This window comes from Actinacidiphila guanduensis (genome assembly GCF_900103985.1).
Taxonomy (GTDB): Bacteria; Actinomycetota; Actinomycetes; order Streptomycetales; family Streptomycetaceae; genus Actinacidiphila; species Actinacidiphila guanduensis.
The window spans coordinates 1-114,218 of record NZ_FNIE01000009.1; the positions used below are offsets into that span (position 1 = coordinate 1).

Annotated in this window: 100 protein-coding genes, 1 rRNA gene and 1 pseudogene; 63 read left to right on the forward strand and 39 right to left on the reverse strand. The window is 72.8% G+C overall.

Annotated elements, in window-relative coordinates; translation table 11 throughout:
* The 9 genes from rrf to BLR33_RS20035 all read left to right on the forward strand — a co-directional run.
* Positions 1-88: ribosomal RNA gene (gene rrf / locus BLR33_RS19995) — 5S ribosomal RNA — on the forward strand; the annotation flags it as partial.
* Positions 89-165: 77 nt separating this feature from the next.
* Positions 166-813 (forward strand): HAD family hydrolase, encoded by a 648-nt coding sequence (locus BLR33_RS20000; protein WP_093785929.1) that lies wholly within the window; start codon positions 166-168, stop codon positions 811-813.
* A 48-nt stretch (positions 814-861) separates the two neighbouring features.
* Positions 862-2,139, forward strand: a complete 1,278-nt coding sequence (locus BLR33_RS20005; RefSeq protein ID WP_093785930.1) for an MFS transporter — start codon at positions 862-864, stop codon at positions 2,137-2,139.
* Positions 2,108-3,289, forward strand: coding sequence for an acetoin utilization protein AcuC (locus tag BLR33_RS20010; RefSeq protein WP_093785931.1), 1,182 nt, complete (start codon positions 2,108-2,110; stop codon positions 3,287-3,289). Before BLR33_RS20005 ends, BLR33_RS20010 begins: the two co-directional genes overlap by 32 nt.
* Before the next feature lie 158 nt (positions 3,290-3,447).
* Positions 3,448-4,248 (forward strand): phosphatase, encoded by an 801-nt coding sequence (locus tag BLR33_RS20015; protein ID WP_093785932.1) that lies wholly within the window; start codon positions 3,448-3,450, stop codon positions 4,246-4,248.
* 129 nt (positions 4,249-4,377) lie between these two features.
* Positions 4,378-4,590, forward strand: coding sequence for a helix-turn-helix domain-containing protein (locus BLR33_RS20020; protein WP_176930343.1), 213 nt, complete (start codon positions 4,378-4,380; stop codon positions 4,588-4,590).
* Between the two features lie 137 nt (positions 4,591-4,727).
* Entirely contained in the window at positions 4,728-4,826 is a 99-nt protein-coding gene (locus tag BLR33_RS20025; RefSeq protein ID WP_003948845.1) for a 30S ribosomal protein bS22, read from the forward strand.
* A 169-nt stretch (positions 4,827-4,995) separates the two neighbouring features.
* Positions 4,996-6,039, forward strand: coding sequence for an NAD-dependent epimerase/dehydratase family protein (locus BLR33_RS20030; RefSeq protein WP_093785934.1), 1,044 nt, complete (start codon positions 4,996-4,998; stop codon positions 6,037-6,039).
* On the forward strand, positions 6,036-7,256 hold the full coding sequence (locus tag BLR33_RS20035) for a lysophospholipid acyltransferase family protein (protein ID WP_093785935.1): 1,221 nt from the start codon (positions 6,036-6,038) through the stop codon (positions 7,254-7,256). The genes BLR33_RS20030 and BLR33_RS20035 overlap by 4 nt, the downstream gene beginning before the upstream one ends.
* A 132-nt stretch (positions 7,257-7,388) precedes the next feature.
* Here BLR33_RS20035 and BLR33_RS20040 read toward each other — a convergent pair whose 3' ends face one another.
* The 3 genes from BLR33_RS20040 to BLR33_RS20050 all read right to left on the reverse strand — a co-directional run bounded on the left by BLR33_RS20040 (position 7,389) and on the right by BLR33_RS20050 (position 11,131).
* Positions 7,389-8,735, reverse strand: coding sequence for a DUF5667 domain-containing protein (locus tag BLR33_RS20040; protein ID WP_093785936.1), 1,347 nt, complete (start codon positions 8,733-8,735; stop codon positions 7,389-7,391).
* Between the two features lie 270 nt (positions 8,736-9,005).
* Positions 9,006-9,830, reverse strand: coding sequence for an ECF subfamily RNA polymerase sigma factor, BldN family (locus tag BLR33_RS20045; RefSeq protein WP_093785937.1), 825 nt, complete (start codon positions 9,828-9,830; stop codon positions 9,006-9,008).
* Positions 9,831-10,243: 413 nt separating this feature from the next.
* Complete coding sequence (locus BLR33_RS20050) at positions 10,244-11,131, reverse strand: HAD family hydrolase (RefSeq protein ID WP_093785938.1); 888 nt, start codon at positions 11,129-11,131, stop codon at positions 10,244-10,246.
* Between the two features lie 83 nt (positions 11,132-11,214).
* Between BLR33_RS20050 and BLR33_RS20055 the strand changes: the two genes are divergently transcribed.
* The 8 genes from BLR33_RS20055 (at position 11,215) to BLR33_RS20090 (ending at position 19,144) form a co-directional block, all read left to right on the forward strand.
* Positions 11,215-11,481, forward strand: a complete 267-nt coding sequence (locus BLR33_RS20055) for a glutaredoxin family protein (protein WP_245771539.1) — start codon at positions 11,215-11,217, stop codon at positions 11,479-11,481.
* A gap of 174 nt (positions 11,482-11,655) precedes the next feature.
* Complete coding sequence (locus BLR33_RS20060) at positions 11,656-12,408, forward strand: 3'-5' exonuclease (protein ID WP_245771540.1); 753 nt, start codon at positions 11,656-11,658, stop codon at positions 12,406-12,408.
* Between the two features lie 131 nt (positions 12,409-12,539).
* Positions 12,540-13,250: a redox-sensing transcriptional repressor Rex gene (locus tag BLR33_RS20065; protein ID WP_093785941.1), complete on the forward strand. Its 711-nt coding sequence runs from the start codon at positions 12,540-12,542 to the stop codon at positions 13,248-13,250.
* Positions 13,247-14,608 carry a glutamyl-tRNA reductase gene (locus tag BLR33_RS20070; protein WP_093785942.1) on the forward strand — a complete coding sequence of 454 codons (1,362 nt, stop codon included), beginning with the start codon at positions 13,247-13,249 and terminating at the stop codon, positions 14,606-14,608. The genes BLR33_RS20065 and BLR33_RS20070 overlap by 4 nt, the downstream gene beginning before the upstream one ends.
* A gap of 5 nt (positions 14,609-14,613) precedes the next feature.
* Positions 14,614-15,585, forward strand: coding sequence for a hydroxymethylbilane synthase (hemC, locus tag BLR33_RS20075; RefSeq protein ID WP_093786241.1), 972 nt, complete (start codon positions 14,614-14,616; stop codon positions 15,583-15,585).
* Entirely contained in the window at positions 15,582-17,231 is a 1,650-nt protein-coding gene (locus tag BLR33_RS20080) for a bifunctional uroporphyrinogen-III C-methyltransferase/uroporphyrinogen-III synthase (protein ID WP_093785943.1), read from the forward strand. Before hemC ends, BLR33_RS20080 begins: the two co-directional genes overlap by 4 nt.
* Positions 17,232-17,595: 364 nt before the next feature.
* Positions 17,596-18,579 (forward strand): porphobilinogen synthase, encoded by a 984-nt coding sequence (hemB, locus tag BLR33_RS20085; RefSeq protein ID WP_093785944.1) that lies wholly within the window; start codon positions 17,596-17,598, stop codon positions 18,577-18,579.
* 16 nt (positions 18,580-18,595) lie between these two features.
* Complete coding sequence (locus tag BLR33_RS20090; RefSeq protein WP_093785945.1) at positions 18,596-19,144, forward strand: hypothetical protein; 549 nt, start codon at positions 18,596-18,598, stop codon at positions 19,142-19,144.
* 93 nt (positions 19,145-19,237) lie between these two features.
* On the opposite strand, the gene argS is transcribed toward BLR33_RS20090, so the two are convergent.
* On the reverse strand, positions 19,238-21,013 hold the full coding sequence (gene argS, locus BLR33_RS20095; protein ID WP_093785946.1) for an arginine--tRNA ligase: 1,776 nt from the start codon (positions 21,011-21,013) through the stop codon (positions 19,238-19,240).
* A gap of 287 nt (positions 21,014-21,300) precedes the next feature.
* Here argS and lysS point away from each other — a divergent pair, with 287 nt between their 5' ends.
* Positions 21,301-23,043 (forward strand): lysine--tRNA ligase, encoded by a 1,743-nt coding sequence (gene lysS, locus BLR33_RS20100; RefSeq protein WP_093785947.1) that lies wholly within the window; start codon positions 21,301-21,303, stop codon positions 23,041-23,043.
* A gap of 55 nt (positions 23,044-23,098) precedes the next feature.
* Here lysS and BLR33_RS20105 read toward each other — a convergent pair whose 3' ends face one another.
* From BLR33_RS20105 to BLR33_RS35275, 3 genes are all read right to left on the reverse strand, one after another.
* Positions 23,099-24,835, reverse strand: coding sequence for a DUF2637 domain-containing protein (locus tag BLR33_RS20105; protein ID WP_176930345.1), 1,737 nt, complete (start codon positions 24,833-24,835; stop codon positions 23,099-23,101).
* Between the two features lie 150 nt (positions 24,836-24,985).
* Positions 24,986-25,720, reverse strand: a complete 735-nt coding sequence (locus tag BLR33_RS20110) for a hypothetical protein (protein WP_093785948.1) — start codon at positions 25,718-25,720, stop codon at positions 24,986-24,988.
* Positions 25,721-25,850: 130 nt separating this feature from the next.
* Positions 25,851-26,756 carry a hypothetical protein gene (locus tag BLR33_RS35275; protein WP_176930347.1) on the reverse strand — a complete coding sequence of 302 codons (906 nt, stop codon included), beginning with the start codon at positions 26,754-26,756 and terminating at the stop codon, positions 25,851-25,853.
* A gap of 436 nt (positions 26,757-27,192) precedes the next feature.
* On the opposite strand from BLR33_RS35275, the gene BLR33_RS20120 reads away from it, so the two are divergent.
* Positions 27,193-28,386, forward strand: coding sequence for an RtcB family protein (locus BLR33_RS20120; protein WP_093785949.1), 1,194 nt, complete (start codon positions 27,193-27,195; stop codon positions 28,384-28,386).
* 220 nt (positions 28,387-28,606) lie between these two features.
* Here BLR33_RS20120 and BLR33_RS20125 read toward each other — a convergent pair whose 3' ends face one another.
* From BLR33_RS20125 to BLR33_RS20130, 3 genes are all read right to left on the reverse strand, one after another.
* On the reverse strand, positions 28,607-29,497 hold the full coding sequence (locus BLR33_RS20125) for a GNAT family N-acetyltransferase (RefSeq protein WP_093785950.1): 891 nt from the start codon (positions 29,495-29,497) through the stop codon (positions 28,607-28,609).
* Between the two features lie 81 nt (positions 29,498-29,578).
* Positions 29,579-29,743, reverse strand: a complete 165-nt coding sequence (locus BLR33_RS35280; protein ID WP_176930341.1) for a hypothetical protein — start codon at positions 29,741-29,743, stop codon at positions 29,579-29,581.
* Positions 29,740-30,870 (reverse strand): radical SAM protein, encoded by a 1,131-nt coding sequence (locus BLR33_RS20130; protein WP_093785951.1) that lies wholly within the window; start codon positions 30,868-30,870, stop codon positions 29,740-29,742. The genes BLR33_RS35280 and BLR33_RS20130 overlap by 4 nt, the downstream gene beginning before the upstream one ends.
* A gap of 200 nt (positions 30,871-31,070) precedes the next feature.
* On the opposite strand from BLR33_RS20130, the gene BLR33_RS20135 reads away from it, so the two are divergent.
* Positions 31,071-32,426, forward strand: coding sequence for a hypothetical protein (locus BLR33_RS20135; protein ID WP_093785952.1), 1,356 nt, complete (start codon positions 31,071-31,073; stop codon positions 32,424-32,426).
* A gap of 91 nt (positions 32,427-32,517) precedes the next feature.
* Positions 32,518-33,462 (forward strand): C45 family autoproteolytic acyltransferase/hydolase, encoded by a 945-nt coding sequence (locus BLR33_RS20140; protein ID WP_093785953.1) that lies wholly within the window; start codon positions 32,518-32,520, stop codon positions 33,460-33,462.
* A 21-nt stretch (positions 33,463-33,483) separates the two neighbouring features.
* On the opposite strand, the gene BLR33_RS20145 is transcribed toward BLR33_RS20140, so the two are convergent.
* From BLR33_RS20145 to BLR33_RS20165, 5 genes are all read right to left on the reverse strand, one after another.
* Entirely contained in the window at positions 33,484-34,923 is a 1,440-nt protein-coding gene (locus BLR33_RS20145) for a purine-cytosine permease family protein (RefSeq protein WP_093785954.1), read from the reverse strand.
* Between the two features lie 102 nt (positions 34,924-35,025).
* A complete protein-coding gene (locus BLR33_RS20150; protein ID WP_093785955.1) occupies positions 35,026-35,790 on the reverse strand; it encodes an SDR family NAD(P)-dependent oxidoreductase in 765 nt (254 codons plus the stop codon).
* A gap of 67 nt (positions 35,791-35,857) precedes the next feature.
* Positions 35,858-36,355, reverse strand: a complete 498-nt coding sequence (locus BLR33_RS20155) for a hypothetical protein (protein WP_176930349.1) — start codon at positions 36,353-36,355, stop codon at positions 35,858-35,860.
* A gap of 105 nt (positions 36,356-36,460) precedes the next feature.
* The gene (locus tag BLR33_RS20160) at positions 36,461-37,348 is read right to left on the reverse strand and encodes a bifunctional 5,10-methylenetetrahydrofolate dehydrogenase/5,10-methenyltetrahydrofolate cyclohydrolase (protein WP_093785956.1); all 888 of its coding nucleotides are present in this window, start codon (positions 37,346-37,348) and stop codon (positions 36,461-36,463) included.
* Positions 37,349-37,450: 102 nt separating this feature from the next.
* Positions 37,451-38,071 (reverse strand): cyclodeaminase/cyclohydrolase family protein, encoded by a 621-nt coding sequence (locus BLR33_RS20165; protein WP_093785957.1) that lies wholly within the window; start codon positions 38,069-38,071, stop codon positions 37,451-37,453.
* A gap of 451 nt (positions 38,072-38,522) precedes the next feature.
* On the opposite strand from BLR33_RS20165, the gene BLR33_RS20170 reads away from it, so the two are divergent.
* Positions 38,523-40,643, forward strand: coding sequence for a glycosyl hydrolase family 28-related protein (locus BLR33_RS20170; RefSeq protein WP_093785958.1), 2,121 nt, complete (start codon positions 38,523-38,525; stop codon positions 40,641-40,643).
* 275 nt (positions 40,644-40,918) lie between these two features.
* Here the strand turns inward: BLR33_RS20170 and BLR33_RS20175 are convergent, their stop codons facing one another.
* On the reverse strand, positions 40,919-41,530 hold the full coding sequence (locus tag BLR33_RS20175) for a hypothetical protein (protein ID WP_245771541.1): 612 nt from the start codon (positions 41,528-41,530) through the stop codon (positions 40,919-40,921).
* 106 nt (positions 41,531-41,636) lie between these two features.
* On the opposite strand from BLR33_RS20175, the gene hemL reads away from it, so the two are divergent.
* The 7 genes from hemL to ccsB all read left to right on the forward strand — a co-directional run bounded on the left by hemL (position 41,637) and on the right by ccsB (position 49,832).
* The gene (gene hemL, locus BLR33_RS20180; protein ID WP_093785959.1) at positions 41,637-42,944 is read left to right on the forward strand and encodes a glutamate-1-semialdehyde 2,1-aminomutase; all 1,308 of its coding nucleotides are present in this window, start codon (positions 41,637-41,639) and stop codon (positions 42,942-42,944) included.
* Positions 42,941-43,627 (forward strand): histidine phosphatase family protein, encoded by a 687-nt coding sequence (locus BLR33_RS20185; RefSeq protein WP_093785960.1) that lies wholly within the window; start codon positions 42,941-42,943, stop codon positions 43,625-43,627. Before hemL ends, BLR33_RS20185 begins: the two co-directional genes overlap by 4 nt.
* Before the next feature lie 547 nt (positions 43,628-44,174).
* The gene (locus tag BLR33_RS20190) at positions 44,175-45,488 is read left to right on the forward strand and encodes a polysaccharide deacetylase family protein (protein ID WP_093785961.1); all 1,314 of its coding nucleotides are present in this window, start codon (positions 44,175-44,177) and stop codon (positions 45,486-45,488) included.
* 56 nt (positions 45,489-45,544) lie between these two features.
* Entirely contained in the window at positions 45,545-46,159 is a 615-nt protein-coding gene (locus tag BLR33_RS20195) for a TlpA family protein disulfide reductase (RefSeq protein ID WP_093785962.1), read from the forward strand.
* 1 nt (position 46,160) lies between these two features.
* Positions 46,161-46,931: a cytochrome c biogenesis CcdA family protein gene (locus BLR33_RS20200; RefSeq protein WP_456049199.1), complete on the forward strand. Its 771-nt coding sequence runs from the start codon at positions 46,161-46,163 to the stop codon at positions 46,929-46,931.
* A 4-nt stretch (positions 46,932-46,935) separates the two neighbouring features.
* Positions 46,936-48,729, forward strand: coding sequence for a cytochrome c biogenesis protein ResB (resB, locus tag BLR33_RS20205; protein ID WP_093785963.1), 1,794 nt, complete (start codon positions 46,936-46,938; stop codon positions 48,727-48,729).
* Entirely contained in the window at positions 48,726-49,832 is a 1,107-nt protein-coding gene (gene ccsB / locus BLR33_RS20210) for a c-type cytochrome biogenesis protein CcsB (protein WP_093785964.1), read from the forward strand. The genes resB and ccsB overlap by 4 nt, the downstream gene beginning before the upstream one ends.
* Positions 49,833-49,924: 92 nt before the next feature.
* Here the strand turns inward: ccsB and BLR33_RS20215 are convergent, their stop codons facing one another.
* Positions 49,925-50,323 (reverse strand): PLDc N-terminal domain-containing protein, encoded by a 399-nt coding sequence (locus tag BLR33_RS20215; RefSeq protein ID WP_093786245.1) that lies wholly within the window; start codon positions 50,321-50,323, stop codon positions 49,925-49,927.
* A gap of 82 nt (positions 50,324-50,405) precedes the next feature.
* On the opposite strand from BLR33_RS20215, the gene BLR33_RS20220 reads away from it, so the two are divergent.
* Entirely contained in the window at positions 50,406-51,857 is a 1,452-nt protein-coding gene (locus BLR33_RS20220) for a menaquinone biosynthesis decarboxylase (RefSeq protein WP_093785965.1), read from the forward strand.
* Complete coding sequence (gene mqnP / locus BLR33_RS20225; protein WP_093785966.1) at positions 51,854-52,774, forward strand: menaquinone biosynthesis prenyltransferase MqnP; 921 nt, start codon at positions 51,854-51,856, stop codon at positions 52,772-52,774. Before BLR33_RS20220 ends, mqnP begins: the two co-directional genes overlap by 4 nt.
* Before the next feature lie 156 nt (positions 52,775-52,930).
* Here the strand turns inward: mqnP and BLR33_RS20230 are convergent, their stop codons facing one another.
* The gene (locus BLR33_RS20230) at positions 52,931-54,112 is read right to left on the reverse strand and encodes a hypothetical protein (protein ID WP_143031720.1); all 1,182 of its coding nucleotides are present in this window, start codon (positions 54,110-54,112) and stop codon (positions 52,931-52,933) included.
* Between the two features lie 78 nt (positions 54,113-54,190).
* Positions 54,191-54,739 carry a rhomboid family intramembrane serine protease gene (locus BLR33_RS20235; RefSeq protein WP_093786246.1) on the reverse strand — a complete coding sequence of 183 codons (549 nt, stop codon included), beginning with the start codon at positions 54,737-54,739 and terminating at the stop codon, positions 54,191-54,193.
* Between the two features lie 267 nt (positions 54,740-55,006).
* On the opposite strand from BLR33_RS20235, the gene BLR33_RS20240 reads away from it, so the two are divergent.
* The 5 genes from BLR33_RS20240 (at position 55,007) to BLR33_RS20260 (ending at position 58,648) form a co-directional block, all read left to right on the forward strand.
* Entirely contained in the window at positions 55,007-55,804 is a 798-nt protein-coding gene (locus BLR33_RS20240; RefSeq protein WP_245771542.1) for a UbiX family flavin prenyltransferase, read from the forward strand.
* Positions 55,805-55,885: 81 nt separating this feature from the next.
* Complete coding sequence (locus tag BLR33_RS20245; protein WP_093785969.1) at positions 55,886-56,341, forward strand: Lrp/AsnC family transcriptional regulator; 456 nt, start codon at positions 55,886-55,888, stop codon at positions 56,339-56,341.
* A gap of 95 nt (positions 56,342-56,436) precedes the next feature.
* Positions 56,437-57,600 carry an aminofutalosine synthase MqnE gene (mqnE, locus tag BLR33_RS20250; RefSeq protein ID WP_093785970.1) on the forward strand — a complete coding sequence of 388 codons (1,164 nt, stop codon included), beginning with the start codon at positions 56,437-56,439 and terminating at the stop codon, positions 57,598-57,600.
* A gap of 89 nt (positions 57,601-57,689) precedes the next feature.
* Positions 57,690-58,211 carry a GNAT family N-acetyltransferase gene (locus BLR33_RS20255; RefSeq protein ID WP_093785971.1) on the forward strand — a complete coding sequence of 174 codons (522 nt, stop codon included), beginning with the start codon at positions 57,690-57,692 and terminating at the stop codon, positions 58,209-58,211.
* Positions 58,212-58,321: 110 nt separating this feature from the next.
* The gene (locus BLR33_RS20260; protein WP_093785972.1) at positions 58,322-58,648 is read left to right on the forward strand and encodes a DUF4229 domain-containing protein; all 327 of its coding nucleotides are present in this window, start codon (positions 58,322-58,324) and stop codon (positions 58,646-58,648) included.
* A 195-nt stretch (positions 58,649-58,843) separates the two neighbouring features.
* Here the strand turns inward: BLR33_RS20260 and BLR33_RS20265 are convergent, their stop codons facing one another.
* Positions 58,844-59,047 (reverse strand): cold-shock protein, encoded by a 204-nt coding sequence (locus BLR33_RS20265; RefSeq protein ID WP_033177709.1) that lies wholly within the window; start codon positions 59,045-59,047, stop codon positions 58,844-58,846.
* Between the two features lie 239 nt (positions 59,048-59,286).
* Here BLR33_RS20265 and BLR33_RS20270 point away from each other — a divergent pair, with 239 nt between their 5' ends.
* From BLR33_RS20270 to BLR33_RS20290, 5 genes are all read left to right on the forward strand, one after another.
* On the forward strand, positions 59,287-60,138 hold the full coding sequence (locus BLR33_RS20270) for a menaquinone biosynthetic enzyme MqnA/MqnD family protein (RefSeq protein ID WP_093785973.1): 852 nt from the start codon (positions 59,287-59,289) through the stop codon (positions 60,136-60,138).
* Between the two features lie 135 nt (positions 60,139-60,273).
* Positions 60,274-61,473, forward strand: coding sequence for a cyclic dehypoxanthinyl futalosine synthase (gene mqnC / locus BLR33_RS20275; RefSeq protein ID WP_093785974.1), 1,200 nt, complete (start codon positions 60,274-60,276; stop codon positions 61,471-61,473).
* An 89-nt stretch (positions 61,474-61,562) separates the two neighbouring features.
* Positions 61,563-62,255 carry a demethylmenaquinone methyltransferase gene (locus tag BLR33_RS20280; RefSeq protein ID WP_093785975.1) on the forward strand — a complete coding sequence of 231 codons (693 nt, stop codon included), beginning with the start codon at positions 61,563-61,565 and terminating at the stop codon, positions 62,253-62,255.
* A gap of 360 nt (positions 62,256-62,615) precedes the next feature.
* Entirely contained in the window at positions 62,616-64,163 is a 1,548-nt protein-coding gene (locus tag BLR33_RS35285; protein WP_176930351.1) for a hypothetical protein, read from the forward strand.
* A gap of 158 nt (positions 64,164-64,321) precedes the next feature.
* Entirely contained in the window at positions 64,322-65,608 is a 1,287-nt protein-coding gene (locus BLR33_RS20290; RefSeq protein WP_093785977.1) for a geranylgeranyl reductase family protein, read from the forward strand.
* Positions 65,609-65,681: 73 nt separating this feature from the next.
* On the opposite strand, the gene BLR33_RS36190 is transcribed toward BLR33_RS20290, so the two are convergent.
* The 4 genes from BLR33_RS36190 to BLR33_RS20310 all read right to left on the reverse strand — a co-directional run bounded on the left by BLR33_RS36190 (position 65,682) and on the right by BLR33_RS20310 (position 69,589).
* Positions 65,682-67,751, reverse strand: a complete 2,070-nt coding sequence (locus BLR33_RS36190) for a glycoside hydrolase domain-containing protein (protein ID WP_093785978.1) — start codon at positions 67,749-67,751, stop codon at positions 65,682-65,684.
* Between the two features lie 164 nt (positions 67,752-67,915).
* Positions 67,916-68,920: a DUF6528 family protein gene (locus BLR33_RS20300; RefSeq protein ID WP_093785979.1), complete on the reverse strand. Its 1,005-nt coding sequence runs from the start codon at positions 68,918-68,920 to the stop codon at positions 67,916-67,918.
* Entirely contained in the window at positions 68,917-69,138 is a 222-nt protein-coding gene (locus tag BLR33_RS20305; protein WP_143031721.1) for a hypothetical protein, read from the reverse strand. Before BLR33_RS20305 ends, BLR33_RS20300 begins: the two co-directional genes overlap by 4 nt.
* Before the next feature lie 100 nt (positions 69,139-69,238).
* The gene (locus BLR33_RS20310; protein WP_093785981.1) at positions 69,239-69,589 is read right to left on the reverse strand and encodes a hypothetical protein; all 351 of its coding nucleotides are present in this window, start codon (positions 69,587-69,589) and stop codon (positions 69,239-69,241) included.
* Between the two features lie 168 nt (positions 69,590-69,757).
* On the opposite strand from BLR33_RS20310, the gene BLR33_RS20315 reads away from it, so the two are divergent.
* The 3 genes from BLR33_RS20315 (at position 69,758) to BLR33_RS20325 (ending at position 73,296) form a co-directional block, all read left to right on the forward strand.
* Complete coding sequence (locus tag BLR33_RS20315) at positions 69,758-70,741, forward strand: helix-turn-helix transcriptional regulator (protein WP_093785982.1); 984 nt, start codon at positions 69,758-69,760, stop codon at positions 70,739-70,741.
* Between the two features lie 243 nt (positions 70,742-70,984).
* The gene (locus BLR33_RS20320; RefSeq protein WP_093785983.1) at positions 70,985-71,812 is read left to right on the forward strand and encodes a hypothetical protein; all 828 of its coding nucleotides are present in this window, start codon (positions 70,985-70,987) and stop codon (positions 71,810-71,812) included.
* Positions 71,813-71,901: 89 nt separating this feature from the next.
* The gene (locus BLR33_RS20325) at positions 71,902-73,296 is read left to right on the forward strand and encodes a hypothetical protein (RefSeq protein ID WP_093785984.1); all 1,395 of its coding nucleotides are present in this window, start codon (positions 71,902-71,904) and stop codon (positions 73,294-73,296) included.
* Positions 73,297-73,410: 114 nt separating this feature from the next.
* On the opposite strand, the gene BLR33_RS20330 is transcribed toward BLR33_RS20325, so the two are convergent.
* The gene (locus BLR33_RS20330) at positions 73,411-74,196 is read right to left on the reverse strand and encodes a C40 family peptidase (RefSeq protein WP_093785985.1); all 786 of its coding nucleotides are present in this window, start codon (positions 74,194-74,196) and stop codon (positions 73,411-73,413) included.
* A 669-nt stretch (positions 74,197-74,865) separates the two neighbouring features.
* Here BLR33_RS20330 and BLR33_RS20335 point away from each other — a divergent pair.
* From BLR33_RS20335 to nuoN, 14 genes are read left to right on the forward strand one after another with little or no spacing between them, the layout of a single operon-like run.
* Positions 74,866-75,225, forward strand: a complete 360-nt coding sequence (locus tag BLR33_RS20335) for an NADH-quinone oxidoreductase subunit A (RefSeq protein WP_093785986.1) — start codon at positions 74,866-74,868, stop codon at positions 75,223-75,225.
* Between the two features lie 55 nt (positions 75,226-75,280).
* Positions 75,281-75,835, forward strand: a complete 555-nt coding sequence (locus BLR33_RS20340; protein ID WP_093785987.1) for a NuoB/complex I 20 kDa subunit family protein — start codon at positions 75,281-75,283, stop codon at positions 75,833-75,835.
* Positions 75,832-76,554 carry an NADH-quinone oxidoreductase subunit C gene (locus BLR33_RS20345; protein WP_093785988.1) on the forward strand — a complete coding sequence of 241 codons (723 nt, stop codon included), beginning with the start codon at positions 75,832-75,834 and terminating at the stop codon, positions 76,552-76,554. Before BLR33_RS20340 ends, BLR33_RS20345 begins: the two co-directional genes overlap by 4 nt.
* The gene (locus BLR33_RS20350; RefSeq protein ID WP_093785989.1) at positions 76,551-77,888 is read left to right on the forward strand and encodes an NADH-quinone oxidoreductase subunit D; all 1,338 of its coding nucleotides are present in this window, start codon (positions 76,551-76,553) and stop codon (positions 77,886-77,888) included. Before BLR33_RS20345 ends, BLR33_RS20350 begins: the two co-directional genes overlap by 4 nt.
* The gene (gene nuoE, locus BLR33_RS20355; protein ID WP_093785990.1) at positions 77,885-78,787 is read left to right on the forward strand and encodes an NADH-quinone oxidoreductase subunit NuoE; all 903 of its coding nucleotides are present in this window, start codon (positions 77,885-77,887) and stop codon (positions 78,785-78,787) included. Before BLR33_RS20350 ends, nuoE begins: the two co-directional genes overlap by 4 nt.
* Positions 78,784-80,118 carry an NADH-quinone oxidoreductase subunit NuoF gene (gene nuoF, locus BLR33_RS20360; RefSeq protein ID WP_093785991.1) on the forward strand — a complete coding sequence of 445 codons (1,335 nt, stop codon included), beginning with the start codon at positions 78,784-78,786 and terminating at the stop codon, positions 80,116-80,118. Before nuoE ends, nuoF begins: the two co-directional genes overlap by 4 nt.
* Complete coding sequence (locus BLR33_RS20365; protein ID WP_093785992.1) at positions 80,115-82,628, forward strand: NADH-quinone oxidoreductase subunit G; 2,514 nt, start codon at positions 80,115-80,117, stop codon at positions 82,626-82,628. The genes nuoF and BLR33_RS20365 overlap by 4 nt, the downstream gene beginning before the upstream one ends.
* A complete protein-coding gene (gene nuoH, locus BLR33_RS20370) occupies positions 82,625-84,031 on the forward strand; it encodes an NADH-quinone oxidoreductase subunit NuoH (RefSeq protein ID WP_093785993.1) in 1,407 nt (468 codons plus the stop codon). Before BLR33_RS20365 ends, nuoH begins: the two co-directional genes overlap by 4 nt.
* A complete protein-coding gene (gene nuoI, locus BLR33_RS20375; RefSeq protein WP_093785994.1) occupies positions 84,024-84,659 on the forward strand; it encodes an NADH-quinone oxidoreductase subunit NuoI in 636 nt (211 codons plus the stop codon). Before nuoH ends, nuoI begins: the two co-directional genes overlap by 8 nt.
* Positions 84,660-84,670: 11 nt before the next feature.
* Complete coding sequence (locus tag BLR33_RS20380) at positions 84,671-85,651, forward strand: NADH-quinone oxidoreductase subunit J (RefSeq protein WP_093786247.1); 981 nt, start codon at positions 84,671-84,673, stop codon at positions 85,649-85,651.
* Positions 85,648-85,947 carry an NADH-quinone oxidoreductase subunit NuoK gene (nuoK, locus tag BLR33_RS20385; protein ID WP_093785995.1) on the forward strand — a complete coding sequence of 100 codons (300 nt, stop codon included), beginning with the start codon at positions 85,648-85,650 and terminating at the stop codon, positions 85,945-85,947. The genes BLR33_RS20380 and nuoK overlap by 4 nt, the downstream gene beginning before the upstream one ends.
* Before the next feature lie 14 nt (positions 85,948-85,961).
* Complete coding sequence (gene nuoL / locus BLR33_RS20390) at positions 85,962-87,920, forward strand: NADH-quinone oxidoreductase subunit L (RefSeq protein WP_093785996.1); 1,959 nt, start codon at positions 85,962-85,964, stop codon at positions 87,918-87,920.
* A 2-nt stretch (positions 87,921-87,922) separates the two neighbouring features.
* Complete coding sequence (locus tag BLR33_RS20395; protein ID WP_093785997.1) at positions 87,923-89,518, forward strand: NADH-quinone oxidoreductase subunit M; 1,596 nt, start codon at positions 87,923-87,925, stop codon at positions 89,516-89,518.
* Positions 89,515-91,176, forward strand: coding sequence for an NADH-quinone oxidoreductase subunit NuoN (gene nuoN / locus BLR33_RS20400; protein ID WP_176930353.1), 1,662 nt, complete (start codon positions 89,515-89,517; stop codon positions 91,174-91,176). Before BLR33_RS20395 ends, nuoN begins: the two co-directional genes overlap by 4 nt.
* 64 nt (positions 91,177-91,240) lie before the next feature.
* On the opposite strand, the gene BLR33_RS20405 is transcribed toward nuoN, so the two are convergent.
* The 10 genes and pseudogenes from BLR33_RS20405 to egtA form a co-directional block, all read right to left on the reverse strand.
* On the reverse strand, positions 91,241-91,795 hold the full coding sequence (locus BLR33_RS20405; RefSeq protein ID WP_218136677.1) for a Pycsar system effector family protein: 555 nt from the start codon (positions 91,793-91,795) through the stop codon (positions 91,241-91,243).
* Positions 91,779-92,906: a hypothetical protein gene (locus BLR33_RS20410; protein WP_093785998.1), complete on the reverse strand. Its 1,128-nt coding sequence runs from the start codon at positions 92,904-92,906 to the stop codon at positions 91,779-91,781. Before BLR33_RS20410 ends, BLR33_RS20405 begins: the two co-directional genes overlap by 17 nt.
* Positions 92,903-95,101 (reverse strand): hypothetical protein, encoded by a 2,199-nt coding sequence (locus BLR33_RS20415; RefSeq protein WP_143031722.1) that lies wholly within the window; start codon positions 95,099-95,101, stop codon positions 92,903-92,905. Before BLR33_RS20415 ends, BLR33_RS20410 begins: the two co-directional genes overlap by 4 nt.
* Complete coding sequence (locus BLR33_RS20420; protein ID WP_093786000.1) at positions 95,098-95,928, reverse strand: hypothetical protein; 831 nt, start codon at positions 95,926-95,928, stop codon at positions 95,098-95,100. The genes BLR33_RS20415 and BLR33_RS20420 overlap by 4 nt, the downstream gene beginning before the upstream one ends.
* A gap of 168 nt (positions 95,929-96,096) precedes the next feature.
* Entirely contained in the window at positions 96,097-96,816 is a 720-nt protein-coding gene (locus BLR33_RS20425; RefSeq protein ID WP_093786001.1) for a Crp/Fnr family transcriptional regulator, read from the reverse strand.
* Positions 96,817-96,994: 178 nt separating this feature from the next.
* Positions 96,995-98,044: a polysaccharide deacetylase family protein gene (locus tag BLR33_RS20430; RefSeq protein ID WP_093786002.1), complete on the reverse strand. Its 1,050-nt coding sequence runs from the start codon at positions 98,042-98,044 to the stop codon at positions 96,995-96,997.
* Between the two features lie 366 nt (positions 98,045-98,410).
* Positions 98,411-99,391 carry an L-histidine N(alpha)-methyltransferase gene (gene egtD / locus BLR33_RS36195; RefSeq protein WP_245771565.1) on the reverse strand — a complete coding sequence of 327 codons (981 nt, stop codon included), beginning with the start codon at positions 99,389-99,391 and terminating at the stop codon, positions 98,411-98,413.
* Between the two features lie 234 nt (positions 99,392-99,625).
* Positions 99,626-100,342: pseudogene (locus BLR33_RS36750) on the reverse strand (hypothetical protein); the annotation flags it as partial.
* Entirely contained in the window at positions 100,342-101,796 is a 1,455-nt protein-coding gene (gene egtB / locus BLR33_RS20440) for an ergothioneine biosynthesis protein EgtB (RefSeq protein ID WP_093786250.1), read from the reverse strand. The gene egtB and the pseudogene BLR33_RS36750, both read right to left, overlap by 1 nt.
* An 84-nt stretch (positions 101,797-101,880) precedes the next feature.
* Positions 101,881-103,176, reverse strand: coding sequence for an ergothioneine biosynthesis glutamate--cysteine ligase EgtA (egtA, locus tag BLR33_RS20445; protein ID WP_245771544.1), 1,296 nt, complete (start codon positions 103,174-103,176; stop codon positions 101,881-101,883).
* A gap of 466 nt (positions 103,177-103,642) precedes the next feature.
* On the opposite strand from egtA, the gene BLR33_RS20450 reads away from it, so the two are divergent.
* The 4 genes from BLR33_RS20450 to BLR33_RS20465 all read left to right on the forward strand — a co-directional run bounded on the left by BLR33_RS20450 (position 103,643) and on the right by BLR33_RS20465 (position 108,315).
* Complete coding sequence (locus BLR33_RS20450) at positions 103,643-104,662, forward strand: polyprenyl synthetase family protein (RefSeq protein ID WP_093786005.1); 1,020 nt, start codon at positions 103,643-103,645, stop codon at positions 104,660-104,662.
* 205 nt (positions 104,663-104,867) lie between these two features.
* Positions 104,868-106,136: a LolA family protein gene (locus BLR33_RS20455; RefSeq protein WP_107408902.1), complete on the forward strand. Its 1,269-nt coding sequence runs from the start codon at positions 104,868-104,870 to the stop codon at positions 106,134-106,136.
* A gap of 33 nt (positions 106,137-106,169) precedes the next feature.
* Complete coding sequence (locus tag BLR33_RS20460) at positions 106,170-107,231, forward strand: ABC transporter ATP-binding protein (protein ID WP_093786006.1); 1,062 nt, start codon at positions 106,170-106,172, stop codon at positions 107,229-107,231.
* A 217-nt stretch (positions 107,232-107,448) separates the two neighbouring features.
* Complete coding sequence (locus tag BLR33_RS20465; RefSeq protein ID WP_322987175.1) at positions 107,449-108,315, forward strand: ABC transporter permease; 867 nt, start codon at positions 107,449-107,451, stop codon at positions 108,313-108,315.
* A 21-nt stretch (positions 108,316-108,336) separates the two neighbouring features.
* Here BLR33_RS20465 and rarD read toward each other — a convergent pair whose 3' ends face one another.
* A complete protein-coding gene (rarD, locus tag BLR33_RS20470) occupies positions 108,337-109,296 on the reverse strand; it encodes an EamA family transporter RarD (protein WP_093786008.1) in 960 nt (319 codons plus the stop codon).
* 234 nt (positions 109,297-109,530) lie between these two features.
* Positions 109,531-110,400, reverse strand: a complete 870-nt coding sequence (locus BLR33_RS20475; protein ID WP_093786009.1) for an SDR family oxidoreductase — start codon at positions 110,398-110,400, stop codon at positions 109,531-109,533.
* A 108-nt stretch (positions 110,401-110,508) separates the two neighbouring features.
* On the opposite strand from BLR33_RS20475, the gene BLR33_RS20480 reads away from it, so the two are divergent.
* Positions 110,509-110,865, forward strand: coding sequence for a winged helix-turn-helix transcriptional regulator (locus BLR33_RS20480; protein ID WP_093786010.1), 357 nt, complete (start codon positions 110,509-110,511; stop codon positions 110,863-110,865).
* Positions 110,866-111,012: 147 nt separating this feature from the next.
* Here BLR33_RS20480 and BLR33_RS20485 read toward each other — a convergent pair whose 3' ends face one another.
* Both BLR33_RS20485 and BLR33_RS20490 read right to left on the reverse strand, forming a co-directional pair.
* A complete protein-coding gene (locus tag BLR33_RS20485) occupies positions 111,013-112,143 on the reverse strand; it encodes a 2-oxoacid:ferredoxin oxidoreductase subunit beta (protein WP_176930355.1) in 1,131 nt (376 codons plus the stop codon).
* Complete coding sequence (locus BLR33_RS20490; RefSeq protein WP_093786011.1) at positions 112,136-114,184, reverse strand: 2-oxoacid:acceptor oxidoreductase subunit alpha; 2,049 nt, start codon at positions 114,182-114,184, stop codon at positions 112,136-112,138. Before BLR33_RS20490 ends, BLR33_RS20485 begins: the two co-directional genes overlap by 8 nt.
* Positions 114,185-114,218 lie beyond the last annotated feature (34 nt).

Sequence of the window (114,218 nt, forward strand, 5' to 3'; positions counted from 1 at the left end):
CGGTTACATTCCGAACCCGGAAGCTAAGCCTTTCAGCGCCGATGGTACTGCAGGGGGGACCCTGTGGGAGAGTAGGACACCGCCGAACAATCATTGCCAAGGGCCTGATTCCCGTGCCAGTCACGGGAATCAGGCCCTTGTTGCGTTGCCGGGTATTGTTCCCTTGTGCGGTATGACCTGGTGATCTTCGACAATGACGGTGTGCTCGTGGACAGCGAGCCCCTTTCCAACCGGCTGCTCGCCGGCTGCCTCACGGAGGCCGGGTTCCCCACGACGTACGAGGAGTCGCTGCGGGACTTCATGGGCGGCGCCTTCCACCGCGTGGAGGACGTCGTGCGCGAGCGGTACGGGCAGGAACTGCCCGAAGGGTTCCAAGCGGCGTACCACGCCAAGGTGTTCGCGGCCTTCGAGGCCGAACTCCGGGCCGTCCGCGGGGTGGCCGAGGTCCTGGACAAGCTCGCCGCCGACGGAGTGCCCTACTGCCTGGCGTCCTCCGGGGCGCACGCGCGGATCAGGGTGGCGCTGCGGGCCACGGGCCTCGCCCCGCGGTTCGACGAGGAGCGCATCTTCTCCTCCCAGGACGTCGGGCGCGGCAAGCCCGCCCCCGATCTGTTCCTGCACGCCGCACGGACCATGGGCGTACCGCCCGAGCGCTGCGCGGTCGTGGAGGACAGCCCACTGGGCGTCCAGGCGGCCCGGGCCGCCGCCATGGACGTCTACGGCTTCGCCGCGATGACCCCCGCCGAGCAGCTCGCCGGCGCCAAGGCGGTGTTCACGTCCATGGAGCAACTGCCGGACCTGCTGCGTTCCTGACGCCCGACACCTACTCATCCGTAGCTCCGGCGCCTACCCTGCGGGCTTATGGATGCCGCCCGACCGACGGCGCTGCGCCGCGGACGTGCCGCCCTCGCCGTGAGCTTCTTCACGCAAGGGGCGGTCTTCGCTCTGCTCGTCACCCGTATCCCGGCGATCCAGGACCGGTACGGCATCGGTGACGGGATGCTCCCGGTGTTCCTGGCCGCGGTGCCGATCCTGGCCGGCGTCGGCAGTGTGCTGACCGAGTCGCTGGTGCGCCGGGTGCGGCCGAGCGTGGTGCTGCGCTGGGTGCAGCCCGTGGTGAGCCTCGCGTTGGTCGGCCTGGCCGCCGGGGACCAGGTGTGGACGGCCGCACTCACCCTCGGGCTCTACGGGTTGTGCGCGGGCGGCCTCGACGCCTCGATGAACATGCTCGGGGTGAGCCTGCAGCGGGCGTACGGGCGCAGCATCATGCTGGGCTTCCACGCGTCCTACAGCCTCGGCGGGATCGTCGGTGCCTCGCTGGCGTGGTCGGCGGCGCACTGGCACATCGGGTTGCTGACGCTGTACGGGCCCGCCGCTGTGGTGCTGATCCCGCTGGCGCTCACCGCGAGCCGCTGGTATCGGGACCAGGAGGCCGTGCATGGCCCGCTCGAGGGCCCCGTGGCCGCCACCGCGGCCCCTGCCGGGGCCGTCGCCGGACAGCCGCCCCGGGAGGCCGTACAGGCGGCCGCCATCGGCGGCCAGGTCGTCTTCCGGGTGCTGCTGCCGCTCTGCCTGGTGATGACCTTCGCCTACATCGGCGACTCCACCGTCTCCAACTGGAGCGCGAAGTACCTCCAGGACACGCTGCACAGCTCGGACCAGCTGTCCACCGTGCCGTACGCGGTCTACATGGTGATGACGCTGGTGGGGCGGGCGCTCGGGGACGGCGGGGTGCGGCGGTTCGGGGCGGTCCCGGTGGTGCGGGCCGGCACGCTGCTGGCGATGGCCGGCTTCGCGGTCGTGGCGGCGGCGCCCGGGCCGTGGGTGGGCATGCTCGGATTCACCCTGCTGGGCCTGGGGCTGTGCGTCCTGGTGCCGCAGACCTTCGCGGCCGCCGGGCGGCTGTTCCCCGACGCCTCGGACTCGGCAGTGGCGCGGCTGAACGTCTTCAACTACGTGGGCTTCCTGGTCGGTTCGCCGCTGGTGGGGGCGCTCGGCGACGTCTGGAGCTACCGGGGCGCGATGCTCGTCCCCATGGCGCTGGTGGGGGCCACGCTGCTGTACGCGCGATCTTTCGGGGCGGCCCCCGCCGGGTACGGTGTCGGCCATGAGCGGCCGCGCACAGCTGATGTGGGATGAGCGGGTCACGGGGTACGACTTCGGCCCCGGCCACCCGATGGACCCGGTGCGCCTGACGCTGACCCGGGGCCTGGTGCGGGCATTCGGCCTGGACGGGGTGCTGCGGGTGGTGGCGGCGCCGCCGGCCGGGGAGTCCACCCTCGCGCTGGTGCACCGGGCGGACTACGTGGCGGCGGTGCGGCGGGCCTCGGACGAGCCGCGCCAGGGCGACCCGGGGCTGCTGGCGTACGGCATCGGCAGCGAGGACAACCCGGCGTTCGCCGGGATGCACGAGGCGTCGGCGCTGATCGCGGGTCAGTCGGTGGGCGCGGCCGAGGCGGTGTGGCGGGGCGAGGCCCTGCACGCGGTGAACTTCACCGGCGGCCTGCACCACGCGATGCCGGCGGCGGCCTCGGGTTTCTGCGTCTACAACGACCCGGCGCTCGCGGTGGCGCGGCTGCTGGAACTGGGCGCGGAGCGGGTGGCGTACGTGGATGTGGACGTGCACCACGGGGACGGGGTGCAGACGGCGTTCTGGGACGACCCGCGGGTGCTGACGGTGTCGCTGCACGAGAGCCCGCGCACGCTGTTCCCGCAGACGGGGTGGGCCGAGGAGATCGGCGGGCCCGCGGCGCAGGGCGGGGCGTGCAATGTGGCGCTGCCGGCAGGGACGGGCGACGCGGGCTGGCTGCGGGCCTTCCACGCGGTGGTGCCGGAGCTGGTGGCCGCCTTCCGGCCGCAGGTGCTGGTCTCGCAGCACGGCGCCGACACGCACATCGAGGACCCGCTGGCGCATCTGGCGGTGTCGCTGGACGCGCAGCGGATGGTGGCCGAGGCGTGCCACGCGCTGGCGCACGAGCACGCCGAGGGGCGCTGGGTGGCGCTGGGCGGCGGCGGCTACGCGGTGGCGGACGTGGTGCCGCGGTCCTGGACGCACCTGGTGGGGATCGCCGCCGGGGTGCCGGTGGCGCCGGACGCCCCGGTGCCGGCGGAGTGGCGGGAGCAGGTGTACGCGCTGACCCGGGCGCCGGCGGCGCAGCGGATGACGGACGGGCTGCGGCCGCGGTTCGCGGACTTCGCCGACGGCGGCTACGACCCCGCGTCCCGGCTGGACCAGGCGGTGCTGGCGACCCGCCGGGCGGTCTTCCCGCTGCACGGGCTGCTGCCGTAGAAGGCGCTCCGGCAACCCTTCCTGGCGCAACGGTTCTTCGGCGCGTTCCGACGTGCGAGCGGTCGCACACCCGGGAGGGGGTGGCGCACCACCCCGCGCGGGTGATTTCGGGGCGATCGGCCATGTGCGGGGGGCGTGTGGTGGGCAGGATCGGGCGCGTGGTGAGTGTCGGCGCGCTGCGCGCGCATCTGGTCGCGGCGGGGCTCGCCGGCAGCGTGGCGGCCCGGCGGGAGACGAGCCTGGCGCACTACGGCCTGTTCGCCGCCCGCGACCCGCGGCAGACCTGCGGGCTCGACCCGGCAGGGGAGTGGGGGGCGACCGATCTGCTGCGGCTGATGGCCGACCGGTGCGGGGTGTCGCCCGATCCGGCGTGCACCACCGGCCCGGACACCATCGACCCGGACCGCACACTGGCCGCGCTGGACGCCTTCGCGCAGCGCCTGGCCCGGGCGGCGCACGACCGCGCACCCGTCCTGTTGGGCACAGGACATCCACATCGCCTCCTTGGTTTCTACGCACCTTTGGCCGCCGCTCTGTCGTCGGCGGGCTGCCAGGTGCTCACCCCGCACTACGGCCACTGCATGCGCATGCGCACGCAGTTCGGCGTACGCGCACACCGCCTGGCCTATGTCGGCGGGGTCGCGGTGGTGCGTGGCGAAGGGGACGGAAAGGGCGTGCACACCCACTCGGCGCTGCCGGTCAGAGCGGCGCTCGCGGCGGCCGCGGAACACTGCGGCACGCTGCCGAAACTCGTGGTCGGGGACCACGGATTCGCATGTGGGGCGGGTCAGTTGGGCATCGAGGCGATTGCCCTGGGAGGGTGCGGGGACCCGGCGGTTTTCGTGGCGGAGGCCGAGGGAATGGTCTCAGTCGCCGTACCTGTTCAGGACACCGCGCAGCCCGGTCGCTACGACCCGCTGGCCGCCTACGTCCTCAAGGGCGCCTGGTTGGCACAGTAGTCAACGGTTGGCAACTCCTCTTCCCCACTTGCATCATCCGCCCCTAGTCTGAGGGGGAGCGCACATGCATGTTTTGAGTCGCCGGAGGGGAAGCCGGGGGCCGTCATGTGCGGAAGGTTCAGGTGTGTCATGGCTGTAACTGAAAGCCGGCCTCTCAACGAGGTCGTGTTTCTCACCGTCGCCGAAGTCGCGTCGGTGATGCGAGTGTCGAAGATGACCGTGTACCGGCTGGTGCACAGCGGCCATCTGCCGGCCATTCGCGTGGGGCGGTCCTTCCGGGTTCCGGAGCAGGCCGTGCACGACTACCTCCGTGAGTCCTACGTGGGGGTGGAATCTGCCTGAGAAGGTCCGGTAACGGGCCGGTGACCGGCCGCGTGGGCCTCGGTTACGCTCGTCCGCTCCGGACGGGTAGGCTTGGCCGACGTAGGTCGTGTGGGCTCGGACGCCCCGCACCGAGTGAAACCGAAGCGAGGGTAGTCGTGGGCTCTGTCATCAAGAAGCGGCGCAAGCGTATGGCGAAGAAGAAGCACCGCAAGCTTCTCAAGCGGACGCGCGTTCAGCGTCGCAACAAGAAGTAGGCGCGCCGAGGCCGTCGCCGCTCCCCTGCCCCTCTTCACCGCGTCATCGCGGCGAAGGGGGGCAGTGGCATGTCGGAGGGCATGTCGGGGGGCGTTTCGGCGCCCCGGGGCAATCGCGTGGCGGTACGGTGAACAGCATTCCCGCAGTACCGCCAGGAAGGCGCTGAACGTGGGCAAGGTGGTCCTCGTCACCGGGGTCGCAAGGCAGCTGGCCGGCCGCTTCGTCCGGCGTGTCCAGCGCGAGCCGGAAGTGGACCGGGTGATCGCCGTGGACGCGGTCCCGCCCCGGCACGACCTGGGCGACGCGGAGTTCGTCCGGGCCGACATCCGGCAGCCGGTGATCGGCAAGGTGCTGGCGCAGGCCGGCGTCGACACCGTGGTGCACCTGGACGTCAGCGGCACCCCGCTGGGCGCGGGCGGCCGCACCCAGGCCAAGGAGACCAACGTCATCGGCACCATGCAGTTGCTCGGCGCGTGCCAGAAGGCGCCGACGGTGAGCCGGCTGGTGGTCAAGTCGACCACGAGCGTGTACGGGTCGGCGCCGCGCGACCCCGCGGTCCTCACCGAGACCACCCCGGTCAAGTCGCTGCCCAGCGGCGGCTTCGCGAAGGACGCGGTCGAGGTCGAGGGCTACGTCCGCGGCTTCGCCCGGCGCCGCCCCGACGTGGCGGTCGCGGTGCTGCGGTTCGCCAACATCCTGGGCCCGCGCGCGGACACCCCCCTCGCGGAGTTCTTCGACCTGCCGATACTGCCCACCGTCCTGGGCTACGACCCGCGGCTGCAGTTCGTCCACGAGGACGACGTGACCGAGGTGCTGGTGGTCGCCTCGACCGAGCCGCGGCGCGGCACCCTCAACAGCGGCACGTTCAACATCGCGGGCGACGGGGTGCTGCTGCTCTCCCAGACCGCCCGCCGGCTCGGCCGCCCCACGGTGCCGGTGCTGCTGCCCGCGGTGACCTGGGTCGGGCGGCTGCTGCGCACCGCGGGCGTCACGGACTTCTCCCGCGAGCAGATCCGCCTGCTCACCCACGGCCGGGTGGTGGACACCCGGCAGATGCGCGAGACCCTGGGGTTCCGGCCCGCCTACACCACCGCCGAGACCTTCCACGACTTCGCCCGGACCCGGCCGCCGGGCCTGCTGCCCCCGGCCCGGCTGGCGGCCGCGGTGGACGGGCTGGCGGCCCGCGTGCAGCGGAAGGAGCACACGCCATGACGGACGCGAAGGTCATCCCGTTCGGGGACGACGCGAGGCGCCGCGGCAGTTCCGGCGGCTCCGCGGCCGGCCGGTCGCGGGCGCGCCGCGCGGCCCCCTCCGGCCCCCCGGGCGTACCCGGGGCCCCCGGTCCCGCCGAGGCCGCGGACGCGGCGGACGCGGGCGGCAAGGCGGCCCTGGCCGCCGTTCCCGAGGACGGCCGGCCGCCGCACGAGGAGCGGCCCGGCGCCGGCATCCCCGCCCAGGCCGGCGGGGAGCCGCACGGCCGGCCCGGCGCGCGCTCCGGCGGACCGGAGGCGGAGGGCGGCGAGCCGCAGGCGCCGGCCGCGCCCTCGCTGGGCGACGCGCTCGGCGGGCTGGCCGACCGGCTGCTCGGCGGGCCGTGGGAGGAGCGGGTCGCCTCGGGCCTGGCGTTCCTGCGCCGCCGGGTGACCGGCGACTACGAGGTCGACGAGTTCGGCTACGACGCCGAGCTCACCGACCAGGTCCTGATGTCCTTGCTGCGGCCGCTGTACGAGGGCTACTTCCGGGTCGAGGTCAAGGGGATCGAGAACATCCCGGCCGAGGGCGGCGCCCTGGTCGTCTCCAACCACTCCGGCACCCTGCCGATCGACGCGCTGATGACGCAGGTGGCCGTGCACGACCACCACCCGGCCGGGCGGCACCTGCGGCTGCTCGCCGCCGACCTGGTCTTCGTCCTGCCGGTCGTCAACGACCTGGCGCGCAAGGCCGGCCACACCCTGGCCTGCGCGGAGGACGCCCAACTGCTGCTGGAGCGCGGCGAGGTGGTCGGGGTGATGCCCGAGGGCTTCAAGGGCCTGGGCAAGCCGTTCTCCGAGCGGTACAAGCTGCAGCGGTTCGGCCGCGGCGGCTTCGTGGCCACCGCGCTGAAGACCGGGGTGCCGATCGTGCCGTGCTCGGTGGTGGGCGCCGAGGAGATCTACCCGATGGTCGGCAACTCCCGCACCCTGGCGCGGATCCTGGGCTTCCCGTACTTCCCGCTGACGCCGACCTTCCCGTGGCTCGGGCCACTGGGGCTGCTGCCGCTGCCGACGAAGTGGACCATCCAGTTCGGCGAGCCCATCCCCACGGACGGCTACCCGCCGGAGGCCGCCGAGGACCCCATGCTGGTCTTCAACCTCACCGACCAGGTCCGCGAGACCATCCAGCACACGCTCTACGAACTGCTGGTGGAGCGGCGCTCGGTGTTCTTCTGAGCCCCGGTGAGCCGTTCTGAACCGCTGTGAGCCGCTGCCCGGACGCCGGCGCCGCGGCCGGCTCGCGCCCGCATGGGGAAGGGGGCCGTCGACCGACGGCCCCCTTCCCCGTACCTCTCCTGGCAGGCCGGCTCAGCCCTTGTCCTCCTCGGAGCTGAGGCCGAGGCCCGGCAGCAGGCCGGGCAGCAGCGGCGGCAGGACCACCGAGTGCGGCGTGTCGGGGGTCTCCCCGGGGGTGGTGCCGGGCTGTGTGGGCACGGTCGGGCCGGTGGGCAGCAGGCCGGTGCCGCCGATCAGGGAGTCGGGCGAACTGTCGGTCGGCGACGGGGTCGGACTCCCGTCGTCGCTGCCGGCCCGGCCGCCGGGCGTCGCGGTGCCGCTCGGGCGGCTGCTGGGGCTCGCGCCGGAGGGGGTGCCGCCGGTGTCGTCGCCGCCGCTGCCGTGGGTCGCCTTGGCGCCCTCGTCGTCCTTCTTCGGCAGCGGCAGCGGGGCGACCTCCCGGTCTATGGCGTCGAAGACGGAGGTGACCTGCTCGGAGACGTCGGTGAGCTGGCCAGGCAGCTTGTCGCGCAGCGCGCTCCAGCTCTGCCGGTGGTCCACCGAGAAGGAGTTGAGCACCTCCATGGGCTGCAGCGAGCCGTCCTTGCGATACGCCTCGGTGAGCAGCCGGTGGCCCTCGGACGCCTCCTGGTGCATGCCGGACAGCGCCTTGCGGACCTCGGCGACGGACTCGGCGTCCAGCGGGCCGCCGCGGCCGCGGTCCATCAGCCGGCGGGCCTCCTGCATGCGGGTGGCGGCCATGTCGAGGTAGACCTTGCCGCGGGAGGTGTCGCTGCCGGCCATGTCCAGCTTGATGTCCTCCATGCTGCGCTTGAGGCCGTAGAGGCTGTCGCCGGGCAGTGCGTTCGTGCTCGCCGCGGCGACCCCGCCGAAGGCGCCGGCGGCCACGCTCGCGGCAAGTCCGCCGACCGCGAGGCGCCGGGACAGGCGGGAGCGGGGGGCGAGGCGGCGCAGGCCGCTGGGCGCGCTCTCGGTGCGCTGCTCGGGGACGCGGCCGGCGGCGTGGAAGCTGCCGTCGGCGATGGCCTGCTCCATGGCGGCGACCAGCTGGGCGCGCTGCACGCTCTTGGCCGCGGGGTCCATGGCCGGGCGGGGCTGCTCGGCGAGCGCGGCGGCCAGGGCCACGAGTGCGCCCTGTTCGGGGTCGGCGTGCCGGTCGGCGGCGTGGGAGGCGTGGCTGCCCTGGTGGCCGGCCTGATGGCCGCCCTGCCTGCCGCCCTGCGCGTGGTCAGGACCGTGCGCCGGGCCCGGTGCCGTCCGCTGGGCGGGGCCGCGGGCCGCGTGCGCGCCGTGCGGCCGCCCGTCGGTGCCGCCCGGCTCGCTCCGGTCCTGGTCGTGGACGCCGTTGTCCATCCCGGCGTCCTCGATCGCCTGGGCGAAGGCGTTCGCCCGGCGGTGTGCCGTCGCCTGTCCGATCACCGGCGGCACCTCCTCTCGTCTCCACACTCGACTCCCCGTGCCGCCCGCAGGGTTGCGCCCAGGAATGCTGTCCACCCGATCGGGTGAAAAACGGTGAGCGGCTCACGGCACGGATCTGTCTGCATGTGATGCAACGAGAGCCGGTCCGGTTGGGTTACGCAGGTCTGATGATCGGGACGCGAAAGCGGCGCCCCGGGCCGGGCATACCGGACACCGCGGGCGCGTCGGGCGCGTCAACGGGTGTGTCAGGCGCGTCAGGTGCGCCGGGGCTCACCTGGCGTCCTCGGGGAGCAGCCGGGCCAGGGTGCGCACCGCGCGGTACTGCAGGGTCTTGATGGCGCCCTCGTTCTTGCCCATCACCCGGGCCGTCTCGGCGACCGACAGGCCCTGCAGGAAACGCAGGGTGACGCACTCCTGCTGCTGCGGGTTGAGCTTGCGGACGGCGGTCAGCAGCGCCTCGTTGGACAGCTGCTCCAGCACGTCGTCCTCGGGGCTGCGCTCGACCTCATTGGCGTCGAGCATTTCGCCGGTGGTCACTTCGAGGCGGAACCGGCTCGATTTGAAATGGTCCGCGACCAGATTGCGGGCAATGGTGACCAGCCAGGCGCCGAAGTCGCGGCCCTGCCAGGTGAAGGTGCCGATCCGGCGCAGGGCGCGCAGGAACGTCTCGCTGGTGAGGTCCTCGGCCGTGGCCTTGGAGCCGACCCGGTAGTAGATGTACCGGTAGACGGTGTCGCTGTAGTGGTCGTAGAGGCGGCCGAACGCCTCGGTCTCGCCGCGCTGGGCGGCTTCGACCAGGTCCATCATGCGGCCGCTGTCGGTGTCGGAGGCGGGGCGGCGGGCGTGGGCGCCGCGCTCGGTGGCGCCGGCCTGGACGCGCTGCTGGCCGGCACCGGCCGGGCTGCCGGTGTGGCGGGTGCGTCTGCCTGCGGCGGTGCTGACTTCGGCCAGGGCGTGGGCGGGGCCGGGGACGGTGGGACCGGACGTGGCGAGGGCGGGCACGGCGTACGCGGGGACCGTGCGCGTCAACTGGTCGAGGACCAGAGCGCGCAGCGCAGCCAGGCCGGAGGCGACAACCCCGTCGTGTGGGTACACGGGACTCCCAGAGGCAGAACTTCCATCACGTGCAGTACGGGACCGTTCACCCGTCGTGGCGACGTGTGGGTACCGGATTGCGTCTGAGGAGAATAACGCTTCGTACAGGCGACGCTACACCGAGTTGTGCAATTCGCCGTTTCCGGCACTTCCTGTGCGGAATGGTGATCGACCAATTATCGAACAGGGGGCCGGAGTTGACCACTTCGGGTCGTGAAATGCCCGTGGAGAGCGCGTGTTGTGCGCGTGTGCGCGAGCGTGTTGCGGGGGTGCCGTCGCGTGAAATGTGCGGGGAAAAGGGACCGGTGGGCCGGGCGCGGCGACGAGGGGCGAGCGGGGCGCGGGCAGGGCTGTGCGCGGGTCGCGGACGGCCGCGCGGGCGGGGCGCGGCCGTCCGCTGAACGGACCGTCGGTCAGTGGGAGTTGCGGCGCCGGACGGCGAGGGCGGCGAGCACGCCGCCGGTGACCGCGCCCATTCCCGCGGCGGCCGGGATGCCGATGCGGGCGGCCTTGCGCCCGGTGCGGTAGTCGCGCAGCCGCCAGCCCTGCTCGCGGGCGTGCCGGCGCAGGCCCGCGTCGGGGTTGATGGCGTAGGGGTGGCCGACGAGCGAGAGCATCGGGATGTCGTTGGCCGAGTCGCTGTAGGCCGCGCACTGCGAGAGGTCGAGGTCCTCGGCGGTGGCCAGGGCCCTCACGGCCTCGGCCTTCGCCGGGCCGTGCAGCGGCTCGCCGACCAGCCGGCCGGTGTAGACGCCGCCGACGGACTCCGCGACGGTGCCCAGCGCGCCGGTCAGGCCCAGCCGGCGGGCGATGATCGCGGCGGTCTCCACCGGCGCGGCCGTCACCAGCCAGACCCGCTGCCCGGCGTCCAGGTGGGCCTGGGCGAGCGCGCGGGTGCCGGGCCAGATCTTGTCGGCCATGTACTCGTCGTAGATCTCCTCGCCGATGCGGGTCAGTTCGGCGACCCGGTGGCCCTTGACGATGGACAGCGCGCTCTCCCGGACGTCCTGCATGTGTTCGGGGTCCTCGCTGCCGGCCAGCCGGAAGTACGTCTGCTGCCAGGCGAAGCGGAGCAGGTCGCGGGTGTCGAAGAACTTCCGCTTGTACAGGCCGCGGCCGAAGTGGAAGAGCGCCGCGCCCTGCATGATCGTGTTGTCCAGGTCGAAGAACGCGGCCGCGCGCGGGTCGCCGGCCGCCGGGGTCAGGGCGGCCTCGGCGGCTTCCGCGGCGGCCTCGCCCGCCAGCACACTGCGCTCGGTGGCGGACTGCCTGCGAGGGGTGAGCCATTTGAGAGCGGCCATGCGGCGAGCATAACCACCTTGGGGGGCAAGCCTGGTGCCTGCGGGATGCGGGCGTGTGAACGGCACGGGACACAATGGCGCACATGAGCAGCAACACGCACGCCAGCCCTTCCGCCCGGACCGTCACGCTCATCGGCAAGCCCGGCTGCCACTTGTGCGACGACGCCCGCGCGGTCGTCGCCAAGGTCGCCGCCGAGACCGGTGCGGCCGTCGCCGAGCAGGACATCACCCAGGACGCGGAGCTGTACGACCGCTACTGGGAGCAGATCCCGGTGGTGCTCGTCGACGGCGAGCAGCACACCTTCTGGCGGGTGGACGAGGACCGGCTGCGGGCCGCCCTTACCGGCTGAGCCGCGCGGCCGGCGGTGCCCGGTCCGCCGCCGGCCCGCCGGTCCGCTGCTGGTCTGCCGCCGGTCTGCCGCACCCCTGCGCCGATTGCCCGCTTTACCCCCGAGCGCACGCGTTCGAGTACCATCGAGGGCGTTTTGCACAACCCGGGGGTGATGCGTGAGGAGTGTGGGCACGTGCTTCCGGGCCGGAGCCAGGACGGGTACGGCTATGCCGTCGTGGACCTGGAGGCGACCGGGTCGTCCTCGCGGCGGCACCGGGTCGTCGAACTCGCGGTGGTGCTGCTCGGCGCGGACCTGGCGCCCGAGGGCGAGTTCACCACCCTGATCGACCCGCTGGGACCGGTCGGCCCCACCCACATCCACGGCATCGAGCCCGCGCACGTCGAGGGCGCCCCCACCTTCGCCGGCGTCGCCGCCCGGCTGCTCGCGCTGCTGCGCGGGCGGGTCCTGGTCGGGCACAACGTCGGCTGCGACCGGGCGTTCCTGGTGGCCGAGTACGCGCGGCTGGGGGTGCGGCTGCCCGCGGTGCCCGAGCTGTGCACGATGCGGCTCGCCGCGGCCGCCGCCGAAGCCGCTCCCGCCACCGGTCCCGCTGCCCGCGGCGGTGCTCCCGGCACTTCTGCCGACCCCGGACGGCGCCCCGCGCCAGGACCGTACGGCGGGCTGTCGCTGCGGGCGTGCGCGGCCGGGATCGGGCTGACCGGCTGGCACCCGCACACCGCGCTCGGCGACGCCCGGGCCACCGCCGCGCTGCTGGCCCACCACGGCCCGCACGGCGCCGACCTGCCCGCGGTGCTGGCGGCCGCGGCCGCGCTCACCTGGCCGGAGCCGCCCGGGCCATCGGCCGGAACCGAGGCCCTGTGGGTGCGGCGCAGCAACGTTTCGGCCCGCCGAACAGTGCCGAATGCCCGGCATGGGCAGGCGTGATGCCCATCACTTCCGACGGGCAAATCGGACACCATCTTTGTGCACGCGTTCACAAAGACATAGCCTGGCGTCCACGGGGCGGCTCCAACGACCGTGGTCGCCCTCAGCCCAGCTCTACCCGCAGGAGCACCGTGGCAACTGGCCGATCACACCGACCGGCGACCCGCGGCCGAGGAATTCCCGAAGCCACCGTCGCCCGGCTCCCGCTGTACCTGCGGGCACTGACAGCACTCTCGGAGCGCTCGGTGCCCACCGTCTCCTCCGAGGAACTCGCCGCCGCCGCCGGGGTCAACTCGGCCAAGCTGCGCAAGGACTTCTCGTACCTCGGCTCCTACGGGACCAGGGGGGTCGGCTACGACGTGGAATACCTCGTCTACCAGATCAGCAGGGAACTCGGCCTCACCCAGGACTGGCCGGTCGTCATCGTCGGGATCGGCAACCTGGGCGCCGCGCTCGCCAACTACGGGGGCTTCGCCTCCCGGGGCTTTCGCGTCGCCGCCCTGCTCGACGCCGACACCGCGCTCGCCGGCCGGCTGGTCGCGGGCCTGCCGGTGCGGCACATCGACGAGCTGGAGACGATCGTCGCGGACAACCAGGTGTCCATCGGCGTGATCGCCACCCCCGCGGGCGCCGCCCAGGAGGTCACCGACCGCCTGGTCGCCGCCGGCGTCACCTCCATCCTCAACTTCGCCCCCACCGTGCTGTCGGTGCCCGACGGCGTGGACGTGCGCAAGGTGGACCTCTCCATCGAACTGCAGATCCTCGCCTTCCACGAGCAGCGCAAGGCCGGCGACGACCGTCCGGAGCCCGACGGGGACGTGCCCGCCGTGATGCCCGCATGAGCCTGCTCGTCGTCGGGCTGAGCCACCGCACCGCACCGGTCAGCGTCCTGGAGCGGGCCGCCCTCTCCGACAGCGCCCGCGGCAAGCTGCTGCTGGACGCCGTCGCCGCGGAGCCGGCCGCCGAGGCCGCGGTGCTGGCCACGTGCAACCGGATAGAGCTCTACGCGGACGTCGACAAGTTCCACGCCGGCGTCGCCGAGCTGTCCACCCTGCTCGCCCAGCACAGCGGCGCCCCCCTCGACGAGCTGACCCCGCACCTGTACGTGCACTACGAGGACCGGGCCGTCCACCACCTGCTCTCGGTGGCCTGCGGCCTGGACTCCATGGTCGTCGGCGAGGGCCAGATCCTCGGCCAGATCAAGGACGCGCTCGCCCTCGGCCAGGAGCTGCACACCGCGGGCCGCCTGCTCAACGACCTGTTCCAGCAGGCCCTGCGGGTCGGCAAGCGGGCCCACTCCGAGACCGGCATCGACCGCGCCGGGCAGTCCCTGGTCACCTTCGGCCTGGACCAGCTCGCCCCCGTCACCGGCCCGCCGGCCGGCCGCAGCGCCCTGGTGGTCGGCGCCGGATCGATGTCCTCGCTGGCCGCCGCGACCCTCGCCCGGGCCGGGGTGAGCGAGCTGGTGATCGCCAACCGCACCGTCGAGCGCGCCGAGCGGCTGGCCCGCACCCTGGCCGAGCAGGGCACCGCCGCCCGCGCGATCAGCATGGCCGAGGTGCCCGGCGCGCTGCCCGCGGCCGACATCGTCGTCTCCTGTACCGGCGCGACCGGCCTGGTGCTCACCGCCGACGACCTGCGGGCCGCCGCCGAGGAGCGGGCCGGCCGCGCACCGCGGACCCCGCTGGCCGTCCTCGACCTGGCCATGCCGCGCGACATCGATGCCGACGCCCACGGCGTCGACGGCGTGCACCTGGTGGACATCGAGTCCCTGGCCGCCGCCTCCGCCGACGCCCCCATGGCCGCCGACGTCGACCAGGTGCGGGCGATCGTCTCCGAGGAGGTCGCCGCCTTCGGCGCCGCCCAGCGCGCCGCCCGCATCACCCCCACCGTGGTCGCGCTGCGCGCGATGGCCGCCGATGTCGTCGCGAGTGAACTCGCCCGGCTCGACGGTAGGCTGCCGGGCCTGGAGGACAAGGAGCGCGCCGAGATCGGCCAGACCGTGCGGCGCGTGGTGGACAAACTCCTGCACGCGCCGACCGTGCGGGTCAAGCAGCTCGCCGGCGAGCCCGGCGGGGCCGGCTACGCCGACGCCCTGCGCGAACTCTTCGACCTGGACCCGCAGACGGTCGTCGCCGTCAGCCGGGCGGACGGATCGTCGCCCCAGGTCAGGCACAACGGAAACGAGGAACTTCGGTGAACGGCATGTCGGGCGCCCCGTCGGGGGCGCGCCCGCTGCGCCTCGGCACGCGGCGCAGCCAGCTCGCCATGGCGCAGTCGGGCATGGTCGCCGACCGGGTGCGCCAGGCCACCGGTCGCGAGGTGGAGCTGGTGGAGATCACCACCTACGGCGACGTCTCCAAGGAGGATCTGGCCCGGATCGGCGGCACGGGGGTCTTCGTCTCCGCGCTGCGCGACGCGCTGCTCGCCGGCGAGATCGACTTCGCCGTGCACAGCCTGAAGGACCTGCCCACCGCCGCCCCCGAGGGCCTGGTGCTGGCGGCGATCCCGGCCCGCGAGGACCCGCGCGACGCGCTGGTGGCCCGCGACGGGCTGGCCTTCGCCGACCTGCCCGACGGCGCCCGGGTCGGCACCGGCTCACCGCGCCGGATGGCCCAGCTCAACGCGTGGGCACGGTCACACGGGCTGCGGGTCGAGACCGTCCCCATCCGTGGCAATGTTGACACCCGCATCGGGTACGTTACTTCCGGCAGGCTCGACGCGGTCGTGCTGGCCGCCGCCGGGCTGAACCGCATCGGCAGGATCGCGGAGGCGAGCGAGCTGATCGCCGCCGACGTGTGCCTGCCCGCTCCCGGACAGGGAGCACTGGCCGTGGAATGCGCCGCCTCCGACCCGGAGTTGGCCGCACAGCTCGCCGGGCTCGACGATCCGGTCACCCGGGTCGCCGTGACCGCCGAGCGATCCCTGCTCGCCGCCCTTGAGGCCGGCTGCTCCGCCCCGGTGGGCGCGCTGGCCGACCTCATGGACGACGGGCAGTTTTCCGAGCTGCGCCTGCGCGGCGTCGTCGGCACCACCGACGGCTCCTCGCTGGTGCAGATGTCCATCACCGGTCCCGTACCGGCGTCGGACGACGAGGCGCGAGCCCTGGGCCGCGAACTCGCCGAGTCGATGCTCGCCAAGGGTGCGGCCGGTCTTATGGGGGAGAGCACACATTGAACCCCGCCGCCGTCGCTACGACCAAGCCCGCCGGCACCGCGGCCGGAGCCGCCGCGCCCGCCGCCGGCCACGTCACCTTCCTCGGGGCAGGCCCCGGTGACCCCGGGCTGCTGACCCTGCGCGCCGTGGAGGCGCTCTCCCTGGCCGACGTCCTGGTCGGGGAGGGCCATGTGCTCGACGTCGTGCGCGGGCACGCCCGCGCCGACGTGGGCACAGCCGAACCCGCCGCGGACGGTGAGGTGTTGGACTTCGCCGCTGCTGTCTCCCAGCTTGTCATGGCGTCCGCGCGGACCGGCAAGCGGGTGGTGCGTGCGGTCTCCGGCGACCCCGGCCTGGACGCCACCGCCGCCCAGGAGATGCTCGCCTGCGCCCACGCCGGCATCCCGTTCGAGGTCGTCCCCGGTGTCGCCGCCGCCCTCGGCGTGCCCGCCTACGCGGGCGTGCCGCTCAGCGGCGACGTGCGGTTCGTCGACGCCGCCACGGCCGCGGAGGGCTGCTGGGGCGAGGCCGGCGCCAGCGACTCCACGCTGGTGGTCGCCACCACGCTGCAGACCGTCGCCGCCGTCGCCGCCGAACTCGTCTCCGCCGGGCGCAAGCCCGACACCGCGCTCACCGTCACCGTCGCCGGCACCACCACCCGGCAGCGCACCTGGAGCGCCACACTGGCCACCATCGCGGGCGAGTTGAAGGCAACCAAGGCGCTGCCCACGCCCGAGGGGCCGATCGCGGCAATAGCCGTTGTCGGCGAGCGCACCTCGCAGCGCGAGCACCTGTCCTGGTTCGAGACCAAGCCGCTGTTCGGCTGGCGGGTGCTGGTGCCGCGCACCAAGGAACAGGCCGCCTCGCTCTCCGACCAGCTGCGCTCCTACGGCGCGGTGCCGCACGAGGTGCCCACCATCGCCGTCGAACCCCCGCGCACCCCGCAGCAGATGGAGCGGGCGGTCAAGGGCCTGGTCACCGGCCGCTACGAGTGGATCGCCTTCACCTCCGTCAACGCGGTCAAGGCGGTACGCGAGAAGTTCGAGGAGTACGGGCTGGACGCGCGGGCGTTCGCCGGCATCAAGGTCGCGGCCGTCGGCGAGCAGACCGCGCAGGCGCTGGTCGAGTTCGGCGTCAAGCCCGACCTGGTGCCCAGCGGCGAGCAGTCCGCGGCCGGGCTGCTGGAGGACTGGCCGCCCTACGACCCGGTCTTCGACCCGATCGACCGCGTCTTCCTCCCGCGCGCCGACATCGCCACCGAGACGCTCGTGGCCGGCCTGGTCGACCTCGGCTGGGAGGTCGACGACGTCACCGCCTACCGGACGGTGCGGGCCTCGCCGCCGCCGGCCGAGACCCGCGAGGCGATCAAGGGCGGCGGTTTCGACGCGGTCCTGTTCACCTCCTCCTCCACGGTCCGCAACCTGGTCGGGATCGCCGGCAAGCCGCACAACGTCACGGTGATCGCCTGTATCGGCCCTGCCACCGCGAAGACGGCGGAGGAGCACGGGCTCCGGGTCGACGTGATGGCCCCCGAGCCGTCCGTCCACGCCCTCGCCCAGGCGCTCGCCGAGTTCGGCGCGGCGCGCCGCGAGGCGGCGCAGGCGGCGGGCGATCCGGTCACGCGCCCCAGCGAACGCCGCCCGGGCGCCCGCAGGCGCCGCGTCTGAGACGGCTTCTCGTGACGGGGCGGCTTCTCCCGTAGGGGTTCGCCGCCGTCGCCGCCGGCCACGCCGATGTGGTCGGGCGCGCAGTTCCTCCCCCCGAGCTTCGCCTGGGAGGTCCCCCCCGCGCCCCTTGGTTGTACGGGGCTCGCTTCGTGCCGAAGGGCAAGGTTCTTCATGGGCGCGGGGAACTGCTCCCCCAGAGGGGGCACCCCCACAGCCGAGACGGCGCGGCGGGCGGCGACGCTGGGAACCCGAACGGCGAGTTGCCGCCCCCTTGGGGACCGACGAGGCGTCGGGAAGAGCACTGCCCGCGCGGGCGTACCGTGGAAAACGGTCCCACGTCGAGCGAGAAGGGCAGGCGCAGGTTATGAGCCGGTACGGTGAGTTCCCGGGCACGCGGCCGCGCAGGCTGCGTACGACCCCCGCGATGCGCCGCCTGGTGGCGGAGACCCGGCTGAACCCCGCCGAGTTCATCCTGCCGCTCTTCGTGCGCGAGGGGATCAGCGACCCGGTTCCCGTCTCGTCGATGCCCGGCGTCGTCCAGCACACCCGCGACACCCTGCGCAAGGCGGTCGCGGAAGCGGCGGAGGCGGGCGTCGGCGGTGTGATGCTCTTCGGCGTGCCCGAGGTGAAGGACGCCGTCGGCAGCAGCGGCACCGACCCGGACGGCATCCTGCAGGTGGCGATCCGCGATGTGGTGGACGAGGTCGGGGACGCCCTCGTGGTCATGTCCGACCTGTGCCTGGACGAGTTCACCGACCACGGCCACTGCGGCGTCCTGGACGCAGAGGGCCGGGTGGACAACGACGCGACGCTGGAGCGCTACGCCGAGATGGCCCGCGTCCAGGCCGACGCGGGCGTCCACGTGGTGGGCGCCTCCGGCATGATGGACGGCCAGGTCGGTGTGATCCGCGACGCACTGGACGAGATCGGCAGGCAGGACGTCGCCATCCTCGGCTACACGGTGAAGTACGCCTCCGCCTTCTACGGGCCCTTCCGCGAGGCCGTCAACTCCTCTCTCAAGGGCGACCGCAAGACGTACCAGCAGGATCCGGCGAACCTCCGCGAGTCGATGCGCGAACTCGCGCTCGACCTCGCCGAGGGCGCCGACATGGTGATGGTGAAGCCCGCGCTGCCGTATCTTGACGTGCTGACCAGGGTCGCCGACAGCGTCGACGTGCCGGTGGCCGCCTACCAGATCTCGGGTGAGTACGCGATGGTGGAGGCCGCCGCCGCGAACGGCTGGATCGACCGGGAACGTACGATCCTGGAGACGCTCACGTCCATCCGCCGGGCGGGCGCGAACATGATCCTCACCTACTGGGCCACGGAAGTCGCCCAGCGACTGTGACCGAGGGGGAGCGGGGATGAGCCGGGGAATACCCTCGTGGGCCGCGGTGAGCGGGCTGACCGCGGGCGCGATGGCGGTGGTCGCCGTCTTCGCCGTGCAGGCCAGCGGGTCGCCCGTGAAGACGCCGGTGGCCTCGCACAAGCCGCACCCCACCGTGACGGCCACCCATCCGGCGCCCACCACGCCGCCACCGGTGCCGCAGGGCGGTGACACCGGCAAGCGGATCGTCTACTCGGTCGGCAAGCACCGGGTCTGGGTGGTGCCGAAGTCGGGCCCGGTGGCGACGTTCCTCGTCCAGCCCGGCACCGTGCCGGCCCGCCCCGGCGTCTACTACGTCAGCAAGCGCAAGCCCGCCGGTGTCGGCAGCGACGGTGTCTCGATCGAGCACATCGTCTACTTCGAGTACACCGCCGAGACCTGGGTCGCCTTCGCCGCTCCGGTGGACGACAAGCTCACCAAGCCCGCCCCCTCCCTCCACACCGGTGCCATCCGTGCCCACCGCGCGGACGCCACCCGGATCTGGAACAACACGGTCGTCGGCTCCACGGTCGTCGTCGTCCCCTGACGCCGGCGCCGCCGGGCCGGTGTTCGGCCGCACAGCACCGCGAAGGGCCCGCACCGGATCAGCCGGTGCGGGCCCTTCGCGGTCGGTCGGGCGCTACAGCCGCTCGGGGGTGCGGATGCCCAGCAGGGCCAGGCCCTGGCGGAGGGTGCGGCCGGTCAGGTCGCACAGGAAGAGGCGCTGCTCGACCTGGGGCTCGCCGCCCTCCGCGGTGAGCACCGGGCACTGCTCGTAGAAGGTCGTGAACAGCGAGGCGAGCTGGAAGAGGTACGAGGCGAGGCGGTGCGGCTCGTACGTCTCGGCGACCTCGGCGACGGCGTCGGCGAAGGCGTCCAGATGCAGGCCGAGGGCCCGCTCGGCGGGGGCGAGCGGCAACTCCGGGTGCGCGACGGGCCGCTGTCCTTCGGCCGCCTTCCGGAAGATCGAGCGGGTCCGCGCGTAGGCGTACTGGATGTAGACGCTCGTGTCGCCGTTGAGCGAGACCATCCGGTCCAGGTCGAAGACGTAGTCCCGGCCGAGCGAGGTGGACAGGTCCGCGTACTTCACGGCGCCGATGCCGACCTGCCGCCCGTTGTCGGTGATCTCCTGCTCGGTCAGGCCGATCTTCTCGCCCTTCTCCCGCACCACCGCGGTGGCCCGGGCGACCGCCTCGTCCAGCAGGTCCTCCAGCCGGACGCTCTTGCCGGCCCGGGTCTTGAACGGCTTGCCGTCCTTGCCGAGCACGGTGCCGAACGGCAGGTGCCGCGCGGTCACGCCGTCGGTGAGCCAGCCGGCCCGCCGGGCGGTCTCGAAGACCATCCGGAAGTGCAGCGACTGCCGGACGTCCACCACGTAGAGCAGGGTGTCGGCGTGCAGGTCCTGCGTCCGGTTGCGGATCGCGGACAGGTCGGTGGCCGCGTAGCCGAAGCCGCCGTCGGTCTTGCGGACGATCAGCGGGACCGGCTCGCCGTCCTTGCCCTTGATGTCGTCGAAGAAGACGCACAGCGCCCCGTTCGACCACACGGCGACGCCGGCCTTCTCCAGCAGGTGGCACGTCTCGACCAGCATGTCGTTGTACCCCGACTCGCCGACGATGTCGGCGTCGCGGATCTCGATGTCCAGCTTGTCGTAGACGGAGTAGAAGTAGATCTTCGACTCGTCCACGAACCGCTGCCAGGTGGCCAGCGTCTCGGGGTCGCCCGCCTGGAGGTCGACCACCTTGCGCCGGGCCCGGTCCTTGAACGCCTCGTCGGCGTCGAAGAGGGCGCGGGCGGACTTGTAGAGCCGGTCGAGCCGGGACATGGACGCCTCGCCGGAGTCCGCGTCGGCGCCGCCGGTGTGGTCCAGCTCGTGCGGGTGCTCCAGCAGGTACTGGATGAGCATGCCGAACTGGGTGCCCCAGTCGCCGATGTGGTGCCGCCGGACGACCTGCTCGCCGCCGAACTCCAGGATGCGCACCAGCGCGTCCCCGATCACCGAGGACCGCAGGTGGCCGACGTGCATCTCCTTGGCCACGTTGGGCTGCGCGTAGTCGACCACGGTGATGCCCGGGTCGGGCTTCGCGGGCACTCCGAGCCGGTCGTCCGCCAGCCGCCGCGCGAGGTTCGCGGTGATCGCGGCGTCCGGCACCGTGATGTTGAGGAAGCCGGGGCCGGAGACCTCGACCTCGCCCACCACCTCGTCGGCCGGCAGGGCGGCGGCGACCTGCGCGGCCAGCTCCCGCGGGTTGGCCTTGGCCCGCTTGGCCAGGCCCAGCACCCCGTTGGCCTGGAAGTCGGCCCGGTCGCTGCGTCGCAGCAGCGGGTCGGCACCGACGGCCGACGGCACCGCGGCCGCGAGGGCTGCGGAGACGCGCTGCTGGAGCGAGGCGGAGAGCGAGGGGACCGAGGCCATGGAGGTGCCGTTCCGTGTGAGGCTGCAAGGTGGGCTCGCGGTCCGGACCGGCGGATCGCCCGACCGTGCCCGCGACACTGCGAGTATCCCATGGGGGCAAAGCGCGCAACATCGGTTATCCACAGGCCCGGGTGCCGGCGCGGCCGTCGCGGGACACGGCGAGGTCGGGGCGCGGAGTTGTCCACAGGCGGGAAAAGGGTGGGACGGCGGCGGTGGCGGTTCTGGGAGAATGAACGTGCCGGGAGACGCCCGGCACGCACCCCTGCGACCCCAGGAAGAAGAGGACCGTGGCTGCAAGCACCGAGGCCGACTGGGTCTCCCGTTTCGCGGACGACGTCATCGCCGAGTCGGAGCGCCGCGCACCCGGGAAACCCGTCGTCGTCGCGTCCGGCCTCAGCCCGTCGGGACCGATCCACCTGGGCAACCTGCGCGAGGTCATGACCCCGCACCTGGTGGCCGACGAGATCCGCCGCCGCGGCCACGAGGTGCGCCACCTCATCTCCTGGGACGACTACGACCGGTACCGCAAGGTCCCCAAGGGCATCCCCGGGGTGGACGAGGAGGCGTGGGCCGAGCACATCGGCAAGCCGCTGACCTCCGTGCCCGCCCCCGCGGGCTCCCCGCACCCGAACTGGGCGGAGCACTTCAAGGCCGCCATGATCGAGGCGCTCGGCGAGCTCGGCGTGGAGTTCGACGGGATCAGCCAGACCGCCCAGTACACCTCGGGGGTCTACCGGGAGCAGATCCTGCACGCCATGCGGCACCGCGCCGAGATCGACGCGATCCTCGCCCGGTACCGGACGAAGAAGGCCCCCGCCAAGCCCGCCCAGCAGAAGCCGGTGGACGCGGCGGAGCTGGCCGCCGAAGAGGGCTCCGGCGCCGCCGAGGAGGACGACGGCAGCGGCAGCGCCGCCACCGGCGTGGGGTACGTCCCCTACAAGCCCTACTGCGCGGCCTGCGGCAAGGACCTCACCACCGTCACGGCGTACGACGACGAGACGACCGAGCTCTCCTTCACCTGCGCCTGCGGCCACGCCGAAACGGTCAAGCTGAGCGAGTTCGACCGCGGCAAGCTGGTCTGGAAGGTGGACTGGCCGATGCGCTGGGCGTTCGAGGGCGTGGTCTTCGAGCCGTCCGGTGTCGACCACTCCTCGCCGGGCTCGTCCTTCCAGGTCGGCGGGCAGATCGTCGGCCCGATCTTCGGCGGCGAGCAGCCGATCGGCCCGATGTACGCGTTCGTCGGCATCTCCGGCATGGCGAAGATGTCCTCCTCCCGGGGCGGGGTGCCCACCCCGGGCGACGCGCTGCGGATCATGGAGCCGCAGATCCTGCGCTGGCTCTACGCCCGCCGCCGGCCGAACCAGTCCTTCAAGATCGCCTTCGACCAGGAGATCCAGCGGCTGTACGACGAGTGGGACGCCCTGACCCGCAAGGTCGAGGACGGCAGCGCCCTGCCCGCCGACGCGGCCGCGTACGCCCGCGCGGTGGGCACCGCCTCCGGTGAGCTGCCGCGCACCCCGCGCCCGCTGCCGTACCGCACGCTGGCCTCGGTGGCCGACGTGACGGCGGGCGCCGAGGAGCAGACCCTGCGCATCCTCTCCGAGCTGGACCCGGCGCACCCGCTCTCCTCGCTGGCCGAGGCGCGCCCGCGCCTGGACCGCGCGGAGAACTGGATCTCGACGTACGTCCCGGCCGAGCAGCGCACGGTGGTCCGCACCGAGCCCGACACCGAGCGGCTCGCCCGGCTGGACGACGCGGACCGCGGTGCCCTGAAGCTCCTGCTCGACGGCCTGGAGTCGCACTGGTCGCTGGACGGCCTGACGACGCTGGTCTACGCGGTCCCCAAGGTCCGCGCGGGCCTGGCGCCGGACGCCAAGCCGACCCCGGAGCTGAAGGCCGCCCAGCGGGCGTTCTTCGTCCTGCTCTACGAGCTGCTGGTCGGCCGCGACACGGGCCCGCGGCTCCCCACGCTGCTCCTCGCCGTGGGCCAGCCCCGCGTCCGCCTCCTCCTGGGCGGCGCGCCGGAGTAGGGAGGCAGCCCGCCGCCCCGTCACCGAAAGGCCGGGTGCTGCGTGGGGGCCCGGCCTACGGGATGTACTCCGCCTCGCTCTCGGAGTTGAAGCGGTAGCGCAGCTCGCGGAGGGCGGCGACGAGTTCGCGTTCCTCGGGGGAGTTGCCCGTGTACGCCTCCTCCAGGAGACGGGCGAGCTGGCGAGTGTTGGGGAAGGAGCCGCGCTCGCGGACGTACTGGCGGTAGGCGGCGAAGTACGCCTCCTCGGTGGGCACGTCCTCCGGGAGCCGCAGACCGCCGCGCGGGTAGGTCACCGCCTCGGGCTGCGGCTCGTCGGCCACCGCCGTCTCCGGCTCGGTCTGCGGCACCGCCTGCGGCTCCTCGGGGCCGTCCGCCGGGGCACCGTCGAGGCCGACGTTGCCCAGCGGGCGGGTGCGGTTGGGCCCCGCCGGGACCATCACCTGCGGCTGCTCCTGGCCCTGCGGCCCCTGCTCGGCGTTCGGCGGCACGTCCCCGCCCTGCGCCTGCTGCGGCCCCTGCCCCTGGGGGAACGGGCCCGGCCCGCCCTGCCCCTGCGGGAACTGCCCTTCGGCAAGCGGCCCCTGCGGCGCCTGGCCCTGCGGGAACTGCTCCGGAGGGTAGGGCCCCTGCGGGAACTGCTCCTGCGGGAACTGCCCGTCGGCGAACTGCTGCTGACCCGCGTAGAGCGCCTGCCCGTACGGGTGCCCCTGCGCCTGCGGGGGCGCGAACCATGGGCTGTCGTGCGGCTGGAGCTGCTGCTGCTCGTACATCTGCTGCTCGTAGAGCCGGCGTTCGTAGAGCTGCTGCTCCTGGTCCTGGGCGCGGACCTGGGCCAGCACCTGCTCCCAGTCCTCGTCGCCGGGCCCGGCGGGACCCTGGCCGTTCGGGCCGGACGCCACCGGGGCCTGCCCGTTGACCCCGTTGAGCCGCTGCGCGTTCGGCGCCTGCCCGTTGCCCGCGGGCCCTGCGGCCTGTGCGGCCTGTGCACCCTGGGCGGCGCCCTCCGCAGCCTCCGCCGTGGCCCCCGCCTCCTCCGCCGCCTCGCCCTTCGTCAGCGCCGCCGGCCGCGTCTCGGCGACCGCCAGCACCGGCCCGGCCGACAGGTCGATGCCCGCCGCCTCCAGCCCCGCGTCGGCCGTCTCGGAGAGCGGCACCCCGTAGCGGGCCAGCCGCAGCGGCATGATCGCCTCGATCGGGGCCCGGCGGCGCCAGTTGACGCCGTAGCGGGCGCGCAGCCGGGCGCGGTAGACCAGCCGGTCCTGCTCGCGCCGGATGACCTCCTCGTACGAGCGCAGCTCCCACAGCTTCATCCGCCGCCACAGCCGGAAGGTCGGCAGCGGCGCGAGCAGCCAGCGGGTGATGCGCACCGACTCCATGTGCTTGTCGGCGGTGATGTCGGCGACCCGGCCGATGGCGTGCCGGGCGGCCTCCACGCAGACCACGAAGAGCACCGGGATGATCGCGTGCATGCCGACGCCGAGCGGGTCCGGCCAGGCGGCGGCGCCGTTGAAGGCGATGGTGGCGCCGGTGAGCAGCCACGCGGTCTGCCGCAGCAGCGGGAAGGGGATGCGCAGCCAGGTCAGCAGCAGGTCCAGGGCGAGCAGGACGACGATGCCCGCGTCCACGCCGATCGGGAAGACATTGGCGAACCAGCCGAAGCCCTTGTGCAGGGCGAGCGTGCGCACGGCCGCGTACGAGCCGGCGAAGCCGATGGCGGCGATCACCACGGCGCCGGCGACGACGATGCCTATCAGTATCCGGTGAGTCCGGGTCAAACGTATCGCGGCCACCCGCGACCCCTCCTGCCCCTCGGCCTGTCCCCCGTGAACTGGCCGCCCCAGACTGCCATATGCGGGCGGGGAACCGGCGACCCGCCGGGTGGATGGTCGGACAGACGTACGGATAAAGGTGCGGATAAGGGGGCGGGCGAGCCCGAGTTGTTACGCGCCGGTGGACGTGCTCTGCGCGGTGTTGGCCGCGGCGACGGCCGCGACCGCGTCCTTGGCGGCCCGCTCGGCGTCGCTGTCGACGCTCGACGCGCTCGGGTTCTTCTTGCCCTCCAGGCCGGCGCCGTTGTACTCGACGATCACCACGACGTTGCCGGTGCGGACCACCACCGTGTCGTTCTGCGAGGTGACCTTCGCCACCGTGGCCTTGCCGCTCACCGATGTGGCCTGGTCGCCGAGGCCGGTGAGTGGGGTGGCGGTGAAACCGGGCGTCTTGGCCAGCTCGCCCGACTCGTCGGCGAAACGCTTCTTCGCCTGGTCGTCGCCGGCGCCCAGCTCGGTGGAGGAGGCGAAGCGCTCCAGGGTGACCGACAGCCAGCGGTACTGGTAGCCGTCCTTGCCGTTGCCGGTCCACGAGCAGCCGCTGCGGGTGCCCTTCTCGTCGTCGCCGGTCGGCGTGCCCTTGCTGCTCTTCGCCTTGGGCACCAGGTCCGTGACGGTGGACTTGGTGACGGCGCCGCAGGAGGCGGGCAGGGTGGCGAACCGCGCGGGCGCGACCGTCGGGGTGGTGCTGGTGACGGCGGGGGCGGTCGGCGCGGTGGTGTGCTTCTTCGCGGAGTCCGAGTCGCCGGAGCCCGAGGAGCAGCCCGCCGCCAGGGCGGCGCAGACACTCGCGCAGGCGAGTATCAGCAGCGCCAGACGGGCCTTGGGGTTGATCCGGTCTTCCATCGTCCTTCGGCCCTTCGGTCCCTCGCCTGCGTCGGTCGTGGCCGGGCGGCGGCGGTCCCGCCGCACCGGTCGGCCCTCCAGGCTAAGGCCAACGGGCCCGGGCGGCGGCAAGCCCCGGGCCGGGCGATGCCTAGCCCTCGACCTTGTGCTGCAGCTCGACGGCCACCTTTTCTGCGTCTTTCTGCAGGTCAGCGCTGCTCGGTGACGCTGCGCCACGGGGCGCGGACTGGGTGTAGGTGATGGTCGCGAGGACGTTCGCGGCGCGGAAGACCACCGTGACCGTGCGGGTCGGGCCGCTTTTCGGGCTCTTGGCGACGTCGTTGATGAATGCGGCGTTTCCCACATCGGCGAGTCGGCGCGGCGCGAGGTCGGCGGCGGCCGATTCGGGGGAGTTCGCGTTGTTCGACCCACTTGTCCCGGTGGTGGTGCCCGAGGGGGTACCGGCCGGGTTGCCCGCGTCGTGGGTGCCGGCGGAGGTGGCGGTGGGGTCCGTGCCGGACGCGGTGGCGGGGGGTGTCGTGGACGGCGTGGTCGTGGTGGCCGAGCCGCTGGGCGGCGTCGAGGGGATGGAGGCGGCCGACGCCTTGCGGTCGAAGTCGTTCTGCGCCTGGAGTTCGTCGCTGATCGAGGGGTCGTAGGAGACCACCCGGGTGAGGTTGAGCGTCAGGGTGCGCGAGGTGCCGTCGGGGGTGGCGCCCTTCCAGGTGCAGCCGACCAGCCGGTCCGTGTCGTACGTCAGCGCCTCGGTGCCCGAGTAGTCCTTCGCGCCGGGCACCAGCTTGTGCAGCGAGTCCAGGTCCACGGCCGTGCACGGCTGGGGGAGGGTGCGGTACTTGCCGGGCGGGGCCGGTGAGACGACGGCGCCGTCGGACGGCGCGGCGGCGCCGTCGGTGTTGCGCCCGTCCGAGGAGCCGGTGCCGCTGCACGCGGTGAGCGCGGCCAGCCCGGCCAGCCCGAACGCGGCCAGCGCGGCGCCGGCCGAGAGGCGGGCGCGCCGGGGTGCGAACGGCATCCGGGACCGCAGCGTGGACCGCACGGGGCGGGCTCCTTCCTCGAGCTTGCGAGCTCCTCGACATCCTCGACGTTCCTGCGGCCGTGCCGGTTCGCCCGGCGGCCGCACCGCGTCGTCGCGCCGGTCCGTCCCCGCGGGGTCGGCGGGGTCGGCGCCTGCGGCGGGCGGGGCGGGCTCAGCGGCGCGGCGGGCGTCGTGGGCCCAGGCCGTGGGCACGGCTTTCGGGTTTCGGGCCGAGCGTAAAACCTTGGCGCATATGAGCGAGCCTTGGACACAATGTCTACCGCACGCGGCACCGATTCCGCCCGCCGGGGCGGCGTACACGGCAGGCCCTTCTGCCTGTCCTTGTCTGCGTGAGTATCCGATGTTTCCAGGTGTTTCCAGATGTTTTCCGTGGGTTTCCGGCTGCCCGGCGCGTTACGGTGCTGGGGTCGGAACCCGCCATCCGGGGGAGAAGACCATGACGTACACCGAGCTGCCCGGCGTCCGGGTGCCGATCAGGATGTGGGCCGACCCGGCCGGTGTCGAGGACGGCGCGCTGCGGCAGCTGCGGAACGTCTCCTCGCTGCCGTGGATCGAGGGCCTGGCCGTGATGCCGGACGTGCACTACGGCAAGGGGGCCACCGTCGGATCGGTGATCGCGATGCGCGATGCGGTCTGTCCGGCCGCCGTCGGTGTCGACATCGGCTGCGGGATGAGCGCGGTGAAGACCTCGCTGCGGGCCGGTGACCTGCCTGGCGACCTGTCCCGGCTGCGGTCGCGGATCGAGCGGGCCGTGCCGGTCGGCCGCGGCCTGCACGGCGAGCCGGTCGACCCGGCGGACCTGCCCGGGTACGCTGCCCGGGGCTGGGCGGGCCTGTGGGCGCGCTTCGGGGAACTCGCCGAGCCGGTGCGGCCGCGTGCCGAGCGCGCGGCCAAGCAGCTGGGCACCCTGGGCTCGGGCAACCACTTCATCGAGGTGTGCCTGGACACCGAGGGCGCGGTGTGGCTCATGCTGCACTCGGGCTCGCGCAACATCGGCAAGGAGCTGGCCGAGCACCACATCGGCGAGGCGCAGCGGCTGCCCCACAACCGCGACCTGCCCGACCGCGACCTGGCCGTCTTCGTCGCCGGCACCCCGCAGATGGCCGCCTACCGGCACGACCTGTTCTGGGCGCAGGAGTACGCCAAGCACAACAGGGCGGTGATGATGGCGCTGCTGCAGGACGTGCTGGCGCGGGAGTTCCGCAAGGCCCGGCCGTCCTTCGAGCCGGTGATTTCCTGCCACCACAACTACGTGGCCGAGGAGACCTACGACGGGGTGGAGCTGCTGGTCACGCGCAAGGGGGCGATCCGGGCGGGCGGCGGCGAGTACGGGATCATCCCGGGCTCGATGGGCACGGGCTCGTACATCGTCCGCGGCCTGGGCAACACCGCGGCCTTCAACTCCGCCTCCCACGGCGCCGGCCGCCGCATGAGCCGCTCGGCGGCCCGCAAGCGCTTCACCGCCCGCGACCTGGCCGACCAGACCCGCGGCGTGGAGTGCCGCAAGGACTCCGGAGTGGTGGACGAGATCCCGGCCGCCTACAAACCGATCGACCAGGTCATAGCCGCCCAGCGCGACCTGGTCGAGGTGGTGGCCGAGCTGAGGCAGGTCGTCTGCGTCAAGGGCTGAACCTGGCGGCTCCTCGCGAGGAACGGGCCTCGGACGATTCGGGGCCCGCCACATGACAGGCTGCCTGCCTCGGCTGCAGCCGACCGCCTTCGTCGCCTTCGTCTCAAGGCCGACCATGACGACGTTGTTGTCTTCACGGACGGGCCGGTTCCGGAGCCCCTGGGACGGGGTCCAGGCCGGATTCGGCCCGCTCCGGTCCGTCCCTGCGGTGCCGCACGTGTCACGACAAACGGTGACTGTGGACCGGGGTAGTGACGACGAAGCCGAGTGACTTCAGCCCCTCGTCCTGGCAGAGGGCATCCGACGCGCCTCCGACCTCGGTTTGGAGGAGCTGGTAGGCGGCACCGTGGTCCCGGCCCCACTGCATGGCGGCGCGCCACAGGGCTCGGCCGAGCCCTCGCCCCCGATGCTCGGGGAGGACTCCGAAATATTGCGGCATGAGCTGTGGTCGGCCGATGGCGTCGGGTCTGATCTCCATGGGGCCGATGGCCCCGGCTACCTTGCTGTCTGCTCTCGCCACGAGTACGGGACCGGCCGCGCCGGCCTCCATGCGGGAGTGGAGGAACGCGAAGCCGTCCTCCGCCATCCGGTGTGCGAAGTTGACGAAGTCCTTGCGGATCGGCGCTGTGAGATCGGTGAACGCTGAAACTTCCCGTCCGGCCGGAGGGCAGGGTCCGTCGAAGAAGTCGCGGAGCTGAATGCGGGTCCCCATGGCGAAGCGGGTTCCGTACTCAGGACCCAGGAACCGGGCAACGCGCGCGCCGCTCACTCCGTGGGCGGCACAGAGTTTCTGTGCCAGTTCGGCGGCCGCGATGCGACTGCCGGGCCCGACTCCGTACGCGTAGACCTTGATGGTGCCGGTGCCCCGTTCGAGGAGAGTGGGGATCAGGGTCTCGCCGGGCCGGTGGGTGATGTGCTCGACCAGAACGCTTTCGGCCTTCGTGTCGGACCATCGGACATCTTTGTCGTACGGCAGGAAGCGTCGGCTTCCCGCGGTCCTCAGGATGTCGGCGAACAGGTCGTCGGTGAGCACCGAGGGGTGCACGGGTCCGATGGTGGGAACGTAGGGGGCCGTTACCACTGGGCGGAGCCAGTCCCAACGGAAGCGCATGGACCGCACCTTACTTGCGGATGGGGAGACGGCTCAGGCCCCGGCGTGGACTGCCGGGGCCTGGCCGTGATCAGTTGGGGATCAGTGGGGGTTGTCGTCGCCCGCGTTGCACGAGCACTTGACGGAGTCCATCACGTCGTCCAGATCGGCAACCGTGACGACGACGGGGGTGGAGACCCTGCTGGTGTCCGCTTCCGGGCGGATGAACGCGGGCCTTGACATGATCTCTACGGCGACAGCGCTCATGCGCTCACCATCTCCTTCGGTTGTCCGTGCTGGCAGTAGGTGATCAGTGGTGCCTTCGCCTCCTGGTACTGCTTGGCCAGCGGCCGGCACACCTTGCACGTGCTGGAGATGGCACAGCCTTGGCAGCCACCGGTGCGAAGCATGAGAGCGTCGGAGATTCCGGACAGCCGGCGCAGGCCCTCAAGGCCCTCGGCCATGAGGTCGATCTGATCGTCCCGGCCGACCTTGCAGATGCTGACCTTGGCGTGGGGGTCGGCGTGGAAGAACGTGACTCCGGCGTTGCATCCGGTGAAGGCGCTGCGCTCGCGCAGGTGCTTGCTCGACTGGGCGAGCAGGCTTTCCGGGCCGCCGTGGATGGTGGGCGTCATGTTGGTGAAGACGTGGTGCTTCAGGCCCCAGTCCTCGGCGAGGCCGACCATGGCATCGATTTCGTGGGCGTTGTCGTTGGTGACGATGATGTTGAGCCGGACGGGAAGGCCGGCCTCCCTGGCGGCGTCGATGCCGCGCTTGAACGCCTTCCAGGCCCCGCGTCGCCGGGTGAGCTGGTCGAAGCTCTCCTCCGTGGCGCCGTACACGCTGACCACCAACCGGTAGGCAGGGCACTCCTCGAACATCGTGAGGAGCGAGGTCTCCCAGAGGCGGGAGGCGTTGGTGGAGACGGTGAGCATCATCCCCTGCGAGTAGGCGTAGCGGTACGCGTCCTGGAACTGCTTGTCGATCGTCGGTTCGCCGCCGGTGATCTGGAGCCACAGGACACCGGCGTCCCGCATGATGTCCAGGAGCCTGACCTTCCGGTCCCAGGTGAGGCCGGAGAACTCCTTCAGCCCCAGGTAGCAATGCGTGCAGGCGAAGTTGCAGCCGAGGTTGATCTCCCAACTCGCTTTCGAGAACCCGTAGGAGGAGCGCTCACGGACGAGCACTGCCTGCGATACAGGCTTGGCGCCCAGATCCATGCCCCACACGCCTGCCGCGGTCTCGGCGAACCACGACGGGGACGGAGCGTTCGTGCGGGCGAGGGTGCGTAACTCCTCGTAGCCCGACTCGGGCAGACGTGCTCCCGCGGCACTACCAGGCCGTAAGGCCAAATAGCCGTCGAGGAAGGGGCTCACGATCAGGTCATGGACCATCGGTCTCTCCTTTCCGGAGATTGCGGTTCGCCGGCCACCGACGCCCTCCGTGCGCTTTCCGGTGGCGCAAGCGGCGCTGACCGCTTGCTCGGCTTTCTTGCACGCACTACGCAACCGGCTGAGTACGGAGCGCGGTACCTTTGAGGCGGCGTCCGAAGTGGAAAGCGTGGAAAGCCCGTCCACACGCGGAGAGTGGCAGCATGGCTGAGCACGAGCCGAACCAAGGTCTCAGGGAACTTCTCAACGAGGCACGGTGGTCTCAGGCAGAGTCGGCTGCCGCGATCAACCGCGCTGCCGCAGAGGCCGGTGTTCCCGCGACCTGCGACAAGAGCAACGTGAACAAGTGGCTCGGAGGAACCCGTCCGCAGGCCCAGTGGCACCCCCTGATCGTCGAAGCGTTCTCGCGCCGGTTGGGCCGGCCGGTCACTCGTGCGGAAGCGGGTTTGCCGCCCTCGGTGGCCGAGACGGGGGCTCTCGCGGCGCTGACCTTGCCCGGGGACACTGTGGAGGGACTTGTCTCGATCGGAAGAGAAGACATGGACCCCTCACGCCGCAGGATTCTCACCACGATGCTCTACGCAGCCGCGTTACCTGTCCCCGCCTACATCGACCTGGCCGGCCGGGCCGAGGCGCATGCGAGCGGACGTACAAGGCGGGTCGGCGCAGGCGAAGTTGCGACCGTCCGGACGATGACCGACCGGATCGCCGACATCCTTGACGAACTCGGGGCGGGACACGCCCGGCCGATGGCTGCCGCCTTCCTGGTGAACACAGTGGCGCCCTATCTGCGCGCCGATGCCTCGGAGGCTGTGAAGAAGGACCTGCTCTCGGCCGCATCCGACCTCGTGTACCTCACTGGCTGGATGGCCATGTACGAGAAGGCGCACGGGCTCGGCCAGCGGTACTACGTGCAGGCGCTCCATCTGGCTGCTGACGCCGGGGACCATGTGACCTACTGCCGCACGCTCCGCGGAATGGCACTCCAGGCGGCCGATCTCCGGCACGCGAAGCGGGCGTTGGACCTCGCCGACTCCGCCGCGGAGGCAGCGCCCAAGGCCGGCCCGCGGCTGCAGGCCTTCCTCGCCGGACAACAGGCCCAAGGCGCTGCCCTCGTCGGCGACAGGCGCATGGCTTTCTCCCGCTTGGCGCAGACACAGGCCGCTCTCTCGAAGGCCGACAACCGGCGCGACGCCATCGGCGGTTACGACCAAGCCGCCTACTTCTTCCACGTGTCCAGCGTGCTCTACGCCGTCGGCGACGTGCCCGGCTCCATCACAGCCATGCAGGACTCCCAGCGCGTGCGTCCCCCGATCGAGAAGCAAGGGCGTGCGCACGCGAGCGGCCTGATCGCGCAACGGCAGCTCGAAATCGGGCACGTGGAAGCGTCCTGCGAGACCTGGCACGGCTTCCTCGATGATTACGAGCACCTGTCCTCGTCCCGCGCCGACGAACACTTCGACGCCCTCCGGCGCCGCCTTCGCCCCCACGTGAAGAACCGGCACGCACGCGAGGTGTACGAGCGAGCCACCGAACTCGCCCGGCGGAAGGCGGCATAGCCGCGGCGGCGGTGGCGGATCTGGTGAACTGGCCGCGGAATTGGCTAGGTTGTTGGTGTTTGACTGGACATCCGCAAGGGGGGCGGCGGCCATGGGGCAGCAGCAGAAGACGTTTCGGGCCATCGAGATCGGTGACGGAAGCGACGGGCAGTGGGCTGCCCATACGCAGGCGCTGTGGCCGCTCGTCGAGGGGTGGATGACCGAGGAGGGCCGGACCTCGCAGGGTGCGGACCGTGCGCGCCGGCTGTTCGAGACGCACATGCCGGAGCTGGTCCCCGTGCTCGAGCGCCTCACCGGCCAACTCGACCGGCCCGACGGGGAGACCTTCCTCACCCTCGCGGCCTTGCGCCCCTTCTTCTCGGGCTGCACCCAGATCGGTGCCGGCGGCACGCTGCTGCGCAACTACGACTTCAGCCCTGACGGCTGCGAGGGCACCATCGTCTCCTCCCACTTCCTGCGCCCGGTGATCGGGATGCAGGACGCCGCCTGGGGCCTGCTGGACGGGATGAACGACGCCGGGCTCGCGGTCTCCCTCACCTTCGGTGGGCGGTTCGTCCACGGCCCGGGCTTCGCCGTCCTCATCGTCCTGCGCTACCTGCTGGAGACGTGCACCACCGTCGGCGAGGCGGTCGGCAAGCTGAAGTCCCTGCCGATCGCGATCCCGCAGAACGTCACTCTGGTCGATCCCGAGCGGTCGCTGACGGTGTTCGTGGGGCCGGACATCCCGCTGACCGAGGCGCCGGACGCCTGCGCCGCCAACCATCAGCACCTGCCGGTGCCCGACGAGCAGGAGCAGTCCTCCCGGACCCAGGAGCGGCTGAGCGCCATCCGCGCGGCCGGTACGGACGTGGCGGCGATGCTGGAGCCGCCGCTGTACCAAACCGCGTACGACGAGTGGCTGGGAACCCTCTACACCGCCCATTACCGGCCCTCCGAGGGCCGGGTGACCTACTACTGGCCCGGCGACTCCTGGGAACAGTCCTTCGGCGACTTCGCTCCGGGCTCCCGCACCGTGGCCATCGGCCGGGCCGGCTGAGCCGATCGGCGGCGCGCCCGCTCACACCACCGCCCCCTGCGGGTCCACCTCGCTCGCCTCGGCCCGCGCCAGCGCGATCTCCGCTGCCAGGTCCAGCGACCGGGTCAGCCACCAGTACAGCGCCGCCGATATGGGCAGCCCGACGAAGAGCGAGATGTCCGCGCCCCCGAGCGCGTCCGCCGCCGGTCCGGTGAACAGCGTGCCGACCGAGAAGAAAGGCACCATGCACCCGAAGCCCACCAGGTAGGAGATGATCCCCCGCCAGCCCCAACGCCCGTAGATCCCCCGCGGGTTGAAGATCTCCGCGATGGCGTAGTGCCCGCGCCGCACCACGTAGTAGTCCATCAGGTTCACCGCCGTCCACGGGATGAACAGGTAGAGCACCAGCAGCAGGAAGTTGTTGAAGTTCTCCAGGAAATTGGCCGTCGCCGCCAGCGCCCCCACCAGCGACAGGCCCGCGGTCACCACCAGCGTGGTCAGCCGCGCGGTCAGCGTCGGCCGCACCCGCCGCACCGAGTCCGCCGCGCTGATCAGCGTCAGCGAACCCCCGTACATGTTCAGCGCGGTGACCGACAGCAGCCCCACCGCCGAGAAGATCAGCACCACCGCCCCGAACCCGTCGAAGACCTTGTCGCCGGCCGCGTCGATCGAGGAGATCGTGTCGAAGTCCTTGCCCGCCCAGGCCGCGAGCAGGCTGCCCAGGCCCATCAGCCAGGCGCCGCCGAGCGCGGACCCGAAGTACGTCCAGTAGAAGGTGCGCCGCACGGTCACCCCGGGCGGCAGGTAGCGCGAGTAGTCCGAGACGTAGATCGCCCAGCTGATCTGGTAGCCGGCCACTACGCCGAACTGCGCCAGGAAGGGCGTCCACGAGAAGCCGCCGAGGTCGAAGGAGCCCGCCGGGTAGTGCAGGGTGCACAGCACACCGATGGTGAAGACGCCGAAGACGGCCAGGAACGTGTACGTCAGGACCTGTTCGGCGCGGTGGATCAGGTCGTAGCCGAGCAGCGCGACCACCAGCGCCAGCACGGTGACCACGGCCACCCACCACTTGACGCCGCCGTGCGCGGTGCGGCTCATCGCCTGCCCGGCCAGGATGGTGTTGAAGACGTTGAACCCGGCGTACTGCACGTACGCGAACAGCCACACCAGCAGCGCCCCGACGTAGCCGAACTGCGGCCGGGACTGGATCATCTGCGGCAGCCCGAGCTGCGGCCCCTGCGCCGAGTGGAAGGCCATGAAGAAGGTGCCGAGCACGGTGCCCGCGGCGATCGCGATCAGCGACCAGATGAGGTTGCCGCCCGTGGTGATGCTGATCAACCCGACCGCCAGGGTGGCGATCTGGGCGTTGGACATGAACCACAGCGGCCCGAGGTGCCACAGCTTCCCGTGCCGCTCCGACAACGGGACGTAGTCGATGGAGCGCACCTCGAGTCCCGGAACCTTCGTCTGCGTTGCTGCCACGCCGCCTCCAAAGGAGAAGTGAGCACGTCAAGCTCACATTGACCCGCGCGGGTGTGACGCGGGTCAAGGCGTGGCACGTTACGAAGCGAAGTCGGGGGCGGGTCAGCGCTCCCGGTGCACCTTGTAGTTGCTCGCCTGCGCGCGCGGCCGCAGCACCAGCAGGTCCACGTTGACGTGCGACGGGCGGGTGACCGCCCAGGCGACCGTGTCCGCCACGTCCTCGGCGGTGAGCGGCTCGGCCACGCCCGCGTATACCGCCTCGGCCCGCTCGGCGTCGCCGCGGAACCGGGTGAGCGAGAACTCCTCGGTCTTCACCATCCCCGGCGCGATCTCGATCACCCGCACCGGCTGCCCGTTCAGCTCCAGCCGCAGCGTCTCGGCGATGACGTGCGCGCCGTGCTTGGCGGCCACGTAACCGCCGCCGCCCTCATAGGTGTTCAGGCCCGCGGTGGAGGACATCACCACCACGGTGCCGTCGCCGGAGGCGGTCAGGGCCGGCAGCAGCGCCTGGGTGACGTTCAGCACACCGAGGACGTTGACCTCGTACATCGCGCGCCAGTCGGCGGGGTCGGCGGTGGCCACCGGGTCGGTGCCGAGGGCGCCGCCGGCGTTGGCGACCAGGACGTGCACCGGCGGCAGCTCGCCGAGCGAGCCGGCGAAGGCGTCCACGGCCGCGCGGTCGGTGACGTCCAGGGCGTGCACGGAGGCGCTGCGCCCGGCGTCGGTCAGCTCCTTGGCCAGGGCGTCGAGCCGGTCCGTACGGCGGGCGGCCAGCGCCACGTGGAAGCCGGCCTCGGCCAGCCGCCGCGCGGTGGCGGCCCCGATGCCGCTGCTCGCGCCGGTGACCACTGCGGTACGGGAACTCATGTCGCGCTCGCTTTCGGGGTGCGGGGAACCTGCGGTTCAGGGATGCGGGAACCTGCGGCCAGCATAGTCAGCAGCCGTTCAGCGCCCGCAGCATCACCTTCTGCTCGTAGGCGAGCAGCGCGACGGTCGCCGCGCACATCGCCACCGCGAACCCGGTGTGCGCGGCCGGCGAGGTCGCCTCGACCCCGACGGCCCCGAAGACGAAGTGCACTCCGACCCGCAGCGCGATCAGCAGCATGGCGAGCCGGCGCGTGCGGGCGCCCTTGAGCATGGCCCTGGCCATCTTCAGCCGCCCGCGCATCACCGTGCGGGCGAGCACGAGGTTCACCACCGCGCCCGCGGCGACGACCGTCCACGCGTACGGGCTGGACTTCACGATGTCGTACGAGGCGCCGAACATGCCCTCGAAGACGAAGAACCAGACGGGGACGGGCTGGAAGCGGGGTGCGCCGGGAGCGGCCGGCTCGGGTGCGGCGGCGGCAGCCGTCCCGGCGCGAAGGGGATCGCCCCGGAGGGGGCGGCCGGCGTGCTCGGGTTCCTGCCTCGATGCCTCGGTGGTTGCCATGGCACGAGCTTCCCGCGGGGCGGCGGGGGCGCGGCAGAGCCGGAAATCCAGGGTCCGGCATGACATCTGTCATCCGGCCGCCGGACATGTGTCACACCCCGCGGGTCACACCGCGCGCTCCCGGGCGCCCCGGGCCGCCCGGACGGTGTGCCGCAGCAGCAGCGCCGTGGTGATCGGGCCCACCCCGCCGGGAACGGGGGAGACCGCGGCGGCCCGGCGCGCGGTGGAGGCGGTGTCCACGTCGCCGGCCAGGCCGCCCTCGGGCGTCGGATTGGTGCCGACGTCCACCACGATCGCGCCCTCGCCCACGTGCTCCCCGGTGATCAGGCCGATCCGGCCGGCGGCGGCCACCACGATCTCCGCCCGGCGGGTCACCGCGGCGAGGTCGGCGGTGCGGGAGTGGCAGACCGTGACGGTGGCGTCCCGGCCGAGCAGCAGGTGCGCGAGGGGCTTGCCGACCACGGTGGAGCGGCCGACGACCGCGACGGTCCGCCCGGCGAGGGGGACGCGGTGGGCGTCGAGCAGTTCCACGACCGCCTCCGCGGTGGCGGGGGCGAAGGCGGGCAGCCCGGCGGCGAGCCGGCCCAGGCTCAGCGGGTTGGCCCCGTCCACGTCCTTGGCGGGGTCGATCGCGGCCGCCAGGTCCGCGGCCACCGCGCCCTCGGGCAGCGGCGTCTGCAGGATCACCCCGTGAACTGCAGGGTCGGCGCTCAGCCGGGCCAGCTCCGCGCGGATCGCCTCGGGCGAACTGCCGGGCGACAGCGTGGAGATGGCGCACTCCAGCCCGGACTTCTCCGCCGCGCGGGCGATGGAGCGTACGTACCAGGCCGTCGACTCGTCCTCGGTGGCCACCACCACGGCGAGCCGCGGAGGCGTGCCCTGCCCTGTCAACTCCTCGGCGATACGGGCGACTTCGGCCCGCAGTTCGTTGGCCCGGGGCCGCCCGTCCAGGCTCGGCGGCACCGCGTCGGCGGCTGCGGGTGTCTGTGCCATCGGGCGGGCTCCTTGCGCAAGTGCGGTATCGGCAGGCGGTGTCGGGCCCCACCATGCGGAAGCGGGGCCGTACGGAGGGGAGTTACGGACCCGGTGCCGAACTCACCGGCGGATCCGCTCGCGCACCGCCGCCGTCACGGCTTCCGCGCGGGCGGCCAGCGCGTCCACCCGCCCCGCGACGGCGGTGAGTTCGGCGCGCAGGGCCTCGTCCTTCAGGCCGCCGAGGTTGACCTCGACGTTCACCCGGGCCGTCGTCGCGGCGGCGCGCGCGGCCTCCGCGGCGGCGGCGACGTCGGTGACCACGTTGGGGTTGCCGATCGGCAGCAACTGCTCGGCGAGGTCCACCAGCCGGGCGGCGAGCAGGACCACGTCGGCGGGCGGGCGGGCGGCGCCGGCGAGCGCGTCGGCGATGGCCCGGGAGCGGGCCGCCTTCTGCTCCTCGTCCTCGCGCGGCAGCCGGTAGGCGTCCGTCACGGCGGTGAAGGCGCGCGCGTCGGCTTCGGCCAACTCCACGGCCCGGCCGCGCAGTTCGTCGGACTCCTCGATCACCGCGGTGATGCCGGCGGCGTGGGCGGCGTACTTCTCGCCGGTGGTGTAGCGGGCCACCATCGCCAGCAGGGCCGCGCCCTGGGCCGCGTGGAGGGCCGCAGCCGCGCCGCCGCCGGGCGCGGGCTCCCGTGCGGCCAGGTGCTCGAGGTAGGCGTCGATCGTCCGGTCGTGCATGGCGCTCCGCGGGTCGGCGGGGGTCGGGTCCTGCCGTGCCGCGCGGCACCGGCAGTTGAGACCCTATCGCGCGGAAGGCGCCGTTCCGGGACGGCACGGGCGGCGGCCCTCCCCGTGGTCCGCCGCCCGCATGGCGTAGGGACGCCGGACCGGCCGGTACGGTTCACGGCCCGGGACGGGTGAAATCAGTGGGCACCCAGATGCAAGAAGACGACCAAACTCATGGAGATAGGCGGCACTTGAGCGAAATTACGCTTGCGCACCGCTTGTCGGGGTACCGAGCGGAGCCCTAGGGTCGGCCTCGCTCCGGCGCTGCCGCCCGGTGCGCCGACGCCCGCCCGCCTGGGCCGACCTGACCTTTCCTCACCTCCCTCCCGACCTCTCCCCGGCATCTCCCCGACCCTCTTCCCCCTCGTCCCCCGCCACTTTCCCCGACAGAATCGAGCCCGCGATGCCACGCAGCACCACCGCGGCCCAGCCCCCCGCCGTGACGTCCGGCGGCCGGAGTCGCAGAAGGGCCGGCGGCACCGCCGGCAGACGCCGGAGAACCGCCGCCGCCCTGACCGCCGCCGCGGCGGCCGTCGGCCTGTTCGCGGCCGCCCCCGCCCACGCGGGCCCGCGCACCGCGGCGGCCTTGCCGCAGGCCACCCGCGCCGCCCTGGACCCCTCGCTCGTGGCCGGAACCGGCGCCGACCTCGGGATCACCGAGCAGGAGGCCGAGCACGCGGCCACCGACGGCACCGTCATCGGGCCCGGCCGGGACGCCTACACCCTGCCCGCCGAGGCATCCGGGCGCAGCGCGGTGACCCTCCAGCCGGGCCAGTACGTCGAGTTCACACTGCCCAAGGCCGCCAACGCCCTCAGCGTGCGCTACAGCATCCCCGACGCCCCGCAGGGCGGCGGTACCACCTCGCCGCTCGCCGTCACCGTGGACGGCCGCGACCGCCGCACCATGACGCTCACCTCGCAGTACGCCTGGCTCTACAACCAGTACCCGTTCAGCAACGACCCCGGCGCCGACCTGCTCTTCCCCGACCAGTGGATCACCGAGTGCGGCTGCGTGCCGGACCAGACCACCCCCGAGCCGGTCGTCACCAAGCCCTTCCGGCCCAACCACTTCTACGACGAGCAGCGCCTGCTGCTGGGCCGCACCTACCGGGCCGGGCAGAAGGTCCGCCTCACCGTCCCGGCCGGCGGCGAGCCCACCACCGTGGACCTGCTGGACTCCCAGCTGGTGGCGCCGCCCAAGGTCGATCCGCTCGCCGTGAACGTCCTCGCGTTCGGGGCCGACCCCAGCGGCCGCCGCGACTCCGCGCCCGCGCTGGACAAGGCCATCGCTTTCGCCCGCACGGCCCACCTCAAGGTCTACATCCCGCCGGGCACCTTCCAGGTGAACCGCCACATCATCGTGGACGACATCACCATCGAGGGCGCCGGCAACTGGTACACGATCATCAAGGGCCACCAGGTGACGCTCGGTTCGCCGGCGGCTGGGGGCACCTCCCAGCCCGCAGGGCCTGGGGGAGGCAGCCTGCACACCGGCGTCGGGTTCTACGGCAAGGACGCGGCCGCGGGCGGCAGTTCGCACGTGCACCTGTCGGACTTCGCCATCGAGGGCGACGTGCGCGACCGGGTCGACACCGACCAGGTCAACGGCATCGGCGGCGCGCTGAGCGACTCCAGCATCTCCGGCCTCTACATCCAGCACACCAAGGCCGGCATGTGGCTCGACGGGCCGATGCACAACCTGGTGATCACCGGGAACGAGATCGTCGACCAGACCGCCGACGGCATCAACTTCCACACCGGCGTGACCGATTCGGTGGTCCGCAACAACCTGCTGCGCAACACCGGCGACGACGCGCTGGCCATGTGGTCGGACAAGACCGAGGACGCCCGCGACACCTTCGACCACAACACCGTCCAGACGCCGGTGCTCGCCAACGGCATCGCGCTGTACGGCGGCACCGACAACACCGTCTCCGGCAACCTGGTCGCCGACCCGATCCGCGAGGGCAGCGGTATCCAGGTCGGCTCCCGCTTCGGCGCCGAGGCGTTCACCGGCCACCTGTGGATCACCGGCAACACCACCGTGCGGGCCGGGACCTACGACCTCAACTGGAACATCGGCCTGGGCGCCATCTGGTTCTACGCGCTGGAGCGCAACATCGACGCCGACGTCGAGGTGACCGGCGACCGCTTCCTGGACACCACCTACAACGCGATCATGCTGGTCAGCGACTTTCCGGTGAAGGACCTCTACTCCATCACCAACGTCCACTTCAAAGACATCCAGGTGGACGGCACCGGCACCTCCGTGGTCAGCGCCCGCGTCGCAGGCGGGGCCACCTTCCAGAACGTCGACGCGCGCAACGTCGGCGCGGTCGGCGTGAACAACTGCGGCTCGTTCCACTTCACTTCGGCCGGCTCGGAGTTCACCCTGACCGACCTCGGCGGCAACGACGGCGGCGGCACCACGGGCGACTGGCTCGCCCCCTGGGAACTGCCCAACACCATCACGTGCGACGACCGCCCGCCGGTGGTGCCCCCGCCGGCCCCCGGCGCGTGGTGACCGCCCGCCCGAACACCCGCTGAACCCGGGCCTGTTGGCCCGACCGTTCACCTCACGTATTCGCCTCCCCGTTCGCCCCGATGGGACCCGCGCGCTCCGCCCGCGGGTCCCATCGGACATTTCCGGGCCTTCCCGGCGCCGTGCGTGTCCGAGCAGTGGCGCTGATCCGCCAGAGGAGAAACGCGAGCGAAAAGGTCAAAGCGGGCGTGGCACACCGGTGTTGGGGCGCCCGCCCGCGGGGGAGGGGATCCGCTCCGGAGGGGAAGGGGGCCCTGCTACGGCCAGACCAGGCAGTACAGCTGGTGGCCCGACTCGTCGCAACGGCGGGCGAAATCCTGCCACTCGTGCAGCATGCGGTAGATGACGAAGGCGTCCCGCGGGCCGCGCCGGTCCGGGACCGTGGACCAGATGAAGGCGGCCGCGCCCAGCAGCTCCTCGTTGGCCTTGCGCAGCGGGTCGACCACGGAGGCGGGCAGCCGGACCACCGCGTAGTCGGGGTGCAGCACGACCAGTTCGAGCGGCGGGACCTTGTTCGGGGGTATGCCCTCGATACCGGTGAGCACCATCGCCGCCATCGTCTCGGGCTTGACCTTGGTGTACAGGCCCTGACCGAGCTCGTCGCCGCCGAGTTCCTCGGGCCGCATGGAGATCGGCACGCGCGCCGCGGTGGCCCCGTCGGGCGCACCGAAGTACTTGTAAGTCACCCCCACTCGGCCACCCCTGCTCCTGCCCTCTGCGGTCGGTCGCGGCTCCGGGCCACGCTGTCCGGAATCACGGTTCTCCTGCGGTGCGCGGTCGGCGGGTCGGCGTCTGCGACCGGTGGGGCGGGAGCTTCCGGGCTCGCGATCGCCCGGCACGTCGCCCGGTCCGCCACCGCGCTGCTGCATTCCACTACCCGACCATCTGCCGACCCAACCATGCAACCCGATCATCGTCTCAGATGCCAGGTCGAGACGTTGCGGCGCAACGCCCGTCGTTTGAGAGCATGTGCCTGTGAACTATCCGTACGAAGCACCAGTGTCCCAGGAACTCTTCGACCGCGCGGCGGCCGTGACGCCGGGAGGCGTGAACTCACCGGTGCGCGCCTTCCGCGCGGTGGGCGGCACCCCCAGGTTCATGGTCTCCGGTGCCGGCCCGTACCTCACCGACGCCGACGGGCGCGAGTACGTCGACCTCGTCTGCTCGTGGGGGCCGATGATCCTCGGCCACGCCCATCCCGAGGTGGTCGCGGCCGTGCAGGCCGCCGTCGCCAAGGGCACCTCGTTCGGCACCCCGACCGAGGGCGAGGTCGAGCTCGCCGAGGCGATGACGGCCCGGATCGAGCCGCTCGACCAGGTGCGGCTGGTCAGCTCCGGCACCGAGGCCACCATGTCGGCGATCCGGCTCGCCCGCGGCTTCACCGGCCGCGCCAAGGTGGTCAAGTTCGCCGGCTGCTACCACGGCCACGTGGACGCGCTGCTGGCCGCCGCCGGCTCGGGCGTCGCCACCTTCGGCCTGCCGGACACCCCGGGGGTCACCGGCGCCCAGGCCGGCGACACCATCGTGCTGCCGTACAACGACATCGAGGCCGTCCGCGCCGCCTTCGCCGCCAACGAGGGGCAGATCGCCTGCGTGATCACCGAGGCGTCGCCCGGCAACATGGGCGTGGTCCCGCCGCGCGACGGCTTCAACGCCGCCCTGAAGGAGCTGTGCACGGCCGCGGGCGCCCTCTACATCTCCGACGAGGTGATGACCGGCTTCCGGGTCAGCGCCGCCGGCTGGTACGGCATCGACGGGGTGCGCCCGGACCTGATGACCTTCGGCAAGGTGATGGGCGGCGGCTTCCCGACCGCGGCCTTCGGCGGCCGCGCCGACGTGATGGCCGCGCTCGCCCCGGCCGGTCCCGTCTACCAGGCCGGCACCCTGTCCGGGAACCCGGTCGCCACCGCGGCGGGCCTCGCCCAGCTGCGGCTGCTGGACGCCGCCGCGTACGAGCGGCTGGACGCGGTCTCGGCGCAGCTGCGGGCCCTGATCGGCGAGGCGCTGTCCAAGGAGGGCGTGCCGCACCGCATCCAGACGGCGGGCAGCATGTTCTCCGTGTTCTTCACCGACGCCGAGGTCCGCGACTTCGACGACGCGAAGAAGCAGGAGGCGTACCGGTTCACCGCCTTCTTCCACGCGATGCTGGCGCAGGGCGTCTACTTGCCCCCGTCGGCGTTCGAGTCCTGGTTCGTGTCCACCGCGCACGACGAGCGGGCAGTGCAGCGGGTCGCCGCCGCACTGCCGGCCGCCGCGCGCGCAGCAGCGGAGGCGCACGCATGAGCGGCGAGAGTTTCGACGGCACCGAGCTGACGGTGGTGCACCTGATGCGCCACGGCGAGGTGCACAACCCCGAGGGCGTCCTCTACGGCCGCCGCCCCGGCTTCCACCTCTCCGACCTCGGCCGCCGGATGGCCGACCGGGTGGCCGAGCACCTGTCCGGCCGTGACATCCGGCACGTCGTCGCCTCCCCGCTGGAGCGGGCCCAGGAGACGGCCACCCCGATCGCGGCCGCGCACGGGCTGGACCTGGCCACCGACGGGCGGCTGATCGAGGCGGCGAACGTCTTCGAGGGCAAGCAGTTCGGCGTCGGCGACGGGGCGCTGCGCAAGCCGGCCAACTGGAAGTACCTCACCAACCCCTTCAAGCCGAGCTGGGGCGAGCCGTACGTGGACCAGGTGGTGCGGATGATGGCCGCGCTCGGGGCCGCGCGGGACGCCGCACGCGGGCACGAGGCGGTGGCCGTCAGCCACCAGCTGCCGATCTGGGTGGTGCGGTCCTACGCCGAGCGGCGGCGGCTGTGGCACGATCCGCGCAAGCGGCAGTGCACGCTGGCGAGCCTGACGTCCTTCACGTTCAAGGGCGACGAGATCGTTTCCGTGGGGTACAGCGAGCCGGCGATCGATCTGGTGCCGGTCCGGCTTCGCGCGGGCGCGAAGCCGGTGGCGGGGTCTGTGGGGGCGTAGCCCCCACGGCCCCCCTCGTCGGGGTCCGGGCTGCCTCTGGCTCGCTGTTGCCGGCCGCGGGTCGGTTCGTGTCTGGGCGCGCAGTTCCTCGCGCCCCTGCGGGGTCTGGGGTGCCTCTTTCTCGCCGTTGCCGGCTGCGGGTCGGCTTCACCTGGGCGCGCAGTTCCTCGCGCCCCCATGCCGGCGTCCGGGCTGCCCCTGTGTCGCCGTTGCCGGATGCCGGTCGGTGATACCTGGGCGCGCCGTTCCCCGCGCCCCTTCGGGGTCCGGGGTGCCCCTCCCTGTCGTCCCCCGGCGGCAGGCCGGCGACAGCCTGGGCGCGCGGTTCCTCGCGTCCCCGGTCCGTGCACCTCGTAGCGCAGGTTGGGCGGAGGGGCGAGGTGGCGGGGCATCGCGGTGAATCTCGTGCGCCAGGTGAGCGGCATTTGTCAGTAAATACCCGCAATGCCGCGGCTGCCTGGAAGCAGTGAGGGCGTGGCGGGTGGTTGCGGTTCGGCTGTCCGCCGACTCCAACGGAGTGCTGGAGACGCCGAGAGACGGGGATCGCATGAGTGCCATCAGCCGAAGGGCCCTGTTGACCACCACCGCCGGAGCCGCCGCGGGGCTCGCCGTGGCGGGGTGCGGGGCGGCGGGCGGGGGGAAGCAGGGCGCGCCCCGCGCCCAGCGGACCGGCGAGCACTCGGGAGCCAGCGGCGCGCGGGCGCCTGCCAAAACGGTTCGCCTGATCGGCGACGGCTCGACCGCGGACACCGGCCCGCAGCCCAACCAGCCCGTGGTGGACCGGCTGGAGCCCGGCCAGACGCCGCCGCAGTTCGTCGTCTTCTCCTGGGACGGGGCCGGCGAGGTCGGCAACGGGCTCTTCCCCCGCTTCCGCAAGCTCGCCGACGACCACGGCGCCACCATGACCTTCAACCTCTCCGGCCTCTACCTGCTGCCGGAGGACAAGAAGCTCATGTACGCCCCGCCCAACGGCCCGCTGGGCGCCTCCGACATCGGCTACCTCTCCGACGAGCACATCCGTATGACGCTGGACAACCTGCGACAGGCGTGGACCGCCGGCCACGAGATCGCCACCCACTTCAACGGGCACTTCTGCGCCGGCTCCGGCAGCGTCAGCCGCTGGACCCCGGCGGACTGGAAGAGCGAGATCGACCAGGCCGTGGCGTTCGTCACCCAGTGGAAGACCAACACCGGCTGGTACGACGAGGAGCCGCTGCCCTTCGACTACGCCAAGAACCTCATCGGCAGCCGTACCCCCTGCCTGCTCGGCCAGGACAACCTGCTGCCCACCGCCGCGGCCATCGGCTGGCGGTACGACACCAGCAACCCCGGCGGCGACCAGATCTGGCCCAGCAAGCGGATGGGCGTGTGGGACTACCCGCTGCAGCTCATCCCGTTCCCCGGTCACTCGTTCGAGGTCCTGTCGATGGACTACAACATGCTGGCCAACCAGTCGCACGCCGCCACCTCCTCCGACCCGCGCAACTACCCGGGCTGGCGCAGCCAGGCCACCGCCTCCTACATCGCCGGCTTCCAGCGCGCCTACGAGACCAACCGCGCGCCCTTCTTCATCGGCAACCACTTCGAGGAGTGGAACGGCGGCATCTACATGGACGCCGTGGAGGAGACGCTCAAGCACATCGCCGCCCAGGGCTACAAAGACGTGCGGATGGTCTCCTTCCAGCAGCTCACCGACTGGCTGGACGCGCAGGACCCGGCGCTGCTGGACAAACTGCGCACCCTGGAGGTCGGCGAGCAGCCGCCCGGCGGCTGGAAGGAGTTCCTCGGCCAGGTGCCCGCCTCCACCGCCACCGGAGGGGCCGGCGAGGGCGCGGCCCCGGCGGTGACCGCGACCACCTGACGGGCGGGGGTGGGGGGCGGGGAAGATCGCCGAAAGGCACATGCGAAACTTTTCACATGAGTTCTCCGCGCGCCCTCGGACGCCCCGCGCTGAGCCGCGCCCTGGCAGCAGCCGGGGCCGCGGCGCTTGGGCTGGTACTGGCCGCCTGCTCGTCCTCCTCGTCCAGCGGCACCTCCACCCAGGGGTCCAACTTCGTGGCGGGCAACGGGCAGATCACCACCGTCAAGCCCGCCGACCGCAAGGCCGCCCCGGACATCTCGGGACAGACCGTCGCCGGCGGGCACACCAGCCTGTCGGCCTACCGGGGCAAGGTCGTCGTGATCAACATCTGGGGCTCGTGGTGCGCGCCGTGCCGGGCGGAGGCGCCCAACCTGGTCAGCGTCGCGGCCGCCGAGGCGCCCAAGGGCGTGCAGTTCCTCGGCATCAACACCCGCGACCTGGACCGGAACAACGCGCTCCGGTTCGACCGGACCTTCAAGGTCACCTACCCGAGCCTGTTCGACCCGTACGGCAAGCAGATCCTGCGGTTCCCCAAGGGCAGCCTCAACCCGCAGAGCCTGCCCGCGACCATCGTGGTGGACCGGCAGGGCCGGGTCGCCGCGCGGGCGCTGACCGCCCTGTCCGAGGAGCAGCTCACCAAGCTCGTCGATCCCGTCGCCGCGGAGAAGTGACGTGGCGGCCGGCACGCTCCTCGACCTCGCGGACACCCAGCAGACCGTCCTGTCCGGCGCGCTGCTCGCGGCCGTGCCGGTCGCGATGTTCGCCGGGCTGGTCTCCTTCTTCTCGCCCTGCGTGCTGCCGCTGGTCCCCGGCTACCTCTCCTATGTGACCGGTGTCACCGGCACCGACCTCGGCGAGGCCAAGCGCGGCCGGATGCTGCTGGGCGCCACGCTGTTCGTGCTCGGCTTCAGCGCCGTCTTCGTCTCCACCGGCGCCCTGTTCGGCAACTTCGGCTGGACCCTGCAGGCCCACCGGCAGGGCCTCACCCGGATCTTCGGCATCCTGACCATCGTCTTCGGCCTGGCCTTCATGGGCCTCATCGGCGGTATCACCCAGCGCGAGTTCCGCTTCCACTTCCGCCCGGGCATGGGCCTGGCCGGCGCGCCGGTCCTCGGCGCGCTGTTCGGGCTCGGCTGGGCGCCCTGCGTCGGCCCGACGCTCGGCGCCGTGCAGTTCCTGGCCATGAACAACGCCAGCGCCGGCCGCGGCGCGCTGCTGATGGTCTTCTACTGCCTGGGCCTGGGCGTGCCCTTCATCGTGGCGGCCATAGCTTTCCGCCGTACGCTGGGCGCCTTCGGGTGGGTCAAACGCCACTACGCATGGGTGATGCGGCTCGGCGGCGGCATGCTGGTCGCGGTCGGGGTACTGCTCGTCACCGGCGTGTGGGACCACATCACGTACCAGATGCAGATCTGGTCGAGCGGCTTCACGCCAGGGGTCTGAACGCATGAGTACCACGCACACGCCCGGCCGGGACGGGAAGCCGACCGCGGAGTCGCCCGCGAGCGGGGCCGTCCCGGCGCAGGCAGCCGAGCCGGAGGACGGACTGGGCGCCGCCGGCGCGCAGTTGTCCACCGCGCCCGCCGACACCCTGGACAGCCTGCCCGGGCTCGGCGTGCTCGGCTGGCTGCGCTGGCTGTGGCGCCAGCTCACCTCGATGCGGATCGCGCTGATCCTGCTCTTCCTGCTCTCGCTCGCCGCGATCCCCGGCTCGCTGATCCCGCAGCACAGCGACCAGCTCAAGGTCGACGACTTCAAGAAGGCGCACCCGGACATCAGCCCGCTCTACGAGCGGCTCGGCCTGTTCCACGTCTACAGCTCGCCGTGGTTCTCCGCGATCTACATCCTGCTGTTCGTCTCGCTCGCCGGCTGCATCGTGCCGCGCACCTGGCAGTTCGTCGGCCAGCTGCGCGCGCGGCCGCCGGCCGCGCCGCGGCACCTGACCCGGCTGCCCGCCTACAGCACCTGGCAGACCGACGCGAGCCCGGAGGAGGTCGCGGAGGCGGCCCGCCGGGTGCTGCGCGGCCGCCGCTTCCGCACGCACCTGAACGGCACCTCGGTCGCCGGCGAGAAGGGCTACCTGCGCGAGGCCGGCAACCTGCTCTTCCACGTCGCCCTGTTCGGCCTGCTGATCTCCTTCGCGCTCACCTCGCTGGAGGCGGCCTCCGGCGGCAAGCTGGTGGTCGGCGGCGACGACGGCTTCGTCAACAACCCGGCCCTGTACGACGACTTCAGCGGCGGCACGCTCTACGGCGCCGACGACCTGAAGCCCTTCGGCTTCACCCTGGACAACTTCGACGCCAAGTACGCCACCAGCGGCCCCGAACGCGGCACCGCGCTGAAGTTCCAGGCCAACATCCACTACTGGACCGGCACCGACTCCAGCCACACCACCAAGGGCGCGATCTCGGTCAACCACCCGCTGAGCATCGGCGGCGAGAAGGTCTACCTGATCTCGCACGGCTACGCGCCCGTGGTCACCGTCCGGGACGGCCAGGGCAACATCGCCTACCGCGGCCCGGTGCCCTTCATCCCGCAGGACACCGACCTCACCTCCACCGGCGTGGTCAAGGTGCCCGACGCCATCGGCAAGGACGGCAAGCCCGACCAGCTCGCCTTCCAGGGCTACTTCACGCCCACCGGCTCGACGGACCGCGGCCCCGTCTCCACCTTCCCCGCGCTCGACCAGCCGCTGCTGTGGCTCACCGCCTACCACGGCGACCTCGGCCTGGACTCCGGCATCCCGCAGAACGTGTACCAGCTCGACGCCACCCACATGAAGCAGTTCAAGCTGAACACCACGACCGGGGTCAACGGCGAGGTGATCAAGGTGGGGCAGCGCATCGACCTGCCGGACGGCCAGGGCAGCCTGACCTTCGACGGCGTGCGCACCTGGGCCAGCTTCACCATCTCCCACCAGGCCGGAAATGAGTCCGCGCTGATCAGCGGGGTGTGCGCGATCCTCGGCCTGGCCCTGTCGCTGTTCGTCCAGCGCCGCCGGATCTGGGTGCGGGCCCTGCGCGGACCGGACGGCACCACGCTGGTGGAGCTCGGCGGCCTCGGCCGCAGCGAGTCCGTCCGGATCGCCGACGAGATCGGCGACGTGGCCGTCCAGCTCCTCCCCGACGCCCCACCCCGCCCGGACGGCGGGCCGGACGACCGGCCCGCCACCGCACCCGAAAGCGCCGACACCCCGGCGGAAACCGCCCGCACGACCGATGACGAAGGAGCCCGCGCGTGAACCTCGCGTCCGCGGTCAACGAGAACTTCGCGAACTACAGCAACTACCTCATCCGCTCGGCGATGTTCGTGTACGCACTCGCCTTCCTCGCCCACCTCGCGGAGTGGGTCTTCGGCAGCCGCAGCCGGATCGCCGTCCAGTCCGCGGCCCTGACCGCCGGACAGGCCGCGGCCCAGGAGGCGGCCGACGCCGGCAAGGCCAAGGTGACCGTGCAGGTCGCCACGCGCGGCGGCGGCACCACCACGCTGGAGCGGCCCGCCGTCGTCACCCGCGCCTCCTCCAGCGACCGCGGCATCCCGGACGGCCCGGGCGCGGCCGGCACCAGCGAGCGGGGCGACCTGTACGGCCGGATCGCGGTGTCCTTCACCACACTGGCCTGGCTGCTGCACGTCGCCGGCGTCGTCTTCCGGGCCGCCTCGGTGCAGCGGGCGCCCTGGGGCAACATGTACGAGTTCTCCATCACCTTCGGGTCGGTGGCCGTGGGCGCGTACCTGCTGCTGCTCGCGCTGAAGAAGAACGTCCGCTGGATCGGGCTGTTCCTGACCACCTCGGTCCTGCTCGACCTGGGCCTGGCCCTGTCGGTGCTCTACACCTCCAGCGAGCAGCTGGTGCCGGCGCTGCACTCGTACTGGCTGTGGATCCACGTCTCGTGCGCGATCATCTCCGGCGCGGTCTTCTACCTCGCGGCCGTGGGTACCCTGCTCTACCTGTTCCGGGACCACTACGAGGTGGCGCTGGCCGCGGGCAGCTCCGGCAACGGGCGGTGGGCCGACGTGATGCGGCGGCTGCCCTCGGCGGCGAGCCTGGACAAGTTCGCCTACCGGATGAACGCCCTGGTCTTCCCGCTGTGGACGTTCACGATCATCGCGGGCGCGATCTGGGCGCAGGCCGCCTGGGGCCACTACTGGGAGTGGGACCCGAAGGAGACCTGGTCGTTCATCACCTGGGTCGTCTACGCCGGCTACCTGCACGCGCGCGCCACCGCCGGCTGGAAGGGCCGCAAGGCCGCCTACCTGGCGCTGATCGCCTTCACGTGCTTCCTGTGGAACTACTACGGCGTCAACATCTTCGTCACCGGCAAGCACTCCTACGCCGGGGTCTGACCCCGCGCCGGCTCCCGGTCACCAGGGGGCCGAGGCGGCTCCCGCCGCACAGCCGTCGTAGGGGGCCGCCTCCCGCCGAAGGGCACCCGGACTCAGTCCTGGGTGCCCTTCTTGCGCCGCTCGTCCAGCGAGCGCAGGAACTCGGGGTTGTCGTCCGGCGGGATCCAGTCCGCGCCGGGCTCGGGCGCGCGCTGCGCGGGGCCGGCCAGGCCGTCGCGGACCCGGTCGGCCGGGCCGCCGCGGTAGCCGCCGAGATCGGGGCCGTAGGCGCCCTGCCAGGGGCGGCCGGGCTCGCCGCGCAGCACCGGGCCGCGCCTGCGGCCGAGCGCCAGCCAGGCCAACGGGCCGATCAGCACCGGGCCGAGCAGCAGCACGATCAGCAGCCAGGCGAGCTTGGGCAGCCGCCGCACCTGGTGCTCGGGCGTGCCGAGGCAGTCCACGAAGGCATGGATCCACACGGCCAGGATCAGCAGGTACGGGACGAACCGCACGGTCGACACCCCCGGGAGTTCGGGGGGCGCGGGCCACCCCCACAGCGCCTCCAGCCTAACCGGGGATGGAAGACTGTGGCGTATGGCTTATGACGACCTCCGCTCGCTGCTGCGGGCACTGGAGAAGGACGGCGACCTCCGGCGGATCACCGCCGAGGTGGACCCGTACCTGGAGGTCGGCGAGATCACCGACCGGGTGAACAAGGCCGGCGGGCCCGCGCTGCTCTTCGAGAACGTGCGCGGCTCGCTGGCGCCGCTGGCCATGAACGTCTACGGCACCGACCGCCGGATGCTCAAGGCGCTGGGCCTGGCCTCCTATGCCGACATCGGCGAGAAGATCGCCGGACTGCTCAAGCCGGAGCTGCCGCACGGCTTCGTCGGGGTGCGCGAGGCGTTCGGCAAGCTCGCCGGGATGCTGCACGTCCCGCCGAAGAAGGTGAAGGACGCCCCCGTCCAGGAGGTCGTGCTCACCGGCGACGACGTGGACCTGGACCGGCTGCCGGCGCTGTTCACCTGGCCGCAGGACGGCGGGTCCTTCTTCAACCTGGGCCTGACCCACACCAAGGACCCGGTCACCGGGGTGCGCAACCTCGGCCTGTACCGGCTGCAGCGGCACGACCGGCGCACCATCGGCATGCACTGGCAGATCCACAAGGACAGCCGCGAGCACTACCGGGCCGCCCAGCTCCGCGGCGAGCGGCTGCCGGTGGCGATCGCCTTCGGCTGCCCGCCCGCGGTCACCTACGCCGCCACCGCGCCGCTGCCCGCCGACATCGACGAGTACCTGCTCGCCGGGTTCGTCCAGGAGCGCCGGGTGGAGCTGGTGGACTGCCGGACGGTGCCGCTGCAGGTGCCCGCGCAGGCCGAGGTGGTGCTGGAGGGCTGGCTGGAGCCCGGCAAGGAGCTGCCCGAGGGCCCGTTCGGCGACCACACCGGCTTCTACACCCCGCAGGAGCCCTTCCCGGCGCTGACCGTCGACTGCGTGACGATGCGCAGGAGGCCGGTCTTCCAGTCGATCGTGGTGGGCCGGCCGCCGACCGAGGACGGGCCGCTGGGCCGGGCGACCGAGCGGTTCTTCCTGCCGCTGCTGAAGATCATCGTGCCCGACATCGTGGACTACCACCTGCCCGAGGCCGGCGGCTTCCACAACTGCGCGATCGTCTCGATCGACAAGAAGTACCCCAAGCACGCCCAGAAGACGATGCACGCCATCTGGGGCGCGCACATGATGTCGCTGACCAAGCTGATCGTCGTGGTGGACGCCGACTGCGACGTGCACGACCTGCACGAGGTGGCCTGGCGCGCGTTCGGCAACACCGACTACGCCCGCGACCTGACCGTCGTCGAGGGCCCGGTGGACCACCTCGACCACGCCTCCTATCAGCAGTTCTGGGGCGGCAAGGCGGGCATCGACGCCACCCGCAAGCTGCCCGAGGAGGGGTACGTGCGCGACGGCGGCTGGCCGGAGATGGTGGTCTCCGACCCGGCGACGGCCGACCTGGTGACCCGGCGGTGGAAGGAGTACGGACTGTGAGCGAGGCGGTACTTGAGGGCGGCCGGCCGAGCCCGCCGCAGATCAGCGGGGGAGTGCAGGCGTTCCTGCGGCTGGTGATGATCGAGCATTCGGTCTTCGCGCTGCCCTTCGCCTACATCGCGGCGCTGACCGCGATGTTCCGCGCCGACGGCAGCGTGCACTGGGGCGAACTGCTGCTGGTCACCGTGGCGATGGTGGGTCTGCGCACCTTCGCGATGGCCTGCAACCGGATCATCGACCGGGAGATCGACGCCCGCAACCCGCGCACCGCCGGGCGCGAACTGGTCACCGGGGCCGTCTCGGTGCGCACGGCCTGGACCGGCGCGCTCGTCGCCCTGGTGGTCTTCCTCGGTGCCGCCGCCCTGCTCAACCCGCTGTGCCTGGCGCTCGCCCCGGTCGCCGTGGTGCCGATGGTGGTCTACCCCTACGGCAAGCGGTTCACGAACTTCCCGCACGCCATCCTCGGCCTCGCCCAGGCGATGGGCCCGATCGGGGCGTGGCTCGCGGTCACCGGCTCGTGGGACTGGCACGCGGTCGTGCTCGGCCTCGCGGTGGGCGTCTGGATCGGCGGGTTCGACCTGATCTTCGGCAGCCAGGACGTGGCCGCGGACCGCGCGCACGGCGTGAAGTCGGTGCCCGCCAGGTTCGGCATCCCCGCCGCCCTGTACGGGGCCCGCGGCTGCCACGTGGTCACCACCGCGCTCCTGGTCTGGTACGGCCTGGCGACGAGCGCGGGCGCCTTCTGGTGGGTCGGCATGGCGATCGTCGCCGGTGCCTTCGTCTACGAGCACTCCATCGTCAAGCCGCACGACCTCAGCCGCCTCAACCGGGCGTTCTTCACGGTCAACGGCGTCATCGGCATCACGCTCTTCGTCTTCGCGCTCCTCGACCTGATCGACCGCGGGCTCACCTGGTAGCGGGCCCGGGCGCCTTCACCAGGAACGATAGGAGCGCGGGAAACGGCAGGGAACGGCGGGAACGCCGGAAAAGGGGGACGGCCCCCGGCGGATGCACCGCCGGGGGCCGTTCGCTTGTGCCTGTGGGCCCGATCCCGGAAGGACCTCGGACACGGCTCAGAAGGACGAGTCGTCGCCCGAGCCGCCCTGGACGTTCATCACCAGGCCGATGATGTCCTGCGGGTTGAGCACCTGGGCACCGGCCGGGGCCTTGATCGCGGCCGCGCTGCCCTGGAAGCCGAGCGTCAGCGGGAGCGGCCCGGCGGCCGTGTCGTCGAACTGGGCGAGGTCCACGGTGACCGAGCTGACGTTGCCGTTCTTGATGGCGACGTCCGCGGAGATCGTCTTGTTCGGCACGTCCTTGGCGTTCTGCAGGTCGGTCAGGTCCGAGGGCGGGAAGCCCGGGATCTTGTTGAAGACCGGCGTCAGCGAGGTGGCCGCGTCCTTGACGAACTGCCGGGCGGGCACGCTGACCTGGACGTGGTCGGCGCCGTCCTTGCTGCCCAGCTCCTTGTACGTGACGTTCGCGGTCAGCGCCTGGCGCAGCCCGTCCACGATCTGCTTCTGCTCCTGCGTGGAGAACGACGGCGTGGACGTCGGCAGGCCCGAGGAGTCCGAACCGCCGTTGCCGCCCAGGGACTTGGCGAAGTCCGTGAACGCCTTGGGGTCGATGCTGACCCACTGGCCCTTGATCGCGGCCTTCACCGAGGCGAGGTTGGCCGGCAGCTGGTCGGCGTTGTCGACGAACTGGTTGAACTCGGCCAGGTCCTTGGTGTCGTTCGGGCTGGTGTCGAGCTTCTCCAGGCCCTTGATGTCGAACTTGATGTACGCCTTCTGGTCCACCGCGCGGATCTCGGCGAGCTGCCCGCCGTCCTCACTGGTCAGGCCGATGTCGAAGGCGCCGTCCTTGGCGGCCGCGCTCTGGTCCTTGCCGAGCGCGCTGAAGGATTTGGTGGAGCTGGCGGCCAGCGTCAGGTGCAGCGAGGCGAGCAGCTTCGCGTCGGCCTGGGTGAAGCCGTCCTCGTCCTTCAACGCCGTGTAGATCTGGTCGGAGGTGCCGCCGAAGCCCAGGTCGAGGCTGACCGTGGTCTGCTTGCCGAGCTTGTCGAAGGCGTCGCCCACCCGCCCCTGCGGGGTGGTCTTGTCGGCGCCGCAGGCTGCGGAACCGGCGGATATCAGGGCCACCACTCCGGCGGCGGCCAGGCCCTTGCGCATGCTGATGATGACGAACTCCTCGTAGTGAGCGAAAACATGGGGCCTCGGGCAACTGCCGACGAACCCCCCCCTTGTGTGCTGCACGATGGTATCTGTGCCCGGGCTGTGTCCACACCGGGGTTCCGCGCGGGCGGGTGCAGCGGCCGCCCGCGCCGGACGGGTTCAGCCGCCGGCGGCGACCTCCGCGGGGCGCTCCCGGAAGAGGTAGGCCGCCGTCACGCCCGCGATCAGCCCGAACAGGTGGCCCTGCCAGGAGACTCCGGTGTGCACGGGCAGTACGCCCCACAGGATGGACGTCCCGTAGTACGCCCCGATCGCCAGGCCGACCACGACGTCCAGCACCCGGTGATCCACGAAGCCGCGCACCAGCAGGTAGCTGAACAGGCCGAAGATCAGGCCGGAGGCGCCCGCGGTGTTGGTGTGCGCGGGCGAGAACAGCCACACCCCCAGCCCGTCGATGACGATGATGACCAGGGAGACCGCCAGGAAGCGGCCGATGCCGCGCAACGCGGCGATGAAGCCCAGCACCAGCAGCGGCAGGCTGTTGGAGGCGAGATGCCCGAAGCCGAAGTGGATGAAGGCCGAGGGCACGATGTCCACCAGCTCGCCGCTGCGGCGCGGGGTGATGCCGAGCCCGTCCAGCCGGTTGCCCGAGAGGGTGTCGATCGCCTCGACGCCCCACAGCAGCGCCAGCCAGGCCAGCATGAGCATCGCGGCCGCCGTCACGCGGGAGCCCGCGCGCAAGGGCGCGAGCAGGGTGTCGGACAATCGGTCGCGCCGTACGCCCGTTCCGTTCGCCACGAAGCCCCCTGGTTCCCGTACCCGTATCTGCCCCCCATGCGCTACAACGCCGGCTGCGGCACCGCCGGTTCCCCGGTGACGGTTCCGACGCGGTCCCGAAGCGGTCTCGAACAGGTCCCGAACCGCTCCCGACCGCCCTCGGAACGGGCTCGTTCGGGCTCGACTAGGCTCGACGCCGTGGAGCACAGCGAGCACGCCGAGGGCACGGGCGCCCGGCGCACCCCGTGGATCGTCGGCGTCTCGGGCGCCTCGGGGACCCCGTACGCGGCCGCCGTCCTGCGCGCCCTGCTGGCCGCCGGCGAGGCGGTGGACCTCGTGGTCAGCCGCGCCGCCCGGCTGACCCTGCTGGACGAGACCGGCGCCGCCGTCCGCGACGCACACTGGCGTTCCGACCTCGCCCGCTGGCTGGTCCGCGGCGCCGACGGCACCGACGCCTTCGCCGCCTCCTTCGACGCCGCCGCGCTGGACGCCGTGCGGTACTGGCCGGCCGGCGACCTGGCCGCGGGCCCGTCCTCCGGCTCGTATCCCGCCAAGGGGATGCTCATCGTGCCCGCCAGCACCGACTGCGTGGCCGGGGTCGCGCTGGGCCTGTCCAAGGACCTGCTGCAGCGCTCGGCCGCCGTGACGCTCAAGGAGCGCAGGACGCTGGTGGTCGCCGTGCGCGAGACCCCGCTGGGCGGCCAGACGCTGCGCCACCTGACCGCCCTGGACGACGCCGGCGCGGTGGTGCTCCCGGCCTCGCCCGCGTTCTACGCGGGTGGCACGACGGCCCAGGAACTGGTGGACTTCGTCGCGGGCCGGGTGCTGGACGCGGCCGGGGTCCCGCACCGGCTCTACCGGCGCTGGTCGGGCGCCCTCGGCGGCGGCCGGCAGCTGCCCGCCGGGGCGGTCGGGCCAGTCGAGACGGCCGGGGCGGAGGCCGACGAGGCTCGCAAACCTTCCGAGGAGCCCCTCGCGGGGCCCTTCGAGGAGTAGATGTGCAAGGCAAGGACCCGTCCATGCCTTAGATTCGTGTCCGGACAGCGCAGTCACCAGGTGAACGGGAGGGTCCGATCGATGGACGGGGTGGACAGGCAGCTCATCCAGGCGTTGCGCGAGAACGGACGGGCGTCCTACGCGGAACTCGGCCGGCTCGTGGGGCTGTCGGGACCCAGCGTCACCGACCGGATCAACCGGCTGGAACAGGCGGGCGTGATCACCGGCTACCGCGCCACGGTCGCCCCCGCCTCGCTCGGCCTGGGCGTCACCGCCCTGGTCGGCCTGCAGCTCTCGGACGCCGCCGACCACGAGGAGGTCGCCCGCCGGCTGAGCGACCTGGACGAGATCGAGGACTGCTGGTTCATCGCCGGCGACGACTCCTACATGCTCAAGGTCAGGGTCGGCGACGTGGACGGCCTGGAGCACACCATCCGGCGCCTGTCGGGCACCAAGGGGGTGGCCAGGACCCGCACCACCATCGTGCTGTCCACCAAGTGGGAGAACCGGGTCGGGCAGCTGCCCGAGGAGGCCTGACGCCCGCCGGGGGACGGGGCGGCCCGTCCGTGATCGGGCCGGGGCGTATCGTCGGTGGGCGGGCCGGACGGCCCGCTGCGGTGAGGAGGAGTGGCATGGACGCTGGGCTCAAGCGCGAGCTGGAGGAGAAGGTCTACGCCGGCGAGCGGCTGACCCGCGAGGACGGGATCGCCCTCTACGAGTCCGACGACCTGGCCTGGCTGGGCGGCCTCGCCCACCACGTGCGGACGCAGAAGAACGGCGATGTCGTCCACTTCAACGTCAACCGCCACCTGAACATGACCAACGTGTGCACGGCCTCGTGCGCCTACTGCTCCTTCCAGCGCAAGCCGGGGGAGAAGGACGCGTACACCATGCGGATCGAGGAGGCCGTCAACCTCGCGAAGGCGATGGAGGGCGAGAACCTCACCGAGCTGCACATCGTCAACGGCCTGCACCCGTCGCTGCCCTGGCGGTACTACCCGCGCTCGCTCAAGGCGCTCAAGGAGGCGCTGCCGCAGGTCTCGCTCAAGGCGTTCACCGCCACCGAGATCCACCACTTCGAGACGATCTCGGGGATGTCCGCCTCCGACATCCTGGACGAACTCATCGACGCCGGGCTGGAGTCGCTGACCGGCGGCGGCGCGGAGATCTTCGACTGGGAGGTGCGGCAGCACATCGTGGACCACCGCACCCACTGGGAGGACTGGTCCCGCATCCACCGCCTCGCCCACGCCAAGGGCCTCAAGACCCCCTGCACGATGCTCTACGGCCACATCGAGGAGCCCCGGCACCGGGTCGACCACGTGCTGCGGCTGCGCGAACTGCAGGACGAGACCGGCGGGTTCCAGGTCTTCATCCCGCTGCGCTACCAGCACGACTTCGTGGACATGAAGGACGGCAAGGTGCGCAACACCCTCCAGGCGCGCACCACCATGGCGTCCGGCGCCGAGGCGCTAAAGACCTTCGCGGTCTCCCGGCTGCTCTTCGACAACGTGCCGCACGTGAAGGTGTTCTGGGTGATGCACGGCCTGTCCACCGCCCAACTCGCCCTGAACCACGGGGCCGACGACATGGACGGCTCGGTGGTCGAGTACAAGATCACCCACGACGCGGACTCCTACGGCACGCCCAACAAGCTGACCCGCGAGGACATCCTGGAGCTCATCCGGGACGCCGGCTTCCGCCCGGTGGAGCGCAACACCCGCTACGAGATCATCCGCGAGTACCCGGGCCCGGACGGGTCCCGCCGCGAGTCGCCGCAGCCGATGCGGGTGTGAGGTCCGCACCCGGGCCCGGGTCCGCGGTGTGACGGGACCGACACCGCAGGGCCGGGCGGGCGCCCGGCGGTAATGGCTAATCTGGCGCTATGGCGCTTACGTTCCGGCTGGACCCCGAGATCGACGACGAGGTGCGCGACGGCGTGCTCGCGCTGTGGACCGAGGTGTCCCAGGCGGGCGGCGCCGTCGGGTTCGTCCCGCCGGTCACCCCCGAGGACGTCCGCCCCGACCTGGACAGCGCGTTCGCCGCGCTGGCCGCCGGGCAGCGCCGTCTGCTGCTGGGCCGGGACGAGGACGGGCGGATCGCCGCGACCGCGTTCCTGGCGTACAACACGCACCGGCTGATGCGGCACTGGATCTGGGCCTACACGGTGATGGTCCACCCCGACCACCAGGGCAAGGGACATGGGCGGGCACTGCTGGCCGCCGTCGAGCAGGCCGCGCGCGCGATGCCCGGCATCGAGGCGATCCGCCTCACCTGCCGCGGCGGCACCGGCGCCGACACCTTCTACGAGCGCTGCGGCTACAAGGAGGTAGGCCGCGTCCCGCGCGCCATCAGGGTCGGCCCCGGCCGGACCTGCGACGACGTGATCATGCTGCTGGAACTCTGAGCACCCCTGGCCTGCGGCGCCGGCCCGCCCCCGGGTGCTTCGGGCCGGCGCCGGCCCGTCGGCACCGGGCCGGGGTACGGGGCGAAACGGGCGCATGCTTCACTGGGGGCATGCTCCGATACACCGCACTGCGCTTCGGCCTCTTCGTCGCCAGCTTCGGGGTCATGTGGGGCCTGGTCCGGCTGCACATCCTGCCGGCCGGGCTCGGTGACTCGAACTACCTGTGGGTGGTGCTGCTCGCCCTCATCGTGTCCGCGCCCCTGAGCTGGGTGCTGCTGCGCGGTGCCCGCGAGCAGGCCGCCGTCCAGGTCTCCGACCGGGTGGAGCGCACCCGGCTGAACCTCGCCGCGGCCGCCGGCCAGGAGGACGAGGCGGACGACTCCGACCGCTCCGAGCGCGAGGCCGCCCAGCGGAACGAGCAGCCGCACACCGCCTGAGCCGTCTCGGGCCCGCGACACGGGCACCCTGAGCGGTACGGGGCCGCGACGCAGCCACGGCGTGCCCGTCCGGCCGAAAGCCGCGCCCACGCGGAGCAGGGAAAAGGCAGGGGCCCCGCACACTGTGCGGGGCCCCTTGGTACTGCAGGTTCTGGGCGCGATCGCGCCGGGAATCCGAACCCGAACGAGTGGGAACTAGTTCGGGGTGACGTTCTCCGCCTGCGGGCCCTTCGGGCCCTGGGTGACGTCGAAGGTCACCGGCTGGTTCTCCTCGAGGGAGCGGAAGCCGGAGGCGTTGATCGCGGAGTAGTGAACGAAGACATCCGGGCCGCCGCCGTCCTGGGCGATGAAGCCGAAGCCCTTTTCAGCGTTGAACCACTTCACGGTTCCGGTAGCCATAAAGCCCTCCTTGGGCCCAAAGGGTTGCCCTGCTCCAGAACCTGCAACTGCGAAGTCTGAAAACTACAAAAGCCCGCGGGTTACATGATCCGCAGGCTTTGTACTGCAAGGAAACCAAACTGCAACTTGCGTCGAGCCTAGCATGGGCGGGATCGCCTGCGGAAGGCCCGGACGATCTCCGCGCGGCACGCCGAACCCCCGCCGCGGTGCCCCACGGGCCCAGGAGTAGCGTCCGCGATATGGACAAAGCCGCGCGAGACACCAGCGACCGGGTACGCCCCAGGGTCGGCCACATCCAGTTCCTGAACTGCATCCCGCTCTACTGGGGCCTGGCCAGGACCGGCGCACTGCTCGACGTCGAGCTCACCAAGGACACCCCCGAGAAGCTCAGCGCCCAGCTCGTGGCGGGCGACCTCGACATCGCGCCGATCACCCTGATGGAGTACCTCAAGCACGCCGACGAGCTGGTCGCCCTACCGGACATCGCGGTCGGCTGCGACGGCCCGGTGATGTCGTGCGTGATCGTCAGCCAGATGCCGCTGGACCGCCTCGACGGCCAGCGGGTCGCCCTCGGCTCCACCAGCCGCACCTCGGTGCGCCTGGCCGAGCTGCTGCTCACCGAGCAGTACGGGGTCGCTCCCGACTACTACCGGTGCCCGCCGGACCTCTCGCTGATGATGCAGGAGGCGCAGGCCGCCGTCCTCATCGGCGACGCCGCCCTGCGCGCCTCGCTGCACGACGCGCCCCGGCTCGGCCTGGACGTCCACGACCTCGGCACGATGTGGAAGGACTGGACCGGGCTGCCCTTCGTCTTCGCCGTCTGGGCCGTCCGCCGCGACTACCTGGCCGCCCATCCGGAGACCGTGCGGGAGATGCACCGGGCGTTCCTCGCCTCCCGCGACCTGTCGCTGGAGGAGGTCGACAAGGTGGCCGAGCAGTCGGCCCGCTGGGAGGCGTTCGACGAGGAGGTCCTGCGCCAGTACTTCACCACGCTCGACTTCTCGCTCGGCGCCGCGCAGTTGCGCGGGATCAGCGAGTTCGCCCGCCGGGTCGGCTTCCCCCCGGGGGTCGGCGTCACGCTCCTGGACTGAGCCCGCCCCGCCCCGGGCGCCGCACGCCCCGCCCCTGTGACCTACCCCGACCAGGGCCTGCGGGGCGGGCCGGGGGCGAGAAGCTAGGCTGCTCGGGGGAAGACAGCCGCACCGCATCCGAAGGGCCTGCCCACGGTGAACGCAACGACCGACATCGCAGCCGTCCTCGACCGCGCCGCCGACGGCGGCAGGATCACGCCGGAGGAAGCGCTCGACCTGTACCGCTCGGCCCCCCTGCACGCCCTGGGCGCCGCCGCGGACAAGGTCCGCCGCAAGCGCTACGCCGGCACCGAGCACATCGCCACGTACATCATCGAGCGCAACATCAACTACACGAACGTGTGCGTGACGGCCTGCAAGTTCTGCGCGTTCTACGCCGCGCCCAAGGACACGGAGAAGGGCTGGAGCCGCAGCCTGGAGGACATCCTGCGGCGCTGCGCGGAGACCGTCGAACTCGGCGGCACCCAGATCATGTTCCAGGGCGGCCACCACCCCGACTACGGCGTGGAGTTCTACGAGGAGCACTTCGCCGCGATCAAGCGGGAGTTCCCGCAGCTGGTGATCCACTCGCTGGGCGCCTCCGAGGTCGAGCACATGGCGCGGATCTCCGGGGTGACCGCCGAGGAGGCGATCCGCCGCATCCACGCCGCCGGGCTCGACTCCTTCGCCGGCGCGGGGGCCGAACTCCTGCCGGAGCGGCCGCGCAAGGCGATCGCCCCGCTCAAGGAGTCCGGCGAGCGGTGGCTGGAGATCATGGAGACCGCGCACCGGCTCGGGGTGGAGTCCACCTCCACCATGCTGATGGGCACCGGCGAGACCAACGCCGAGCGGATCGAGCACCTGCGGATGATCCGCGACGTGCAGGACCGCACGGGCGGCTTCCGGGCGTTCATCCCGTACACCTACCAGCCGGAGAACAACCACCTGAAGGGGCAGACGCAGGCGACCCTCTTCGAGTACCTGCGGATGATCGCCATCGCCCGGCTCTTCCTGGACAACGTGGCCCACATCCAGGGCTCGTGGCTCACCACCGGCAAGGAGGTCGGCCAGCTCTCGCTGCACTACGGCGCCGACGACCTCGGCTCGGTGATGCTGGAGGAGAACGTCGTCTCCTCCGCGGGCGCGAAGCACCGCTCCAACCGGATGGAGCTGATCCACCTGATCCGCACCGCCGGCCGCGTCCCCGCCCAGCGCGCCACCACCTACGAGCACCTCGTCGTCCACGACGACCCGGCGAACGACCCGGTCGACGACCACGTGGTCTCCCACCTCTCCTCGACCGCGATCGAAGGCGGCACCGCGCACCCCGAACTGAAGATCCTCTCCTCCAACTGACCGCCTGCGGACGGCCGGGGCCGCGCGGTGGCGCACTGAGCCAGGGCGCCCCGGAAAGCGGGCAGGGGCCGAGCGGGTACCGTGGCGGGGTGAGCCGTGCAGATTTGGAAAAGCAGCCGCAGGACGTCGCCGCGATGTTCGACGGGGTGGCCGAGAAGTACGACGTGACCAACGACGTGCTCTCGTTGGGGCAGACGCGGCTGTGGCGCAAGGCCGTCGCCCGGGCGCTGGACGTGCGGGCGGGGGAGCGGGTGCTGGACCTGGGGGCTGGCACCGGGACCTCGTCGCTGCCGTTCGCCGCGGCCGGGGCCCAGGTCGTCCCCTGCGACTTCTCGCTCGGCATGCTCGCGCACGGCAAGAAGCGCCACCCGCACCTCGCCCTGACCGCGGGCGATGCCACCCGGCTCCCCTTCGGCGACGGCGTGTTCGACGCCGTCACGATCTCCTTCGCGCTGCGCAACGTGCAGGACGCGGACGCGGCGCTGCGCGAGATGCGCCGGGTCGCCAGGCCCGGCGGGCGGCTGGTGATCTGCGAGTTCAGCCACCCGACGTACGGGCCCTTCCGCAAGGTCTACACCGAGTACCTGATGCGGGCGCTGCCGCCGGTGGCCACCGCGGTGAGCAGCAACCCCGACGCGTACGTCTACCTCGCCGAGTCGATCCGCGCCTGGCCCGACCAGCGGGCGCTGGCCGGCCGGCTGCAGAAGGCCGGCTGGTCCTCGGTCGCCTGGCGCAACCTCAGCGGCGGCATCGTGGCCCTGCACCGGGGCGTCAACGCGTAGGAGCGCGTCCGCGAGAAGCGGCCCCGCAGGTCCCTTCCGCCCCACCCCCGGACCGGTGGCACCCTTGCCACATCTGCTCCTGCGGAGTCGGGTATTCCGATGTCGCGGGCGGCGGCCACGCCTCTAAGCTGCTCCTTCCACGGGGAGGACGAGCTTCCCTGCCGCCTCCCGGAGTGAGCCATGCCCTTCTGCCCTGCCTGCGGCAACGAGGTCGACGCGGCGGAGGGGAATCGTTTCTGCCCGCGCTGCGGCCGCGACCTCACGGCGCCCGCACTGGCCGCTCCCGCGACGCCTCCAGCTCCTGGGACACCGCCGGCTCCCGCAGCGGCCCCGGCGGCCGCGCCACCCGAGCCCCTTGCCGTGCCCGCCGCTCCACCGCGCCCTGCCGCGCCGCCGCCCCCGCCTCCATCCGTCCCGCCGGCCGGCCGCCTGCCCGGAGAGCCGTCCCCCGCCGGGCTGTTCGCGCGCGAGGTCGGCCGCGGCTCGTGGCGCTGGCCGCTCGTGGTCGGCCTGCTCCCGGCGCTGTGCGTGCTCGCCCTCGCCGAGATCATCGCCGCCGGCGCGGGCGCCGCCCTGCCGGACGGCTCGCTCGGCGCCGCCAACCGGCTCCGCGTGGCGCTCGCCGTGCTCGTCTCCGGCCTCGGCGGCTCGCTGCACGGCAGCCAGCCGCAGGAGATCCCGGACTTCGGCGGCGAATTCTCCGGTGGTGACACCTCCGGCGGCGACTTCTCCGACGGCGGTGGCTTCTCGTACGAGGGGATCGACGGGGGCGACGGGCTGGACGGCGCGCCCGACGGCACCGGCTACGGGCACGCGTACACCTCCGGCCACGGCACCCTGCACTCCACGCTGAGCGTCATGCCGTGGACCGTCACCCTGCTGTGGGTGGTCGTCCTGGTGCTCGGGCTGCGCGTGATGCGGCGGCACCTGGCCGGCACCCCGGCCGCGCCCGCCGCCGTACGGGTCTCCCTGGTCGGCGCGGCGGCCGCGCTCGCGCTCGGCTTCGGCGCGGCCACCCGCATCGGCAGCGTGCACCTCACCGCGGAGCCGCTGCTCGCCGGGCTCTTCACCTTCCTGCTCACCCTCGCCACCGCGCTCCTCGTGCTGTGCCGCCCGGCACTGACCGCCTGGCTGGACGCGCGCCCGGCCGCGGCCGCCCTCCACCGGGCCGCGGGCACCACCGCGATCGCGCTGCTGGTCACGCTCACCGCCGCGGGCCTGGTCGTCTTCGCCATCGCGCTGGCGCACTACGACGATCTGACCGGCTGGGGCATCACCGCGGCCGCGCTGCTCCTGTTCAACCTCGGCGTGTCCGGCCTCGGCCTCGGCTGGGGCGCGCACGTCGAACTCCACACCGGCGCCGGGCTGCAGGGCGGCGGCGGGCTCTCCTTCGGCCTCGGCGGGCTCGACCACGCCTGGGGTGGCGGCTCGGTGGCCGCGGTGGTCGCGGGCGCGGCGTGCTGCGCGCTGGCGATCGGCGTGCTCGCGGCCCGGCGCTCCCGCGACCGGCTCGAACAGCTCGGCGTAGCCGTGCTGTTCACGGCCTCCTTCGTGGTCCTCGCGGCCACCGGCGGGGTCGGCAGCAATGGCGGCGGCGGGGGCCTCAGCCTGGTGGGGCCGGGCCAGGGCTCGCTCGGCACCAGCGTGCCGGAGGCGCTGGGGTACGGGCTGCTGTGGTCGTTCGGCGGGGTGGTCGCCGGCGGGTACCTGTGGCGGCTGTTCGGCGGCCGGCCGCCGGCCCCTGCCGCGCCCCGCCCCGCCGTACCGGCGCCGCGCCCGTACGGTGCCCCGCCCGCCTCCCCGTACGCGCCCGCGCGGGAGCCCGGACTCCCGCCGCGGCAGACCGTGTTCGACCTGGGCGTCGTGCAGCCCGAGCGGCTCGCGGAGCCGCCGGACGGGAAGGACTGAGCCCGCCCGCCGGCCGTACCCGGACCCGGTGCGCGGGCGGCGCCGAGCTGGGCCGCCGCACGGGGACGGGGGCGGCCCTGCGGGTGGGGGGCCGCCCGTACACTCGGCACAAGGTCAAAGCGCCTGCACCGTAATGTCGCCGAACCGGGAGAGCCCACGTGACCGACACCGCCCTGTCCGAGCGCAGCGCCGACGTGATCGTCGTCGGCGCCGGTCCCTCCGGCTCGACCACCGCCTACTACCTGGCCAAGGCCGGGCTCGACGTGCTCCTGCTGGAGAAGACCGCCTTCCCGCGGGAGAAGGTGTGCGGCGACGGGCTCACCCCGCGGGCCACCAAGCAGCTGGTGTCGATGGGCATCGACATCTCCGAGGAGGCCGGCTGGCTGCGCAACAAGGGCCTGCGGATCATCAGCGGCGGCATGCGGCTGGAGATGGACTGGCCGGACCTGGCCTCGTACCCGGACTACGGACTGGTGCGCCGCCGCGAGGACTTCGACGAGCTGCTCGCCCAGCAGGCGGTGAAGGCCGGCGCCCGGCTGTACGAGCGGTGCAACGTGAGCGGCCCGATCCTCGACGAGCGCACCGGCCGGATCACCGGCGTGACCGCCAAGCTCGGCGAGGAGAAGACGCCGGCCGCCTTCCACGCGCCCCTGGTGGTGGCCGCCGACGGCAACTCCACCCGGCTGTCGCTGGCGATGGGCCTGCACCGGCGCGAGGACCGCCCGATGGGCGTGGCGGTGCGCACGTACTTCACCAGCCCCCGGCACGAGGACGACTACCTGGAGTCCTGGCTGGAGCTGTGGGACCGGCGCGGCCCGCAGGCGCGCCAGCTGCCCGGCTACGGCTGGGTCTTCGGCCTGGGCGACGGCACGTCGAACGTGGGGCTGGGCATCCTGGACTCCTCGGCGGCCTTCCGCGAGCTGGACTGGCGCGAGGTGCTCAAGGCGTGGACCGCGTCCATGCCCGAGGAGTGGGGCTTCACGCCGGAGAACATGACGCAGCCGATCCGCGGCGCCGCGCTGCCGATGGCCTTCAACCGCCAGCCGCACTACACCCGCGGCCTGCTGCTCGTCGGCGACGCCGGCGGCCTGGTGAACCCGTTCAACGGCGAGGGCATCGCCTACGCGATGGAGTCCGGCCAGATCGCGGCCGACGTCATCACCCAGGCGCACGCCCGCGCCACCGCCGCCCAGCGCGAGATGGCCCTGGGCCGCTACCCGCGGATCCTGAAGGACACCTACGGCGGCTACTACACGCTCGGCCGCGCCTTCGTGAAGCTGATCGGCAACCCCAAGGTGCTCCAGCTGTGCACCGAGCGGGGCCTGTCCCACCCGATGCTGATGCGCTTCTGCCTGAAGCTGCTCGCCAACCTCACCGACCCGACCGGCGGCGACGCGATGGACCGCATCATCAACGGCCTCACCAAAATCACCCCCCGCGCCTGATCCGGCGTCACCGGCCCTACGGCCGGGTGCTCCCCGCACCGCGACGGGTGCGGGGATCCCGGTTCCGGCCACGTCACACGATGGTGTGGACGTGCAGGGTGCCGTCGGGCAGGGCAGCCGGCTGGACGGTGAAGATGGCGCCGTTGTCGTCGATCTGGGTGGCCGCCGCTGCCCAGCCGCCGGCCGTGCCGCGGGTGCGGTCCCACACGCCGGAGCCGGGGACGACCGCGTCCACGTGCAGGGTGCCGTCCGGCAGGGCCGCGGTGCCCACGGCGCTGATCGAGCCGTTGGTGTCGATCAGGGTGCTGGACTGCCAGGTCCCCGCGGCCGTGCGGGTCCGGTCCCAGATGCCCGAGCCGGGGACGACCGCGTCGAGGTGCTGGGTGCCGTCGGGCAGAGCGGCGGTGGAGAGCGCGGTGATGCTGCCGTTGGTGTCCAGGTGGGTGGCGGCCGCCGCCCAACTGCCGGACGCGCTGCGGACCCGCTCCCAGATGCCCGAGCCCGGGACCAGGGCCTCCAGGTGGACCGTGCCGTCGGGGAGGCCGGCGGAGGCGAGGCGGGTGATGGCGGCGTTGTCGTCGATCTGCGTGGCGGCGGCGGCCCAGGTGCCCGAGGCGCTGCGGGTGCGGTCCCAGACGCCCGAGCCCTTCACCACCACGTCCAGGTGGAGCGTGCCGTCGGGCAGCGCGGCGGCGGAGAGCGCGGTGATGCTGCCGTTGTCATCGAGGTGGGTGGCGGTGGCGGCCCAGGTGCCCGAGGCGCTGCGGACCCGCTCCCACACGCCGGAGCCGGGCACGACCGTGAAGGTGTGCAGGGTGCCGTCGGGGAGGCCGGCGGAGGCGACGGCGGTGATCGCGTCGTTGTCGTCGATCTCCGAGGCGTGCGCCTGCCAGCCACCGGTCGCGCTGCGCGTGCGGTCCCACACGGTGCCGTGCGCGGCGGACGCGGTGCGGGCGGCGACGTCGAGGTAGTCGGAGTCGATGTTCAGCGTGGCCCCGCCATAGCTCTCGTTGTGGCCGCCGCTGTACTGGTGGACGCGCTGGTGGTCGGCCCACAGCCCGGCGGGCACCGCGGGGTCGGAGGTGGTGGCGCTGCCGTTCCACAGGGCGTCGTAGATCACGTCGGGCATCTCGTAACCGCTGCCGTAGTGGTCGGCGAGGTCCTCGATGCCGCTGGACGAACTGCTGTAGACGCCCGACTGGTAGCCCAGCGTGTGCAGTTCCTTGGTCCACGCCGACAAGTAGGCGAGCACGGCGCCGCTGTAGGAGGGGGAGTACGCCTCCATGTCGTCGTAGAGGACCGACCCTTGGGGGAGCCCGTAGGACGCGGCGCGGCTCGCGGCGTCCTGGGCGGAGGCGGTGCCCTGGGCGGTGGGCGAGGTGATGTCGTCGGCCATCACACCGCCGTAGATGGGCAGGAACCGCCAGCCGGCCGAGGACTGCTGCTGCAGCCAGGAGGCCGACAGGTTCGGCTGGTCGGCGCAGGCGCGGCTGGGGCCGCCGAAGTAGATGCCCACGGCGCCGTAGGGCGAGGCGGACTTCCAGGCGCTCATCTGGGCGGCGGTGGGTGCCTCGCACGCGTCGAAGCCCTTGCCGGTGTAGCTCGTGGTGTTCGCCGGGAGGGCGGCGGGCGTGGCCACGGCGGGGCGCTGGGTCGATGGCCGGACGGCCGGCGCGGTGCCGGGCAGTCCCGCGCCGGCGACGATCTGCCGTACCAGGGCGGGGTCGTGGCGGTAGCCGGCCAGGACGTGGACCTGGGCGTCGGCGGCGTCGATCTCCTGGCTCGCGGCGTCCACGCGGGTGCCGGGGGCATCCGCGGACGTGGCCGGTTCCACGAGGAGGGCCTCGGTGCGGCCGGTGCCGCCCGCGGGGCAGTCCTGCGCGGCTGCGGGGGTGCCGTAGTAGAGGGCGTGCCGGGAGAAGTCGACGCAGGTGCCGGGCGCGGCGTCGAGGTCCACCAGGGCCCAGTCGGCGGGGACGGTGAAGTGGTGGCCGCGGTAGTCGACACCCCGGGCCGCGGTCGCGGCCGCGGGCTGCGCGCTCGCGGCCGGGGCCACCAGCAGGCCGGCGGCGCCGAGCACGGCGGCCGCGGCGGCCAGGGCGAGCGGTCCGGCCAGCGGACCGGTGGAAGCGGATCTGGGCATGGCTGTCTCCGGGAAAGTGGGCGGCAAAACACGGAAGGTGCGGACCGGGCCGTCGAACGGCCCGGAGGACAAGGGGAGTCAGGGCCGCGTGGGGCGCGGCCGCACCGACGGCGGTCGATCGGGCCGGCAAAGCCCCCGGGCCCGTCGGCCGGGCGGAACAGGTTTCAGGGCTGCCACCAGCGGGCCTTGTAGATGCCGCCGCCGGCCAGCGTGTACGGGGCGGCGGTGCCGGAGGCGATCCGGGCGTAGCGGGTCTGCCAGTTCGGGGTGAGGTCGCCGTCCGGCTCGGTGAACAGCACCGTGTCGCCGGCGTTGCTCACCGCCTTCACGCCGCCCCACGGTCCGGCGCCGCACGTGGGGGCGGTGTAGGGGGCGAAGGTCCGCGCGGACTTCGAGAAGCGGTACAGGGCCGTGCCGGTGGCGACCCACAGCAGGTCGGGGGAGCCGGAGACCGCGTTGACGTCGTGCCCGTCGGGCGTCGGCAGCGGCACGGTGGTCCTCACGGTGAGCGCCGGGTTGTCGGCGGTGCCGATGTCGTAGGCGACCAGGGTGCTGCCGCCGACCGCCCACAGCACGCCCTGCCCGTCGTCCCAGTGCACCCCGTGCGCGGTGGCCAGGTCGGCGGCGGTGAAGCCGGTGCTCGCCGGCCCCTGGGCCGCGGAGTAGATCCGGACGGCGTCGCCGGCGCTGCAGGCGACGGCGACGTTGCCGTTCGGCAGCAGCTCCGCGCTGTGCGGGTTGAGGTCGGCGCCCGGGCCTGAGGTGGCCACCAGGCCGCCCCAGCGGCGCGCCCCCGTCCCGTACTCGACCACGGCCGCGAAGCCGTAGGAAGCAGTGACGAGCAGGTGGGGAACACCGTCCAGGGAGCGGGCCTTGACCTCGCTGACATACGTGAAGCTCTCGGCGGGGGCGAGGTCGGCGTAGCGCGCGTCGCCGTCGGGGGCGAAGGACCACAGCACCACCGAGGGGTCGGCGGCCGGGTCCCACGAGGTCTGTGTGCCGTCGAGCACCAGCGCCCGGCGGGAGCGCTGGTCGCCGACGACGACGGCGGGCACGGTGGCCGCGGCCGCCGTGCGGTGCAGCGGGAGCACGGCGCCGACGCCGGCGCCCGCGGCGCCCAGCAGCAGGGCCCGGCGCGAGGGCCTGGCGAAGCCGGCCACGCCCGTCACTGCCAGATCATGTCGTCGGGGGCGGCGCCCGGCCCGGCCGCCACGGACACCGCGGTGGCGCCCGCTGCGGCCGGCCGGCCCCCACCGGAGCCGCCGACGGCCGCCGCCCCGAGCAGGACCGCGACGAGCAGGCCGAGCGCCGGTCCGGCGGCGCGGATTCTGCCGCCGGACGTGGCGGACATGACGGGCACGGCGGGCACGGCGGGCATCGCAAACATGGGGCGGCTGCCTTTCGGGGTACGGGGATCGGGGCCCGCGCGGCGGGCGGACGGCGGCGCCGTCCCGGGCCTGCCGCCTTCGCGGCGGGCCGGCCGCCCCCTACGTTCCCCGCGCCGGGGCCGGGCCGGAAGGCGCTTCGGCGGGCCCGAACGGGCCGTGGCCGCAAGGGGCCGGCGGGGGAGGGCCGACATCGGAGAGCAGCCAGCCACGCAGCAGCGCGGAGGCGGCCACCGCCCGCGCGCACAGGGCGGCGGCCCGCGCGGTCGCCTCGGCGGGGGACTCCGCGAGCAGCCACAGTCCCAGCACCGGATGGGGGTCGGCGAGCGGATGGAAGCTGATGTGCTCGACGCGGTCCTCCGGCCGGCCGTGGGCGAGCACGAGATCGGCCATGGCCGACGGCAGGACCGCCGTCGCGGTGGGCGCGCGCAGCCGCGCGTGGACGAGGTACACGCCGACCGAGGATCGCCCGGGGGGACAAAAGCGCGCCAGACGGCAGGCATGGCCGGTTCCGGTTCGGCCGGAAGCGTCCAACCCCGGCTCGGCCCCGCTGCGCCGGGGTCCATCATGCGATCATCGGCAGGTCGTACGGCGAAAAATGCTGTTCGAGGGGGGTATCTGATGTTGATTGCACTGGGATTGGAACCGGAGGCGGAAGCGGTCTACAGGGCGCTGCTGGAACGGCGCGAGGAGGGGGTGGCACAGCTGTCCGGCCGGCTCGGGCTGACCGAGCCGCAGGTGCGCGGGGCGCTGGACCGGCTCAGCGAACTGTCCCTGGTACGAGGCTCGTACGAGGCGCCCGGCCGGCTGTACGCGGTCAGCCCGGAGGTCGGCCTGGAGGTGCTCCTCGCCCGGCAGCAGGCCGAACTCGCCGCGCAGCAGCAGCGGATCGACGCCTCGCGGGCGGCGGCCGCGCAGCTCATCGCGGAGCACGCGGCGGTCCGGCCGGCCGAGGGGCCCGGGGTGGAGCAACTCGCCGGGCTGGACGCGATCCGCGACCGGCTGGTGCGGCTGACCCGGCAGGTCCGCCAGGAGGTGATGACCTTCGCGCCGGACGGCGAGCACACCGCCGAGAGCATCGCGGCGGCCCGCCCGCTCAACGAGGAATTGCTCGGCCGGGGCGTGCGCATCCGCTCGGTCCACCTCGACAGCGTGCGCAACAGCCCGCACACCCAGGAGTACCTGGAGTGGCTCGCCGAGCGGGGCGGGCGGGTGCGCACCGTGGCGACCCTGCCGCTGCGGATGATCATCATCGACCGCACCCACGCGGTCATCCCGGCCGACAGCGAGAACAGCGCGGCGGGCGCGGTCGTGCTCAGCGGCCAAGGCACGCTGGTCGCGCTGTGCGCGCTCTTCGAGACGGTCTGGCAGGCCGCCCGGCGCATCGGCGACAGCGAGCGGCGGGGGCCGGGCGAACTCACCGACACCGAGGAGGCCGCGGTCAAGCTCCTCGCCGAGGGGTACACCGACGAGGCCATCGCCAAGCGGCTGGGTGTCTCGCCGCGCACCGCGCGCCGGGTCGCAGGCGGCCTGATGCACCGCCTGGACGCGCGCAGCCGCTTCGAGGCCGGGGTCCGCGCCGTCCAGTCGGGCTGGATCCGCTAAGGCCACACCCCGGGACGGCGACTCCGTCGCGGGTGGGGTGCGGCCACGGGTGGGGTCCGGCCGGAACCGGACGGGGACGGATCCGGCCGGGCCGGAGGGCTTCTGCGGGGATCGGGCGGCCGGGCAGGCTTCGAGGGTCGCCATCGGGCAACGCCCGTGCGGGGCAGGTCCGTTCGGATCGCCCGGCGGCAGCGCGGGCGCAGTCCCGCCGATCCCCGCAGTCCGTCCGCAAGGAGTCCCGCCATGCCCAGGCGCCCTCGCACGCCCCTGCGCATCACCGCCTACGCGGCCCTGCCCGTCGCCGTCGCCGCCCTGTTCGGTGCCGCCCGGTACGTCTCCGGGGACGGCGCGCCCAGCGCCGCCCCCGCACCGCACCCCGTCACCACCGCTTCCGCCGTCCCCACGGCACCCACCGCTCCGGCCGTGCCCGGCCGCGCCGACTCCCCGCAGCCGCACCCCACATCCGCGGCCGCGGCCCCCGCCGTGACGCCGCCCGCCCCCACCGCCCGCACTCCGGCGTCCCGCGACCCCGCCCCGCTCGCCCCCGCCCGCCTCCCCGACGCCGCCCGCTCGGCGTGGACATCGATGGGCCCGTCGCACACGCGCACGGCCGGCCCGTCCGTCGCCGTCGACGAGTGCGCTTCGGTCCGCGGGGCCGCCACGTGGCAGCAGCAGGGTTACGTGAGCACCTACGACACCCCCGCCGTGCAGGACACCTTCGCCTTCGCCACCGAGGCCGGGGCGAAAGCGGCCTGGACCCGGCTGGTCGCCGGGCTCGACGGATGCCGGGCCACCTCGCGCGCCCTGCAGTCCCGCAACGGGCTGCCGCAGGACGCCACTGTCACCCGCACCGCCGCCACCGCCGACGGCGCCGCCTACGCCCGTACCTGGACCGCCGTCCCCGGCATGTCCGCGCCGGGCCGGCAGACCGACCACGTCTACGCCGTGCGCGAGGGCGCCGTCCTGTCGGTCCTGCAGGTCACCGAGATCTCCGGCACCACCGCCCCCGGCACGGCGTACTCCCCCGGGCAGGACGCCGCCGAACTGGCCGTACTCGCCGGCCGCGGATGACCTCCGCACCTCGCCCACCCGTCCCGCACCTGCCCTGCCCCCGGGCGGCCGGCAGACCGATCCCGACAGACACAGGAAGAGAGCCCACCATGACGCACAACCGCCGCACCCGCCTGCGCGCGCTCGCCACCCTCGTCGCCGCCGGCGCCGCGGCGACCTTCGCCTGCGGCACCCCGGCCCACGCCGACTCCACCGCCGGCGGCCCGATCACCCGCAGCGAGGTCCTGACCCGGGCGCAGAGCTGGGTGGACGCGGGCGTCCCCTACAACCAGGCCGGCTACTACGGCGGCTACCGCGAGGACTGCTCCGGCTATGTGTCGATGGCCTGGCACCTCACCAGCAGCCTGGTCACCCAGACCCTGCCGGACGTCTCCACCAAGGAGAGCTTCTCCGCCCTCGCACCCGGCGACATCCTCGACTACACCGCCGAGCACACCTTCCTCTTCGCGGGCTGGACCGACAAGTCCACCGGTGCCTTCAAGTACTACGCCGACAGCAACCCGAGCGACCCGACCCACGGCCCCACTGCCGGCAACGTCAACAACTCCACCATGGAGGGCTGGCCGACCGGCTACTACGACGCGTACCGGTACGACAAGATCGTCGACGACACCCCGGTCACCCCGCACGGCACCGTCTGGGACCGCACCCGCAGTGCCGCCGGCTCCTGGCAGTCCTCGGCGGACGAGATCGACTCCAACGGCGCGATCACCGCGGTGGCCGCCGCCGCGCTGCCGAACGGCACCCTGCACGTGGAGACGGTGGTCCCCGGCTCCGGCCTGTGGGACCGCACCCGCAGCGCGAACGGGACCTGGTCCGCCGCCACCCACATCGACACCAACGGGAACATCACCGCGGTGGCCGCGGCCGCGCTCCCGGACGGCACCTTGCACGTGGAGAGCGTGGTGCCGGGCTCGGGCGTGTGGGACCGCACCCGCAGCGCGAGCGGGACCTGGGCGTCGTCCTCCACCCACATCGACACCAACGGGAACATCAGCGCGGTTGCCGCGGCCGGCCTGCCGGACGGCACCGTGCACGTCGACTCGCTGGTGCCCGGCGCCGGCGTGTGGGACCGCACCCGCAGCGCGAGCGGCACCTGGGCCGCGGCCTCCACGCAACTGGACGACAACGGCAGCATCTCCGCGCTGTCCGCGGCCGCACTCCCCGACGGCACCCTGCACGTGGAGACGGTGGTGCCGGGCTCGGGCGTGTGGGACCGGACCCGCAGTGCCTCGGGCACGTGGGCCGCTGCGTCGAGCCACATCGACCAGAACGGCGACGTCAGTTCGGTCTCCTCGGCGGGTCTGCCCGACGGCACCCTGCACGTGGACGCGGTGGTGCCGGGCTCGGGGGTCTGGGACCGCACGCGCAGCACCTCGGGCTCCTGGAGCACGGCCACCGACATCGACAGCAACGACGACATCTTCGACACCTTCACCGCGGGCCTGCCGGACGGCTCGATGCACGTGGGCACGATCGCCTGACCGGCCCCGGACGGCCCGGCACGACATGACGCTGCGGCTCCCCGCGCGCGGGTTCTCCCCCTCCGCGGCGGGGAGCCGCAGCGTTGTCACGTCGAGCCCGTGAGGGGGCGGGCGTTACAGGACGCGGACGGCCCAGTCCGGTTCGTAGTCGGCCAGTTGGTGGATGGCGACCGGGGTGGAGGGGTTCGCCGCGTCCAGGTACTGGCCGCCGCCGATGAAGACGCCCACGTGGTAGGCGCTGCCCTCGCCGCCCCAGAAGATGAGGTCGCCCGGCTGCAGCGCCGAGGTGGACACGGGGGTGCCGATCGTGGACTGGTCCTGCGAGGTGCGCGGGATGTCCACGCCGATCGACGCGAAGGCCGCCTGGGTCAGGCCGGAGCAGTCGTAGGAGCCCGGGCCGGTGGCGCCGTAGACGTACGGCTTGCCCAACTGCGCCTTGAGGAAGGCGATCAGCTGGTCGACCTTGCTCGACGAGGCCGGCGCGGCCGCGGTGGCCGCGGCGGCCGGCGTTGAGGCGGTGGCCAGCGGGGCGCGGGCGGTGGAGCGCGAGGCGGCCTGCGCGGCCTGCTCCCGGGCCGCCTTCGCGGCGGCCGCGGCAGCGGCGGCCTTGCGGCGGGCGGCCTTGTGCAGGGCCGCGGCCTTCTTGCGGGCCGCGTCGGCCGCCTGCTCCTTGTCCGCGGCCAGGGTCGCCGCCAGCGCCTCCTGCTGCAGCGCGGCCACGGCCTGCTGCGCGGACACCGACGTCGAGAGCGGCACCGTGTCGGCGAGGCCGGTGGCGGTGCGGGCGGCGGGCGCGCTGCCCGCCGCGGTGTCGTGCGGGTTCTCGGCCATGGCCGGAGCGGCCGCGCCGCACAGGGCGAGCGCGCTGACGACACCGCCGACGAGCCCGGCCCTGCGCACCCAGTGAGGGGTGGCGTGGGGCGCCGCGTGCCGTCGGCGGCCGGTATGGCCGCTATGGATGGTTATGCCGGACGGCTGCGTCCGGGGGGAGTTCGGAGACATGCGTCTCTGGCTATCAGGAACGAATGGTTCCGTTCAACAAAGGTGGGATACGCCACAGTTGGCCGCCGGACGGCTCAATTGCCCGGTTCGCGATCTTGTCTGATGGGCTGTTTGATCCCTTTTCGTGAGGCTGGTTACGTATGCGCTCGTGCACGGTTTCACGCATGTCATTCCCGCGTTCTCCGGGTCGCCCGCGCGGGTGGCGGTGGACTAGCACGTGAACCCGTCCACCGCGAATTTGCCACAGAGGGAACTCGTCTGATAATGGACTCAAGCTCCTGACCAGCGACAACGCCCGCGAATATGACGTGAAGTGATCGTTTGGGTGTCATCTGGTACATGCACACAGCTGATCCGACTTCATGATCGTTGGCCAGGTGGTGGAGATCACAAAGTCGGTGCCGACCCCCGTGTCGCAGATCACAGACCGGGAGGCATAGGATGCAGGCGACTTGGGCTTGTGAACTGCCTCACATACCCGCGATCTTCGCGGTTTCGGTGACGTGCAGCGCAGGTCCCGGTCACGGTCCGTACATCAGTCACCGTCGACTGGAAGGAGCGGGCACGGTGAACGCCTACGCGCCCATCATCGTGCTGGGCGGCATCGCAGCCGCCTTCGCGATCGGTTCCGTCTTCACTGCCTCGATCGTCGGGCCCAAGCGGTACAACCGGGCCAAGTCGGAGGCGTACGAGTGCGGCATCGAGCCCACTCCGCAGCCGGCCGGCGGGGGCCGCTTCCCGATCAAGTACTACCTGACGGCGATGCTCTTCATCGTCTTCGACATCGAGATCGTCTTCCTCTACCCCTGGGCGGTCACCTTCGACCGGCTGGGGATGTTCGGCCTCGTCGAGATGCTCCTGTTCGTCCTCACCGTCTTCGTCGCCTACGCCTACGTGTGGCGGCGCGGCGGCCTGGAGTGGGACTAGCGGGCACCCGCGGACCGAGTGGCGACAAGGGACCGAGGAGACCAGGAGCCAACCCATGGGTATCGAAGAGAAACTGCCGAGCGGGTTTCTGCTGACAACGGTGGAGACAGCGGCCGGCTGGGTGCGTAAGGCGTCGGTCTTCCCCGCCACCTTCGGCCTCGCCTGCTGCGCGATCGAGATGATGACCACCGGCGCCGGCCGGTACGACATGGCCCGGTTCGGCATGGAGGTCTTCCGCGGATCGCCGCGCCAGGCCGACCTGATGATCGTCGCCGGCCGGGTGAGCCAGAAAATGGCGCCGGTGCTGCGGCAGGTCTACGACCAGATGCCGAACCCCAAGTGGGTCATCTCGATGGGCGTGTGCGCGTCCAGCGGCGGGATGTTCAACAACTACGCCATCGTGCAGGGCGTCGACCACGTGGTGCCCGTCGACATCTACCTGCCCGGCTGCCCGCCCCGCCCGGAGATGCTGCTCGACGCGATCCTCAAGCTCCACGAGAAGATCCAGCACGGCAAGCTCGGCGTGAACCGCGAGGCCGCCGCGCGCGAGGCGGAGGAGGCCGCCCGCAAGGCGCTCCCCACCATCGAGATGAAGGGGCTGCTGCGATGAGCGAGGCCACCCCGCCGGCCGAAGGCAACGGCCACCTGCCGGTCCAGCGCGACGACGCGGGCGAGGTCATCGGCGTCCGCCGCGGGATGTTCGGCGCCAACAACGGCGGCGACACCTCCGGTTACGGCGGCCTGGTGCGCGCCGTCCGGCTGCCCGGCCCGTCCGCCCGCCCCTACGGCGGCGTCTTCGACGAGATCGCCGACGAGTTGGAGGGCGCCCTGGAGGAGCAGGGGCTGCCGCCGGGCGAGGCGATCGAGAAGACGGTCGTCGACCGCGGCGAACTCACCTTCCACATCGCCCGCGAGCACCTGGTCCGGGTCGCCCGCACACTCCGCGACGACCCCGCGCTGCGGTTCGAGCTGTGCACCGGCGTCAGCGGCGTGCACTACCCCGGCGACCGGGGCCGCGAGCTGCACGCCGTCTACCACCTGCGCTCGCTCACCCACGGCCGGCTGATCCGGCTGGAGACCAGCGCGCCGGACGCCGACCCGCACCTGCCGTCCCTGGTCGCGGTCTACCCGACCAACGACTGGCACGAGCGCGAGGCGTACGACTTCTTCGGCATCGTCTTCGACGGTCACCCGGCGCTCACCCGGATCATGATGCCGGACGACTGGCCCGGGCACCCGCAGCGCAAGGACTACCCCCTCGGCGGCATCCCCGTCGAGTACAAGGGCGCCCAGATCCCGGCTCCGGACCAGCGGAGGTCGTACTCATGAGCAACGCATACTCCTCCCCGGCGCAGGCCGAGGAGCGCGAGACCACCGAGGGCCGGGTCTTCACCGTCACCGGCGGGGACTGGGACGAACTCGCCGAGACCGTCGGCAAGGCCGACGACGAGCGGATCATCGTCAACATGGGCCCGCAGCACCCGTCCACCCACGGCGTGCTCCGGCTGATCCTGGAGATCGACGGCGAGACGGTCACCGAGGCCCGCGCCGGCATCGGCTACCTGCACACCGGCATCGAGAAGAACATGGAGTTCCGGACGTGGACCCAGGGGTCCACCTTCGTGACGCGCATGGACTACCTCACGCCGCTGTTCAACGAGACCGCCTACTGCCTCGCGGTGGAGAAGCTGCTCGGCATCGAGGACCGGATCCCGGACCGGGCGAGCGTCATCCGGGTGCTGATGATGGAGCTCAACCGGATCTCCTCCCACCTGGTGTGCATCGCCACCGGCGGCATGGAGCTGGGCGCGACCACCATCATGATCTACGGCTTCCGCGACCGCGAACTCGTGCTGGACATCTTCGAACTGGTCACCGGCCTGCGGATGAACCACGCCTACGTCCGGCCCGGCGGCCTGGCCCAGGACCTGCCGCCCGGCGCGGTGGACCAGATCCGCGAGTTCGTGAAGACCTTCCGCAAGAACCTGCCGGAGTACGACAAGCTCGCCACCGGCAACCCCGTCTTCAAGGGCCGGATGCAGGACGTCGGCTACCTGGACCTGACCGGCTGCATGGCGCTCGGCGCCACCGGCCCGATCCTGCGCGCCGCCGGCCTGCCGCACGACCTGCGCAAGTCCGACCCCTACTGCGGCTACGAGACCTACGACTTCGAGGTCCCGACCACCGACACCTGCGACTCCTACGGCCGGTTCCGGGTCCGCCTGGAGGAGATGCACCAGAGCCTGCGGATCATCGAGCAGTGCCTGGACCGGCTCGCCCCCGGCCCGGTGATGGTCGACGACAAGAAGATCGCCTGGCCCGCCCAGCTCGCCCTCGGGCCCGACGGCATGGGCAACTCGCTGGACCACATCAAGAAGATCATGGGCACCTCCATGGAGGCCCTGATCCACCACTTCAAGCTGGTCACCGAGGGCTTCCGGGTGCCCGCCGGCCAGGCGTACGCGGCCGTGGAGTCGGCCAAGGGGGAGCTGGGCGTGCACGTCGTCAGCGACGGCGGCACCCGGCCCTACCGGGTGCACTTCCGCGACCCCTCGTTCACCAACCTGCAGACCATGGCGGCGATGTGCGAGGGCGGCCAGGTGGCCGACGTGATCGTCGCGGTGGCGTCCATCGACCCCGTGATGGGAGGTGTCGACCGATGAGCTCCGAGGTGTCGCTGGGCATCCCCGAACTGCCCGCACCCGACTACCCGGCCGACGTCCGCGCCCGGCTGGAGACCGACGCCCGGGAGGTGATCGCCCGCTACCCCGGCTCCCGCAGCGCCCTGCTGCCGCTGCTGCACCTGGTGCAGTCCGAGGAGGGGTACGTCACCCGCACCGGCATCCGGTTCTGCGCCGAGATGCTGGAGCTGACCACCGCCGAGGTCACCGCCGTCGCCACCTTCTACACGATGTACCGGCGCAAGCCGTCGGGCGACTACCAGGTCGGCGTCTGCACCAACACGCTGTGCGCGGTGATGGGCGGCGACGCGATCTTCGAGGAGCTGCGCGAGCACCTCGGCGTCGGCAACGACGAGACGACCGCCGACGGCAAGATCACCCTCGAGCACATCGAGTGCAACGCGGCCTGCGACTTCGCCCCCGTGGTGATGGTCAACTGGGAGTTCTTCGACAACCAGACCCCCGAGTCGGCCAAGCAGCTCGTGGACGACCTGATGGCCGGCCGCGAGGTCCGCCCGACCCGGGGCGCGCCGCTGTGCACGTACAAGGAGACCGCGCGCATCCTGGCCGGCTTCCCCGACCTGCGCGAGGGCGCGGTGGAGGCCACCGGCGGCGCCGGGCCCGCCTCGCTCGCCGGACTCCGGCTGGCCCGCGGCGAGGCCCAGGCCCGGGTGGTCGGGCAGCGCGGGCAGACCCCGGAGCACGCCCCGCCGGCGCAACCGCCGCAGGACGACGCCGACCTGCACGCCACACCCACCTCGCCGTCGCCCGCCGAGCACCCCAGCTCGCACGACGCACCCCGGCAGACCGCCGAGTCCGACCCGGCGCACCCCGCGGACCCGGTCGGCGAGCACGCCGAACAGGAGGAGGGGGACCGATGACCGTCGAACCGGCCGAGAAGCTGCTCGCGCCCGTACTGTCGGCGTTCTGGGACGACCCGCGGTCATGGACGCTGGACACCTACCGCAGGCACGAGGGCTACCAGGCGCTCACCAAGGCGCTGGCGATGGCGCCCGACGACCTGATCGCCTACGTCAAGGACTCCGGCCTGCGCGGCCGCGGCGGCGCAGGCTTCCCCACGGGCATGAAGTGGCAGTTCATCCCGCAGGGCGACAACAAGCCGCACTACCTCGTGGTCAACGCCGACGAGTCCGAGCCGGGCACCTGCAAGGACATCCCGCTGCTCTTCGCCAACCCGCACGCCCTCATCGAGGGCATCGTGATCGCCTGCTACGCGATCCGCTCCCACCATGCCTTCATCTACCTCCGCGGTGAGGTCGTCCCGGTGCTGCGCCGGCTGCACGAGGCGGTGCGCGAGGCGTACCAGGCCGGCTACCTCGGCAAGGACATCAAGGGCACCGGCTTCGACCTGGAGCTGACCGTGCACGCCGGGGCCGGCGCGTACATCTGCGGCGAGGAGACCGCGCTGCTGGACTCCCTGGAGGGCCGGCGCGGCCAGCCGAGGCTGCGGCCGCCCTTCCCCGCCGTGGAGGGCCTGTACGCGTGCCCCACCGTGGTGAACAACGTCGAGTCCATCGCGTCGGTTCCCGCGATCATCCACCGGGGCAAGGAGTGGTTCCGGTCGATGGGCAGCGAGAAGTCGCCCGGCTTCACGCTCTACTCGCTCTCCGGCCACGTCGCCCGCCCCGGCCAGTACGAGGGCCCGCTCGGCATCACGCTGCGCCAGCTGCTCGACATGGGCGGCGGCATGCGGCCCGGCCACCGGCTGAAGTTCTGGACCCCCGGCGGCTCGTCCACCCCGATGTTCACCGAGGAGCACCTGGACGTCCCGCTCGACTACGAGGGCGTCGGCGCCGCCGGCTCCATGCTCGGCACCAAGGCGCTGCAGTGCTTCGACGAGACGACCTGCGTGGTGCGGGCCGTCACCCGGTGGACCGAGTTCTACGCCCACGAGTCCTGCGGCAAGTGCACCCCCTGCCGCGAGGGCACCTACTGGCTCGTCCAGTTGCTGCGCGACATCGAGGCGGGCAAGGGCCGCGCCGGCGACCTGGAGAAACTCGCGGACATCGCCGACAACATCAACGGCAAGTCCTTCTGCGCGCTCGGCGACGGCGCCGCCGCCCCGATCGCCTCGTCCCTGAAGTACTTCCGCGCCGAGTACGAGGAGCACATCGAGCGCGGAGGCTGCCCCTTCGACCCGGCCCGCTCCACCGCCTGGGCGGACACGTCCCGTACGGAGGCCCACGCGTGACCATCACCACCAACGCACCCTCCGCGGGCGGCGGTCCCGCGGTGCCGCCGGAGGACCTGATCACGGTCACCATCGACGGCATCGCGGTCTCCGTGCCCAAGGGCACCCTGGTGATCCGGGCGGCCGAACTGCTCGGCATCGAGATCCCGCGGTTCTGCGACCACCCGCTGCTCGACCCGGCCGGCGCCTGCCGCCAGTGCATCGTGGAGATCGAGGGCCAGCGCAAGCCGGTCGCCTCGTGCACCATCACCTGCACCGACGGCATGGTGGTCAGCACCCAGCTCACCTCCCCGGTCGCCGAGAAGGCGCAGCGCGGGGTGATGGAGCTGCTGCTGATCAACCACCCGCTGGACTGCCCGGTCTGCGACAAGGGCGGCGAGTGCCCGCTGCAGAACCAGGCGATGTCCGTGGGCGACCCCGACACCCGCTTCGAGGGCCGCAAGCGCACCTACGAGAAGCCCGTACCGATCTCGGCGCAGGTGCTGCTGGACCGCGAGCGCTGCGTGCTGTGCGCCCGCTGCACCCGCTTCAGCAACCAGATCGCCGGCGACCCGATGATCGAGCTGATCGAGCGCGGTGCCCTGCAGCAGGTCGGCATCGGCGAGGGCGACCCCTTCGAGTCGTACTTCTCCGGCAACACCATCCAGATCTGCCCGGTCGGCGCCCTCACCTCGGCCGCCTACCGGTTCCGCTCGCGCCCCTTCGACCTGGTCTCCTCGCCGTCGGTGTGCGAGCACTGCGCCGGCGGCTGCGCCACCCGCACCGACCACCGGCGCGGCAAGGTGATGCGCCGGCTGGCCGCCGACGACCCGGAGGTCAACGAGGAGTGGCTGTGCGACAAGGGCCGCTTCGGCTTCCGCTACGCCCAGCGCCCCGAGCGCCTCACCCACCCGCTGGTCCGCGGCGCCGACGGTGAACTGGCCCCCGCCAGCTGGCCGGAGGCGCTGGCCGCGGCCGCCGCGGGCCTGACCGCCGCGCACGGCCGGGCCGCGGTGCTGGCCGGCGGCCGGCTCACCGTCGAGGACTCCTACGCCTACGGCAAGTTCGCCCGCGTGGTGCTCGGCACCAACGACGTGGACTTCCGGGCCCGCCCGCACTCCGCCGAGGAGGCCGACTTCCTGGCCGCCGCGGTCGCCGGGCGCGGGGTGGACCTCGGCGAGGGCGCCGCCGCCGTCACCCACCGCGTGCTGGAGCAGGCGCCGACCGTGCTGCTGGCCGGACTCGAGGCCGAGGAGGAGGCGCCCGGCGTCTTCCTGCGGCTGCGCAAGGCGCACCGCAAGAACGGCCAGCAGACCTACGCGCTGGCCGGCTACGCCACCCGCGGCCTGGACAAGGCCGGCGGCATCCTGCTGCCGGCCGCGCCCGGCACCGAGCCGGAGTGGCTGGACGCGCTGGCCGGCGGGGTCGGGCTCGACGAGGCCGGCCGGCTGGCCGGCGAGGCGCTGCGCGCGCCCGGCTCGGTGATCCTGGTCGGCGAGCGGCTGGCCGCCGTGCCCGGCGCCCTGACCGCCGCGGTCCGGCTGGCCGCCGCCACCGGCGCGGCCCTGGCGTGGATCCCGCGCCGGGCCGGCGAGCGGGGCGCGGTGGAGGCCGGCGTGCTGCCCGGGCTGCTGCCCGGCGGCCGCCCGCTGACCGACCCGCGGGCCCGCGAGGAGGTGGCCAGGGTCTGGGGCCTGCCGGCCCTGCCCACCACGCCCGGCCGCGACACCGACGCGATCCTGGCGGACACGGCGGCCGGCCGGCTGGCCGCGCTGGTGGTCGGCGGCGTCGAGGTCGCCGACCTGCCGGACCCGGCGCTGGCCCGGCAGGCGCTGGGGGCCGCCGGCTTCGTGGTCAGCCTGGAGCAGCGGCCGAGCGAGGTCACCGAGTTCGCCGACGTGGTGCTGCCGGTGGCCGCGGTCGCCGAGAAGGCGGGCACCTTCGTCAACTGGGAGGGCCGGCTGCGGATGTTCGAGGCCGCCATCAAGCCCGACCAGGCCACCACCCGGCACCAGATGCCCGACGCCCGGGTGCTGACCATGCTCGCCGACGCCCTCGACGTCGCCCTGGGCCTGGCCGACGTGCACAGCGCCCGCCGCGAACTCGACCGGCTCTCCGGCTGGCCCGGCCCGTACGGCGACGCCCCGCGCGAGGCGCCGGTGCCGCTGCCGCGGCCCGCCGGCGGGCAGGCCGTGCTCGCCGGGCACCGGCTGCTGCTCGACCAGGGCCGGCTGCAGGACGGCGACGACGCGCTGGCCGCCACCCGGCACGCGGCCGTCGCCCGGCTCTCGCCGGCCACCGCCGCGGAGACCGGCGTCCGGGACGGCGAGCCGCTCACCGTCGCGGGACCTGCCGGGCAGGTGACGCTGCCGCTGGCGGTCACGCCGATGCCGGACCGCGTGGTGTGGCTGCCGCTGAACTCGGTCGGCGGCGGGGTCGCCGCCGACACCGGCGCCCGCCCCGGCCAGATCGTCTCCCTGGCGGCCGCCGCAGCGGGCGCGGCCGACCGGACCGCGGAGGAGCAGTCGTGACCGTCCAGTTCGCCGCGGCCAGCCAACTGGCCGCCACCCAGGAGAACCTGTCGTTCTTCGGCAACGACACCTGGTGGCTGATCCTGATCAAGGCGGTGTTCTGCTTCGCCTTCGCGGTGGTCTCCGTGCTCTTCGCCATCGTGTGGGAGCGCAAGGTCGTCGCCTGGATGCAGCTGCGCATCGGCCCCAACCGGCACGGCCCCTGGGGCATGCTGCAGTCGCTCGCCGACGGTGTGAAGCTGATGTTCAAGGAGGACGTCAGCATCCGCCGGGCCGACAAGGTGGTGTTCGTCCTCGCCCCCATCGTGGCCGCGATCCCCGCCTTCATGGCGTACGCGGTGATCCCCTTCGGCCCGGCCGACGACGAGATCTCCATCTTCGGGCAGCGCACCGCGATGCAGCTGACCGACCTGCCGATCGGCATCCTCTACATCCTGGCCACCGCGTCGGTCGGCATCTACGGCATCGTGCTGGCCGGCTGGTCCTCCGGCTCGACCTACCCGCTGCTCGGCGGCCTGCGCGCCTCGGCGCAGATGATCTCCTACGAGATCGCGATGGGCCTGTCGTTCGCCGCGGTGTTCCTCTACTCCGGGTCGATGTCGACCTCGACCATCGTCACCGCGCAGCACGACCGCTGGTACATCATCCTGCTGCCGGTCTCCTTCCTCATCTACGTCTGCACGATGGTCGGCGAGACCAACCGGGCGCCGTTCGACATGCCCGAGTCCGAGGGCGACCTGGTCGGCGGCTTCAACACCGAGTACAGCTCGATCAAGTTCGCGCTGTTCATGCTCGCCGAGTACGTCAACATCGGCACCGTCTCCGCGGTGTGCACCACGCTCTTCCTCGGCGGCTGGCGGGCCCCGTGGCCGATCACCACCTTCTGGGACGGCGCCAACCACGGCTGGTTCCCGCTGCTGTGGTTCGTCATCAAGATGCAGCTGCTGCTCTTCTTCTTCATCTGGCTGCGCGGCTCGCTGCCCCGGGTCCGCTACGACCAGCTGATGAAGCTCGGCTGGAAGGTGCTGATCCCGGTCTCGATGGTCTGGCTGATGCTGGTGGCCGCGGTGCGCGCGATGCGCAACGAGAACTGGGACTTCGGGAAGATCGTGCTCTACGTCGGCGGCGTGGTCGTCGCGCTGCTGCTGATCTCGCTCGTCGTCGACGTGCTGCGCGACCGCGGCGACCGCGACGGGAAGGCCGCGGAGGGCGGCGGCGCGCTCGCCCCGCCGGACCGCTTCGACCCGATGGCCGGCGGCTTCCCCGTACCGCCGCTGCCCGGTCAGCAGGCGCAGCCGGTGCCGCGGCGGCGCAGCCGCACGCAGGCCCAACTCGTCGGCGCAGGCGGTCCCGAGGCCGACGGCGCCGAGCACACCGAGAACACGGAGGACGGCGATGCCTGAGTTCCTGGACCCGGTCGCGGGCTTCGGCGTGACCTTCAAGGCCATGTTCAAGAAGCGGCTGACCGAGCAGTACCCCGAGTACAAGAAGCCCACCGCGCCGCGGTTCCACGGCCGCCACCAGCTCAACCGGCACCCGGACGGGCTGGAGAAGTGCGTCGGCTGCGAGCTGTGCGCGTGGGCCTGCCCGGCCGACGCGATCTACGTGGAGGGCGCCGACAACACCGACGAGGAGCGCTACTCCCCGGGCGAGCGCTACGGCCGCGTCTACCAGATCAACTACGCCCGCTGCATCCTGTGCGGGCTGTGCATCGAGGCGTGCCCCACCCGGGCGCTGACGATGACCAACGAGTACGAACTCGCCGACCGGACCCGCGAGTCGCTGATCTACACCAAGGAGCAGCTGCTGGCCGGCCTGGAGGAGGGCATGGTCGACTCACCGCACGCGATGTACCCCGGCACCGACGAGGGCGACTACTACCGCGGCGCGGTCACCGAGGCCGCGCCCGGCACCGTACGGCAGGTCGCGGTCTCCAAGGGCGAGACGCCCCAGGACGCCGAGGGGCAGGACGGTGCCCAGGTCACCGTGCCCGGCGGCAGCGCCCCGGCAGGCTCGGGGGAGGAGGCATGAGCGCTCCGCTGATGCTCGCCGCCGCGAGCTCGCAGACCTCCACGGGCGAGGCGGTGCAGTTCTGGATCCTCGCCGTGGTCGCCGTGGCCGGCGCGCTGGGCACCGTGCTGATGAAGAAGTCCGTGCACAGCGCGCTGTCGCTGGCCGGCACGATGATCGTCCTCGCGGTGTTCTACCTCGCCGAGGGCGCCTACTTCCTCGGCATCGTGCAGATCGTCGTCTACACCGGCGCGATCATGATGCTCTTCCTCTTCGTGGTCATGCTGGTGGGCATCACCGCGGCGGACTCCCTGAAGGAGACCCTCAAGGGGCAGCGCTGGCTGGCCGCCCTGTGCGGGATCGGCTTCGGCATCCTGCTCATCGCGGGCATCGCCAATGCCTCGCTGGACACCTTCATCGGCACCGGGTCGGCGAACAAGGCCGACGGCGGCAACGTGCAGGGCCTGGCGCACCTGGTGTTCACCAAGTACGTATGGGCCTTCGAGATCACCGGCGCCCTGCTGATCACCGCGGCGATCGGCGCCATGGTGCTCACCCATCGCGAGCGCACCGAGGAGCGGCGCACCCAGCGCGAGCTGTCCGAGGCGCGCATCCGCGAGGGCAAGCAGGTCACCCCGCTGCCGGCGCCGGGCACCTACGCCCGGCACAACGCGGCCGACGTGCCCGCGCTGCTGCCGGACGGCTCGATCTCCGAGCTGTCGGTCAGCTCCACCCTGCGCGAGCGCGGCCAGGTCCGCGATGTCTCGCGGGACGCCATGCAGCGGCTGGCCGCGCTGGACCGGGCGTCCGGCGAGTGGCTGGGGCGGCGGATGCCGGCCCTGGAGCGCAACGGCGCCAACGGCAACGGCAACGGGACCAGCAACGGGAACGGGGTCAACGGCGGCAACGGCAACGGGGTCAACGGCGCCAACGGCAACGGCGCCGCCCAGGTCAACGGCAACAACGGCAACGGCCGCAACGGCAGCGGTTCCGCCGAGGAGGGCGCCCAGTGAATCCGGCCAACTACCTGTACCTGGCGGCTCTGCTGTTCACGATCGGCGCCGCCGGCGTGCTGATCCGGCGCAACGCGATCGTCGTCTTCATGTGCGTCGAGCTGATGCTGAACGCCTGCAACCTGGCCTTCGTCACCTTCTCCCGGCTGCACGGCAACCTCGACGGGCAGGTCATCGCCTTCTTCACGATGGTCGTCGCCGCCGCCGAGGTCGTGGTGGGGCTGGCGATCATCGTGTCGATCTACCGTTCCCGCCACTCGGCCTCGGTCGACGACGCGAACCTGATGAAGCTGTAGAGGGGCTGCGAGACGTGGATACCCTGATCGGACTGCTCGTCGCCGCCCCGTTGCTGGGCGCGGGCATCCTGCTCACGGGCGGGCGGCGGCTGGACCGCGCCGGCCACCTGCTGGGCACGCTGCTTGCGCTCACCTCCTTCGTCCTGGCCGCGGTGCTCTTCGCCGACATGCTCGGCAAGGACACCGGCCGGCGCACCTTGACCTCGCACCTGTTCACCTGGGTGCCGGTCGACGGCTTCCAGGCCCAGGTCGGCTTCCAGCTCGACCAGTTGTCGATGACCTTCGTGCTGCTGATCACCGGTGTGGGCACGCTGATCCACATCTACTCGATCGGCTACATGGAGCACGACGAGCGGCGCCGCCGCTTCTTCGGCTACCTCAACCTGTTCCTGGCGGCCATGCTCCTGCTGGTGCTGGCCGACAACTACTTCCTGCTGTACGCCGGCTGGGAGGGCGTGGGCCTGGCCTCCTACCTGCTGATCGGCTTCTGGCAGCACAAGCCGAGCGCGGCCACCGCGGCGAAGAAGGCGTTCCTGGTCAACCGGGTCGGCGACATCGGCCTGTCGGTGGCGATCATGCTGCTCTTCACCACCTTCGGCTCCTTCGCCTTCTCCGACGTCTTCCCCAAGGTGGGCCAGGCGTCCGCCACCCAGCACGCGACCGTCACCGGCATCGGCTTCATGCTGCTGCTGGCCGCCTGCGGCAAGTCGGCCCAGGTGCCGCTGCAGAGCTGGCTCGGCGACGCGATGGAGGGCCCGACCCCGGTCTCGGCCCTCATCCACGCCGCCACCATGGTGACCGCGGGCGTCTACCTCATCACCCGCTCCGGGGCGATCTTCAACGCGGCCCCGGACGCGCAGACCGCGGTGGTCACCGTCGGCGCGGTCACGCTGATCTTCGGTGCGATCGTCGGTTGCGCGAAGGACGACATCAAGAAGGCGCTGGCCGGCTCCACGATGTCGCAGATCGGCTACATGATCATGGCGGCCGGGCTCGGCCCGATCGGCTACGTCTTCGCGATCATGCACCTGGTCACGCACGGCTTCTTCAAGGCCGGGCTGTTCCTGGGCGCCGGCTCGGTGATGCACGGCATGAACGACGAGGTCGACATGCGCAAGTTCGGTGGCCTGCGGAAGTACATGCCCATCACCTTCGTCACCTTCGGCCTGGGCTACCTGGCGATCATCGGCTTCCCGGGGCTGTCCGGCTTCTTCTCCAAGGACAAGATCATCGAGGCCGCCTTCGCCAAGGGCGGCACCGAGGGCTGGATCCTGGGCACCTGCGCGCTGATCGGCGCCGCGATCACAGCGTTCTACATGACCCGCGTGATGCTGATGACCTTCTTCGGCGAGGAGCGCTGGAAGGACGGCCGCACGGCCACCGCGTCCCCGGACGAGCCGTCGGCCGAGCCGGCCGCCGCGCACAGCGCGCACGGCGCCCCGCACCCGCACGAGTCGCCGTCCTCCATGACGATCCCGATGATCATCCTGGCCTTCGGCTCGGTCTTCGCCGGCGGGCTGTTCAGCATCAACTCCGCCTTCGTGAAGTGGCTGGAGCCGGTCACCGGGCACAGCGAGGGCGACTCGCCGGTGAGCACCGGCACGGTGACCGCCGGCACCATGGTCGTCCTCGTGCTCGGCGTGCTCGTCGCCTGGCTGATGTACGGGCGGCGGCCGGTGCCCGCGGTGGCGCCCAAGGGCAGCCTGCTCACCCGGGCCGCCCGCCGCGACCTGCTCCAGGACGACTTCAACCACGTCGTGCTGGTCCGCGGCGGCGAGCACCTCACCCGCTCGCTGGTCTACCTCGACCACTCCCTGGTCGACGGCGTCGTCAACGGCACGGCCGCCTCCGTCGGCGGCCTGTCCGGACGGCTCCGCCGGCTGCAGAACGGCTACGTCAGGTCGTACGCCGTCTCGATGCTCGGCGGTACCGCGGTGGTGGTCGCCGCGACCCTTCTGATGAGGGCGGTCTGAACATGTCTTTCCCCATCCTTACGGTGACCGCCGCCGTGCCGGCCGTGGGCGCGGTGGTGACCGCGGCGGTGCCCGCGGCCCGCCGGTCGGCCGCGCGCCTGACAGCGCTCGCCTTCTCGGTGGCCACCTTGGTGCTCGCCCTGGTCACCATGGCGCGCTTCGACACCGGCGGCGCCCGCTACCAGTTCACCGAGACGCACACCTGGGTGAAGAACTTCGGCCTCCACTACGACCTCGGGGTGGACGGCATCGGGGTGGTGATGGTGGCGCTCACCGCGCTGCTCATCCCGTTCGTCATGCTCGCCGGCTGGCACGACGCCGACCCGCTGGAAGACGTGAACCCCAACCGGCGCTGGCGGCCCACCCAGGGCTTCTTCGCGCTGATCCTGCTGGTCGAGGCGATGGTGGTGCTCTCTTTCGAGGCCACCGACGTCTTCCTCTTCTACATCTTCTTCGAAGCCATGCTGATCCCGATGTACTTCCTCATCGGCGGCTTCGGAGACCGGGCGCACCCCGGCGGCGAGGAGGAGGCGGCCCGCCAGCGGTCGTACGCGGCCGTGAAGTTCCTGCTCTACAACCTCGCCGGCGGCCTGATCATGCTCGCCGCGGTCATCGCCCTGTACGCGGCCACCGCCAAGCAGCTGGGCACCGGCACCTTCTCGCTGCAGGAGATCCTCGACGCCCGCGCCGCCGGGCGACTGCACCTGGTGACCTCCACCGAGCGGTGGATCTTCCTCGGCTTCTTCTTCGCCTTCGCGGTCAAGGCACCGCTGTGGCCGCTGCACACCTGGCTGCCCAACGCGATGGGCGAGTCCACCGCGCCGGTGGCGGTGCTGATCACCGCGGTCGTCGACAAGGTCGGCACCTTCGCGATGCTGCGCTTCTGCCTCCAGCTCTTCCCCGAGGCGTCCAAGTGGGCCACTCCGGTGATCCTGGTGCTCGCGGTGATCAGCATCATCTACGGCGCCCTGCTCGCGGTGGGCCAGCGCGACATCAAGCGGCTGATCGCGTACGCGTCCGTCTCCCACTTCGGCTTCATCATCCTGGGCATCTTCGCGATGACCAGCCAGGGCCAGTCCGGCGCGACGCTCTACATGGTCAACCACGGCATCTCGACGGCCGCCCTGATGCTGGTGGCCGGCTTCCTGATCAGCCGCCGCGGCTCGCGGCTCATCGCCGACTTCGGCGGGGTGCAGAAGGTGGCCCCGGTGCTCGCCGGCACCTTCCTCGTCGGCGGCCTGGCCACTTTGTCGCTGCCCGGACTCGCGCCCTTCGTCAGCGAGTTCCTGGTGCTGGTCGGCACCTTCAGCCGCTACCCGGTGCTCGGCATCATCGCCACCTTGGGCATCGTGCTGGCCGCCCTGTACGTGCTGGTGCTCTACCAGCGCACGATGACCGGCCCGGTGAAGGCCGGTGTCGAGGGGCTGTCGGACCTGAAGGCGCGTGAACTCCTCGTCGTCGCACCGCTGATCGCGCTGCTGCTCTTCCTCGGCGTGTACCCCAAGCCGGTGACGGACATCGTCAACCCGTCGGTCGGACACACGCTCTCCGACGTGCACAAGACCGACCCCAAGCCCGCGCTGGAGGCGAAGAAGTGAGCGCCGCACTGCACTCGGGACCCGTTGTCCACAGCCTGTGGACAACCGCCGCGTCCTCGACGGACCGGTTCCCCACCCCGCACATCGAGTACGCGCAGCTCTCGCCGGTGCTGATCATCTTCGGCGTGGCGATGCTCGGCATCCTCGTCGAGGCGTTCACGCCCCGGCGGCACCGCTACACCGCGCAGGTGGTGCTCGCCGTGGTCGGCCTGGCCGCCGCGTTCGCCGCCGTGGTCGCCCTGGCCGAGAAGGGGTACGGCACCACCAAGGCGCACATCGCCGCCATGGGCGCGGTCGCCGTGGACGGTCCGGCGCTCTTCCTGCAGGGCACCATCCTGCTGGTCGGCCTGGTCGCGGTGTTCACCTTCGCCGAGCGGCGGCTGGACCCCAAGGCGCACGGGCGGCACGTGGACTCCTTCGCCGCCCAGGGCTCCGCGGTGCCCGGCGGCGAGCAGGAGAAGGCCGCGGTGCGGGCCGGGTTCACCACCACCGAGGTCTTCCCGCTGCTGCTCTTCGCGGTCGGCGGCATGCTGGTCTTCCCCGCGGCCAACGACCTGCTGACGCTCTTCGTCGCCCTCGAGGTCTTCTCGCTGCCGCTGTACATCCTGTGCGCGCTGGCCCGCCGCAACCGGCTGATGTCCCAGGAGTCGGCGGTCAAGTACTTCCTGCTGGGCGCCTTCTCCTCGGCCTTCCTGCTCTTCGGGATCGCCCTGCTCTACGGCTACTCCGGCACCGTCACGTACTCCGGCATCTCCGCGGTGATCGACGGCACCGCCCCCACCAACCCCGCGCTGGACAACACCACGGGCAACGACGCCCTGCTGCTGATCGGCCTGGCCATGGTGGCGGTCGGCCTGCTCTTCAAGGTCGGCGCCGTGCCGTTCCACATGTGGACCCCCGACGTCTACCAGGGCGCGCCCACCCCCGTCACCGGCTTCATGGCCGCCGCCACCAAGGTCGCCGCCTTCGGCGCCCTGCTGCGGCTGCTCTACGTGGTGCTGCCGGGGATGCGCTGGGACTGGCGGCCCGTCATGTGGGGCGTGGCGATCGCCACGATGCTGGTCGGCGCGGTCATCGCGGTCACCCAGACCGACGTGAAGCGGCTGCTGGCCTACTCCTCGGTGGCGCACGCCGGCTTCATCCTCGCCGGTGTGATCGCGGTCGACAAGGACGGCGTCTCCTCGGTGCTGTTCTACCTGGCCGCCTACTCCTTCGTGACGCTGGGCGCCTTCGCCGTCGTCACCCTGGTGCGCGACGCCGGCGGCGAGGCCACCCACCTGTCCCGCTGGGCGGGCCTGGGCCGGCGCTCCCCGCTGGTCGCGGCGGTCTTCGGGGTCTTCCTGCTCGCTTTCGCCGGTATCCCGCTGACCTCCGGCTTCGCGGGGAAGTTCGCCGTCTTCAAGGCGGCCGCGCAGGGCGGGGCGATGCCGCTGGTGATCATCGGCGTGATCTCCTCGGCAGTGGCGGCCTTCTTCTACATCCGGGTGATCGTGCTGATGTTCTTCAGCGAGCCCAAGCCCGACGGCCCCTCGGTCGCCGTGCCCTCCCCGCTGACCTCGATGGCCATCGCCCTCGGCGTGGTCGTCACCCTGGTCATGGGCCTGGCCCCGCAGTACTTCCTCGACCTGGCCGACAAGGCGAGCGTCTTCGTCCGCTAGCGGCTTCGCGCACACCGGTGGCGCGGCGGCCTTCACGGGAAGGCGGCCGCGCCACCGGCCGTTGTCAGGCGGTGGCGGCCAGGGCGGTGAGGCACAGGGCCAGACCCGGCGCCAGGCAGGCCATGCCCCGGCGCAGGCAGCGGTACTTGGCCGACAGGATCGTGCTCGTGTCCACGAACTGCGTGGTCAGCCAGGCCACCTTGTCGCGGCCCGCCTCGCGGAGGGCCGCGCGCAGGGCCTGCGGGCCGTCGAGGGCGCGGGCGTCGGCGAAGTAGGTGAGGGCCGGTCCGGCGCGGGCGGTGCCGGTGCGCGGGAGGATCGCCCACACCAGCAGGCCGGAGCCGGCCAGCCACAGGGCCCCGCCGGCCACCAGCACCACCAGCCACGCGCCCCGCGCCTGCCCGGGCGCCCACCGCCCGCCGAAGAGCAGCGCCGGCACCGCCAGGGCGCCGGACAGCAGCACCGACGCCTTGGTGTCGGCCCGCGCCAGCTCCTCGCGGGCCGTGCCCAGCAGCCGCTCCGCGACGTACACCAGGGCCTCGCCGTCCGGCTCCGGCGGCAGAGCGCCGGCCCCCGCGGCGGCCGCGGCACCCTCGGCGCCCTCAGGCGCCCGGCTCATCGTCCGGCTCCTTCTGCCCCGCCCCGCCGTTCGGCCAGGTGACGGCGGGCGGGTGCGGCGGCAGCGGCGGGGCGTCGGCCGCGGGCGGAATCGGCGGCGCCGTGTCCGCGGGGCCCGCCGAGGGCGGCGGCACCAGCCCCGTCGCGGGCTGCGGGAGGCCGTTGTCGAAGATGTCCGCGCTCACCGAGCGGGCGTAGTCCAGCATCTGCCGTACCGGGCCGTCGATCTGGTGGCGCTGCACCACGCCCTTGTCGATCAGCCGGGACAGGTAGTCCAGCGCGTCCCTGCGCTGCTCGCGCGCCTGGGCCTGGAGGGTGCCGAGGATCTCCCCGGCGCGGGCCGGGTCCTGGGCGAGCAGCACCGCGTACTGCTCGGCCTCCCCGGCCTCGATGAGCCGGCGCGCGTCGGCCAGGTTGGCCTGCACCCGCTCGGCCGCGGCCCGGTCCACCGCCGACTGCACGGTCGCCTCGTGCCGGACCTTGACCAGCTCCTGGTTGTGGTCGGCGGCCGCCCGGCCGAGGTCGATCCGCACGAACACCTGCGTCACCAGGCCGATGTCGGAGCCGAAGCCCGACCAGTGCCCGGCCGCCAGCTCCGTCTGGATCGCCTCGTCCGCGGCCTGCGCCCCCTCCAGGCCGTGCCGGCGGGTGATGGAGCGCAGCCGGGCCAGCAGCGGCGGCCGCAGCATCTTCTCCACATCCACCACCCGCTTCTCGGCCACCAGGTGGAAGTCCGCCACCTCCCAGTTGACGTCCACCGCGCAGATGAAGTCGGCCTGGTCGCCGCGGGTGGGCAGGTTCATCTCGAAGGAGACCTGGTGCCGGCCGCGGGCGATCAGGCACACCGAGGTGGGCCGGCCCATCAGCGGCTTGTCGTGGTGCTGCGCCCCGCGCACGGTGATCACGCTGTGCCCGCCGTTGCGGTAGAAGACCACGGAGGCGACCTGCGCGCCGTGGTGCTTGTACCCGCCCTGCGGCGCGAACTCCTGCAGGAAGGGGCCCTTCAGCTGCAGCGGCAGCTCGAACTGCTGCTGCCTGAGCTGCTGGGCGTAGAGCTGCGGCTGCGGCGGCCGCCAGGGGCCTTGCTGCTGCTGCCATCCGTTGTTCGTCATCGCGTCCCCACCTTCTCCACCGCCTGCCGCAGGCGGTGGGTCTGCTCCTGTCCGAGCGGATCGTCCGGATCCTCGGACAGCTCGTCGATCAGCGACAGCAGCCGCTGCCGGTCGTCCTCCTTGAACACCAGCAGCGGCAGGAAGCCGGCGAGGGCCTCCTCCCAGGCCGTGCCCCGGCAGCCGCGCAGCCAGGCCGCCACGGCCGCCAGCGCCGGCTCGTAGGACCTGCTGGTGTTGAGCGCGGTCCACAGCAGGCCCGCGATCCCGGGGGCGTGCTCGGGCCAGGCCGTGCACAGCGCCAGCGCCAGCGGCCACTTGGCCATGCCCTGCAGCTGCGGCGCCGGGTTCCACAGCTCCTCGGTGCGGAACTCGGCGAGCAGCACCGTGCCGACCAGGCCGAGGTCCTGGTGCTCGCGCCGGGTGTCGGCCAGCCAGCCGCGCACCCGCGCCAGCGCCTCACCGGGCGGGGCGGAACCGGCCAGGTGCACCGCGCTCTCGGCCGCGACCGCCCGCAGCCGCCCCTCCTCCCAGGTGCCGATCGCGCCGAGCCGGCCCAGCGCCTCGCCGAGGGTGGCCGTGGCGGTGCCGCGGGCGAGGACCGCGGCGGCCGTCCACCGCAGGTTGCCGTCCGGGCTGTTCCCCCAGGCCCGCACCAGCGCCCGCAGCGCCGGGCCCACCTGGGGGTCGCCGAGCGCGGACTCCAGGGCGGTCGCCACGAACAGCCCGCGCCGGGCCTGCTCGGCCTCGGCCATGGGCGTGAGCAGCTCGCTGAGCGTGTGCGCGACGTCGTGGCGGCACAGCTCGCCCGAGGCGACGGCGGCCCGGGTCCACACGTCGTCGCGCGGGTCCTGGCACAGCGAGGCGAGCCAGCGCAGCACCGGGCCGCGCATGTTGTGGTGGTGCTCCCACAGATGCGCCAGCAGGGCCGGGGCCAGCCCCTCGCCGCGGAAGCGGACCGTTCGCACGGGGACGTCCTCGCCGGCCACCAGCGGCTGCGGCCGCATCTCGGTCGTGGCGCGGGCCGAGGCGAGCCTGGCCTCCAGCCCGTCGCCGAGCAGCGGCCGCCCCACCACCCGCTCCGGCTCGGCGGTGACGGCCAGCTCCCAGGCCAGCAGCTCCGCCGACTCCGCCACGGTGGTGAAGGAGCCGCGCCCGAAAACGGCGAGCGAGATCCGGTAGGCGGCGTCACGCAGGGCCGGCAGCTCCTCGGCCGCCGGACCGCCGGCGAACCAGCGGCGGACCTGGGCGGCGGGGAAGGAACGGCACTCGGCGGTCAACTGCTCCCGGCCGAGCCGGCCGGTCACGCACCGGGCCAGCAGCGCCGCGTACTGCGCGGCCTCGGCCGGCAGCAGGTCCTCCAGGCCGAGCGCCCCGCGGACATCCGGCTCGTCGGCCAACCGCAACGCGGCACCGCCGAGTTCGGCCTGCTCCGCGCCGAGCTCCGCGGCCAGGTGGCTGTGCAGCACCGCGTCGGCGGGCGCGGCCGCGTGGCCGCGGTGGTAGCGGGTGGGCAGGCCGGCCGGGTCGCCGGGCCCCGGCACCGCGAGCAGGACGGCGTAGCAGCCGCGCTCGGTCAGCAGCCGGCACAGGCGGTCCAGGCGGAGCTCGCTGGGCACCCCCGCGGCCGGTTCGAGGGCGTAACCGTGGCCCTGGGCCAGCGCGTTGTCGTTCTCCAGCGCGGACAGGTCGGTGTCCGGGTCGAGCCGCGAGACGCTGCCGCGCGCGAGGTCGTCCAGCAGCGACAGCGCGGTGAACATCCGGCCGGTGCCGGGCTGCCCGGACAGCACGAGCAGCCCCTCGGCCCGCAACTGCTCCTTCAGCTCCCGGTACTGCGGCGGCTCGGTGAACCGATCGCGCAGCCGCCGCAGTTCGTCCTCCGGCACCGGCCCGGCCAGCAGCCGCTGGGGCCGGCCGAGGTGGAAATTGACCGAGCCGATGTCGCCGGAGATGAACGTGCTGGCGTCGTGCAGGGAGAACGCGGCCCGCGACTCGCGGGCGATGCGCGCCGCCGCGCCCCCCGCGCCGCTGCGGCCCTCCTTGGCGTCGGGGTCCGCGGCCGCGCCGAACAGGCCCTCCTCCGCGGGCTGGGCGGCGCCGTCCCGGTCCTGGTGCCCGGGGCGGTCCGCGGCCTCGGCCGGGGCCCTGTCCTGCGCCGCGCCCTCCGCACCCGCGGCAGGGCCCACCCCCGGGCTCATCCCTGGCCCCCGTGCCGGTTGTCGAAGGTGATGTCGCCGAACTCGCCCTGCAGCACGCTGCCGGAGCCGTGGTGGGTCACGGGTCCGAAGCGGTGCCCGGGCGGTTCGGCCCGCCGCTCCCCGGCGCCTCGCGGCGCCGAGCCCCCGGGCGCCCCCGGGTCCGCGGGCTCGTCCCCTCCTCCGGGGAGCGGCGGGGTCTGGAGTCCCGGCACCATGAACCAGGGCCGCTGCGGCCCCTCCTGGAGCGAGACGTCGTACTGCCGGTAGCGCTCCGGCTCGATCCACCGGCCGCCGTGCCGGACGACGTCCTGGTGGAAGCGGTCGGTGACCGCCACCAGCAGGGGCGCGTCGGGCACGGCGGCCAGCACCGCCTTGGCCTCGGCGCAGTTGCCGATCCGGCAGGCCATGTCCACCGCGGCGCCGGAGAAGCCGTGGGCGTCGGCGCGGACCGGGCCCACCGCGAGCCCGGCCCGCAGCCGCAGCGGCCGCCTCAGCTCGCGGTTGACCGCCCGCAGGTTCTGGTGCAGGTAGGCGATCCACTCGCCGGCGATGCGCTCGGTGCCGCGCGGCTGCACCACGGCGAGCAGGCCGTCCCCGCGGTCCTCCTGGAAGACCCGGGCGTCGGCGAGGCGGGCCTGGGCGAAGGCGTTCTCGGCCACCTCGTAGATACGGGCGCGCATCGCCGGCCGGTCCGGGTCGGGCTGCCCGCTCGACCCTTGCGTGTCCAGGCTGATGATGACCCCGAAGTCCGCCCCGTTGCCTGCCCCGTCCGCTGCCCCCTCCGCTGCCCCGTCCCCTGCCGCACCGAATGCGCCGTGCACGTTCACTGGCCCCGCCCTTTCCGTCGCCGCTCCGCCGGCACCACGACTGTGCGCCCGGCGCGGCGGGCGCGCTGTAGCCGTTTACACACGGGCTCCGAAGCCGTACGGCCCCGCAACGCCCCCGCGACCGCCCCGCCCGCGCCCGGCTCGCCCGCGGCCCCCGCCGCAGCCCTGTCACGCCCTGCCGCCCCCCGCCGCGCCCGGCTCGCCCGCCTCGCCCGCCGCGCCGCCGAGCAGCCGCAGCGGCTCCAGGTCGGCGATGGCGATCGCCCGTGGCGCGGTGGTGACCAGCCCCTCGTCCCGCAGCAGCCGCAGCGCCTTCGCCACGGCCTCGCGGGTGGCGCCGACCGCCGCGGCCAGGTCGCTCTGCGAGAGCGGCAGCCGGATCGCCACCGCGCCGCCCTGGTCGGTGCCCGCCCGCTCGGCCAGCTCCACCAGCCGTCCGGCCAGCCGCTCCAGGACCGTCGCCGAGGCCAGGGCGCTGCGCTCGTCGTCCGCGCTGCGCAGGCGCGCGATCAGCTGGGACATCACCAGCCCGGTGGCGTACGGGCGGGCGGCCAGGAAGCTGCGGAAGCGGTCGCCGGGCACCAGCACGGCCTGCACCGGGCCGAGCGCGGCGACGGTGGCGCTGCGCGCGCGGCCGTCCAAGGCCGCCATCTCGCCGACGAGTTCGCCGGCCTGCCGCAGCGCCAGGATCAGCGTCCCGCGCTCGGTGGAGCGCCGCACGGTGCACCAGCCCCTGGTGATCACCACGATGAAACCGCCGCTGTCGCCCTCGCGGAGCAGCACCTCCTGAGCGGCGTACGTACGCGGGCGGCCGAGCGAGAGAAGGGACTGCCGGTCGGCAGAACTCAGCCTTTCCATGAGGACTTTGCGGTCCCCGAGCAACCCCATAAGGCTCCCCACCCCGGGTCGGAGGAGGGCTCAGCGTATCCCCGGCCCCGGCACCGATTCAGCCGAACTGGCGCACCGGCAAGGGATGGTGATAGTGCGTCAGAGTATGCGTACGGCCGGTGCCCGCGGGCAGCGGGCACCGGCCGGGGGCCCTGGTGCGGCGGTGGTGATCGGACGGTCAGCTTGTCGAGCAGGAGACGGTGGGCCAGGTCCAGGTGCCGTTGGTCTGGAGGGTGACGCCCCAGTTGTTGCCGTTGCCGTTGGGTTTGGCGACCAGGACCTGGGCGCTGGGCCAATTGGCGGAGACGTTCCAGGTGGCGATGATCTTCTCGGGCGAGGGGACGTTCATGGTGACGGTCCAGTTGCTGGAGCCGGTGACGGCGACGTTGAGGTTGTAGCGGTCGCTCCACTGCTCGCCCGCCGACAGGGTCGCCGTGCAGGAGCCGGTGCCCCCGCCGCCGGTGGTCCCACCGGTCGTCCCACCGGTGGTACTGCCACCCGTCGTACCGCCGCCGGTGGTCGTGCCGCCGGTGGGGGCGACGGCGCGGCCGGTCTGCGGGGAGATCATGCCGGCGCACAGGCCCTTGGCGGCGAGCGTCTGGGCGATACGGGGGATGGCGGCCAGCGTGTTCGCCGGCCACTCGTGCATGAGGATCACCTGGCCGTTGGTGAGCTGGGAGTTGGCCTGCACGATGGCATCGGTACTCGCGCCGTTCCAGTCCTGCGAGTCGATGTCCCAGATCACCTCCGTCAGGCCGTACTTGGCCTCCACCGACTTCAGCGTCGCGTTGGTCTCGCCGTAGGGCGGCCGGAAGAGCTTCGGGGTGCCGCCGCCCGCGGCCGAGATGGCCTGCTGGGTGCGGGAGACCTCGGAGTCGATCTGCGCCTGGCTCTCCTGGATCAGGTGCGGGTGGGTGTAGCTGTGGTTGCCCACCCACATCCCGGCGTTGACCTCGGCCTGCACCTGGGCGGGATACGCGGCCGCGTACTGGCCCTCGTTGAACATCGTGGCCCGCAGGCCGTTCTGCCGCAGGGCGTTGAGGATCGCCTGGGTGTGGTCGTTGGACGGGCCGTCGTCGAAGGTGAGTCCGACGTACCCGGAGCATCCGGCGGCCTGCGACGGGGCGGCGGACGAGAGGCCGAAGGCCAGGGCGCTCGTCAGGGCGAGGGCGCCGGCGGCCAGGATGCTGCCCCAGGTGCGGGGCGAGAGGGCGGTGGGGGAACGCATGCGGGTGTCCTCCTTCTGTGGGGGGTCAGCTCGCGCTGCAGAAGACGGTTCGCAGTGTTGGGCCGTACCCGACCGGTGTCAACACTTTCGGCACGGACGGCGAAAGATTCTGGGCTCAAGTGAGCGCGAAACGGGGGTCGTTGGGGCAGCTCGACGACACCTTTGCTGCTCCCTGGCCGCTCCGGAAGACTGTGCGCCGATGGGCGAAGAGTGCACGTGGAGGCTCGTGCGGGACGAAACATTCGAACCACGTCCGGAAGATCCGGTGGGCCGGGGCATGCGGACGGCCGGTGCCCGCGGGAAGCGGGCACCGGCCGTGGGCGGCCGATCGGGGCCTTGCCGGGCCTGGTGGGGCCCTGTTGGGGCCTAGTTGGGGACGGCCAGCAGCAGGGCGAAGCGGGCCGCCTCGTCGGTCCACCAGTGGCGCACGGTGAAGCCGCCCTCCTTCAGTTCCGCCGTCAGGCTCTCCCGGCGGAACTTGCAGGAGATCTCGGTGCGCAGGTCCTCGCCCTCGGCGAGGTCCAGGGTGAGGTCGAGGTCGGGGATCTTCACCGTCTGCGCCGAACGCGCCCGAAGGTGCATCTCCATGCGCTCGAACTCGGCGTTCCAGACGGCGACATGGGCGAAGGCGTCGGGGTCGAAGTCCGCGCCCAGCTCGCGGTTGAGGACGTGCAGCACGTTGCGGTCGAACTCCGCGGTGACGCCGGCCGCGTCGTCGTACGCCCGCACCAGCACCTGCGGGTCCTTGACCAGGTCGGCGCCGAGCAGCAGGACGTCGTCGCCGCTCAGGGTGCGGGCGAGCATGCGGAAGAAGTCCGCGCGCTGCTCGCGGTCGAGGTTGCCGACGGTGCTGCCGAGGAAGGCCAGCAGCCGCGGCCCCGGCTCGTCCGAGAGCGGGATCCCGGACTCGAAGTCGGCGACGGTCGCGGTGACGGTCAGCCCCGGGTAGTCGCGGCAGACGGCCCGCCCCGCCTCCTCCAGCGCGGCCGCGCTCACGTCCAGCGGGGCGTAGCGCTGCAGCGTGCCGCCCGCGGTGAGGGCGTCCAGCAGCAGCCGGGTCTTGCGCGAGGAACCCGAGCCCAGCTCGATCAGGGTGGCCGCGCGGGTCAGCGTGGCGATCTCGGGCGCCCGGCGCACCAGGATCTCGTGCTCGGCGCGCGTCGGGTAGTACTCGGGCAGGGTGGTGATCTGCTCGAACAGGTCGCTGCCGCGCTTGTCGTAGAACCACTTGGGCGGCAGGGTGCGCGGCGCCGTGCCGAGCCCCTGGCGCACGTCGGAGTGGAGGGTGTCGGTGAAGTAGCCCGCCGGCAGGCGGTCGTCGAGGGTGAAGCGGTCGGTGCGGCTCATGAGGGTGTCCTTGCGTTCGGGGCGCAGCGCGAGCACGCGTACGCCGTCCGTGGTGGCCAGCAGCAGCGAGCGGTCGGGTACCTCCTGCCACGGGCCGAGACCGTCCCCGAGTACGTCGTCCGGCTCCGAGGCGACGACCACCGCGCCCGGCCGGAACCGGTACCAGAGGGTGTCGCCCCACGCGGTGGCCGCGATGCAGCGGCCGTCGGTGAGCAGGAAGTTGAGCCGGGCGGTGGGCCGGGCGGCCGCGACCTCGCGGACCACCCCGGCCAGGGCGCTGCCCGGCGCCTCGCCCTGACGCAGCCGCCGGCCCACCGTCGCCCACAGCAGCGCGGAGTCCGAGTGGGCCTCCAGGGCGAGCAGTTCGGCCGGCGTGAGCGTGGTGGGCAGCCGGGTCCAGTCCGCGACGGCCCCGTTGTGGCTGAACAGCCAGCGACCGTCCCGGAAGGGCGCGGCCGCCGACTCGTCCGGCGTGGTCCCCTCCGTCGCGGACCGCACGGCCGCGAGGACGGCGCCGCTGCGGATCGTCCGGGCCAGCTCGCCGAAGTTCTGGTCGGCCCACACGGGCAGCGCCCGGCGGTAGCGGGCGGGCAGCGGGAAGCCGTCGTCGCCGGGCGGTTCGGCGAGGGCGGCGGGGGCGGAGGAGCCGACGAGTCCGGCGGGCGCGTCGGGTCCGGCGGGCCGGGCGGCCGGGCCCGTGGACCCGGCCGCACCGTCCGTACCGCCCCTGCGGCCGCCGCCCGCGGCGCCCGTACCGCCCGCGCCCTCCGCCTGCCGCGGCAGGTGCGGATACGGCTCCGGGTACCAGCCGACGCCGAACCCGTCCGCGTTCACCGTGCCGTGCCGCTGCCGGCGCGGCCGCCACGACTGCTCGTACAGCCCGCCGGGCGGGTCGACGAGCAGCCGGCGCAGCGGCACCGGCGGCCCGAGGTAGGCCAGGTGGCGGCACATCAGGCGGCGCCCCCGGCGTTCCCGGCGCCCTCGGTGTGCTCAGCGCTCCCAGTGTTCTCGGAGGCCGTCACGTCCCGCGCCGTGCGGAACCCCGCGAAGATCTGCCGCCGGATCGGGTAGTCCCAGTTGCGGAAGGTGCCGCGGCAGGCGACCGGGTCCACCCCGAAGGCGCCGCCGCGCAGCACCTTGTAGTCGGGCCCGAAGAAGACGTCGGAGTACTCCTTGTACGGGAAGGCGGCGAACCCCGGGTACGGCGAGAAGTCCGAGGCCGTCCACTCCCACACGTCCCCGATGAGCTGGCGCGCGCCACTGGGCGCCGCCCCGGCGGGATAGCTGCCCGCGGGCGCCGGCTGCAGGTGGCGCTGGCCGAGGTTGGCGTGCTCCGGGCCCGGGTCGGCGTCGCCCCACGGGTAGCGGCGCGAGCGGCCGGTCGCGGGGTCGTGGCGGGCCGCCTTCTCCCACTCGGCCTCGGTCGGCAGCCGCCGGCCCGCCCACCGGGCGTAGGCGTCGGCCTCGTACCAGCACACGTGCAGCACCGGCTCGTCGGCCGGCACCGGCTCCACGGTGCCGAAGCGGCGGCGCACCCAGGCGTCGCCGTCGCGCGACCAGAACAGCGGGGCCTGCAGGCCGGCGTCCTGGACGTGCCGCCAGCCCTCGGGCGTCCACCACTGCGGGTCGCTGTAGCCGCCGGCCGCGATGAACTCCTGGTAGCGGGCGTTGGTCACCGGCACCGTGTCCAGCCAGAAAGGCGCGACCTCCACCTGGTGCGCGGGCAGTTCGTTGTCCAGCGCCCAGGGCTCGCTGCTGGTGCCCATGGTGAACGGTCCGCCGGGCACCAGTACCTCGGCCGGCAGCGAGGCGGCGTCCGCGGGCGCGGGCGGCGGGGCGGGGGCGTGCAGCACCGCGGGGCCGCGGCGCAGCTGGTGGGTGGCGAGCATCGTCTCGTCGTGCTGCGCCTCGTGCTGGGCGAGCATCCCGAAGACGAAGCCGCCCGCCAGCAGCCGCTCGGGGTGGTCGGGCGAGGTGTCGGCGGCGGCCAGCACCTCCAGGGTCTGCGCGCGGACCTCGGCCACGTAGGCGCGGGCCTCGGCGGGGCCGAGCAGCGGCAGCGCGGGCCGGTCCTTGCGCGGGGTCTGGAAGGCGTCGTAGACGCTGTCGAGGTCCGGGCGTATCCCCGGCCGCCCGCCGGCCTCGCGGACCAGCCAGAGCTCCTCCTGGTTGCCGATGTGCGCCAGGTCCCAGACCAGGGGGGACATCAGCGGGGAGTGCTGCGCGACGAGGTCTTCCTCGGTGACGGAGTCGGTGAGCAGGGTGGTGCGGCGGCGGGCCGCCTCCAGGGCGGCGCGGGCGCGGGCCGCGGGGTCTTCCTGACGGCCTGCCGCGGCACCGGCGGCCTCGTTCGGGACACCGGCACCCGTCGCGGGCTCGGTGACGGAGGAGGCGGAGGGGACCAGAGTGACGGCAGGGTCGGGAGTGGTCGGGTTTTCGGCAGTGCCGGGAGTGGTGCGTGGATCGGTCACGAGAAGCCTTCCGCTGGGTCAGGCGCGGCTGAGCGCGTCCAACTGGTCGTTGGCCGGACATCGGCCGCGTTCCGGATAGCGCTCGGTGAAGTCGCCGAGGGCGCGCCGCAGCCGCGGGTCGGCCCCGGCGCGGGCCAGGGCGCTCTCGGCGGCGGCGAAGCAGGCACGGGCCGCCTTGGCGAGGTCCGGGTCGGCGAGGCCGACCCGGGCGGCTCTTCGCCACACGGCGGCCGACGGCAGCGGCTCGCCGTCCGCGACGAGCGGCTCGGTGGCGGCGAAGGCGGCGTCGGCGGCGACCGGGTCGTCCAGCAGGGTCGCCGCCAGCACGGTGGCGGCGATCCAGTCGTCGCCGTCCTGCGCGTCGGTCATCCGCAGCTCCAGCCAGCCGCGCGGGCGGACCGGCGGGAACAGCGTGCTCAGGTGGTAGTCGAGGTCGGCGGCGGTCGGCCGGCGCAGCCCCGGCGCGCCCCGTATCCACTGCCGGAAGGTGAGGCCGGGCGGCGCCGTCCAGTCGCCCGGGGCACCGTCGCGCTCGGCGGCGGTGTCGCGGACGCACAGCACCCGGGCGTCCAGGGCGTAGCGGGCCCAGGCGTCGCGGGGGTCGGGGGCGTACGGCGGGTGGGCGGTGCGGCCCGCGTCCATCAGGGACCAGGTCGCCTGGCGGGTGGACAGCCAGCCGGTGGGCTTTCCGTCCTTGAGGGGCGAGTTGGCGAAGGAGGCGACGATCACGGGGCCGATCCGGTGGGCCAGCGCCCAGCGGGCCCGGTAGCCGGAGACCGCCGCGGAGTCCTCGCCGCCGTCCAGGTTGACCTGAAGGGAGGCGGTGCGCCGCATCATGGTGCGGCCCCAGGGGCCCTCGCGGTCGAAGTAGAGCTCCATCGCGCGGTAGCGCGGATGGTCCAGGACGCGGGGCGGGTCGCGGAAGGAGTCGAGCCCGCTGCCGACGAGGGCGAGGCCCGCCCGGTCGGCGGCCGTCCGCAGGACGGCGAGGTCGGCGGCCATGGCCGCCACGCACGCGGCCAGGGTCGGCGCGGGCGGGGAGCTCAGCTCCACCTGGCCGCCCGGTTCCCGGGTGAGGCGGCTGCCCGAGGGAAAGGCCCCCGGGCCGGAGACCGGCGCGAGTGCCGCGTCGAGCCGGTCGGCTGGTATCAGTGCGCGCGGGTCGGAGCGGTCGTGGACGAGCCACTCCAGTTCGACACCCGTCCGCACGGGAGGACCCGTCTTGAAGCACACGCCGTGCACGTGGGCCTCGGCGTCGTCCTCGGTGAGATCGTCATCGAGTCCGTGCCGGCCGGCCGCTATGCGGGTTGCCACTGGTCCACCTCCTCGTCTCTTCTGTCGGTGGTCACCTCGAAGGGAGGACATGTCACATGGTGCTGTCGAGAGTGTAGTTCGGTGCGATGCGGGATGTTCTTACGTAACAGGGAACGATGGGGAACAGCTGTTCGCACGGCCGGGTGACATCGCGCCGACACCGGGCGGTCGCCCGCCGGTAACGGTCCGAACCTCCGCCCCTTCTTCCCCGCCCGGCCGCTTTCACTCCTTCGAGTGATGCGGCATGCGGGTGGACGGGTGTCCGGCCGGACACGCGAGGTGACCGCTCATGGCCCCGCGCAGGGCCATGCCCCGGCGGTGATCAACAGCTGACCGGCTACCCTGCCGGTAGGGGCAGTTCCCAGGTCCGGTCCGCGCGAGGGCCGCAGAAGGTCCGGGGTCCGGCTCCTTGCCCGCCGAAGCTCGGACCCGCCAGATGCCAGGATCAGCGACAGGAGTACCCCTCGTGACAGTCGTCGGGCCCTTCGGGCTGAGCGTGTGGGACGAGGCCCTCGAGGCCGACGTCAAGGCCGGTCTCCAGGCGGTGGAGGAGGGCCTGCTGGCGGCGACCAAGAGCGACGTCCCCTTCATCACGGACACCGCGAGACATCTGCTGCAGGCCGGCGGCAAGCGGTTCCGGCCGCTGCTGGTGCTGCTCGGCGCGCAGTTCGGCGACCCCCACGCCCCGGGCGTGGTGCCCGCCGCCGTCGTCGTCGAACTCACCCACCTGGCCACCTTGTACCACGACGACGTGATGGACGAGGCCGACGTCCGCCGCGGGGTGCCCAGCGCCAACTCCCGCTGGGGCAACTCGCTGGCCGTCCTCACCGGCGACTTCCTCTTCTCCCGCGCCTCGCACATCCTCGCGGACCTCGGCCCCGAGGCGGTCCGGGTGCAGGCCGAGGCGTTCGAACGCCTGGTCACCGGCCAGATCCTGGAGACCGTCGGCCCGCGCGAGGGCCGCGACCCGCTCGACCACTACCTGGAGGTCATCGCGGGCAAGACCAGCTCGCTGATGGCCGTCTCCAGCCGGTTCGGCGCGATGATGTCGGGCGCCGGCGAGGCGGCCGTGCACGTCCTCGCCCAGTACGGCGAGCGGATCGGCGCGGCCTTCCAGCTCGCCGACGACGTGCTCGACATCGCCAGCGACAGCCACGAGTCCGGCAAGACCCCCGGCACCGACCTGCGCGAGGGCATCCCCACGCTGCCGGTGCTGCACGTCAGACGCCGGTACGCCCAGGCCCGCGGCAACGTCTCGGCCGAGGACGAGCGGCTCAACCAGCTGCTCGACGGCGACCTCACCGACGACGACCTGCACGCCGAGGCACTGAAGCTGCTGCGCGGCCACCCGGCGCTGGAGCAGGCCCGCCGCGACACCATCCGCTACGCCGACGAGGCCCGCGCCGCGCTGGCGCCGCTGCCCGACATCCCGGCGAAGGCGGCGCTGGCCGCGATGTGCGACTCCGTGGTGCACCGGGCCGGCTGAGGGGCGTCCCGTACGACGGGGGGCGTGCACGGAGGCGGCATGTCATACCCGGGTCGTACGGCGGTTCCAGACCGGCGGCTGATGTGCGGGGCCGTCCGGTTTGGTGCCATGGGTAGAGCCACTTTCACGGCGGACTGGGCGACAATGGCCCGGGGAGTGGGCGAGTGCGAGTTCAACCGCCGCTGACGACGGAGGTACAGACGCAATGGCACTGATCCAACCGGCCCGGCCGGAGCCGGAGCAGCCGGACGAGCCGGGCGGCCGCGGCCGCAAGCTGGCCCGCTACGGCGTGCCCGTCGCGGTGGCGGGGGTGGCCGCCGCGACCATCGGCCTCGTGCCGGCCCTGGCCGACGCGGGCGACCCCTCGCTGCCCTCGGTCACCGCCGAGCAGCTGCTCACCAAGATCGCCGCCTCGCAGACCCGCACGGTCGACGGCACGGTGAAGGTCACCACCGACCTCGGCCTGCCCGACCTGTCGGGCGGCAGTGCCCTGCTCGGCGGACTGGGCACCCCGGGTTCCGGCGGCTCCGGCGACTCGCCGGCGGCCCCGCAGAGCCAGCTCACCCAGTTGCTCACCGGCAGCCACCAGCTCCATGTGGCGGCCGACGGCCCCGACCGCCAGAAGATCTCGATCATCGAGCCCGCCGCCGAGTACAGCCTGATCCGCAACGGCACGCAGCTGTGGGCGTACGACAGCGGCTCCGACCAGGCGTACCACGCGACGCTCCCGGCGCCGTCCCAGCAGCACGAGGGACTCGGCGGGGCGGCGGACGGGGTGCCGACCACTCCGCAGGCCGCCGCCGAGCAGGTCCTCAAGGCCGCCGACGGCACCTCGCGGATCACCGTGGACGGCACCGCCCGGGTGGCCGGCCGCAGCGCCTACGAGCTGGTGGTCACCCCCGAGCACGCCACCGACACGACGGTCGGCGCCATCCGGATAGCGGTGGACTCCGCGACGGGTGTGCCGCTGAAGTTCACGCTCACCCCGAAGGGCGGCGGCAAGGCGGTCTTCGACATCGGCTTCACCCGGGTCGACTTCGGCACGCCGGCCGCGGGCACCTTCACCTTCACCCCGCCCAAGGGCGTGAAGGTCACCGAGGGTTCCACTCCTTCCCGTGCCGCGTCGCCCGCGCCGCAGGGTGCCGCGCCCACCGTGCTCGGCAAGGGCTGGGACACCATCGCGGTGATCGACACCAGCGCGCTGAACAAGGGCGCGGGCAAGGGTGCGGACGGCGGCTTCGCGGGATTCGGCGCCCAGGGCAAGGACAAGCCCGCCCGGGGCTCGGGCGACTCCGGCTCCGGTGACGTGTCCGCGCTGCTCAACGGGTTCGGCAGCAAGGTCAGCGGCTCCTTCGGCACCGGCACGGCCGTCCACACCCGCCTGGTCAACGCGCTGCTCACGGACAAGGGCACCTTGTACGTCGGCGCGGTCACCCAGTCCGCGCTGGTCCAGGCGGCCGACGCGGCGAAGTAGCCGAGCAGGGGAGAGGGCAGGAGCACAGCAGCGATGGCACAGCCGCAGGCCGCGGCGCCGGGCGAGTCGGCGACCACGGTGGGAGCACCCAGGACGGCGGCGGAAGCACGCGCGGCGGTGACCGAGGCCGCCGAACAGGGCGGGGTCGCCGGGGACACCGGGGACGTGGTCATCGAGACCCGCCGGCTCGCCAAGCAGTACCGCGGCACCCTCGCCGTGGACGGGCTGGACCTGCGGGTGCCGCGCGGCAGCGTCTTCGGCTTCCTCGGGCCCAACGGCTCGGGGAAGACCACCACCATCCGGATGCTGATGGGCCTGATCCAGCCGACCTCGGGCAGCGCCCGGGTGCTCGGCCGGCCCATGCCCAACGCGGCCCGTAGCGTGCTGCCGCGGGTCGGCGCCCTGATCGAGGGCCCCGCGCTGTACGGCTTCCTGTCCGGCCGGCACAACCTCCTGCGGTTCGACGCGGCCGACCCCACCGCCGACCCGCGGACCCGCAAGGCCCGGGTGGGCGCCGCGCTGGAGCGGGTGGGCCTTGCGGCGGCGGCCGACAAGAAGGCCCGGGCGTACTCGCTCGGCATGAAGCAGCGGCTCGGCCTGGCCGCCGCGCTGCTCCAGCCGCGCGAGCTGCTGGTGCTGGACGAGCCGACGAACGGCCTCGACCCGCAGGGCATGCGCGAGATTCGCGCGCTGGTACGGGAGTTGGCCGCGGACGGCACGACGGTGTTCCTGTCCTCGCATCTGCTGGACGAGATCGAGCAGGTGTGCACGCACGCCGCCGTGATGGCCCGCGGCCGGCTCATCGCCCAGGGCACGGTCGCCGAGCTGTCGGCGGGCAGCAGGGGCCGGCTCGGGGTCACCACACCCGATGTCGCCGAGGCCGCCCGGCTGCTGGCCGCGCGGGGACTCACCGGGCTGGTCACCGAGGAGCAGAAGGTCATCGGTGAACTCCCCGCGGAGCCGCCGGACCTGGCCGAGCTCAACGCCGAACTCGTGGGCGCGGGCGTCCGGGTGCGCGGCTTCGGACTGGAACGCACCTCGCTGGAGGACACGTTCGTCGCCCTGACCGGGGAGGGTTTCGATGTCGCGGGCTGAGACGCCGGCGGAGGCGTCGGCTGAGATGCCGGCGTCGTCGTCGGCTGCCGGGCAGGGCGAGGAGGCGGCTCAGGGGGTGGCGACCGGGCAGGCTGGGGAATCGGCTGCGGCTGCGGGGGAGTCTGCCGCAGTTGCCCCTTCGGGTTCTGCTCATCCTTCGGCGGCCGCGGCCTCCGGGGCGCACGCTGCCCCCGCCCCTGTCCCTGCCGCCGGTGCCGTGGGGGAGGGGCGGCGGGTGCGGGTGTGGTGGTCGTTGGGGCTGCTGCGCTCGGAGCTGGTCACCGTCTTCCGGCGGTGGCGCACCCTCGCGCTGTTCGGGGTGCTGGCCGGGGTGCCGCTGCTGGTCGGGATCGCGGTGCGGATCGAGACGCGGAACGGCGGCACGGTCGGCGGCGGCCCGCGCGGGGACAACGGCCCGGCGTTCCTGGAGCAGGTGAGCAACAACGGCCTGTTCCTGACCTTCGCCTCGCTCGCGGCCACCCTGCCGTTCTTCCTGCCGATGGCGATCGGGGTGGTGGCCGGGGACTCGGTGGCCGGCGAGGCGGGCGGCGGCACCCTGCGGTACCTGCTGGTGGCCCCGGCCGGCCGCACCCGGCTGCTCGTGGTCAAGTACGCCTCGGTGCTGGCCTTCTGCGTGGTCGCCACCCTCGTGGTGGCGCTCTCCGGGCTGATCGTCGGGTTCGCGCTCTTCCCGGTCGGCGAGGTGACGACACTGTCGGGCACCACCATCCCGCTCTCCGCGGGGATGCTGCGGGCGTTGCTGATCGCGCTGCTGGTGGCCGGCTCGCTGGTGGGCATCGCGGCCCTGGGGCTGTTCGTCTCCACCGTGACGGACAGCGGGATCGCCGCCATGGCGACGACGGTGGGGCTGCTGATCACGGTGCAGATCGTGGACACCATCCCGCAGCTGCACGTGGTGCAGCCGTACCTCTTCCCGCACTACTGGCTGAGCTTCGCCGACATCCTGCGCGACCCCGTCCAGTGGACCGGCATCGCCAAGAACCTCGGCCTGCAGGCGCTGTACGCGGCCGTGTTCGGCTCCGCCGCCTGGGCCCGCTTCACCACCCGGGACGTCACCGCCTAGCCGCAGGTGCGGTAGGCGGGCTCAACCCGCCTGGGAGGGGGCGCCGTCCGGGCAGCCGGCGGCGGACCCGCGGGCGCGGGCGGCGGCCGCGGCCAGGGCGGCGCGGCCCTTGCGGGCGGTGCGCAGCGCGTCCCAGGTGAGCACGGCCAGCGCGGCCCACACCAGGAAGAAGCCCGCCCAGCGGTCGGCGGGCATGCTCTCGTGGAAGTGCAGCACCCCGATGAGGAATTGGGAGACGGGGGTGAGGTACTGCATGAGGCCGATTGTGGAGAGCGGCAGGCGGTTGGCGGCCATGCCGAAGAAGATCAGCGGCACCGCCGTCACCAGGCCGCACGCGGCCAGCAGGGCCGCGTGGCCGGGGCCGTGGTGGGTGAAGGTCTCCTTGCCGCGGGCGCCGATCACCACCAGGAAGACCAGCGCGGGCAGGAACTGCACGGACGCCTCGGCGCCCAGCGCCTCCAGGCCGCCGAGCCCGACCTTCTTCTTGATCAGCCCGTAGCCGCCGAAGGAGAAGGCGAGGGTGAGGGCGATCCATGGCAGCCGCCCGTAGCCGAGGGTGAGCACCAGCACCGACAGGCAGCCGATGCCGACCGCGGCCCACTGCACCGGCCGCAGCCGCTCGTGCAGCACCAGGACGCCGAGTGCGATGGTGACCAGCGGGTTGACGAAGTAGCCGAGCGCGGACTCCACGACATGGCCGGAGTTGACCGCCCAGATGTAGACGCCCCAGTTGACGGTGACCGCGGTGGCGGCGCCGGCCACCAGTACCATCCGCCGGGGCTGCCGGACGAGTTCGGCGAGCCTGGCCCAGCGCCGTACCGTCAGGAGCGCCACCAGGGCCACCCCGAGGGACCACACCATCCGGTGCGCCAGGATCTCCATCGCCCCGGCGGGCTCCAGCAGCGGCCAGTACAGCGGGAAGAGCCCCCACAGCCCGTAGGCGACGAACCCGTACCCCAGTCCCGCCCGCCGCTCGCCCATCCGCTCCGCCCTTCCCCGACCCGCGCCCGTACCGCCCCGCCACAGCGCACGCTAGCGGCCCGGCGGCCGCCCTGTCATGGGTGTTTCGGCGGACGCTCCTGACCGGCCCCGAGGGGGGCGCAGGTGGGTGAGCGGGCCGTCCCCCGGTGGGGGCGGCAGGTGCCCGGGGGTGGAAGGGGCGGCGGGAGCGGCAGGGACAGGAGAATCCAGAGGGTCCCGGGGTCCGGAGGCGGGTCAGCCCTGGAGCGCCTTCACGGCTGCCTTGACCGTCTCCGGCATCGGGGTCGTCGGGCGGCCCAGGAGGCGGGCCAGGTCGCCGGGGGTCTTGGCGAGCAGGCCGCGGGAGATGGCGGCGTCGACGTCGACCAGGATCTCGGCGAAGGCGTCGGGGAGCCCCGCGCCCTTGAGGATGCCCAGGTACTGCTCGGGGCTGACGCTGGTGTAGGCGATCTCCCGCCCGGTCGCCTCGGCGACCGCCGCCGCGTACTCGGCGAAGCTCCACGCGGTGTCGCCGCTCAGCTCGTACGCCCGGTTCTCGTGGCCCTCGCCGGTGAGCACGGCCGCGGCCGCGGCCGCGTAGTCCGCGCGGGCCGCGGAGGCCACCCGGCCCTCGCCCGCGGCGGCCACCACGGCGCCGTGCTCCAGCACGGTGGGCAGGTTCGCGGTGTAGACCTCGGTGTACCAGCCGTTGCGCAGGAAGGTGTAGGGCAGCTTCGAGGCGAGGATCAGCTCCTCGGTGGCCTTGTGCTCGTCCGCGAGCCGGAGGTCGGCGTCCGGGCCGCCCAGGATGCCGGTGTAGGCGAGCAGGCCGACCCCGGCCTTCGTGGCGGCCTCGACCACCGCCGCGTGCTGCGCGACGCGCTGCCCGACCTCGCTGCCGGAGACGAACAGCACCCGGTCGCCCTCGGTGAAGGCGCCCGCGAGTGTCTCGGGCCGGGCGTAGTCGGCGATCCGCAGGTGTACGCCCTTGGCGGCCAGGTGCGCCGCCTTCTCCTCGCTCCGTACGACGGCGGCGATCGTGTCCGGTGCGACCCCCCGCGCCAGCAGGTCGTCGATGACGAGCCCGCCCAGGTGTCCGGTGGCTCCGGTGACGACGATGCCCATGGTGTGCTCCCGCTCGATGGTCGTGGTGCGCGTGGTGCGCCCTGCTGTCCTCACCGTAACGCGGGCACTTTCTCGGAGAAAGTACCCACCTTGGCGTAGGGTACGTACATGAAGGTAAGTGCAACGGTCAAGGGCTGCCCCGAGCGGGCCGTGCTGGAGCACCTGACGAGCACCTGGGGCGTGCTGGTGCTCGGCGAACTCGCCTGCGGCACCCGGCGGTTCAGCGAGCTGCGGCGGGCCATAGACGGCGTCAGCGAGAAGATGCTCACCCAGACGCTGCGGGTCCTGGAGCGCGACGGCTTCGTGCGCCGCGAGGCGTACCCGGTGATCCCCCCGCGTGTCGACTACGCGCTCACCGCACTCGGCACCGAGGCCGCCGCTCGCGTGCGGGCCCTGTCCGACTGGACGGCGGAGCACGTCGTGGAGGTGACCGCGGCCCAGCGGGCGTACGACGAGGCGAGCTGAGCCGGTCCCGACCGGCTGCCGAGCCCGCGCAGACCGCCGGCGCCGGGCCGCTCGGGCCGCAGGAAGCCGAACGCCCCGGGTGCGGCCGCTCGCAAGCGGTGCACCCGGGGCGTGGGCGTGCGTTCCCGTGACGTGGTGGTCAGGCGGTCAGCCCGCCACCGTCCACGTGTCGTTCCCGGCCAGCAGCGCGCCGAGGTCCCCGGCGCCCTGCTGCTGGACGGCCTGGTCGAGCTGGTCGGCCATCTGCGTGTCGTAGACGGGCCGGCTGACGTCCCGCAGCACGCCGATCGGCGTGTGGTGCAGGGTGTCGGCGTCGGCGAGCCGGGTCAGCGCGAAGGCCGTGGTGGGCGAGGCCGCGCGGGCGTCGTGCACCAGCACCTCGTCGGTGCCCTCCACCGTGACGTCGATGACGCGCAGGTCGCCGGTGGCCCGGTCGCGCACCACGCCCTTGGCGCCGAGCCCGTCCTCGGCCGGGGCGCCGAACCGGATCGGGGCGCCGTGCTCGAGCCGGATCACCGCCTCCTGCGCGGACACCTTGTCCTTGAGGGTGTCGAAGGCGCCGTCGTTGAAGATGTTGCAGTTCTGGTAGATCTCCACCAGCGCGGTGCCCTCGTGCTCGGCGGCCGCCCGCAGCACGCTCTGCAGGTGCTTGCGGTCGGAGTCGATGGTGCGGGCCACGAAGGACGCCTCGGCGCCCAGCGCGAGCGACAGCGGGTTGAAGGGGGCGTCCAGCGAGCCCATCGGCGTGGACTTGGTGATCTTGCCGATCTCGCTGGTGGGGCTGTACTGGCCCTTGGTCAGGCCGTAGATCCGGTTGTTGAACAGCAGGATCTTCAGATTGACGTTCCGCCGCAGGGCGTGGATCAGGTGGTTGCCGCCGATCGACAGCGCGTCGCCGTCACCGGTCACCACCCACACGCTCAGATCCCGCCGCGAGGCGGCCAGCCCCGTGGCGATCGCCGGGGCGCGGCCGTGGATGGAGTGCATCCCGTAGGTGTTCATGTAGTACGGGAAGCGCGAGGAGCAGCCGATGCCGGAGACGAAGACGACGTTCTCGCGGGCCAGGCCCAGCTCCGGCATGAAGGACTGCACCGCGGCCAGGATCGCGTAGTCCCCGCAGCCGGGGCACCAGCGCACTTCCTGGTCGGACTTGAAGTCCTTGGCGCTCTGCGGCCCGTCCGCCTTGGGCACCAGCTCCAGCGACCGCGCCGACGACAGCGGCATGACGCCCAGGCCGCCCGCGGCGGGCCCGGTTCCGTTGGTGGTGGTCTCAGACATCGGTGCGCTCCTGCCCCTTGGACCGGCCCTGTTCGCCCAGGGCGTCGAGTTCGCCGGCCGCGTCGAGGTCGCTCACGCCGCCCAGCTCCGCGATGGCCCGGGCCAGCTGCTCGGCCTTGAACGGCAGCCCGGTGACCTGGTTGTAGGAGACGACGTCCACCAGGTACTTCGCCCGCAGCATCTGCGCGAGCTGCCCGAGGTTCATCTCCGGCACCACGACCCGCTCGTAGCCGGAAAGAACCCGGCCGAGGTTGGCCGGGAAGGGGTTCAGGTGCCGCAGGTGCGCCTGCGCCACCTTGCCGCCGGCCCGCCGCAGCCGCCGTACCGCGGCCGTGATCGGCCCGTACGTCGAGCCCCAGCCGAGCACCAGCGTCCGCGTGCCGTCCGGGCCGTCCGGTCCGTCGGGGTCGTCGACCACCACGTCCGGCACCGCGATCCCGTCGACCTTCGCCTGCCGGGTGCGGACCATCAGGTCGTGGTTGGCCGGGTCGTAGGAGATGTTGCCGGTGCCGTCCTGCTTCTCGATGCCGCCGATGCGGTGCTCCAGGCCCGGCGTGCCCGGCACCGCCCAGGGGCGGGCCAGCGTCTCCGGGTCGCGCAGGTAGGGCCAGAACTCCTGCGTGCCGTCGGCCTTCGTGTGGTTGGGCCCGGAGGCGAACCGCACCCGCAGGTCCGGCAGTTCGGACACCTCCGGGATGCGCCAGGGCTCCGAGCCGTTGGCCAGGTAGCCGTCGGAGAGCAGGATCACCGGCGTGCGGTACACGGTGGCGATCCGCGCGGCCTCCAGGGCCGCGTCGAAGCAGTCGGCCGGGGTGGCGGGCGCCACCACCGGCACCGGCGCCTCGCCGTTGCGCCCGTGCATCGCCTGCAGCAGGTCGGCCTGCTCGGTCTTGGTGGGCAGGCCCGTGGACGGGCCGCCGCGCTGGATGTCCACCACCAGCAGCGGCAGCTCGAGGGAGACCGCGAGCCCGATCGTCTCGGACTTCAGCGCCACACCCGGTCCCGACGTCGTGGTCACCGCGAGCGACCCGCCGAAGGCCGCGCCCAGCGCCGCGCCGATCGCCGCGATCTCGTCCTCGGCCTGGAAGGTACGCACCCCGAACCGCTTGTGCCGCGACAGCTCGTGCAGGATGTCGGAGGCGGGCGTGATCGGGTAGGAGCCCAGGAACAGCGGCAGGCCGCTGCGGACCGAGGCCGACACCAGCCCGTAGGCCAGCGCCAGGTTGCCGGAGATGTTGCGGTAGGTGCCCGGCGGGAAGGCGGCGGCCGCGGGCGCGACCTCGTAGGAGACCGCGAAGTCCTCGGTGGTCTCGCCGAAGTTCCAGCCCGCCCGGTAGGCGGTGATGTTCGCCTCGGCGATCTCCGGCTTGCGGGCGAACTTCGTCCGCAGGAACGCCTCGGTGCTCTCGGTGGGCCGGTGGTACATCCACGACAGCAGGCCGAGCGCGAACATGTTCTTCGCCCGCTCGGCGTCCCGGCGGGCCAGCCCGCTGCCCTTGAGCGCCTCCAGGGTCAGCGTCGTCAGCGGCACCTGGTGCACCGAGTAGCCGTCCAGCGAGCCGTCCTCCAGGGGGCTCGCCGGGTAGCCGACCTTCTGCAGGGCCCGCTTGGTGAACTCGTCGGTGTTGACGATCACCTCGGCGCCGCGCGGCAGGTCGGCGATGTTCGCCTTCAGGGCCGCCGGGTTCATCGCCACCAGGACGTCCGGCGCGTCGCCGGGGGTGAGGATGTCGTGGTCGGCGAAGTGCAGCTGGAAGGAGGAGACGCCCGGCAGGGTGCCCGCGGGCGCCCGGATCTCGGCCGGGAAGTTCGGCAGCGTGGACAGGTCGTTGCCGAACGACGCCGTCTCCGAGGTGAAGCGGTCGCCCGTGAGCTGCATCCCGTCACCCGAGTCGCCGGCGAACCGGATGATCACCCGCTCCAGGCGGCGCGTCTCCTTGCCCGGTGCGCGTTGTCCCCCCGCTGTCCCCGGCACCTCCCGGGTGCCCGCGACGGCGGGGTCGTGCTCCTCGTCGATGGGGCTGCTGACCTGGCTGGTCACTGAATCGGACCTCCTCTTGAAGCAGCGCGGCTCA

What these genes read in the sequence shown, in the direction of transcription:
- BLR33_RS20020 (WP_176930343.1), top strand. Translation starts at nt 4,378, where the DNA reads ATGGCTGTAACTGAAAGCCGGCCTCTCAACGAGGTCGTGTTTCTCACC.
- BLR33_RS20270 (WP_093785973.1), top strand. Translation starts at nt 59,287, where the DNA reads ATGGACAAAGCCGCGCGAGACACCAGCGACCGGGTACGCCCCAGGGTC.
- BLR33_RS20255 (WP_093785971.1), top strand. Translation starts at nt 57,690, where the DNA reads ATGGCGCTTACGTTCCGGCTGGACCCCGAGATCGACGACGAGGTGCGC.
- BLR33_RS20395 (WP_093785997.1), top strand. Translation starts at nt 87,923, where the DNA reads ATGTCTTTCCCCATCCTTACGGTGACCGCCGCCGTGCCGGCCGTGGGC.
- hemB (WP_093785944.1), top strand. Translation starts at nt 17,596, where the DNA reads ATGAGCCGGTACGGTGAGTTCCCGGGCACGCGGCCGCGCAGGCTGCGT.
- BLR33_RS20010 (WP_093785931.1), top strand. Translation starts at nt 2,108, where the DNA reads ATGAGCGGCCGCGCACAGCTGATGTGGGATGAGCGGGTCACGGGGTAC.
- BLR33_RS20245 (WP_093785969.1), top strand. Translation starts at nt 55,886, where the DNA reads ATGGACGGGGTGGACAGGCAGCTCATCCAGGCGTTGCGCGAGAACGGA.
- BLR33_RS20055 (WP_245771539.1), top strand. Translation starts at nt 11,215, where the DNA reads ATGAGCAGCAACACGCACGCCAGCCCTTCCGCCCGGACCGTCACGCTC.
- BLR33_RS20070 (WP_093785942.1), top strand. Translation starts at nt 13,247, where the DNA reads ATGAGCCTGCTCGTCGTCGGGCTGAGCCACCGCACCGCACCGGTCAGC.
- BLR33_RS20170 (WP_093785958.1), top strand. Translation starts at nt 38,523, where the DNA reads ATGCCACGCAGCACCACCGCGGCCCAGCCCCCCGCCGTGACGTCCGGC.
- BLR33_RS20160 (WP_093785956.1), bottom strand. Translation starts at nt 37,348, where the DNA reads ATGGCACAGACACCCGCAGCCGCCGACGCGGTGCCGCCGAGCCTGGAC.
- BLR33_RS35280 (WP_176930341.1), bottom strand. Translation starts at nt 29,743, where the DNA reads ATGAGCGCTGTCGCCGTAGAGATCATGTCAAGGCCCGCGTTCATCCGC.
- BLR33_RS20475 (WP_093786009.1), bottom strand. Translation starts at nt 110,400, where the DNA reads ATGGGCATCGTCGTCACCGGAGCCACCGGACACCTGGGCGGGCTCGTC.
- BLR33_RS20185 (WP_093785960.1), top strand. Translation starts at nt 42,941, where the DNA reads ATGAGCGGCGAGAGTTTCGACGGCACCGAGCTGACGGTGGTGCACCTG.
- hemC (WP_093786241.1), top strand. Translation starts at nt 14,614, where the DNA reads ATGTCGGGCGCCCCGTCGGGGGCGCGCCCGCTGCGCCTCGGCACGCGG.
- nuoF (WP_093785991.1), top strand. Translation starts at nt 78,784, where the DNA reads ATGACCGTCGAACCGGCCGAGAAGCTGCTCGCGCCCGTACTGTCGGCG.
- BLR33_RS20050 (WP_093785938.1), bottom strand. Translation starts at nt 11,131, where the DNA reads ATGGCCGCTCTCAAATGGCTCACCCCTCGCAGGCAGTCCGCCACCGAG.
- BLR33_RS20120 (WP_093785949.1), top strand. Translation starts at nt 27,193, where the DNA reads ATGACGTACACCGAGCTGCCCGGCGTCCGGGTGCCGATCAGGATGTGG.
- egtD (WP_245771565.1), bottom strand. Translation starts at nt 99,391, where the DNA reads ATGAGCCGCACCGACCGCTTCACCCTCGACGACCGCCTGCCGGCGGGC.
- BLR33_RS20150 (WP_093785955.1), bottom strand. Translation starts at nt 35,790, where the DNA reads ATGAGTTCCCGTACCGCAGTGGTCACCGGCGCGAGCAGCGGCATCGGG.
- BLR33_RS20195 (WP_093785962.1), top strand. Translation starts at nt 45,545, where the DNA reads ATGAGTTCTCCGCGCGCCCTCGGACGCCCCGCGCTGAGCCGCGCCCTG.
- BLR33_RS20485 (WP_176930355.1), bottom strand. Translation starts at nt 112,143, where the DNA reads ATGTCTGAGACCACCACCAACGGAACCGGGCCCGCCGCGGGCGGCCTG.
- BLR33_RS20405 (WP_218136677.1), bottom strand. Translation starts at nt 91,795, where the DNA reads ATGAGCCGGGCGCCTGAGGGCGCCGAGGGTGCCGCGGCCGCCGCGGGG.
- nuoE (WP_093785990.1), top strand. Translation starts at nt 77,885, where the DNA reads ATGAGCTCCGAGGTGTCGCTGGGCATCCCCGAACTGCCCGCACCCGAC.
- BLR33_RS20340 (WP_093785987.1), top strand. Translation starts at nt 75,281, where the DNA reads ATGGGTATCGAAGAGAAACTGCCGAGCGGGTTTCTGCTGACAACGGTG.
- BLR33_RS20155 (WP_176930349.1), bottom strand. Translation starts at nt 36,355, where the DNA reads ATGGCAACCACCGAGGCATCGAGGCAGGAACCCGAGCACGCCGGCCGC.
- BLR33_RS20220 (WP_093785965.1), top strand. Translation starts at nt 50,406, where the DNA reads ATGGCTTATGACGACCTCCGCTCGCTGCTGCGGGCACTGGAGAAGGAC.
- BLR33_RS20190 (WP_093785961.1), top strand. Translation starts at nt 44,175, where the DNA reads ATGAGTGCCATCAGCCGAAGGGCCCTGTTGACCACCACCGCCGGAGCC.
- nuoI (WP_093785994.1), top strand. Translation starts at nt 84,024, where the DNA reads ATGCCTGAGTTCCTGGACCCGGTCGCGGGCTTCGGCGTGACCTTCAAG.
- BLR33_RS20175 (WP_245771541.1), bottom strand. Translation starts at nt 41,530, where the DNA reads ATGCAGCAGCGCGGTGGCGGACCGGGCGACGTGCCGGGCGATCGCGAG.
- BLR33_RS20460 (WP_093786006.1), top strand. Translation starts at nt 106,170, where the DNA reads ATGGCACAGCCGCAGGCCGCGGCGCCGGGCGAGTCGGCGACCACGGTG.
- BLR33_RS20265 (WP_033177709.1), bottom strand. Translation starts at nt 59,047, where the DNA reads ATGGCTACCGGAACCGTGAAGTGGTTCAACGCTGAAAAGGGCTTCGGC.
- rarD (WP_093786008.1), bottom strand. Translation starts at nt 109,296, where the DNA reads ATGGGCGAGCGGCGGGCGGGACTGGGGTACGGGTTCGTCGCCTACGGG.
- BLR33_RS20235 (WP_093786246.1), bottom strand. Translation starts at nt 54,739, where the DNA reads ATGCTCATGCTGGCCTGGCTGGCGCTGCTGTGGGGCGTCGAGGCGATC.
- BLR33_RS20125 (WP_093785950.1), bottom strand. Translation starts at nt 29,497, where the DNA reads ATGCGCTTCCGTTGGGACTGGCTCCGCCCAGTGGTAACGGCCCCCTAC.
- BLR33_RS20410 (WP_093785998.1), bottom strand. Translation starts at nt 92,906, where the DNA reads ATGACGAACAACGGATGGCAGCAGCAGCAAGGCCCCTGGCGGCCGCCG.
- BLR33_RS20135 (WP_093785952.1), top strand. Translation starts at nt 31,071, where the DNA reads ATGGCTGAGCACGAGCCGAACCAAGGTCTCAGGGAACTTCTCAACGAG.
- BLR33_RS20325 (WP_093785984.1), top strand. Translation starts at nt 71,902, where the DNA reads ATGACGCACAACCGCCGCACCCGCCTGCGCGCGCTCGCCACCCTCGTC.
- mqnE (WP_093785970.1), top strand. Translation starts at nt 56,437, where the DNA reads ATGGACGCTGGGCTCAAGCGCGAGCTGGAGGAGAAGGTCTACGCCGGC.
- BLR33_RS36190 (WP_093785978.1), bottom strand. Translation starts at nt 67,751, where the DNA reads ATGCCCAGATCCGCTTCCACCGGTCCGCTGGCCGGACCGCTCGCCCTG.
- BLR33_RS20320 (WP_093785983.1), top strand. Translation starts at nt 70,985, where the DNA reads ATGCCCAGGCGCCCTCGCACGCCCCTGCGCATCACCGCCTACGCGGCC.
- BLR33_RS20005 (WP_093785930.1), top strand. Translation starts at nt 862, where the DNA reads ATGGATGCCGCCCGACCGACGGCGCTGCGCCGCGGACGTGCCGCCCTC.
- BLR33_RS20415 (WP_143031722.1), bottom strand. Translation starts at nt 95,101, where the DNA reads ATGAGCCCGGGGGTGGGCCCTGCCGCGGGTGCGGAGGGCGCGGCGCAG.
- BLR33_RS20090 (WP_093785945.1), top strand. Translation starts at nt 18,596, where the DNA reads ATGAGCCGGGGAATACCCTCGTGGGCCGCGGTGAGCGGGCTGACCGCG.
- BLR33_RS20260 (WP_093785972.1), top strand. Translation starts at nt 58,322, where the DNA reads ATGCTCCGATACACCGCACTGCGCTTCGGCCTCTTCGTCGCCAGCTTC.
- BLR33_RS20345 (WP_093785988.1), top strand. Translation starts at nt 75,832, where the DNA reads ATGAGCGAGGCCACCCCGCCGGCCGAAGGCAACGGCCACCTGCCGGTC.
- BLR33_RS20130 (WP_093785951.1), bottom strand. Translation starts at nt 30,870, where the DNA reads ATGGTCCATGACCTGATCGTGAGCCCCTTCCTCGACGGCTATTTGGCC.
- resB (WP_093785963.1), top strand. Translation starts at nt 46,936, where the DNA reads ATGAGTACCACGCACACGCCCGGCCGGGACGGGAAGCCGACCGCGGAG.
- argS (WP_093785946.1), bottom strand. Translation starts at nt 21,013, where the DNA reads ATGGCCTCGGTCCCCTCGCTCTCCGCCTCGCTCCAGCAGCGCGTCTCC.
- BLR33_RS20425 (WP_093786001.1), bottom strand. Translation starts at nt 96,816, where the DNA reads ATGGGGTTGCTCGGGGACCGCAAAGTCCTCATGGAAAGGCTGAGTTCT.
- BLR33_RS20480 (WP_093786010.1), top strand. Translation starts at nt 110,509, where the DNA reads ATGAAGGTAAGTGCAACGGTCAAGGGCTGCCCCGAGCGGGCCGTGCTG.
- BLR33_RS20315 (WP_093785982.1), top strand. Translation starts at nt 69,758, where the DNA reads ATGTTGATTGCACTGGGATTGGAACCGGAGGCGGAAGCGGTCTACAGG.
- BLR33_RS20455 (WP_107408902.1), top strand. Translation starts at nt 104,868, where the DNA reads ATGGCACTGATCCAACCGGCCCGGCCGGAGCCGGAGCAGCCGGACGAG.
- BLR33_RS20305 (WP_143031721.1), bottom strand. Translation starts at nt 69,138, where the DNA reads ATGTTTGCGATGCCCGCCGTGCCCGCCGTGCCCGTCATGTCCGCCACG.
- BLR33_RS20035 (WP_093785935.1), top strand. Translation starts at nt 6,036, where the DNA reads ATGACGGACGCGAAGGTCATCCCGTTCGGGGACGACGCGAGGCGCCGC.
- BLR33_RS20380 (WP_093786247.1), top strand. Translation starts at nt 84,671, where the DNA reads ATGCTCGCCGCCGCGAGCTCGCAGACCTCCACGGGCGAGGCGGTGCAG.
- BLR33_RS20110 (WP_093785948.1), bottom strand. Translation starts at nt 25,720, where the DNA reads ATGGAAGACCGGATCAACCCCAAGGCCCGTCTGGCGCTGCTGATACTC.
- BLR33_RS20140 (WP_093785953.1), top strand. Translation starts at nt 32,518, where the DNA reads ATGGGGCAGCAGCAGAAGACGTTTCGGGCCATCGAGATCGGTGACGGA.
- BLR33_RS20430 (WP_093786002.1), bottom strand. Translation starts at nt 98,044, where the DNA reads ATGCGTTCCCCCACCGCCCTCTCGCCCCGCACCTGGGGCAGCATCCTG.
- BLR33_RS20165 (WP_093785957.1), bottom strand. Translation starts at nt 38,071, where the DNA reads ATGCACGACCGGACGATCGACGCCTACCTCGAGCACCTGGCCGCACGG.
- BLR33_RS20350 (WP_093785989.1), top strand. Translation starts at nt 76,551, where the DNA reads ATGAGCAACGCATACTCCTCCCCGGCGCAGGCCGAGGAGCGCGAGACC.